The sequence below is a fragment of the Cognatilysobacter tabacisoli genome (assembly GCF_003586305.1).
Lineage (GTDB): Bacteria > Pseudomonadota > Gammaproteobacteria > Xanthomonadales > Xanthomonadaceae > Cognatilysobacter_A > Cognatilysobacter_A tabacisoli.
The window spans coordinates 282,635-395,281 of sequence record NZ_KZ987400.1; the positions used below are offsets into that span (position 1 = coordinate 282,635).

The 112,647-nt window shown below is 73.4% G+C and carries 102 protein-coding genes and 1 pseudogene (1 of these 103 running past the window's edge); 46 read left to right on the forward strand and 57 right to left on the reverse strand.

The window, feature by feature from the left end:
* Positions 1–948 (forward strand): non-homologous end-joining DNA ligase (gene ligD / locus D3A60_RS01210; protein WP_119717482.1); only part of this gene is annotated, 948 nt, incomplete at its 5' end.
* Between the two features lie 48 nt (positions 949–996).
* Here ligD and D3A60_RS01215 read toward each other — a convergent pair.
* From D3A60_RS01215 to D3A60_RS01225, 3 genes are all read right to left on the reverse strand, one after another.
* Positions 997–2,214: a hypothetical protein gene (locus D3A60_RS01215; RefSeq protein WP_231120351.1), complete on the reverse strand. Its 1,218-nt coding sequence runs from the start codon at positions 2,212–2,214 to the stop codon at positions 997–999.
* On the reverse strand, positions 2,189–3,610 hold the full coding sequence (locus D3A60_RS01220; protein WP_119716897.1) for an MBOAT family O-acyltransferase: 1,422 nt from the start codon (positions 3,608–3,610) through the stop codon (positions 2,189–2,191). Before D3A60_RS01220 ends, D3A60_RS01215 begins: the two co-directional genes overlap by 26 nt.
* A gap of 162 nt (positions 3,611–3,772) precedes the next feature.
* A complete protein-coding gene (locus D3A60_RS01225; RefSeq protein ID WP_119717484.1) occupies positions 3,773–7,501 on the reverse strand; it encodes an indolepyruvate ferredoxin oxidoreductase family protein in 3,729 nt (1,242 codons plus the stop codon).
* Positions 7,502–7,739: 238 nt separating this feature from the next.
* Between D3A60_RS01225 and zwf the strand changes: the two genes are divergently transcribed.
* The 5 genes from zwf (at position 7,740) to D3A60_RS01250 (ending at position 14,983) form a co-directional block, all read left to right on the forward strand.
* On the forward strand, positions 7,740–9,212 hold the full coding sequence (gene zwf / locus D3A60_RS01230; protein WP_119716898.1) for a glucose-6-phosphate dehydrogenase: 1,473 nt from the start codon (positions 7,740–7,742) through the stop codon (positions 9,210–9,212).
* Positions 9,196–9,957 (forward strand): 6-phosphogluconolactonase, encoded by a 762-nt coding sequence (pgl, locus tag D3A60_RS01235; RefSeq protein ID WP_119716899.1) that lies wholly within the window; start codon positions 9,196–9,198, stop codon positions 9,955–9,957. The genes zwf and pgl overlap by 17 nt, the downstream gene beginning before the upstream one ends.
* Before the next feature lie 100 nt (positions 9,958–10,057).
* Entirely contained in the window at positions 10,058–10,714 is a 657-nt protein-coding gene (locus D3A60_RS01240) for a tetratricopeptide repeat protein (RefSeq protein WP_231120352.1), read from the forward strand.
* 145 nt (positions 10,715–10,859) lie between these two features.
* On the forward strand, positions 10,860–12,056 hold the full coding sequence (locus D3A60_RS01245) for an EAL domain-containing response regulator (protein WP_119716900.1): 1,197 nt from the start codon (positions 10,860–10,862) through the stop codon (positions 12,054–12,056).
* Positions 12,035–14,983 (forward strand): ATP-binding protein, encoded by a 2,949-nt coding sequence (locus D3A60_RS01250; RefSeq protein ID WP_119716901.1) that lies wholly within the window; start codon positions 12,035–12,037, stop codon positions 14,981–14,983. Before D3A60_RS01245 ends, D3A60_RS01250 begins: the two co-directional genes overlap by 22 nt.
* A gap of 9 nt (positions 14,984–14,992) precedes the next feature.
* Here D3A60_RS01250 and D3A60_RS01255 read toward each other — a convergent pair whose 3' ends face one another.
* The 11 genes from D3A60_RS01255 to D3A60_RS01305 form a co-directional block, all read right to left on the reverse strand.
* On the reverse strand, positions 14,993–15,985 hold the full coding sequence (locus D3A60_RS01255; protein WP_119717486.1) for a YheT family hydrolase: 993 nt from the start codon (positions 15,983–15,985) through the stop codon (positions 14,993–14,995).
* Between the two features lie 63 nt (positions 15,986–16,048).
* Positions 16,049–16,855 carry a lysophospholipid acyltransferase family protein gene (locus D3A60_RS01260; protein WP_119716902.1) on the reverse strand — a complete coding sequence of 269 codons (807 nt, stop codon included), beginning with the start codon at positions 16,853–16,855 and terminating at the stop codon, positions 16,049–16,051.
* 46 nt (positions 16,856–16,901) lie between these two features.
* On the reverse strand, positions 16,902–17,357 hold the full coding sequence (locus D3A60_RS01265) for a hotdog fold thioesterase (RefSeq protein WP_119716903.1): 456 nt from the start codon (positions 17,355–17,357) through the stop codon (positions 16,902–16,904).
* A gap of 179 nt (positions 17,358–17,536) precedes the next feature.
* The gene (locus tag D3A60_RS01270) at positions 17,537–17,749 is read right to left on the reverse strand and encodes a hypothetical protein (protein WP_119716904.1); all 213 of its coding nucleotides are present in this window, start codon (positions 17,747–17,749) and stop codon (positions 17,537–17,539) included.
* A gap of 119 nt (positions 17,750–17,868) precedes the next feature.
* Complete coding sequence (locus D3A60_RS01275) at positions 17,869–18,075, reverse strand: hypothetical protein (protein WP_119716905.1); 207 nt, start codon at positions 18,073–18,075, stop codon at positions 17,869–17,871.
* 267 nt (positions 18,076–18,342) lie between these two features.
* Positions 18,343–20,454 (reverse strand): phospholipase D family protein, encoded by a 2,112-nt coding sequence (locus D3A60_RS01280; RefSeq protein ID WP_231120353.1) that lies wholly within the window; start codon positions 20,452–20,454, stop codon positions 18,343–18,345.
* A complete protein-coding gene (locus D3A60_RS01285; protein ID WP_231120354.1) occupies positions 20,451–21,020 on the reverse strand; it encodes a YceI family protein in 570 nt (189 codons plus the stop codon). Before D3A60_RS01285 ends, D3A60_RS01280 begins: the two co-directional genes overlap by 4 nt.
* Positions 21,011–21,487: a SixA phosphatase family protein gene (locus tag D3A60_RS01290; protein ID WP_119716906.1), complete on the reverse strand. Its 477-nt coding sequence runs from the start codon at positions 21,485–21,487 to the stop codon at positions 21,011–21,013. Before D3A60_RS01290 ends, D3A60_RS01285 begins: the two co-directional genes overlap by 10 nt.
* A gap of 74 nt (positions 21,488–21,561) precedes the next feature.
* Positions 21,562–22,191: a ParA family protein gene (locus D3A60_RS01295; protein WP_119716907.1), complete on the reverse strand. Its 630-nt coding sequence runs from the start codon at positions 22,189–22,191 to the stop codon at positions 21,562–21,564.
* Positions 22,192–22,248: 57 nt separating this feature from the next.
* Positions 22,249–23,211: a hypothetical protein gene (locus D3A60_RS01300; protein WP_157981365.1), complete on the reverse strand. Its 963-nt coding sequence runs from the start codon at positions 23,209–23,211 to the stop codon at positions 22,249–22,251.
* A 250-nt stretch (positions 23,212–23,461) separates the two neighbouring features.
* Positions 23,462–24,382 (reverse strand): AEC family transporter, encoded by a 921-nt coding sequence (locus tag D3A60_RS01305; protein WP_119716909.1) that lies wholly within the window; start codon positions 24,380–24,382, stop codon positions 23,462–23,464.
* A gap of 168 nt (positions 24,383–24,550) precedes the next feature.
* Between D3A60_RS01305 and D3A60_RS01310 the strand changes: the two genes are divergently transcribed.
* Positions 24,551–26,038 (forward strand): AAA family ATPase, encoded by a 1,488-nt coding sequence (locus D3A60_RS01310; protein WP_119716910.1) that lies wholly within the window; start codon positions 24,551–24,553, stop codon positions 26,036–26,038.
* Positions 26,039–26,062: 24 nt separating this feature from the next.
* Here the strand turns inward: D3A60_RS01310 and D3A60_RS01315 are convergent, their stop codons facing one another.
* Genes D3A60_RS01315 through ggt form a run of 3 tightly spaced genes read right to left on the reverse strand, consistent with a single transcriptional unit; the run spans position 26,063 to position 30,139 of the window.
* Positions 26,063–27,700: a putative 2OG-Fe(II) oxygenase gene (locus D3A60_RS01315; RefSeq protein ID WP_119716911.1), complete on the reverse strand. Its 1,638-nt coding sequence runs from the start codon at positions 27,698–27,700 to the stop codon at positions 26,063–26,065.
* Positions 27,697–28,398 carry a 2OG-Fe(II) oxygenase gene (locus tag D3A60_RS01320; protein WP_119716912.1) on the reverse strand — a complete coding sequence of 234 codons (702 nt, stop codon included), beginning with the start codon at positions 28,396–28,398 and terminating at the stop codon, positions 27,697–27,699. The genes D3A60_RS01315 and D3A60_RS01320 overlap by 4 nt, the downstream gene beginning before the upstream one ends.
* A 25-nt stretch (positions 28,399–28,423) precedes the next feature.
* Positions 28,424–30,139 (reverse strand): gamma-glutamyltransferase, encoded by a 1,716-nt coding sequence (ggt, locus tag D3A60_RS01325; protein ID WP_119716913.1) that lies wholly within the window; start codon positions 30,137–30,139, stop codon positions 28,424–28,426.
* A 165-nt stretch (positions 30,140–30,304) separates the two neighbouring features.
* Between ggt and D3A60_RS01330 the strand changes: the two genes are divergently transcribed.
* The 4 genes from D3A60_RS01330 to D3A60_RS01345 are packed head-to-tail and all read left to right on the forward strand — an operon-like array spanning position 30,305 to position 33,974.
* Positions 30,305–32,374, forward strand: a complete 2,070-nt coding sequence (locus D3A60_RS01330) for a tetratricopeptide repeat protein (RefSeq protein ID WP_119716914.1) — start codon at positions 30,305–30,307, stop codon at positions 32,372–32,374.
* A 37-nt stretch (positions 32,375–32,411) separates the two neighbouring features.
* Positions 32,412–32,876: a hypothetical protein gene (locus D3A60_RS01335; protein WP_119716915.1), complete on the forward strand. Its 465-nt coding sequence runs from the start codon at positions 32,412–32,414 to the stop codon at positions 32,874–32,876.
* Positions 32,877–32,914: 38 nt separating this feature from the next.
* The gene (locus tag D3A60_RS01340) at positions 32,915–33,541 is read left to right on the forward strand and encodes a YbhB/YbcL family Raf kinase inhibitor-like protein (protein ID WP_119716916.1); all 627 of its coding nucleotides are present in this window, start codon (positions 32,915–32,917) and stop codon (positions 33,539–33,541) included.
* A 49-nt stretch (positions 33,542–33,590) separates the two neighbouring features.
* Positions 33,591–33,974, forward strand: a complete 384-nt coding sequence (locus D3A60_RS01345; RefSeq protein ID WP_119716917.1) for a DUF1232 domain-containing protein — start codon at positions 33,591–33,593, stop codon at positions 33,972–33,974.
* 21 nt (positions 33,975–33,995) lie between these two features.
* Here the strand turns inward: D3A60_RS01345 and D3A60_RS01350 are convergent, their stop codons facing one another.
* Positions 33,996–34,844 carry an undecaprenyl-diphosphate phosphatase gene (locus tag D3A60_RS01350; RefSeq protein WP_119716918.1) on the reverse strand — a complete coding sequence of 283 codons (849 nt, stop codon included), beginning with the start codon at positions 34,842–34,844 and terminating at the stop codon, positions 33,996–33,998.
* A 229-nt stretch (positions 34,845–35,073) separates the two neighbouring features.
* On the opposite strand from D3A60_RS01350, the gene glnA reads away from it, so the two are divergent.
* The 8 genes from glnA to D3A60_RS01390 all read left to right on the forward strand — a co-directional run bounded on the left by glnA (position 35,074) and on the right by D3A60_RS01390 (position 43,444).
* Positions 35,074–36,483 (forward strand): type I glutamate--ammonia ligase, encoded by a 1,410-nt coding sequence (glnA, locus tag D3A60_RS01355; protein ID WP_119716919.1) that lies wholly within the window; start codon positions 35,074–35,076, stop codon positions 36,481–36,483.
* Positions 36,484–37,007: 524 nt separating this feature from the next.
* Positions 37,008–37,781 (forward strand): TorF family putative porin, encoded by a 774-nt coding sequence (locus D3A60_RS01360; RefSeq protein WP_119716920.1) that lies wholly within the window; start codon positions 37,008–37,010, stop codon positions 37,779–37,781.
* Between the two features lie 28 nt (positions 37,782–37,809).
* Positions 37,810–38,148: a P-II family nitrogen regulator gene (locus D3A60_RS01365; protein WP_119716921.1), complete on the forward strand. Its 339-nt coding sequence runs from the start codon at positions 37,810–37,812 to the stop codon at positions 38,146–38,148.
* Positions 38,149–38,168: 20 nt separating this feature from the next.
* Entirely contained in the window at positions 38,169–39,602 is a 1,434-nt protein-coding gene (locus D3A60_RS01370; RefSeq protein WP_196778607.1) for an ammonium transporter, read from the forward strand.
* A gap of 97 nt (positions 39,603–39,699) precedes the next feature.
* Positions 39,700–40,740: a two-component system sensor histidine kinase NtrB gene (locus D3A60_RS01375; protein ID WP_119716922.1), complete on the forward strand. Its 1,041-nt coding sequence runs from the start codon at positions 39,700–39,702 to the stop codon at positions 40,738–40,740.
* A 130-nt stretch (positions 40,741–40,870) separates the two neighbouring features.
* The gene (gene ntrC / locus D3A60_RS01380; RefSeq protein ID WP_119716923.1) at positions 40,871–42,286 is read left to right on the forward strand and encodes a nitrogen regulation protein NR(I); all 1,416 of its coding nucleotides are present in this window, start codon (positions 40,871–40,873) and stop codon (positions 42,284–42,286) included.
* A gap of 68 nt (positions 42,287–42,354) precedes the next feature.
* Positions 42,355–42,933, forward strand: a complete 579-nt coding sequence (locus D3A60_RS01385; protein WP_119716924.1) for a superoxide dismutase family protein — start codon at positions 42,355–42,357, stop codon at positions 42,931–42,933.
* A gap of 16 nt (positions 42,934–42,949) precedes the next feature.
* Positions 42,950–43,444 carry a GNAT family N-acetyltransferase gene (locus D3A60_RS01390; protein ID WP_119716925.1) on the forward strand — a complete coding sequence of 165 codons (495 nt, stop codon included), beginning with the start codon at positions 42,950–42,952 and terminating at the stop codon, positions 43,442–43,444.
* 35 nt (positions 43,445–43,479) lie between these two features.
* Here the strand turns inward: D3A60_RS01390 and D3A60_RS01395 are convergent, their stop codons facing one another.
* Positions 43,480–44,427, reverse strand: a complete 948-nt coding sequence (locus D3A60_RS01395) for a hypothetical protein (RefSeq protein ID WP_231120355.1) — start codon at positions 44,425–44,427, stop codon at positions 43,480–43,482.
* 187 nt (positions 44,428–44,614) lie between these two features.
* Between D3A60_RS01395 and D3A60_RS01400 the strand changes: the two genes are divergently transcribed.
* The gene (locus tag D3A60_RS01400) at positions 44,615–45,892 is read left to right on the forward strand and encodes an acetyl-CoA C-acetyltransferase (RefSeq protein ID WP_119716926.1); all 1,278 of its coding nucleotides are present in this window, start codon (positions 44,615–44,617) and stop codon (positions 45,890–45,892) included.
* Between the two features lie 191 nt (positions 45,893–46,083).
* Here the strand turns inward: D3A60_RS01400 and D3A60_RS01405 are convergent, their stop codons facing one another.
* From D3A60_RS01405 to D3A60_RS01415, 3 genes are read right to left on the reverse strand one after another with little or no spacing between them, the layout of a single operon-like run.
* On the reverse strand, positions 46,084–47,340 hold the full coding sequence (locus D3A60_RS01405; protein WP_119716927.1) for a heme biosynthesis protein HemY: 1,257 nt from the start codon (positions 47,338–47,340) through the stop codon (positions 46,084–46,086).
* Positions 47,341–47,395: 55 nt separating this feature from the next.
* Entirely contained in the window at positions 47,396–48,394 is a 999-nt protein-coding gene (locus D3A60_RS01410) for a uroporphyrinogen-III C-methyltransferase (protein ID WP_231120356.1), read from the reverse strand.
* A 60-nt stretch (positions 48,395–48,454) separates the two neighbouring features.
* Entirely contained in the window at positions 48,455–49,240 is a 786-nt protein-coding gene (locus D3A60_RS01415) for a uroporphyrinogen-III synthase (RefSeq protein WP_119716929.1), read from the reverse strand.
* A gap of 69 nt (positions 49,241–49,309) precedes the next feature.
* Here D3A60_RS01415 and D3A60_RS01420 point away from each other — a divergent pair, with 69 nt between their 5' ends.
* From D3A60_RS01420 to D3A60_RS01440, 5 genes are all read left to right on the forward strand, one after another.
* Complete coding sequence (locus D3A60_RS01420; RefSeq protein WP_119716930.1) at positions 49,310–49,777, forward strand: YiiD C-terminal domain-containing protein; 468 nt, start codon at positions 49,310–49,312, stop codon at positions 49,775–49,777.
* A 43-nt stretch (positions 49,778–49,820) separates the two neighbouring features.
* Entirely contained in the window at positions 49,821–50,264 is a 444-nt protein-coding gene (locus D3A60_RS01425) for a hypothetical protein (RefSeq protein ID WP_119716931.1), read from the forward strand.
* A gap of 103 nt (positions 50,265–50,367) precedes the next feature.
* On the forward strand, positions 50,368–50,802 hold the full coding sequence (locus D3A60_RS01430) for a rhodanese-like domain-containing protein (RefSeq protein ID WP_119716932.1): 435 nt from the start codon (positions 50,368–50,370) through the stop codon (positions 50,800–50,802).
* 188 nt (positions 50,803–50,990) lie between these two features.
* Complete coding sequence (secB, locus tag D3A60_RS01435; RefSeq protein WP_119716933.1) at positions 50,991–51,512, forward strand: protein-export chaperone SecB; 522 nt, start codon at positions 50,991–50,993, stop codon at positions 51,510–51,512.
* Between the two features lie 18 nt (positions 51,513–51,530).
* Entirely contained in the window at positions 51,531–52,565 is a 1,035-nt protein-coding gene (locus tag D3A60_RS01440) for an NAD(P)H-dependent glycerol-3-phosphate dehydrogenase (RefSeq protein ID WP_119717491.1), read from the forward strand.
* Positions 52,566–52,631: 66 nt separating this feature from the next.
* Here the strand turns inward: D3A60_RS01440 and D3A60_RS01445 are convergent, their stop codons facing one another.
* From D3A60_RS01445 to D3A60_RS01500, 12 genes are all read right to left on the reverse strand, one after another.
* Positions 52,632–53,219 carry an outer membrane beta-barrel protein gene (locus tag D3A60_RS01445; RefSeq protein WP_119716934.1) on the reverse strand — a complete coding sequence of 196 codons (588 nt, stop codon included), beginning with the start codon at positions 53,217–53,219 and terminating at the stop codon, positions 52,632–52,634.
* Positions 53,220–53,409: 190 nt separating this feature from the next.
* Positions 53,410–53,994 (reverse strand): OmpO family porin, encoded by a 585-nt coding sequence (locus D3A60_RS01450; protein WP_119716935.1) that lies wholly within the window; start codon positions 53,992–53,994, stop codon positions 53,410–53,412.
* A 281-nt stretch (positions 53,995–54,275) separates the two neighbouring features.
* On the reverse strand, positions 54,276–55,604 hold the full coding sequence (locus tag D3A60_RS01455; RefSeq protein ID WP_119716936.1) for a sensor histidine kinase: 1,329 nt from the start codon (positions 55,602–55,604) through the stop codon (positions 54,276–54,278).
* A 43-nt stretch (positions 55,605–55,647) separates the two neighbouring features.
* A complete protein-coding gene (locus D3A60_RS01460) occupies positions 55,648–57,006 on the reverse strand; it encodes a sigma-54-dependent transcriptional regulator (RefSeq protein ID WP_119716937.1) in 1,359 nt (452 codons plus the stop codon).
* Positions 57,007–57,137: 131 nt separating this feature from the next.
* Positions 57,138–58,361, reverse strand: a complete 1,224-nt coding sequence (locus D3A60_RS01465) for an ABC transporter permease (protein WP_119716938.1) — start codon at positions 58,359–58,361, stop codon at positions 57,138–57,140.
* Positions 58,362–58,424: 63 nt separating this feature from the next.
* Positions 58,425–59,747 carry an ABC transporter permease gene (locus D3A60_RS01470; protein WP_119716939.1) on the reverse strand — a complete coding sequence of 441 codons (1,323 nt, stop codon included), beginning with the start codon at positions 59,745–59,747 and terminating at the stop codon, positions 58,425–58,427.
* Positions 59,748–59,778: 31 nt separating this feature from the next.
* Positions 59,779–60,519, reverse strand: coding sequence for an ABC transporter ATP-binding protein (locus tag D3A60_RS01475; RefSeq protein ID WP_119716940.1), 741 nt, complete (start codon positions 60,517–60,519; stop codon positions 59,779–59,781).
* Between the two features lie 104 nt (positions 60,520–60,623).
* Entirely contained in the window at positions 60,624–60,875 is a 252-nt protein-coding gene (locus tag D3A60_RS01480) for a hypothetical protein (protein ID WP_119716941.1), read from the reverse strand.
* A gap of 1 nt (position 60,876) precedes the next feature.
* Complete coding sequence (locus D3A60_RS01485) at positions 60,877–62,163, reverse strand: efflux RND transporter periplasmic adaptor subunit (RefSeq protein WP_119716942.1); 1,287 nt, start codon at positions 62,161–62,163, stop codon at positions 60,877–60,879.
* Between the two features lie 416 nt (positions 62,164–62,579).
* On the reverse strand, positions 62,580–63,059 hold the full coding sequence (locus D3A60_RS01490; protein ID WP_119716943.1) for a tRNA (cytidine(34)-2'-O)-methyltransferase: 480 nt from the start codon (positions 63,057–63,059) through the stop codon (positions 62,580–62,582).
* 22 nt (positions 63,060–63,081) lie between these two features.
* A complete protein-coding gene (locus D3A60_RS01495; protein WP_119716944.1) occupies positions 63,082–63,789 on the reverse strand; it encodes an SDR family oxidoreductase in 708 nt (235 codons plus the stop codon).
* 81 nt (positions 63,790–63,870) lie between these two features.
* On the reverse strand, positions 63,871–64,632 hold the full coding sequence (locus D3A60_RS01500; RefSeq protein ID WP_157981366.1) for a hypothetical protein: 762 nt from the start codon (positions 64,630–64,632) through the stop codon (positions 63,871–63,873).
* Between the two features lie 171 nt (positions 64,633–64,803).
* Between D3A60_RS01500 and D3A60_RS01505 the strand changes: the two genes are divergently transcribed.
* From D3A60_RS01505 to D3A60_RS01515, 3 genes and pseudogenes are all read left to right on the forward strand, one after another.
* Positions 64,804–67,728, forward strand: a complete 2,925-nt coding sequence (locus D3A60_RS01505; protein WP_119716946.1) for a M16 family metallopeptidase — start codon at positions 64,804–64,806, stop codon at positions 67,726–67,728.
* 165 nt (positions 67,729–67,893) lie between these two features.
* A pseudogene (locus D3A60_RS01510) lies at positions 67,894–68,205 on the forward strand (DUF4156 domain-containing protein); the annotation flags it as partial.
* Positions 68,206–68,446: 241 nt separating this feature from the next.
* Positions 68,447–69,463, forward strand: a complete 1,017-nt coding sequence (locus D3A60_RS01515; RefSeq protein WP_119716948.1) for a 3-oxoacyl-ACP synthase III — start codon at positions 68,447–68,449, stop codon at positions 69,461–69,463.
* Between the two features lie 93 nt (positions 69,464–69,556).
* Here the strand turns inward: D3A60_RS01515 and hemB are convergent, their stop codons facing one another.
* Positions 69,557–70,552: a porphobilinogen synthase gene (hemB, locus tag D3A60_RS01520; RefSeq protein ID WP_119716949.1), complete on the reverse strand. Its 996-nt coding sequence runs from the start codon at positions 70,550–70,552 to the stop codon at positions 69,557–69,559.
* A 259-nt stretch (positions 70,553–70,811) separates the two neighbouring features.
* Between hemB and D3A60_RS14425 the strand changes: the two genes are divergently transcribed.
* A complete protein-coding gene (locus tag D3A60_RS14425) occupies positions 70,812–71,180 on the forward strand; it encodes a hypothetical protein (protein ID WP_157981367.1) in 369 nt (122 codons plus the stop codon).
* Positions 71,173–72,801, forward strand: coding sequence for a PA domain-containing protein (locus D3A60_RS01530; protein WP_157981368.1), 1,629 nt, complete (start codon positions 71,173–71,175; stop codon positions 72,799–72,801). The genes D3A60_RS14425 and D3A60_RS01530 overlap by 8 nt, the downstream gene beginning before the upstream one ends.
* Positions 72,802–72,893: 92 nt before the next feature.
* On the opposite strand, the gene D3A60_RS01535 is transcribed toward D3A60_RS01530, so the two are convergent.
* Entirely contained in the window at positions 72,894–73,142 is a 249-nt protein-coding gene (locus D3A60_RS01535; RefSeq protein ID WP_119716952.1) for a hypothetical protein, read from the reverse strand.
* A 48-nt stretch (positions 73,143–73,190) separates the two neighbouring features.
* On the reverse strand, positions 73,191–74,204 hold the full coding sequence (locus D3A60_RS01540) for a chorismate transformation FkbO/Hyg5 family protein (protein ID WP_119716953.1): 1,014 nt from the start codon (positions 74,202–74,204) through the stop codon (positions 73,191–73,193).
* 226 nt (positions 74,205–74,430) lie between these two features.
* On the opposite strand from D3A60_RS01540, the gene D3A60_RS01545 reads away from it, so the two are divergent.
* The 9 genes from D3A60_RS01545 (at position 74,431) to D3A60_RS01585 (ending at position 81,534) form a co-directional block, all read left to right on the forward strand.
* A complete protein-coding gene (locus tag D3A60_RS01545) occupies positions 74,431–74,700 on the forward strand; it encodes a phosphopantetheine-binding protein (protein WP_119716954.1) in 270 nt (89 codons plus the stop codon).
* Positions 74,701–74,752: 52 nt separating this feature from the next.
* The gene (locus tag D3A60_RS01550) at positions 74,753–75,445 is read left to right on the forward strand and encodes a COG4648 family protein (RefSeq protein ID WP_119716955.1); all 693 of its coding nucleotides are present in this window, start codon (positions 74,753–74,755) and stop codon (positions 75,443–75,445) included.
* 73 nt (positions 75,446–75,518) lie between these two features.
* Positions 75,519–75,824, forward strand: coding sequence for an ApeI family dehydratase (locus D3A60_RS01555; protein WP_119716956.1), 306 nt, complete (start codon positions 75,519–75,521; stop codon positions 75,822–75,824).
* A complete protein-coding gene (locus tag D3A60_RS01560) occupies positions 75,821–76,792 on the forward strand; it encodes an LpxL/LpxP family acyltransferase (RefSeq protein ID WP_119717492.1) in 972 nt (323 codons plus the stop codon). The genes D3A60_RS01555 and D3A60_RS01560 overlap by 4 nt, the downstream gene beginning before the upstream one ends.
* Positions 76,719–77,390, forward strand: coding sequence for a LolA-related protein (locus tag D3A60_RS01565; RefSeq protein WP_119716957.1), 672 nt, complete (start codon positions 76,719–76,721; stop codon positions 77,388–77,390). The genes D3A60_RS01560 and D3A60_RS01565 overlap by 74 nt, the downstream gene beginning before the upstream one ends.
* Positions 77,383–79,779 carry an MMPL family transporter gene (locus D3A60_RS01570; protein WP_119716958.1) on the forward strand — a complete coding sequence of 799 codons (2,397 nt, stop codon included), beginning with the start codon at positions 77,383–77,385 and terminating at the stop codon, positions 79,777–79,779. Before D3A60_RS01565 ends, D3A60_RS01570 begins: the two co-directional genes overlap by 8 nt.
* On the forward strand, positions 79,766–80,248 hold the full coding sequence (locus tag D3A60_RS01575; RefSeq protein WP_119716959.1) for a hotdog family protein: 483 nt from the start codon (positions 79,766–79,768) through the stop codon (positions 80,246–80,248). The genes D3A60_RS01570 and D3A60_RS01575 overlap by 14 nt, the downstream gene beginning before the upstream one ends.
* Positions 80,245–80,982 carry a 3-oxoacyl-ACP reductase FabG gene (gene fabG, locus D3A60_RS01580; RefSeq protein WP_119716960.1) on the forward strand — a complete coding sequence of 246 codons (738 nt, stop codon included), beginning with the start codon at positions 80,245–80,247 and terminating at the stop codon, positions 80,980–80,982. The genes D3A60_RS01575 and fabG overlap by 4 nt, the downstream gene beginning before the upstream one ends.
* An 84-nt stretch (positions 80,983–81,066) precedes the next feature.
* Entirely contained in the window at positions 81,067–81,534 is a 468-nt protein-coding gene (locus tag D3A60_RS01585; RefSeq protein ID WP_119716961.1) for a DUF4156 domain-containing protein, read from the forward strand.
* 18 nt (positions 81,535–81,552) lie between these two features.
* Here D3A60_RS01585 and D3A60_RS01590 read toward each other — a convergent pair whose 3' ends face one another.
* From D3A60_RS01590 to D3A60_RS01605, 4 genes are read right to left on the reverse strand one after another with little or no spacing between them, the layout of a single operon-like run.
* Entirely contained in the window at positions 81,553–83,217 is a 1,665-nt protein-coding gene (locus tag D3A60_RS01590) for an NAD(P)/FAD-dependent oxidoreductase (RefSeq protein WP_119716962.1), read from the reverse strand.
* Entirely contained in the window at positions 83,214–84,038 is an 825-nt protein-coding gene (locus D3A60_RS01595; RefSeq protein WP_119716963.1) for a glycosyltransferase family 2 protein, read from the reverse strand. The genes D3A60_RS01590 and D3A60_RS01595 overlap by 4 nt, the downstream gene beginning before the upstream one ends.
* The gene (locus D3A60_RS01600; RefSeq protein ID WP_119716964.1) at positions 84,031–84,849 is read right to left on the reverse strand and encodes a beta-ketoacyl synthase chain length factor; all 819 of its coding nucleotides are present in this window, start codon (positions 84,847–84,849) and stop codon (positions 84,031–84,033) included. The genes D3A60_RS01595 and D3A60_RS01600 overlap by 8 nt, the downstream gene beginning before the upstream one ends.
* Positions 84,846–86,054, reverse strand: a complete 1,209-nt coding sequence (locus D3A60_RS01605) for a beta-ketoacyl-[acyl-carrier-protein] synthase family protein (RefSeq protein WP_119717493.1) — start codon at positions 86,052–86,054, stop codon at positions 84,846–84,848. The genes D3A60_RS01600 and D3A60_RS01605 overlap by 4 nt, the downstream gene beginning before the upstream one ends.
* A 156-nt stretch (positions 86,055–86,210) precedes the next feature.
* Between D3A60_RS01605 and D3A60_RS01610 the strand changes: the two genes are divergently transcribed.
* Positions 86,211–86,894, forward strand: coding sequence for a YdcF family protein (locus D3A60_RS01610; protein ID WP_119716965.1), 684 nt, complete (start codon positions 86,211–86,213; stop codon positions 86,892–86,894).
* A gap of 24 nt (positions 86,895–86,918) precedes the next feature.
* Here the strand turns inward: D3A60_RS01610 and D3A60_RS01615 are convergent, their stop codons facing one another.
* Positions 86,919–89,189: a S9 family peptidase gene (locus D3A60_RS01615; protein ID WP_119717494.1), complete on the reverse strand. Its 2,271-nt coding sequence runs from the start codon at positions 89,187–89,189 to the stop codon at positions 86,919–86,921.
* Positions 89,190–89,441: 252 nt separating this feature from the next.
* Here D3A60_RS01615 and D3A60_RS01620 point away from each other — a divergent pair, with 252 nt between their 5' ends.
* Together D3A60_RS01620 and D3A60_RS01625 are read left to right on the forward strand one after the other, a co-directional pair.
* Positions 89,442–90,053, forward strand: a complete 612-nt coding sequence (locus D3A60_RS01620; protein ID WP_119716966.1) for a biliverdin-producing heme oxygenase — start codon at positions 89,442–89,444, stop codon at positions 90,051–90,053.
* Positions 90,050–91,780, forward strand: coding sequence for a GAF domain-containing protein (locus D3A60_RS01625; RefSeq protein ID WP_119716967.1), 1,731 nt, complete (start codon positions 90,050–90,052; stop codon positions 91,778–91,780). The genes D3A60_RS01620 and D3A60_RS01625 overlap by 4 nt, the downstream gene beginning before the upstream one ends.
* Before the next feature lie 12 nt (positions 91,781–91,792).
* Here D3A60_RS01625 and D3A60_RS01630 read toward each other — a convergent pair whose 3' ends face one another.
* Entirely contained in the window at positions 91,793–92,497 is a 705-nt protein-coding gene (locus tag D3A60_RS01630; RefSeq protein ID WP_119716968.1) for a glutathione binding-like protein, read from the reverse strand.
* A 205-nt stretch (positions 92,498–92,702) separates the two neighbouring features.
* Between D3A60_RS01630 and D3A60_RS01635 the strand changes: the two genes are divergently transcribed.
* On the forward strand, positions 92,703–93,299 hold the full coding sequence (locus tag D3A60_RS01635; protein ID WP_119716969.1) for a TIGR00645 family protein: 597 nt from the start codon (positions 92,703–92,705) through the stop codon (positions 93,297–93,299).
* Between the two features lie 18 nt (positions 93,300–93,317).
* Here D3A60_RS01635 and D3A60_RS01640 read toward each other — a convergent pair whose 3' ends face one another.
* Entirely contained in the window at positions 93,318–94,286 is a 969-nt protein-coding gene (locus D3A60_RS01640) for a hypothetical protein (RefSeq protein WP_157981369.1), read from the reverse strand.
* Positions 94,287–94,361: 75 nt separating this feature from the next.
* Between D3A60_RS01640 and uvrD the strand changes: the two genes are divergently transcribed.
* Positions 94,362–96,554: a DNA helicase II gene (gene uvrD, locus D3A60_RS01645; protein ID WP_119717495.1), complete on the forward strand. Its 2,193-nt coding sequence runs from the start codon at positions 94,362–94,364 to the stop codon at positions 96,552–96,554.
* 96 nt (positions 96,555–96,650) lie between these two features.
* Here uvrD and azu read toward each other — a convergent pair whose 3' ends face one another.
* From azu to D3A60_RS01700, 11 genes are all read right to left on the reverse strand, one after another.
* On the reverse strand, positions 96,651–97,109 hold the full coding sequence (azu, locus tag D3A60_RS01650) for an azurin (protein ID WP_119716971.1): 459 nt from the start codon (positions 97,107–97,109) through the stop codon (positions 96,651–96,653).
* 99 nt (positions 97,110–97,208) lie between these two features.
* On the reverse strand, positions 97,209–97,805 hold the full coding sequence (locus tag D3A60_RS01655) for an SCO family protein (protein ID WP_196778608.1): 597 nt from the start codon (positions 97,803–97,805) through the stop codon (positions 97,209–97,211).
* On the reverse strand, positions 97,802–98,578 hold the full coding sequence (locus D3A60_RS01660; protein WP_231120357.1) for a formylglycine-generating enzyme family protein: 777 nt from the start codon (positions 98,576–98,578) through the stop codon (positions 97,802–97,804). The genes D3A60_RS01655 and D3A60_RS01660 overlap by 4 nt, the downstream gene beginning before the upstream one ends.
* Before the next feature lie 3 nt (positions 98,579–98,581).
* Entirely contained in the window at positions 98,582–100,108 is a 1,527-nt protein-coding gene (gene nirK / locus D3A60_RS01665) for a copper-containing nitrite reductase (RefSeq protein WP_119716972.1), read from the reverse strand.
* 157 nt (positions 100,109–100,265) lie between these two features.
* A complete protein-coding gene (locus D3A60_RS01670; protein WP_119716973.1) occupies positions 100,266–100,670 on the reverse strand; it encodes a SirB2 family protein in 405 nt (134 codons plus the stop codon).
* Positions 100,671–100,680: 10 nt separating this feature from the next.
* On the reverse strand, positions 100,681–101,913 hold the full coding sequence (locus D3A60_RS01675) for an NnrS family protein (RefSeq protein ID WP_119716974.1): 1,233 nt from the start codon (positions 101,911–101,913) through the stop codon (positions 100,681–100,683).
* Between the two features lie 108 nt (positions 101,914–102,021).
* The gene (locus D3A60_RS01680) at positions 102,022–104,358 is read right to left on the reverse strand and encodes a nitric-oxide reductase large subunit (protein ID WP_119716975.1); all 2,337 of its coding nucleotides are present in this window, start codon (positions 104,356–104,358) and stop codon (positions 102,022–102,024) included.
* Between the two features lie 94 nt (positions 104,359–104,452).
* The gene (locus tag D3A60_RS01685; protein WP_407062755.1) at positions 104,453–105,211 is read right to left on the reverse strand and encodes a helix-turn-helix domain-containing protein; all 759 of its coding nucleotides are present in this window, start codon (positions 105,209–105,211) and stop codon (positions 104,453–104,455) included.
* 13 nt (positions 105,212–105,224) lie between these two features.
* Positions 105,225–106,625 (reverse strand): oxygen-independent coproporphyrinogen III oxidase, encoded by a 1,401-nt coding sequence (hemN, locus tag D3A60_RS01690; RefSeq protein WP_119716976.1) that lies wholly within the window; start codon positions 106,623–106,625, stop codon positions 105,225–105,227.
* A 90-nt stretch (positions 106,626–106,715) separates the two neighbouring features.
* Positions 106,716–107,159 (reverse strand): GNAT family N-acetyltransferase, encoded by a 444-nt coding sequence (locus D3A60_RS01695; protein ID WP_196778609.1) that lies wholly within the window; start codon positions 107,157–107,159, stop codon positions 106,716–106,718.
* The gene (locus D3A60_RS01700; protein ID WP_407062745.1) at positions 107,156–107,482 is read right to left on the reverse strand and encodes a DUF2782 domain-containing protein; all 327 of its coding nucleotides are present in this window, start codon (positions 107,480–107,482) and stop codon (positions 107,156–107,158) included. Before D3A60_RS01700 ends, D3A60_RS01695 begins: the two co-directional genes overlap by 4 nt.
* Positions 107,483–107,631: 149 nt before the next feature.
* On the opposite strand from D3A60_RS01700, the gene polA reads away from it, so the two are divergent.
* Together polA and D3A60_RS01710 are read left to right on the forward strand one after the other, a co-directional pair.
* Positions 107,632–110,397 carry a DNA polymerase I gene (gene polA / locus D3A60_RS01705; protein ID WP_119716977.1) on the forward strand — a complete coding sequence of 922 codons (2,766 nt, stop codon included), beginning with the start codon at positions 107,632–107,634 and terminating at the stop codon, positions 110,395–110,397.
* Between the two features lie 517 nt (positions 110,398–110,914).
* Positions 110,915–111,370 (forward strand): DUF421 domain-containing protein, encoded by a 456-nt coding sequence (locus tag D3A60_RS01710; protein WP_119717501.1) that lies wholly within the window; start codon positions 110,915–110,917, stop codon positions 111,368–111,370.
* A gap of 15 nt (positions 111,371–111,385) precedes the next feature.
* Here D3A60_RS01710 and hemF read toward each other — a convergent pair whose 3' ends face one another.
* Both hemF and D3A60_RS01720 read right to left on the reverse strand, forming a co-directional pair.
* On the reverse strand, positions 111,386–112,321 hold the full coding sequence (gene hemF, locus D3A60_RS01715) for an oxygen-dependent coproporphyrinogen oxidase (protein ID WP_119716978.1): 936 nt from the start codon (positions 112,319–112,321) through the stop codon (positions 111,386–111,388).
* A gap of 55 nt (positions 112,322–112,376) precedes the next feature.
* A protein-coding gene (locus D3A60_RS01720) for an alpha/beta hydrolase family protein (protein ID WP_119716979.1) crosses the window boundary here: on the reverse strand, positions 112,377–112,647 show its 3' portion. 2,174 nt of this gene lie beyond the right edge of the window; the window shows 271 of its 2,445 coding nt (coding positions 2,175–2,445); the start codon falls outside the window, past its right edge; the stop codon is at positions 112,377–112,379.

Genomic DNA, 112,647 nt, shown 5'->3' on the forward strand with positions numbered 1-112,647 from the left:
GCGACGAAAGCGACGAAAGCGACGAAAGCGACGAAAGCGACGAAAGCGACGAAAGCGACGAAAAGCCGCGTTGCGAAATCCGCGCCGGGGGTCGCATTCGAGATCAGCAGCCCCGAGCGCATCGTCTACCCGGACGCCAAGCTGACCAAGGCCGACGTCGCCGCGTATTACGCCGCCGTCGCGCCGTGGCTGCTGCCCGAGCTGGCCGATCGCCCGCTGTCGCTGCTGCGCTGTCCGGACGGCACCGCCGGCACGTGCTTCTTCCAGAAGCACCACGCGCCGGCGTTCGGCCCGGCCGTGCACGCGATCCCGCTGCGCGAGTCCGACGGCGAGGACGACTACCTGTACGTGCGCGACGTCGACGGCGTGCTCGCGCTGGTGCAGATGAACGCGATCGAGTTCCACCCGTGGGGCGCGCGCGTCGACCGGCCCGAGCAGCCCGACCGGCTGGTGTTCGACCTCGACCCCGACGAAGGCATCGCGTGGCGCGACATCCAGGCCGCCGCGCGCGACGTGCGCGACCGCCTCGCCGAGATCGGCCTGCGCAGCTGGGTGCGGCTGTCCGGCGGCAAGGGGCTGCACGTGGTGGTGCCGATCCGGTGCGGGCCGACGTGGGCGCAGGCCAAGGCGTTCTGCGAGGCGTTCGCCGACGCGATGGTCGCGCAGGCGCCGCTGACCTACGTCGCGACCGCGTCGAAGGCGCGGCGCAAGGGCCGGATCTTCATCGACTGGCTGCGCAACGCGCGCGGCGCGACCAGCGTCGCCAACTGGTCGCTGCGCGCGCGCCCGGGCGCGCCGGTGGTGATGCCGCTGCGCTGGGAGGAGCTGGCGCGCACGCGCAGCGCCGCCGACTACGATCTGAAGAAGGCGCTGCGCCGCGCCGCGACGCTGGCGCAGGACCCGTGGCACGACCTCGCCGCGACCCGGCAGGCGCTGCCGCGCGGGTGAGTTACGTGGGCGCGGGGGGCCTGAGCGTGAAGGGCGTGGCCCGCGCGCTCAGGGCGCGCGCTGGGCGGTGCGCGTGGCCGCCGGCGCGGCCGCGTCCCACAGCCGCTCGCGCTCGATCGTCGTCGCCAGCGCCGCGGTGTAGCGTCGCGCGTCGCGCGCCGACAGGTGCGACCACTCCGGCAGCTCGAGCCCCCGCATCGACGGGTGGTCCTCGAAGTGCACGCCAGGCAGGCCGCTGCGCGCCAGCAGCAGGTCCCAGGTCTCCGCGCGCGGCAGGTGCTGCTGCTCGTAGGCGTAGTAGCGTCCGTCGCTCGGCGGGCGCACGAACACCACGCGCACGCCGCGCGCGCGCAGCGCGTCGACGGCCTTGAGGGTGCGCGCGATCTGCGCGTCGATCGCGGCGCGCTTGAGCGCCGGCGTGTGCATGCCCGGCAGCGGTCCGCCGAAGTCCTCGGCCCAGATGTCCTGCACCAGCGTGCGGTAGGCGGCGTCGAACTCGACCCGCGGCCAGATGTGGGTGTTGCGATCCGGGCCCAGGACCATCAGCTTGCGCACGCGCGTGCGCGGCGGCAGCCCGTCGCGCGCCGGCCACGCCTGCCGGCGCAGCACCGTCGGCAGGGCGAAGTCGGGGTCGTAGAACGCCAGCCGCGTTTCGAGCAGGTGCTTGCTGAGCCAGTGCCCGATGCGCTGCGCCGGCCCGCGGTCGTGGTAGTGCTTCACCGCGTCGCCGCGGTACGCGTAGCCGCTGAAGAACAGGTCCGGGGTCACGTCGACCAGCACCCGCCCGGTGAAATCGGGGTCGGCGGCGAGGTCCTCGAGCACCGGCAGCGGCGAGGTGCCCTCGAGCGCCAGTTGGATCGGCCGCTCGCCGGTGACCTGCTCCCACACCGGCAGCTGCACGTCGAACAGCACGCGCGAGGTGCCGACCAGCACCGTCGCGTCGCCTTCGCCGGCGTTGATCCGCGCGCGCTGCTCGGCCCACGCGCCGGCGCTGTTGCGGTAGCCCGGCGTCGCGTCCCAGGTCCGCCAGTACGCCTCCCAGCCGGCCAGCAGCACGGCGGCGCCGAGCATCGCGAGGACGAAGATGCGCCGCCACGGTTGCGCCGGCACGTCGCGCTCCGGCACCGGCTGGGCCACGCCGGGCCGGTCCGACGCGGTCAGGCGGACGAAGCCGGGGCGCTCGAAGCGGTCGGCGTCGGCCGCGGCGTCGAACGTCGCGGCGCCGTCGGTCGCGGCGGCGTCAGAACTGGAAGTAGATGAACGCATTGCCCGACCCCTGGGTGACGACCACCGCGAACAGCATCAGCGCCCACGCGCCCGACAGCACCGCCGGGCGCCGCCCGGCGATGAACGATTCCAGCGTGCGCGTGCGCATCAGCCAGTGCGCGCCGACGATCCCGGCGACGATCGCCAGCGCCGGCACCAGCTCCGACGTCGGCAGGATCGGCGCGGCGCCCGCGTTCAACCCGGCCATGCCGCGCAGCAGCGACCACGCCTCGCCGAAGCTGTCGGCGCGGAAGAACACCCACGTGACGTTGACCAGCGCGTAGGTCAGCAGCGCCAGTGCGAACAGTGCGAGCGGGCCCGGCCGGTACCCGGCGAAGCGCGCGCGCAGCACCCGCTCGGCCGCCAGGTACAGCCCGTGCAGCCCGCCCCACGCGACGAACGTCCAGCTGGCCCCGTGCCACAGGCCGCCGAGCAGCATCGTCGCCATCAGCGCGAAGTACGTGCGCGCCGGGCCGTGGCGATTGCCGCCGAGCGGGATGTACAGGTAGTCGCGCAGCCACGCCGACAGGGTGATGTGCCAGCGCCGCCAGAAGTCCGAGAAGCCGATTGCCGCGTACGGGAAGCGGAAGTTGTCCGGCATCGCGAAGCCCAGGCACATCGCCGCGCCGATCGCGGTGGTCGAGTAGCCGGCGAAGTCGCAGAAGATCTGCCCGCTGAAGGCCAGCGTGCCGGTCCACGCGTCGAGCGCGCCGGCGACCGTGCCGGGCCGCGCGTCGAACACCGACTCGGCCGCCGGTGCGAGGAAGCCGTCGGCCAGCACGACCTTCTGGAACAGGCCGAGCGTCATCAGCGCCAGCCCGAAGCGCAGCTGGTCGGGCGTCGCGCGGCGCTCGTGCGCGAACTGCGGCACCAGCTCGGTCGGCCGCATGATCGGCCCGGCGACCAGGTGCGGGAAGAACGTCACGAACAGCGCGTAGTCCAGGAAGTTGTCGGCCGGCTTGGCCCGCCGCAGGTAGATGTCGAGCGTGTAGCTGAGCGTGGCGAAGGTGTAGAACGAGATGCCGACCGGCAGCACGATGTCGAGCGCCGGCGGCGCGTAGGCGACGCCGGCCGACGCCATCAGCGCGCTGAAGTTCTCCATCAGGAAGCCGCCGTACTTGAAGTACCCGAGCATCCCGAGGTTGACCACCACCGAGAGCAGCATCCACGCGCGCCGCGCGGCGTGGCCCTGGGCGTGGACCAGCTTCTTCGCCGCCCACCAGTCGACCACCGTCGACACCCACAGCAGGATCACGAACGGCGGGTTCCACGCCGCGTAGAACAGGTAGCTGGCGACCAGCAGGTTGACCTTCTTTGTGGTCCAGCGCAGCGGCATCGCGTGCAGCGCGAGCACCAGCGCGAAGAACACGACGAACGTGAGCGAGTTGAAGACCATCGGCGAGCCCCGGCGCGGCCGCGGTGCCGCTCACCGGGCCAACGCGCCGCGCCCCGGCCTGCGGCCATCGCGCGGTCCCCGCGATGGGGGATGGCGCCGCATGGAAAAGGGCCGGCGCTTGCGCGCCGGCCCTTGGGTCACGCCGCGACGCGGTCGGCGCGGTCAGGCGACCTGCACGATCCGCAGCGGGTTGTTCCACTGCGCCAGCAGCTCGGCCTCGCGGGCCTTGGCCTGGTGCAGGTGCGCTTCCTTGACGTGGCCGTAGCCGCGGATGTGCTCCGGGATCGACGCGATCTCGGCGGCCAGGCCGACGTTGCCGCGGTCGAGCGTGGCCAGCAGGCCGTCGATCGTGGCCACGTAGTCCTCGATCAGCTGGCGCTCGCCGCGGCGCTCCTCGGTGTAGCCGAACACGTCCAGCCGCGTGCCGCGCAGGCGGCGGAACTTCGCCAGCCACTTGAACGCGGTCAGCACCCACGGGCCGTACTCGGCCTTCATCAGCTGGCCGTTGGCGTCCTTCTTCGCCAGCAGTGGCGGGGCCAGGTGGAACTTGAGCTTGTAGTCGCCGTCGAACTGCTGCTGCAGCCGGCGCTGGAACTCGCCGCTGGTGTACAGGCGCGCGACCTCGTACTCGTCCTTGTACGCCATCAGCTTGAACGCGTAGCGCGCGACCGCCTCGGTCAGGTCGGTGCTGCCCGGCGCCTTCGACTGCTCGGCGTCGCGCACGCGGGTGACGAAGCTGGCGTAGCGGTTGGCGTAGGCGGCGTCCTGGTAGTCGGTCAGGAACGCGATGCGGCGGCTGATCAGCTCGTCGAGCGAGCGCGACAGGCGCGCGTCGTCGAGTGGCAGGAACGCGACGGTGTCGGCGTCGGTCTGCGCGCTGCCGAGCGAGTTCGGCAGGTGGCGCAGGTCGTCGGCCTCGCGGGTCGGGCGCGGCGCGGACGTCGCGCCCCACTCGTTGCCCTCCCACGCGCCGGCCTTGAGCATCGGCAGCGCGTGCGGGGTGGCCTCGGCCGCGGTGGGGACGTTGCGCACCAGCCCGGCGGCCTGGGCGACGGCCTGCGGATCGACCACCGCCAGGCGGCCCCACGCGAACGCGGTCTTGTTCATCTCGACGGCGGCGCCGTTGAGCTCGACCGCGCGCAGGATCGACCCCAGCGACAGCGGCACCAGGCCCTTCTGCCACGCGTAGCCGAGGATGAACAGGTTGGTCGCGATCGCGTCGCCCATCAGCGCGGTGGCCAGCTGGGTCGCGTCGACCGGGTGCAGCCCCGAGCCGCCGAGCGCGGTGGTGATCGCCGCGACGATGTCGGTCGCCGGGAACTGCATGTCCGGGCGCGTGGTGAAGGTGCCGGGCATCGCCTCGTAGGTGTTCAGCACCACGTTGGCGCGGCCGGCGCGGATCTTCGACAGCACCCAGTAGTCGTTGACGACGACCATGTCGCAGCCGAGCACGAGGTCGGCCTCGCCGGCGGCGATGCGCACGGCGTGGATGTCGGCCGGGGTCGGCGCGATGCGGATGTGGGTCGTGACCGCGCCGCCCTTCTGCGCCAGGCCGGTCTGGTCGAGCACGGTCGCGCCCTTGCCCTCCAGGTGCCCGGCCATGCCGAGCAGCGCGCCGATGGTGACCACGCCGGTGCCGCCGACGCCGGTCAGCAGGATGTTCCACGGCTGCGACAGGTCGGTGGCGAACGTCGGCAGCGGCAGGTCGGCGAGCTTGTCCTTTGCCGACGAGCCCTTCTGCTTGCGCAGGTGGCCGCCCTCGACCGAGACGAAGCTCGGGCAGAAGCCATTGACGCAGCTGTAGTCCTTGTTGCAGTTGCTCTGGTCGATGTCGCGCTTGCGGCCGAACTCGGTTTCCTTCGGCAGCACCGACACGCAGAACGACTTCTTGCCGCAGTCGCCGCAGCCTTCGCAGACCAGCGAGTTGACCACGATGCGCTTCTGCGGGTCCGGCATCTTGCCGCGCTTGCGGCGGCGGCGCTTCTCGGTCGCGCAGGTCTGGTCGTAGATCAGCACCGAGGTGCCCTTGACCTCGCGCAGGCGCTTCTGCACCGCGTCGAGCTCCTTGCGGTCGTAGAACTCCACGTCGGACGGGAACAGGTCGCGCCGGCTCCACTTGGCGATGTCGTCGGACACCACGACGATCGCGTACACGCCTTCACTGCGCACCTGGTGGGCGATCTGCGGCACCGTCAGCGTGCCGTCGACCGGCTGGCCGCCGGTCATCGCGACCGCGTCGTTGTAGAGGATCTTGTAGGTGATGTTGACGCCGGCGGCGACCGACTGGCGGATCGCCAGCGAGCCGCTGTGGAAGTAGGTGCCGTCGCCGAGGTTCTGGAACACGTGCGGGGTGTCGGTGAACGACGCCTGCCCGGCCCACGTGACGCCTTCGCCGCCCATGTGCGTGAACGTATCGGTGCTGCGGTCCATCCACGTGACCATATAGTGGCAGCCGATGCCGCCGAGCGCGCGGCTGCCCTCGGGCACCACGGTCGAGGTGTTGTGCGGGCAGCCCGAGCAGTAGTGCGGCACGCGCGGGAACTGCGCGCGCGGCAGCGCCAGCTCGGATTCCTTCTCGGCCATCCAGCGCAGCACGTCGTTGATCCTGTCCGACGCGCTGCCCTCGACCAGCTGCAGGCGCTGGATGCGCCGGCCGATCACGCCGGCGATCGTCGCCGGGGTCAGCTCGCCGGTGCTCGGCAGGATCCACTCGCCGGCCTCGTCGTACTTGCCGACGATGCTCGGGCGCTGGCCCGGCCAGTTGTACATGTACTCCTTCATCTGCCGCTCGATGAAGGCGCGCTTCTCCTCGACGACGACGATGTCCTCGAGGCCTTCGGCGAACGCGCGGATGCCGACCGGCTCCAGCGGCCAGGTCATGCCGACCTTGTACACGCGGATTCCGAGGTCGCTGCACGCCTGCGCGTCGAGGCCGAGGTACTCCAGCGCCTGCAGCACGTCGAGGTAGCTCTTGCCGGTGGTGACGATGCCCAGCCGCGCGCGCGGCGAATCGAGGACCAGCCGGTCGATGCGGTTGGCGCGCGCGAACGCCTGCGCGGCCTTGACCGCGTAGCGGTGCAGGCGCATCTCCTGGTCCATCGGCGGGTCCGGCCAGCGGATGTTGAGGCCGCCGGCGGGCATCTCGAACGCGTCGTCGCCGGGCAGCACGATCTGCTGCGCCATCGGGTTGACGTCGACCGACGCCGACGACTCGACCGTCTCGGCGATCGTCTTGAAGCCGACCCAGCGGCCGGTGTAGCGCGACATCGCCCAGCCGACCAGGCCCATGTCGAGGATGTCCTGCACGCCGGCCGGGTTCAGCACCGGCATCATCGCGCTGACGAACTCGTCCTCGCTGCCGTGCGGCAGGGTCGAGCTGCGGCAGGCGTGGTCGTCGGCGGCCAGCGCCAGCACGCCGCCGTAGCGGCCGGTGCCGGCGGCGTTGGCGTGCTTGAACACGTCGCCGCAGCGGTCAACGCCCGGGCCCTTGCCGTACCACATGCCGTACACGCCATCGACCTTGGCGCCCGGGAACAGGTTGGTCTGCTGGGTGCCCCACACCATCGTCGCGCCGAGGTCCTCGTTGAGGCCCGGGGTGAACTTCACGCCGGCCGCCTCGAGGTGCTTGCTCGCGCGCCACAGCTCCAGGTCGAAGCCGCCGAGCGGGCTGCCGCGGTAGCCGGAGATGAAGCCGCCGGTGTTCAGGCCGGCCGCCTGGTCGCGCAGCCGCTGCATCAGCGGCAGCCGCACCAGCGCCTGCACGCCCGACAGGTAGATGCGGCCGTCGGTGCGCGTGTACTTGTGCTCGAGCGTGTAGTCGACGTCGAGCACCGAGTTGGTGAGCGCGGTGTTGGCCGAGGACGGCGAGCTGAGTTCGGCGGTGCTGGTCATGCGGGGCTCCGGCGCGGCGGGGGCCGCGTGGCTGACGACGGGACGCCCGGCGCCGTGCCGCACGACCGCGCCCGGGGCGCGCCGCGGCAAAGTGCCGAGCAAAGACTCGGAATTGTACCAAGCGCCGGCTCCGGGGCCCTTGGGCCGGCTGCCGGGCCGCCGCCGGGGCGGGCCGGCGGCGCCGCGATTGGCCGCCGGCGCTTGCTATCGTCGGCGTCCCCCTGCTCCCGGCCCGCCGATGACCGCGCCGCACCTCGTCCCGCTGGCCCCGTTCGACCTGGTGATCTTCGGCGGCTCCGGCGACCTCGCCCTGCGCAAGCTGCTGCCGGCGCTGCTGCACCGCTACCTCGACGGGCAGATCGTCGACGGCACCCGGATCGTCGCGATCGCGCGCGACGCGCGCAGCGACGACGACTACCGCGCCCGCGTCCGCGACGCGCTCGCGCCGGTGGCCGCGCGCGACCCCGGCGGCGAGGCCAAGCTCGACGGCTTCCTCGCCCTGCTGCACTACCGGCGGCTGGACCTGGCGAGCGACGACGGCTGGCCGGCGTTCGCCGACGAGATTCGCGCCGAGCGCCGCGTCCGCGTGTTCTACCTCGCGGTCGCGCCGGACCTGTTCGCCGCCGCCGCGCAGCAGCTGCACGCGTGGGAGCTGGTCGACGCCGACACCCGCGTGGTCGTCGAGAAGCCGATCGGCCGCGACGGCGCCAGTGCGCAGCGGATCAACGACGCGCTCGGCGCGGTGTTCGCCGAGCGCCAGGTGTTCCGCATCGACCACTACCTCGGCAAGGAGACGGTGCAGAACCTGACCGCGCTGCGCTTCGGCAACGCGCTGTTCGAGCCGCTGTGGCGGGCCGAGCACATCGACCACGTGCAGATCACCGTCGCCGAGACGGTCGGCGTCGAGGGCCGCGCGCCGTACTACGACCGCTCCGGCGCGCTGCGCGACATGATCCAGAACCACCTGCTGCAGCTGCTGTGCCTGGTGGCGATGGAGCCGCCGACCTCGCTCGACGCCGACGCTATCCGCGACGAGAAGCTCAAGGTGCTGCGCGCGCTGCGCACGATCGACGCCGGCAACGTCGGCGCGCTGAGCGTGCGCGGGCAGTACCGCGCCGGCGTCGCCGACGGCCGCGCGGTGCCCGGCTACGCCGACGAACTCGGCCACGCGTCGGCCACGGAGACCTTCGTCGCGCTGAAGGCCGAGGTGCGCAGCTGGCGCTGGGCCGGCGTGCCGTTCTACCTGCGCACCGGCAAGCGCCTGCCGGCGCGCGTGTCGGAGATCGTGGTGACGTTCCGCGACGTGCCGCACTCGAACTTCGAAGGCATCAGCGCGCTGGCGCCGAACCGGCTGGTGCTGCGCCTGCAGCCGGACGAGAGCGTGACGCTGTGGCTGATGAACAAGGTGCCCGGCCCCGGCGGGCTGCGGCTGCGCCAGGTGCCGATGGACCTGAGCTTCGCCGAGGCGTTCGGCGGCCGCCAGGCCGACGCCTACGAGCGCCTGCTGATGGACGTCGTGCGCGGCAACGCGATGCTGTTCATGCGCCGCGACGAGGTCGACGCGGCGTGGGCGTGGATCGACCCGATCCGCGCCGCGTGGGAGGCCGCCGGCGACGCGCCGAAGTCCTACACCGCCGGCACCTGGGGGCCCAGCGCCGCGGTGGCGATGATCGAGCGCGACGGCCGCACCTGGCATGACGATGCCGCCTGAGCGCCTGCGCGCGGTCGCGCCGGCCGCGGTCGCGCTGTCCGAGCGCGCGTTCGCCGACGGCGAGGCGCTCGCCGAAGCCCTCGCCCAGCGCATCGGCGACGACCTTCGCGCGGCGATCGCGGCGCGCGGCGACGCCCGCGTCGCGCTGTCGGGCGGGCGCACGCCGCGGCGCTTCCTGCAGCGGCTGGCGCGGCAGGAGCTCGACTGGTCGCGCGTGCGGGTGGTGCCGGTTGGCGAACGCTGGCGCTCGCCGGTGCACGAGCGCAGCAACGAGCGCCTGCTGCGCGAGCACCTGCTGCAGGGCCCGGCTGCCCCGGCGACGCTGATCCGGCTGCTGCGCCCGCTGCCGACGCCCGAGGCCGCGCTGCAGGCGGTCAGCGCCCAGGTCGCCGCGCAGGCGCTGCCGCTGGACGCGTGCGTGCTCGGCATGGGCGTCGACGGCCACGTGGCGTCGCTGTTTTCCGACATGGCGCGGCGCGACGTCGGCCTGCAGCCGGCCGGTCGCGCGCCGGTGGTCGCGGTGCGCAGCGCGCTGTCGCCGGAGCCGCGCATGAGCCTGACCCTCAGCGCGCTATTCAGCGCCGCCGCGCTGTACCTGCACGTCGAGGGCGACGCCAAGCGCCGCACCCTCGACGCCGCGCTCGCCGACCCGGCCAGCCGGCTGCCGATCCGCGCGCTGCTGGCGCAGGCGCCGGTCGTGCCGACGCTGTACTGGTGCCCCGGGCGCTCGCCAGGCGAGGCCTGAGTCCGGGCTGCCCCGCCGGCCGCGACGTCGTCACGTTGCCGCCGTGACCGCGCGCACGCCGCGCGCTAGGATGACGCGGCGCAACAGGGGGTTCCATGCCATGTCCATCCGCACGCCCGGGCCCGGCCCGCTCGCGCTCGCCGTCCTGCTCGCCGCCGCGCTGCTGGCGCCCGGCCCCGGCATGGCGCAGACGCTGCCGAAGCCGGCCGAGTTCTACTTTGATGCCGACGCCAACGCGCTGCGCCCGATCGTGGCCGTTCGCGACACCGGCGACGTGGCGATCCAGAAGCTGTTGAAGGCGATCGAGCGCAATCCGCGCGCGAAGGCCGAGCACGCGCAGCTGGCGCACCTGGCGATGGCCGGCGGCCGCGAGGACGTCGGCCGCGAGATGTACACCCGCGCGCTGGCGCGCATCGACCGCACCGACGTGATGTGGCGCGCGCTGATGTGGCGCTACGGCTGGGACCTGTACCGCGCCGGCGATGCCGACGGCGCGCTCGCGCAGTGGCGCACGCTGCACGCGTCGCGCAGCGTCAATGCCGCGTGGATGCCGCCGACATTCGCGCTCGCGCTGTGGACCGCCGGCCGCCGCGACGAAGCGGTGCAGTGGTACGCCGCCGCGGTGCGCAGCGAGCCGCAGCAGTGGGCGACCACCGCCGGCTACGCCACGCTGTTGCCCGAGTGGCGCGACAGCGAGCGCGCCACGCTCGCGCAGGTGCACGCCGCCTGGGCCGCCAACCCGCCGCGCTGGCCCTGACCGCGCGCCGACCGCGCGGCGCCGCGCGGTGACCGCTGGTCGAGGCTGATCGCGTTGGCTTGGCATTGCCGCTAGAGTCGGGGCCCGGCCGCACGCGGCCGCGCCACGCCGCCGCACCCGGCGCGTGACCAGGGGGAGGGACCGGATGTCCGTGTCGGGGTTGAGCGTTCTGGTCGTCGAGGACCACGGTTTCCAGCGCCGGATGGCGCTGCGTCTGCTCGCCGAGCTCGACGTCGGCGCGGTCCACGAGGCCGCCGACGGCCTCGCCGCGCTGCAGCTGCTCGAACGCCTGCCCAGCCCGCCGGACGTGGTCATGGTCGACCTCGACATGCCCGGCATGGACGGCATCCAGTTCATCGGCCAGGTCGCCGAGCGCGGCTTCGCCCGCGCGGTGCTGCTGGTCAGCGCGCTCGATCCGGCGCTGATCAACACGGTGCAGACGATGGCGCGCGCCTACGGGCTGCGCGTGCTGGGCAGCGTCGAGAAGCCGCTGACCCGCGACAAGCTGCTGGCCGCGCTGGAGCGCGCCGACGACGGCCACGCGCTCGACGAGGACGTCGTCCACGCCGAGCCGCCGGCCAACGCCGTGCACGCCGCGCTGGTCGGCGGCGAGATCGGCCCGTGGTTCCAGCCGCAGGTCGAGTTCGGCAACGGCCGCGTGGTCGGGGTCGAAGCGCTGGCGCGCTGGCACCAGCCCGACGGCCACGTGATGCGCCCGGCGCAGTTCCTGCCGGTGGTCGAGCGCGAGGGCCTGCTCGACGTGATGACCGACCACATGCTGCTGCACGCGTGCCAGTGGCGCCGGAAGTGGGACCGCCAGGGCCTGCGGCTGAAGGTCTCGGTCAACGTCTCGCCGGCGACGCTGGTCGATCCCGGCGCCGCCGACCGCTTCCAGCACATCGTCCAGTCGCAGGGGCTGGAGCCGCAGGACATCGTGCTCGAGGTCACCGAGAGTTCGGTCGCGACCGACCCGGCGCAGAGCCTCGGCGTGCTCGCACGGCTGCGGCTCAAGGGCTTCGGCCTGTCGATCGACGACTTCGGCACGGGCTACTCGTCGCTGGCGCAGCTGTCGCAGGTGCCGTTCACCGAATTGAAGATCGACCAGGGCTTCGTGTCCGGCGCGCACGCGCAGCCGCGCAAGCGCGCGGTGGTCGAGGCCAGCCTCGAGCTCGCGCGCAAGCTGTCGCTGAACGTCGTGGCCGAAGGCGTGGAGACGGTCGAGGACTGGCAGATGCTCGCCGACCTCGGCTGCGGCGTGGCCCAGGGGTACCTGATTGCGCAGGCGGTGCCGGGCGGTGACCTGGCCGACACGATCGCGCAGTGGCGCAGGCCCGGCCACTAGGCACCGCGATGCGGCTGCGCGACCGCTTCACCCGCCGCGGCATGCGCTACCAGCTGTGGGCGCTGTTCGCGATGTTCCTGCTCGCCGGCGCGGCGGTGCTGGTGATCGACGAGGTCGCCCGCTACCAGGCGCGGCAGTCGCTGCAGGCGCTGCGCGACGAGAGCCTGCAGCGCATGCGGCTGCTGAAGTCGGTGTCCGACGCGTACGGGCTCGACGTGGTCGACACCACCTTCCGCGTGCGCAACGCGCTGGTCAGCTGGGACACCGGCGTGGAGACGCTCGACGGCGCGACCGCGCGGATCGAGGCGGACTGGGCCCGCCTCGCGGCGATGCCGCGCACCGCCGAGCAGCAGGAACTGTTCGCGCAGACCGAGCGCGCGCGGGTGCGCGCCGACCGCGCCGCCGACAGCCTGCGCGTGATCCTGGTCGCGCGCGACATCGACGCGCTGGGCCGCTTCGCCGACGTCGAGCTGTACCCGGCGATCGACCCGGTCACCCACCGGCTGCAGCGTCTGGCCGACCTGGCGCTGGCCGACGCCGAGGTCGCCGTCGCCCGCGATCTGGCGCGCAGCAAGCGCGTCAGCCTGATGCGGGTGGGCCTGTCGCTGCTCGCGCTGGTGCTGATCGCGCTGCTCGGCCGGGTCGTGCTGCGCAATGCCTACCGCGGCGTCGAGAGCCTGACCTGGCTGGTGCGGCGGATGCGCGACCACGACTTCACCGCGGTGCCGGCGCACCACCCGCGCGGCGAACTGGGCACGGTGATGGATGCGTTCCTCGACATGCGCCGCGACGTGCTGGCGTTCGAGACCGAGCTGACCGACCAGCTGATGCGCAACGAGGCCACGCGCGCCGAGCTGACCCGGCGCGAGGCGTTCCAGCGCTCGCTGCTGGACGCCGCCCAGGTGGCGATCCTGGCCATCGACGCGCACGGGCGCTGGAGCGTGGTGAACCCGTTCGCCGAGGCGCTGCTGGGCTGGCGTGCCGACGAGATGCTCGGCCGCGTCGTGCGCTACGGCGGCGCGACGCGCGACGACGACGGGCCGATGCTGGTCACCGCCGAGCAGGTCGAGCACACCGCCGCGCGGCTGTCGCAGCGGCTCGGGCGCGAGGTGCCGACCGATTGGCGCGTGCTGGTCGCGCTGGCCGAGCTGCGGCGCCCGCCGGCCGAGGCGGTGCTGCGCCACCGCGACGGCCACGACGTGCCGGTGCTGCTGGCGCTGTCGGCGCTGCAGGACGACGACGGCGAGCACGCCGGCGTGATCGTGGCGGCCGCCGACCTGAGCCCGCTGAAGCAGCTCGAGGGCGAACTGCGCGCCAGCGAGGCGCGCGCGCAGGCGGCCAACGAGGCCAAGTCGCAGTTCCTCGCGGCGATGAGCCACGAGATCCGCACGCCGATGATCGGCGTGACCGGGATGATCGAGGTGCTCGCGCACACCCGCCTCGATGGCGAGCAGCGCCACGCGCTCAACGTGATCCAGCAGTCGTCGCAGTCGCTGCTGCAGATCCTCGGCGACATCCTCGACTTCTCGAAGATCGAGGCCGGACGGCTGGATCTCGCGCCGGTGGTCGTCAGCCTGCCGGCGCTGCTGCGCAGCACCGTCGCCAACTACGCCGGCGCGGCGTCGAGCCAGGGGCTGGCGCTGAACTGCACGATCGGGCCCGATGTGGCTCCAGCGCACCGCGTCGACCCGCTGCGGGTGCGGCAGATCGTCGCCAACTTCCTGTCGAACGCGATCAAGTTCACCCGCGAAGGCAGCGTCGAGGTCGCGCTGGATTCGCACGGCCCGGTGCCCGACGGCAGCGTGCTCGGCGCGCAGCGGCTGGAGGTACGGGTCACCGACACCGGCATCGGCGTCAGCGCCGAACAGCAGCAGCGCCTGTTCCAGGCGTTCAGCCAGGCCGACGGCGACACCACCCGGCGCTTCGGCGGCACCGGGCTCGGGCTGGTGATCTGCCGGCGACTGGCCGAGCTGATGGGCGGCGAGGTCACGATGGAAAGCGTGCCCGGCGTCGGCACGACGATGCGGCTGGTGCTGACGGTGCCGCGCGCGCGCGCCGAGGAGCTGCCGGTCGAGCCGGTCGACGCCGCGCCGGCGTCGCCGGCGCTGGTGCCGCGCCCGCTGCCGGCGGTCGACCAGGCCGAGCGCGAGCGCAGCCTGGTGCTGCTGGTGGACGACCACCCGATCAACCGGCTCGTGATCGGACGCCAGCTTTCCTTGGCCGGCTACGCCAGCGAATCGGCCGACGACGGCGCCGCCGCGCTCGAGCGCTGGCGCAGCGGCCGCTACGCGTTGGTGCTCAGCGACGTGCACATGCCGGGCCTCGACGGCTACGGGCTGGCGCAGGCGATCCGCGCCGAAGAGGCCGCCGGCGGCCGGCCGCGCACGCCGATCGTGGCGCTGACCGCGGCGGCAATGAAGGGCGAGGCCGAGCGCTGCCTTGCCGCCGGCATGGACGACTACCTGCCCAAGCCGGTGCCGGTGGCGACGCTGGCCGCGTGCCTGCAGCGCTGGCTGCCGCACACCGCGCCGGCGGCCGGCGGCACCGGCGTGGCCGCCGATGCGGGCGCGCCGATGCCGCAGCTCGACGCCGCGACGGCGCTCGACCCGGCCGTGCTCGACGCGATCAGCGGCGGCGACGCGGCCACCGCCGCCGCGGTGCTCGACGAGTACCTCGAGGCGACCGCGGCCGACCTGCGCGAACTCGCCGCCGCGCGCGACGCCGGCGACGCCGCGCGGATGGCGCGCGAGGCGCACAAGATCAAGGGCGCCGCGCGGCTGGTCGGCGCGACCGAAATCGCCGCCACCGCGCTGACGCTGGAGCTGCGCGCGCACGACGGCGAACTGGCGGCGCTGCTGCCGCTGGTGGCCGACGTCGAACTGGCCGCCGAGCGGCTGCGGCTGCTGGTCGCGCGCCGCGCGCGCTGAGCGGGCCGGTTAGCGGCGGTCGCGCTCGCTCGCGAGCCGGTCGGCGATCCAGCGCTCGGCGAAGCCGTCGAGCTGGGCGTTGAGCAGGAACCCGCAGTGGCCGCCCCACGGGGCGATCTCGAGCCGCGCGTGCGCCGGCAGCGCCAGCGCGCGGAACGCGTCGACCGGGATCACCGGGTCGTCCTCGGCCATCAGGATGCTGACCGGCACCTGCAGCGCCGCCAGCCGCTCGCCGGCGACCGAGTAGCCGTCGAAGTAGCGCTCGAGCGTGCCGAAGTCGGTGTAGCGCTCGACCATCCACTGGGTGAGCGGGCGCATGCGCAGGCCGAGCGCGCGGTCGTCGAAGTCGTGCGCCTGCGGGAACAGCGCGCGCTTGCGCGCCAGCGAGCGCCGCCACTTGCGCTCGAAGTAGCGGATGTACAGCGGGAAGCCGCTCTCCATCGCCTCCATCGTGCGCGCCGGGTCGAGCACCGGGCACACCGCGCACGCGTGCGCCAGCTCGAGCCCGGCGCCGGGCGCGCGCAGCGCGAGCCGCAGCGCGAAGTTGCCGCCGAGCGAGTAGCCGGCCACCGCCATCGGCCGCCGCGGGAACCGCCGCGCGACCTCCACCGCCGCGCGCACGACCTCGTCGATGCGGTTGGAGTGGAACATGCCCTCGTTGAGGTGGTGGGTGTCGCCGTGGTCGCGGAAGTTCAGCCGGAACACCTCGAAGCCGCGCGCCAGCAGCTCGGCCGCGGTCAGGCGCATGTAGCTCGAGTCGACGCTGCCTTCCCACCCGTGCAGCAGCAGCACCAGCCCGCGCGGGTCCATGCCGGGCACGACGCTGCGCAGGCCCATCAGGCGCACGCCGTCGCCGGCGTCGACCAGGTGCGGGGTCGTGGTCGCGCCGGCGGCGAGCAGGCGGCGCTCGCCGACGCGGCGGCGCAGCGGGCTCGAGCCCAGCACCGACTGCAGGTGCGGGTTGCGCAGCCAGCGCGCGGGGCGGTAGTCGGCGGCGGTCAGCATCCCGGGCGCGTCCATGCCCACGAACTTAGCCGCGTGGAGTCGAGCCGTCGCACTACCGGCTCAGCGCGCCATCGCGTCGACGATGCGCGCGCGGGCCAGTTCGGCGATGCGCCGGCGGCCGTCGGCGTCGCCGGGCGCGATCGGGGCGAGGAAGTGCACCTCGGCGCGGCGCGGCGGCTCGCCGAGCAGGCGCACGAAGTTCGACAGGAAGTTCTCGCGCGGGCCGAACGCGACGACGGTCTGGGCCACGCCGCGGTCGCCGTAGCGCAGCGCTACCGGCTGCACTGGCACCCCGGCCTCGACCGCGGCCAGGAAGATCCGCGCGTGGAACGGGCCCACTTCGCCGCCGCCGCGCGTGCCGCCTTCGGGAAACACCCCGACCGAGCGGCCGTGGCGCAGCCGCGCCAGCATTTCGTGCAGCACGCCGCCGAGCGATTCGGTGTTGCCGCGGTGGTGGAAGATCGTCTCGCCGCGCGCGGCCAGCCAGCCGACCAGCGGCCACGACTCGATCTCGCGCTTGGCGACGAAGCCCATCATCCGCTGGCTGTGCAGCATGCTGATGTCGACCCAGCTGACGTGGTTGGCGACGAACATCGTCGCCCCCGGCAGCGGGGTGCCGAGGCGCCGCGGGCGGAAGCCGAAGATCCACACCAGCCCGGCCTGCCACGCGCGGATCACCCGGTGCTGCAGCGGCTCGTCGCCGACCCGCATGCCGGCCGTGACCGGCGTCAGCAGCAGCAGCACGAGCGGCAGGCCCACCAGCAGGTGGACCAGCAGCAGCGGGATGCGGACGAGGTAGCGGAGGGCGCGGCGGACGCCCGTGCCGTGCGGCGCGACGGCGCCGGCGGATGCAGGGGGCGGGGTCATCGCGCGCCACGATACCGAAGCGCGCAGGACCCGGCCAGCGCGGGCGTCACGCCCGCGCCACGACGGCCAGCGTCAGTCGCGACGTGCACACCAGCCGCGCGGCCTCGTCCTCGATGCGGATGTCCCAGACCTGGGTGCGGCCGCCGACGTGCAGCGGCCGCGCGGTGCCGGTGACGGTGCCGCTGCGCACGCCGCGCAGGTGGTTGGCGTTGATCTCGATGCCGACGACGCCGTAGCCGTCCGGCGCGCACAGGCCGCCGGCGGTGCTGCCGAGCGTCTCGGCCAGCAGCACCGAGGCGCCGCCGTGCAGCAGGCCGTACGGCTGCTTGGTCCGCGCGTCGACCGGCATCGTCGCGCGGACGAAGTCGTGGCCCAGTTCGGTGAACACGATGCCCAGCGGCTCCATCGCGGTGTCCTTCGACAGTGCGTTGAGCGCGTCGAGCGACAGGCGGTGGCGGAACGGCGACGGCGTGGCGGCGACGGGAGCGGCGGTGTCGGTCATCGCGCCACGATAGCCGTTGGCCGGAAAAAAGCCGACCGGCGCGCCACCGGAGAGAGGGGGAGGGGGCGGCGGCCGGTCGAGGGGAAAGCGGGCGTGCGGTGCGCGTCGGCGGGAAGCGGGACGCGCGCCGGTTGGGCCGTGGGCGCCGGTCCGGCGCGGTGCCGGACCGGGAAGGGGGCTCAGCCGAAGCGGAAGCGCGGGGTGGCCCAGTCCTGGGTATAGCGGCGCGGGCTGGCGTAGCCCGAGCTGCTGCCGTAGCCGACGCCGAAGTCGCGCTCGCGGCGCTCGCGGCGGGCCAGGGCGGCCGGCATGTCGAGGGCGGCGACCGCCACGGCGGTGCGCGCCGGCAGCGACGTCGAAGCGGAGAGGGACAGCGGACGGAAGGCGTTCATGGCAAGGGTCCTGGAGGCGTGCCGGTCGGGGGTGGCCGGCGGTACAGCGGGCGGGGCAGTGGTGCGGCGGGTGAAGCGGGTGGGGCGGTGCAGCGTCGAAACGGGCGAAGCGGGACGGATCAGGCGCAGCGGAAGCGCGGGGTGGCCCAGTCCTGGGTGTAGCGGCGGGCGCTGGCGTAGCCGGAGCTGGAGCCGTAGCCGACGCCGAAGTCGCGCGGGCGGTGGCTGGTGCGATCGCCGAGGGCGACGACGTTGCTGGCGGGGGCGGCCGGCGCGTCCGGGTTCGGGTTCGGGCGGCGGTTCAGCAGGGTGCGGTAGGCGTTCATGTCGGGGTCCTGTCGGGTGTGTGTGTGCGGTGGTGTGTTGGTAAAGTACAACACCAATTCGATTCCGCCATGGGCCAGAAGTCACCCCACCTAAGACCTGGTTCGAAACGGGGCGGCACAGCCGGAAGTCCCTGATATAGATGGGGTTACGGCGCGATTGGTTGCCATGACTGACGACAGGGGTCGCCCGCGCGGCGGCGCCGCCGGGCCCGGCGGGGCCCAACGCACTTTGCGACGCACGTCACATTTGGCCGGGCGAAGCGCCCGCTAGAGGATCGGCGCCAGGCCGGCGCCGAACGCGGTGAAGATCCGCGTGGTCACGCTCTTGAGCCCGAGGTCGACCTCGGGGAAATCGCCGACCGCGCGGTAGCACGTGCGGAATTCGGGGTGGCGCGGCGACAGCGGCGCCGGGCAGCGCGGCCCCGGCACGAATTCGTAGCTGGTCGCATAGCGCACCGGCCACAGGTCGAACAGCGGCAGGTACTCCGACACCTTGGCGATCGAGTACTCCAGCCCGGAGAACGGCGTCGCGCTGTCGCGCCGCGCGATCACCCACGAATTGGCCGGCGCGATGTCGCGGCGGATGCTGTCGGCCAGCGCGCGCGCGAACACCGGGTCGTCGATGACCACGGCGCTCTCGGTGTTGTAGTGGTCGCCGCGCGGATCGAAGTTGTGGGTGCCGATCACGCCAATGCGCTCGTCGATCACCAGCGACTTGGCGTGCAGGCCGATGCGCACGCCGGCGTGCTGCAGCGGCACCGGCTCGTTGGCGCCGCGCGAGCCGAACCGCAGCGCGGCGTTCTCGCGCGACAGCGGCGGCCGGAAGTCGCGGCGGCCGGAGCTGCCGCGCCACACGACGCTGCGTCGGTCGGGGCGCTCGCGCACGCGCGCCGGCGCGGTCGCCGCGACCGCAGGCGCTGGCGCGCCCTGCGCCGCCGGGCCCGGCGCGTCCGCCACGACGGCGGGAGCCGGTGCCAACGGATCTGGCGCCACCGACGGTGTGATCGCTGTCGACGCCGGCGCATCAATTGCCGAGGCGTCCGAGGCGTCCGAGGCGTCCGAGGCGTCCGATGCGTTCGGGGCGTGCGCCAGCGGCGGCAGCGCGCCGGTCTGCGCCAGGTCGATCGGCGCGTCGGCCGGAAACGGCTTGTACTCGTAGATCTCGAAGCCGAACTCGCGCAGGTAGCGGCGCTTGTACTTGTACGACAGCGCGTAGGCGATGAACGCGTCGGTCGACGCCAGGCTGTTGGTCGACACCAGCACGCGCGGCGGCTGCTCGCGCTGCTGCAGCGCGCGGAACGTGTCCTGCGCGGCCTTCGACAGCACCAGGTACGGCGTCTGCAGCAGCACTTCGTCCTGCGACGACTCGATCAGCTCGCGCAGCGAGCGCGACGCGACCGCGCCGTTGGCGCCTTCCTCGCGGTGCTTGTCGGGCAGGTCGGAGATGTAGCGCACCTCGCCGACCGGGATCGCGCGGTCGGCCAGCGCCTGCGCCTGCGCGACGTCGACCGATGCGGTGCGCATCGCCTGCGCGCGCGCCGGGCGCTCGAACTCGGCCGGCGCCAGCGGGGTGGCGCCGTTGGCGAGCAGGTGGCGGCCGACGTCGACGAGGTGGCGCACCGGCTTGCTGCGGCGGTCGTCCCAGAACGCGTCGAAGTCGCTGCCCATCGCGCGCACGATCGGGCCGGCGACCAGCACGTCGCGGTCGCGGAAGTTGTACTCGTCGTCCCAGTCGTAGTAATCGTCCTGGTAGTTGCGCCCGCCGGTGATCGCGACCGCGCCGTCGACGACCAGCAGCTTGGTGTGCATGCGCTGGTTGAGCTTGCGGAAGCAGCAGGCGGTGCCGACCACGTACTGCCAGTAGCTGATGCGCGCGCGCCCGAGCACCGGGTTGTAGATCCGCAGCTCGAAGTTGCGGTGCGCGCCGGCCAGCGCCGCCAGCGTCTCGACCCGGCGCAGCGCGGCCATCTGGTCGATCAGCACGCGCACGCGAACGCCGCGGCGCGCGGCGTCGAGCAGCTCGTCGAGTACCAGCCGCCCGGCGTCGTCCTCGTCGAAGATGTAGGTCTGCACGTCGACTGCGGTGGTCGCGCTGCGGATCAGGTTGATCCGCGACACCAGCGCGTCGGTGCCGCCGTCGAGGATCAGCGCGTAGTGCCGCGGCTGCGTCGGCCTCGACTGCGCGAACGCGCGCGCCGACAGGTCGTGCAGCGGCGACGGCGTGGCGCACGCGTCGTCGCGCTCGCAGCTCAGCGCGGCGGTGCGGGCCGATTCGGTGACCGCGTCGACGCGCGCGCGCTGCACGCCCGACAGCGAGCTGCACGCCGGCAGCAGCGCCGCCAGCGCGAACGCCAGCGCCAGGCGCCAGCGCGCGTTCACTGCGGCGCGCCCTGCAGGCGCACGCGCAGGCCGAACTTGACCCAGTCGCCCAGCGCGAACCGCCAGCTGTCGAGGCGGTAGGTGTCGCGGCGCACGTCGCCGCGGCCGCGGATGTCGCAGTCGATGCCGGGGCGCTCGCACTCGGCGGGCGACAGGTTGAACGTTTCGGTGTGGCTCACGCCGCGAATGGTAAGCCGGCCGCGCAGCGGGCCGCCGGTGCGCGCCAGCGCCGGCTCGTACGGTTCAGACACGAACTCGACGACCGGGTGGCGTTCGGCGTCGAAGAAGCGCGGGCCGCGCGCGAGCTCGGTGTAGCGGGTCGAGCCCTCGACGCTGAGCGCGCGGGCGTCGAGTTCGATCCGCACCCGGCGCCGGCCGTCGGGCAGGTTGACGACCTCGCCGGCGTGGCGCGGGAACGTGCCGACCACGCGCTGGCCCCAGCGGGTGCGCAGTTCGAACTCGAAGCGCGTGCGTTCCGGGTCGAACGACTGTCCGGCCGCCGTGCACGGCAGCAGCAGCGTCAGCAGGGCGAAGGCGACGATCGCGCGGATGCGCGTCACGGCCACCAGAACGCGCTGAGCTTGGCGATGCCCGGCTCCAGCGCGGTGTCCAGCGGGATCTGCAGCACCGCGATGCCCGACGGCGGCATGCCGCGGTAGTCGCCGGACTGGCCGCTGTGCAGCAGGGCGGCCAGGCGCTCGAGCCCCGGGTTGTGGCCGACGACCATCAGCCGGCCGACCTCGATGTGGCTGTCGGCCAGCGCGATCAGCGCGCCGGGCGTGGCCTCGTAGATCGACGGCTCGATGCGCTGGTCGACGTAGCCGATCGCGCCGAGCACCGCCTCGAGCGTCTCGCGCGTGCGCCGCGCCGGCGAGCACAGCACGCAGTCGGGCACCAGCTTGCGCTCGGCCAGCCAGCGGCCGGCGGCCTCGGCCTCGGCCAGCCCCTCCGCCGACAGCGGGCGGTCCAGGTCGGCCTGCCCCGGCGCGGCGGCTTCGGCGTGGGCGTGTCGCAGCAGGATCAGTTCGCGCATGGAGGACGCCCTGGGTCGAGGAAGGGAAAGGTCACAGCATCATGCCGCGCCGGTGCATGGCATGTGGTGGCGGTTCAGCGCTTGAGCCACTTCAGCAGCGGCGCCCAGTCGGCCTGGTGCTCGAGCACCTGCGCGGAGTGGTAGTCGAACAGGCTCTTGCCGAGCCCGGTCATCAGCACGTAGGCCTGGCTGTCGCGCAGCTGCGCGGCCACCGGGTACGGCCACTGCTTCAGCAGCTCGACAGCCTGCTGGGAAGCGTTGGTCCACGGCTTGAGCTTGTTGCCGACCACCGCCACGCGCAGGTCGCCCTTGCGCACGCGCGGGTGGCGGGCGAGCGAATCCAGGAACGGCACGGTGGCCTCGATGTCGAGCGTCGACGGCGCGACCGGGACGACGACTGCGTCGGCCACGTCGAGGAACGGGCCGAGCTCGTCGGCCATCGCGCCGGCCGCGGCGTCGATCACCACGCGCTGGGTGTCGTCGGGCAGCTGCTTGCGCCAGGCCTTGCGGCGGGTGCCGTCGAGCGGCAGCACCGCGCTCTCCATGCCGGCGCGGCGCTGCGCCCACCGGGTCGAGGAGTGCTGGGGATCGGCGTCGACCAGCGCGGTGCGCAGGCCGTCGAGCGCCGACTGCGCGGCGAGGTGGGTGGCGATCGTGGTCTTGCCGACGCCCCCCTTCGAACTGGCCACCAGCACGATCTTCATCGGCACCCCTGGTCACCCCGGACGGGCTTGCAGCCTACACCGCCGGCGTGAGGGCGGTCACCGGCGGCCCGGGGCCTGCCAGCCGGGCGGCGGGGTCGCCCGGCCCTGGGCCGCGAGCCACTCCTGCAGCGCCGGCACTTCGCCGATCGCCCAGCGGCGCTGCAGCGTCGCCGGAAACGGGTGGTGCGGGCCGACGCTGGCCGCGCGCAGCCAGTTGAACTGGCGCAGCTGCTCCTGCCAGTACGCCGCGTCCGGGGTGCCGGCGCTGAGCCGCGCCATCGTGCTGAGGCCGATCGACCGCTCGATCAGCGTGTCCCCAGCCGCCAGCAGCCGATGGACAGCGCGGCAGTCGGCCGCAACGGCGGCGCCCGGCGCGCGGCACAGCGTGTGCGGCCCGATCATTGCCACTTGCCGCGCCAGCGACGGCAGCGACGCCCACGCCGCGCGCAGGTCGTCATCCCCCAGTGGAGCGCCCGCACCGAAGCGCTCGCCGAGTTCGCGCGCCAGCGCCTTGCTGCGCGGCGGCATCGGCATGCGCCGCAGCTCGGCGTACACCAGCGGCGCGTCGGCGAAGTACGCGAGGTCGTGGTACTCGGCCCGCGCCGCCCGCGCCAGCAGCGCCGCGGCGGCCTCGTCCCCGCCCGCCGCCGTCGCGTCACCGATGCCGGCCAGCCACGCGACGGCGTTGTCCGGCTCCAGCCGCTGCCAGCGGGCGAGGGCATCGGTGCGGCTGCACGCCGTGGCGGCGCGAGGGCAGTGGGCGAACTCCAGCCGGGCGACCAGCAGGTCGTCGGGCGCGAGCCGGGCGGCGTCGCCGAGCGCCTCGGCGACGGGCGACGTCGCGTCCTCGTCGCCCGCGGCAGGATCCTGCGCCAGCGGGTACAGCAGCGCGAACAGCACGCGACCTTCGGCGTCGCTGCGCTGGGCGAGCACGGCGAGCCGGGCCTGCAGCCCGACCCGCAGCTCCTCATTCCAGCGCTCGACCGCGGCGTCCATCGCGGCGTCGTGCGCGGTCGCCACGCCGGCAGCCCCGGCTCGCGCAGTGTTCGGCGCGGTCCGCGCAGGCAGCGCGGGCGCGGCGGCAACGGCCGGCTCCGGCGCGGTCGCCGCGGTCGTCGTTCCCGTCCCGCCCGATTCCGGCGCACCTGTGCATGCGGCCAGCATGCCGGCCAGCAGCACGGCGCCGCCCAGTCGCAGGCAGAAGGTGCTTCGTGCAACGCGTCCGATGTGCATGTCCGGCTCCATGCCGTCCCCCGCCCCGCTGCCGAATCTAACCGCCCGCGCCCCACATCGCCCACAGCGGCAGCGTCAGCAGCGACAGCAGCAGGCCGTAGCCGACCATCGCCGCGGCCAGGCGCGGCGCGAGGTTGTGCGCGATCGCCAGCGCGCCGGCGGTGACCATCGACGGCATCGCCGACTCGAGCACCGTGGTCCGCGCCATGTCGCCGGTCAGGCCGAGCAGCGGCACGACCAGCGCCGCCAGCGCCGGCATGACCGCCAGCTTCAGCGCCAGCCCGGCGGCGAGCGGCTTGAGTTCGTCGCGCGGCAGCGCGAAGCGCACCGACAGGCCGATTGCCAGCATCGCCAGCGGCAGCAGCGCGTCGGACAGGCGCTGCAGCGCGCCGGCGATCCAGCCCGGCGGCTCGGCCGGCATCACCGTGAAGCCCAGCGCCAGCGCCCACAGCGGCGGGAAGCGCACGATCCGCAGCGCCATTTGCCGCGCCGTCGGCCGCGCGTCGCCGCCGTAGCGGGCCAGCACCCACAGCCCGAACGTCGACAGGATCAGGAACGCGCCGAACTGGTCGTAGACCACCGCGTACGGCAGCGCCGCCTCGCCGATCAGCGCGCGGGTCAGCGGGTAGCCGAGAAAGCTGGTGTTGCCGAGCGCGACGGTCAGCAGCAGCACCGCGCGCTCGTCGTGGCGCAGCGCGATCACCCGCGCCAGCGCCGCGACCAGCACCACCGTCGCGCCCAGCAGCAGCCACGGCACCGCGACCACGCCGAGCAGCGCAGGCTCCAGCTGCAGCCGCGGTGCGTAGCGCAGCACCGCCGCGGGCAGGCACACGTACAGCACCACCAGGTTCAGCGTCTGCGCAGCCGAGTCCGGCAGCACGCGCAGGCGCTGGAACAGGTAGCCGAGCGCCAGCATGGCCAGCACCAGGGCGAACGCATCGAAGGCGACGAACTGCATGGGGCTGCCGGCGGAAGGGACGCGCCATCGTCGCGGCTGCGCGCGGGCCGCTCAAGCGCGACGGTGCCCGCCTTTGGTCGAAGACCGGCACGACGCCGTCGCCATCGCGCGCGTGGGACACGCGCGGCGGCTCGCTATGATCGGCGCTCACCAAGGACGCCCCGCCGCATGAGCGAACTGCAGGACCTGGTCGCGCTGATCCGCGCCAACACGCCGTTGATCGTCATCGAGACCCGCGACGAGGCGCGCGTGGTCGAGCTGTTCCGGCAGGCGCTGATGCAGGCGTGGCGCGCGCTGTATCGCTGGTCGATCACCGAGGGCCTGCGCCGCGTCGACCTCGACCGCGAGGACCCGCCCGAGGTCGCGCCCGACGCGTCGACCACGCTGCACGCGATCCGCAGCGCCGACCAGCGCGGCATCTACCTGCTGTTCGACGCGCACCCGTACCTGGGCTACGCCAGCACCCAGCGCCAGCTGCGCGACCTGGTCGAGCGCCGCGACTGCCAGCCGCACGTGGTCGTGCTGGTCGGGCACAAGGTCGAGCTGCCGGCCGACCTCGAGGGGCTGGCGGTGCGCTACGTGCCGACCCTGCCCGACGCCAACGCGCGGCTGAAGATCGTCCGCGAGGAGGCCGAGGGCTACGCGCGCGAGCACGGCGGGCGGCGCGTCGAGGTCGACGGCGAGGCGGTGCAGCAGATCGTGCGCAACCTGCGCGGGCTCGATCCGGTCGACGTGCGCCGCATCGCGCGCCAGCTGATCTACGCCGACGGCGCGCTCGGCCCGACCGACCTGCCGCAGCTGGCCAAGCTGAAGTTCGAACTGCTCAACCGCAGCGGCCACCTGCACTACGAGTACGACAGCGCGCGCATGGACGACGTCGCCGGCGCGCGCCGGTTCAAGCGCTGGATCGAGCAGCGCCGCGGCGTGTTTACCGGTGGCGAGCCGCCGCCCGGGCTCGACGTGCCCAAGGGCGTGCTGCTGCTCGGCGTGCAGGGCTGCGGCAAGTCGATGCTGGCCAAGGCGGTCGCCGCCGGCTTCGGCGTGCCGCTGGTGCGGCTGGACTTCGGCACGCTGTACGACAAGTTCCACGGCGAGACCGAGAAGAACCTGCGCGCCGCGCTCGCGTCGGCCGAGCAGATCGAGCCGTGCGTGCTGTGGATCGACGAAATCGAGAAGGGCCTGGCCGCCGACGAGGGCAACGGCGACGGCGGCGTGTCGCGGCGCGTGCTCGGCTACCTGCTGACGTGGATGGCAGAGCGCAAGTCGCGGGTGTTCCTGGTCGCCACCGCGAACCAGATCGACGCGCTGCCGCCGGAGCTGCTGCGCAAGGGTCGCTTCGACGAAATTTTCTTCGTCGACCTGCCCGACGCCGCCGCGCGCGAGCAGCTGTTCGCGCTGCACCTCGCGCGCCGCGCGCTGGACCCGAAGGCCTTCGACCTGCCGGGCCTGGCCATCGCCAGCGACGGGTTCTCGGGCGCCGAGATCGAGCAGGCGATCGTCGCCGCGCTGTACACCGCGCACGCCGCCGGCGCGCCGCTGAACGACTTCACCCTGCGCGCCGAGCTCAAGCACACCCGCCCGCTGTCGGTGCTCATGGCCGAGCAGGTCGGCGCGCTGCGCGAGTGGGCGCGCACGCGCACGGTGCCGGCCGACTGAGGCCGGTGCCGGGCCTGGGGCCCGTCAGCGTGCGGCGAGGTCGAACGAGATGCTGATGCGCTCGCCGGGGCCGGTGTACGGCAGCGTCCGGTGGAACAGGTACGACGGGAACAGCAGCAGCGTGCCGACCCGCGGGCGCACCGTGCGCACGGCGTGCTCCGGCCAGCCGCGCAGGTGCGCGTACGGGCGGCCGAACTCGATCCACCCGGCGTGCGCCGGGTCCTCGTCGGCGATCGCGTCCGGCAGCGTCACGTAGTACGCGCCCGACAGCCACGAGTCCTCGTGGATGTGGGTGTCGATGTAGCCGGCCTGCGCGGCCTGGGTCGCCCACACGTGCAGCCGGTAGGCGCCGGGCACATGCCGCAGGAACGCGTCGCCGGCGCGCTGCGCGTCCGGCAGCGCGCGGCAGCGGGCGAGGAACGCGTCGATCGCCTCGCGCAGTCGCCGCTCGAAACCGGTGATCGCCGCGGTGCGGTCGGTGAGCAGGTCGCCGCTGAGGAAGGCATTGCGCGCGGCGAGCCCGGCCGGCTCCCAGCGCTGCTGGCTGTGCCGGCGGATGTCGTCGGCGAGCGCGGCGTGGAATGCCGCCGCGTCGGCGAACTGCGGCGGCGGCTCGAGCGCGACCGCGTGCACGTGCCGGTGCAGCCCGAGCAGGTCGAGCGCCGCGTCGGCGCGGCCGTCGGCGGCCAGCGCCAGCCCGAGGTGCGCGATCGCCCGCTGGTCGTCCGGCTGCCGAAGCAGCGCATCGTCGAGGGCGACCACCGCCTCGGCCGCGCGGCGATCCTGCAGCAGCGCGATGCCGTGCTGTCGGCGAAGTGCCGGGCGGTCGACGCCGCGCGCGATCGCGGCCGCGTACGTTGCGGCCGCGTCGGCCGGGCGCTGGTTCAGCAGCAGCTGCTCGCCGAGCGTGTCGACGGTGTCGGCGTCGTCCGGCGCCAGTGCGCAGGCCTGGCGGGCGTGCGCCTCGGCCCGGGCCGGCTCGCCGAGCTTGCGCAGCAGCACCGCCGCATTGCGGTGCGCCTCGGCCAACGCCGGGTCGAGCGCGAGCGCGCGCAGCGCGTGCGCCAGCCCCTGCTCCAGCGACGGGCGGTCGAAGAGGTTCGACAGCAGCGCGGCCAGCGCCTGGTGCGCGCCGGCCGCGTCGGGGCGCAGCGCCAGCGCCGCGCGCGCGGCGACGATCGCGGCCGGGTACTGCTGCAGTCGGCCGTGCGCCGCGGCGAGGTTGTTCCACGCTTCGACCCACTGCGGGTCGCGCGCCGTCGCGGCGGCGAAGCCGTCGACGGCCGCGTCGAAGCGCCCCAGCACGAACGCAGCCGTGCCGTAGCGGAACGCGGCGCGCGGCTCGGCCGGCAGGCCGGCCATCGCCGCGCGCAATGGCGCGATCGCGCCGTCCGCGTCGCCGCGCTGCAGGCGCACGCTGCCGAACTCGAATGCGATCGCCGCATCGTCCGGGCGCAGCGCCGCCGCGCGCGCGAGCGCCGCCTCCGCGCCCGCGGCGTCGCCGAGCTGCTGGCGCGCCATCGCGAGCATCCGCCATGCGTCGACGCCGGCCGGTGCGGTCGCGATCGCCTGTTCGCACAGCGCCCGCGCCTCATCGGGGCGACCGCACTGCAGCGCCGTCCACGCCTGCCGCAACGCGGCCGCCGCGCCCGCAGCGCTCACGCGAGCAGCCACCCCGTGATCGCGAGCCGGTCCTGGCCCGCCCACGGCGCGACCAGCGACACCGCGTGCGAGGCCGGCACCGCGAACAGCGACAGCGCGTTCCAGCGCGGCAGCATCGTGTCGACCACGCGGCCGTCGTCGCCGATGAACTGCAGCAGGCCGCCCCAGTCCGCGCGCCAGTGCGGCGTCAGGTTCAGCACGTACGCGTACAGCCGGCCTTCGCTGGCGTCTTCGTCGTTGTGCTCGCGAAGGAACTGGCCGCGCCGGTAGCGCGTCGCCTGCGCGTTGATCCGGCGCACCCGCGCGTCGCCGGTCAGCGCGCGCATGAAGGCCAGGTACTCGGGCGTGTTGAACAGCTCGAGCACGCGGTGCAGCAGCAGGTCCGGATCGCGGCCCTCGCGGTAGGCCGTCACCATCATGTAGCTGTCGTAGGCGAAGCGGAACGCGTCGCCGGCATCGCGGGCGATGTCGTGCAGCAGTGCGTCGCGATCGCCTGCGGGCATCGCCGCGTACGCCGCGTGCGCGATCGTGCGCGCGCCGGCCGCGTCGCGCAGCGCCAGCGTCCACGGCACCTCGTCGGCGAGGCAGCCGCGCAGTCGCTCGGCGGCGTCGGGCTGCAGGAACTCCGGCACCTGCACCCGGCGATCGCGCGCCAGCGCGTCGTGCCAGGCCCGGACGTCGATCGCGGGGTTGATCATGGGTGTCGGCTCGATGCCCGCCCGCTCAGTACCCGGCGGCCTGGCCGTCCTTGCGCGATTCGCTGGCGCCGACGTAGCCGCCGTTCGGGTTGACCATGATCGCCTGGTAGCCGCCGTACGGGCCGTCGGCAAAGCGCACCGAGTGGCCCTTGCGCATCAGCGCGCGCACGGTCTCGTACGGGAAGCCCGATTCGAGGTCGAGCTCGCCGCCGTCGGCCATCGCGGTCGCCTGCCCGGCCGGGTCGGTCGAGCCGTCGTGCTGGATGCGCGGCGCGTCGCCGGCCTCCTGCAGGTTCATGCCGAAGTCGACGAGGTTCATGATGATCTGCGCGTGGCCCTGCGGCTGCATCGCGCCGCCCATCACGCCGAAGCTGAGCCACGGCTTGCCGCCCTTGGTCGCGAACGCCGGGATGATCGTGTGGAACGGGCGCTTGCCCGGCGCGAACGTGTTGGCGTGGCCTTCCTTGAGGACGAACTGCTCGCCGCGGTCCTGGAAGATGAAGCCCAGCCCCGGCGGCGCCATGCCGCTGCCCATGCCGCGGTAGTTCGACTGGATCAGCGAGACCATCATGCCGTCCGCGTCGGCGGTGGTCAGGTAGATCGTGTCGCCCTCGTTGAGCTCGGGGATCACGCCCGGTTCGGCCGCGCGCGCGGCACGGTCCAGCGAGATCAGCTTGCCGCGCTCGCGCGCGTAAGCCTTCGAGATCAGCCGCGCGGTCGGCGCCTTGTAGTAGTCCGGGTCGGCGTACGACGCGGCGCGGTCGGCGAACGCGAGCTTCTTGGCCTCGGTGAACAGGTGCACGTGCTCCGGGCTGCCGAAGCCGTACGACTTCAGGTCGTACGGCTCGAGCAGGTTGAGGATCTGCAGCGCGGCGATGCCCTGGCCGTTCGGCGGCAGCTCCCACACGTCGACGCCGCGGTAGTTGGTGCTGACCGGCTCGACCCACTCGCCGGCGTGCGCGGCAAGGTCCTCATAGGCCAGGAAGCCGTCGTTTGCCTTGAAGTACGCGTCGATCGTGCGCGCGATCGCGCCCTTGTAGAACGCGTCGCGTCCGCCGTCGGCGATCGCCTGCAGCGTGTCGGCCAGGTTCGGGTTCTTCCACGTCTCGCCGGTGCGCGGCGCGCGGCGCCCGTCCTGGCCGCCGTCGACGGTGAACTGCTCGGTGAAGCCGGGCCACTTGCCGAGCACCGGCACCGAGCGGTTCCAGTAGTAGGCGATGGTCTCGTGCACGGGGTGGCCGTTGCGCGCGTACGCGATCGTCGGCGCGAGGTTCTGCGCCATCGTCCGCCTGCCGAAGCGCGCGTGCAGCGCGAACCACGCGTCGACGGTGCCCGGCACCGTCACCGGCAGTGGGCCGTGCGGCGGTATGTCGGTCAGCCCGCGGCGCTGGAACTCGGCCAGCGTCAGCGCCTTCGGCGAGCGGCCGGAGCCGTTGTAGCCGTGCAGCTTCTTCGTCTTCGGGTCCCAGACGATCGCGAACAGGTCGCCGCCGATGCCGTTGCCGGTCGGCTCCATCAGCCCGAGCGCGGCGTTGGCGGCGATCGCCGCGTCCATCGCGCTGCCGCCCGCCTTCATCACGTCGAGCGCGATCTGGGTCGCCAGCGGGTGCGAGGTCGCGGCGATCGCGCTCGGCGCGTAGACCTCGCTGCGCGTCGCGAACGGCTGCCCGGTGATGCGGTCGGCCGCGACGGCCGTCAGCGGCAGGCACAGGGCCACGGTAAGGCTGAGCAGGCGGCGCATGGACGGACCTCGGCACGGCGGAAGACGGGCGCCGATCGTAGCCTGCGCTGACGGCCCCGACCCATCGACCTTCGGCGGGTGCCGCGTTCAGCCGTGCGGCAGCCGGCGTCGGGCCGTGCCGCGCCGCTACAATCGACCGCTTACGTCACGAATCCAGAGCCGTCCATGTACGAACCGACCCTCCAGGCCCTGCGCGGCGGCGATGCCACCGGCGCCCTCGCGGCCGCCCGCGACCTCGTTGCCGCGCAGCCGAACGACCCGACCGCGCACCGGCTGCTCGCCGCGGCGCTGCGGCTCGGCGGCGACCGCGCCGGCGCGATCGCCGCGGTGGACCACGCGCTCGGCCTGGCCCCGGACGACGCCAGCCTGCACCTCGAGCGCGCCGGCCTGCTGCTGGCCGAGCGCCAGGTCGACGAGGCGCAGGCCGCGCTCGCCCGCACGATTGGTTTGGACCCGAACCAGTTCCCGGCGTACATCGTGCAGGCGCAGCTGGCGATCGGCCGCGGCGACCTCGACGAGGCCGAGCGCATCAGCCGCATCGCCGCGCGCATCGCGCCCGAGCACCCGCACGTGGCGGCGATCGAAGGCACGCTCGCGCTGCGCCGCGGCGATGCCGACCGGAGCCTGGCGATCCTCAGCACCGCGTCGTCGCGCTTCCCGGACGAGCCGCAGCTGCGCCACGCGCTCGGCTTCGCTTACCTGGCCAAGGGCCACTTCGCGTTCGCCGAGCAGGCGTTCCGCGGCATGCTCGAACGCGACCCGGCGTCGCGCCCGCTGCGCGCGCTGGTCGCCGACGTCGTGCGCCGCCAGGGCCGCGCCGCCGAGGCCGCCGACGAACTGCTGCCGCTGCTCGACGGCGACGACGCGTCGCCGGCGCTGCACATGCTGGTCGGCGAGATGGAGCTCGAAGCCGGACGCAACGAGCGCGCGCTCGAGCGCCTGCTGACCGCGTTCGCCGCGCAGCCGGGCAACCCGCGCACGCTCGGCGGGCTGGTCGAAGCGTGGCGCCGGCTCGGTGACCAGGACGGCGCCCGCCAGGCGCTGGACCAGGCGCTGGCCGAGCACCCGCGCGAGCCCGGACTGTGGCACGCGCGGCTGGCGGTCGAGCCGTTCGCCGGCGACGAGGCGCGCGCGATCGTGCAGCGCTGGATCGAGGCGATGCCGGACTTCATCCCGTCGCTGGAGGCGCAGGTCACGCTGCACGACGTCGCCGGCGACGCCGGCGCGGCCGAGGCCGTCGCCCGGCGCATCACCGAGCTCGAGCCCGGCCACACCCAGGCCGAGCTGCGCGTGCTCGACGGGCTGATGCGGCGCGAGCCGACCGCCGCGATCGCGCGCGTGCAGGACCTGCTCGGCCGCGCCGAGGACCCGAACGTCAAGCGCTCGCTGCGCCAGCTGCTCGGCCACGCGTTCGACGCCGCGGGCGACCGCGCCGCGGCCGTGGCGACGTGGGCGGGGCTGCACGCGGAGGTCGTCGACCGCCGCCTGCCGCTGCCGACGCCGACCGACGCGCTCGGCGAACTGCCGCCGCTGGCGCCGGTGCCGGACCCGGCCCCGGCGGTGCTGTGGCTGTGGGGCGCGCCGGGTTCGCTGGTCGAGCGCATCGCGCTGAACTTCGAGATGACCGGCGGCCCGCTGCGCGCCGACCGCTACGGCGCGACGCCGCCGACCGACGCGCTGCAGCGCTACGGCACCGCGCAGGCGCTGGTCGACGGCCAGCTCGACGGCGCCGCGCTGGTCGCCGAGTGGCGCGCGGCGCTGCCGGGCCGCGGCATCGACGACGGCCAGGTGTTCGACTGGCTGCTGTGGTGGGACAACGCGCTGCTGCACGCGCTGCGCCCGCACCTGCCGGAGGCGGTGGTGATGTTTGCCGTGCGCGACCCGCGCGACATGCTGCTCGAGTGGCTGGCGCACGGCTCGCCGGCGCCGTTCGCGCTGGCCTCGCCGGAGGTCGGCGCGCAGTGGCTGGCGACGATGCTCGGGCAGATCGCGGACGTGCACGAGGGCGAGCTGTTCCCGCACCGCCTGGTGAAGATGGACGACATCGCCGCCGACCCGGTCGCGCTGGCGCAGGCGGTCGGCGACGCGCTCGAGTTCTCGCTGCCGACGGTGCCGGCCGAGGCGCTCGGTCCGGTGCGCTTCGCCGCCGGCCACTGGCGCGCCTACGCCGAACCGCTCGCCGCGGCCTTCGCCACGCTGGCCCCGGTCGCCCGTCGCCTCGGCTACGCCGACTGACGGATACTGCTGCGGCCACCGACCCGAGACGCACCCGATGACGCCTGCCCTGCCTGCCCGCCGCGCGCTGCACCGGGGACTCGTCGCTGCCGTCGTCGCGTTCGCGCTCGCGCCGTCGGCCGCGTTCGCCGCCGACGGCGTCTACAAGTGCAGCAGCGGCGGCCGCGTCGCGTACCAGGATCACCCGTGCGACGGCGCGCGCGAAGGTGCGCGCGGCGACGCGCAGGACCTGTCGGTGCTGTTCGCCCGGGTGCGCGCCAGCGAGCAGGAGCTCACCGCGCTGGAGCAGGCGCGCAGCGGCCAGATGCAGGCGCTGGAGAAGAAGCGCCGGCGCGCGGCCGACCCCGCGCCGGTCGCCGCCGAGATCGCCACGGTCGAACGCGAGTGGTCGCAGCGGCTGGCTGCGACCCGCGCGCGCCGCGACGCGACCCTCGCGACGATCCGGGCACGCTGCCCGCGCGGCGCCAGCGAGACCGACGGCCGCACCACCTGCGCCCGCTGAGCCGGGTGCGCACCGACTTCCCCTCGCAGGAGCCCCGCATGCGCCTCCACAGCGACAGCTTCGAACACCGCCACCGCCTGCCGGCCGAATTCGCCGCCGGCCAGCGCACCGCCGACGGCGTCGGCTTCGCGCCGAACCGCAACCCGCACCTGGCGTGGGACGACGTGCCGGCCGGCACGCGCTCGTTCGCGCTGCTGTGCATCGACCCCGACGTGCCGACGGTGCCGGAGATGGTCGGCCGCGACGACGTGCAGATCCCGGCCGACCAGCCGCGCTGCGACTTCGTCCACTGGGCGATCGTCGACCTCGCCGCCGACCTGCGCGCGATCGCCGCCGGTGCGTGCAGCGACGGCGTCGTGCCGCACGGCGAGGCCGCGCCCGACGGCCCGGCCGGCAGCCGGCAGGGGCTCAACGACTACACCGGCTGGTTCGCCGGCGACCCGGCGATGGCCGGCGACTGGCGCGGCTACGACGGCCCGTTTCCGCCGCCGAACGACCTGCGCCTGCACCGCTATTTCTTCCGCCTGTACGCGCTCGACGTCGCCACGCTCGACCTGCCGGAGCGCTTCACCGCCGCCGACGTGCAGCGCGCGATGCACGGCCACGTGCTCGACGAGGTCGCAATCCACGCGACCTACTCGCTGAACCCGTCAGTCCAAGGCTGAGCGGCGCGGCCGCCGCGCGCCGCGTGGCGGCCACGATGCCGATCCCGCGATGAGCCGACCGGGCTGGCGTGCGCGCGTCGCGGCGTTGAAGCGCGACGTGCTGACCGTCTATTTCGCCGCCCGCGACCCGCGCCTGCCGTGGCCGGTGCGCGCGCTGGCGCTGGCGATCGCGGCCTACGCGCTGAGCCCGATCGACCTGATCCCCGACGTCATCCCGGTGCTCGGGCTGCTCGACGACCTGGTCCTGCTGCCGCTGGGCATCGCGCTGGTGGTGCGGCTGACGCCGCCGGCGGTGCTCGAGGCGGCCCGCGCGCGCGCCGCGACCGCGGACGTGCGCCCGTCGAGCGCCGCGGCGGTGGCCGTCATCGTCGCGCTGTGGGCGGTCGCGCTGGCGTGGCTGGCGCGCCTCGCCTGGCGCGCGTGGTCGGCCTGAGCGGCCGCGCCGGGGCGCGGATCAGGAGCCCGACGGCACCAGCAGCAGCAGCGCGGCGCCGAGCACGAAGCGGTAGATCGCGAACGCGGTGAAGCGGTGGGTCTGGATGTAGCGCAGCAGCCACTTCACCGCGAGGAAGGCCGTGACCGCCGACGCGACGAACGCCACCGCCAGCGCGGCCCAGTCCTCGTTGGCCGCTGCCGGCGTGCCGGCCACGTCAAGCAGCTCGTACGCGGTCGCGGCGAACATCGTCGGGATCCCGACCAGGAACGCGAACTCGGTGGCCGCGGCGCGGTGGGTGGTGCCGGCCAGCAGCGCGACGAAGATCGTCGCCGCCGAACGCGAGGTGCCGGGAAACACGCCGGCGACGACCTGGGCGATGCCGACCAGCACGGCCACGTTCCACGTGATAGCGCTGCGCTCGCCGAGCGCCTTCGCGCGGCGCGCGGCGAAGTGCTCGGCCGCGATCATCCACACGCCGCCGAGCACCAGCGCCCACGCGACCGGTGCGACCTCGTCGGGCAGCTCGAAGCCGAGCTGCTTGACCAGCACGCCGAGCACTGCGGTCACCCCGAACGCGGTCGCCAGCTTGTACGCGTAGTCGCGAGGCGGCTGGCCGTACACGGTCGCCAGCGCGCCCTCGCGCGGCGCGTGCGGGCGCAGGAAGCTCATCGCCAGCTGCCACAGCCGCTCGCGGTAGATCAGCACCACCGCGAGGATCGCGCCGGCCTGGATCGAGATGTTGAACAGGTCGCTGCGCGGGCCGAGCCAGTGCTGGGCGATCAGCAGGTGGCCGGTGCTGGAGATCGGCAGGAACTCGGTGATGCCTTCGATGATGCCGAGCAGCAGCGCGGCGAGCAGGTCGGTCATGCGGGGGTCCGGGGCAGGCATCGGGACGGGCGAAAACGCGCGCCAGCATAGCCGAACGCGCCGCGCACCAAAGCGGTGCAGATTGCAATGAGGACTGCTTCTGTTTGGGGCAGATGCGGCAGCGCGGCAGCGCGCTTGCGTTACAGATCAGTCACTTAGACCGGGCCAAGACTTGGCACGCCGCTTGCTTTGATACTGGCATCCCAGTCCACGCAAGGTGTCCGCCGCAATGTCGTACGAGCACGTCGAAAAGCTGATCCGTGACCACAAGGTCGAATTCATCGACCTGCGCTTCGCCGACATGCGCGGCGTGCAGCACCACGTGACCTACCCGAAGTCGATCATCGAGCCGGCGCTGTTCGAGGACGGCAAGATGTTCGACGGCAGCTCGATCAGCGGCTGGAAGGGCATCAACGAGTCCGACATGGTCCTGCTGCCGGACCCGTCGACCGCGTTCCTCGATCCGTTCACCGCCGACCCGACGCTGGTGCTGACCTGCGACATCCTCGACCCGGCCACGATGCAGGCCTACTCGCGCGACCCGCGCGGCGTCGCCAAGCGCGCCGAGGCCTACCTGAAGTCCAGCGGCATCGCCGAGCAGGCGTTCTTCGGCCCGGAGCCGGAGTTCTTCATCTTCGATTCGGTCCGCTACGCCAACGAGATGGGCCACACCTTCTTCCACGTCGACTCCGAAGAGGCCGCGTGGAACTCCGGCCGCGAGTACGAGGGCGGCAACACCGGCTACCGGCCGGGCGTTAAGGGCGGCTACTTCCCGGTCGCGCCGCTGGACTCGCTGCACGACATCCGCGCCGAGATGTGCAAGACGCTCGAGCAGGTCGGCATCGAGGTCGAGGTGCACCACCACGAGGTCGCCAACGCCGGCCAGTGCGAGATCGGCACCAAGTTCAGCTCGCTCGTCAAGAAGGCCGACGAGCTGCTGACGATGAAGTACGTCATCAAGAACGTCGCCCACCGCAACGGCAAGACCGCGACGTTCATGCCCAAGCCGATCGTCGGCGACAACGGCAGCGGCATGCACGTGCACCAGTCGCTGGCCAAGGGCGGCGTCAACCTGTTCTCCGGCGACGGCTACGGCGGCCTGTCGCAGACGGCGCTGTGGTACATCGGCGGCATCTTCAAGCACGCCCGCGCGATCAACGCGTTCGCCAACTCGACGACCAACTCGTACAAGCGCCTGGTGCCGGGCTTCGAGGCGCCGGTGATGCTGGCCTACTCGGCGCGCAACCGCTCGGCGTCGTGCCGCATCCCGTACGTGGCCAACCCGAAGGCGCGCCGCATCGAGATCCGCTTCCCGGATCCGATGAACTCCGGCTACCTGATCTTCGCCGCGCTGATGATGGCCGGCCTGGACGGCATCAAGAACCAGATCGACCCCGGCGCGCCGAGCGACAAGGACCTGTACGACCTGCCGCCGGAGGAAGAGAAGAACATCCCGACCGTGTGCCACTCGCTGGACCAGGCGCTGGAAGCGCTGGACAAGGACCGCGACTTCCTCAAGGCCGGCGGCGTGTTCACCGACGACTTCATCGACGGCTACATCGCGCTGAAGATGAAGGAGGTCACCGCGTTCCGCGCGGCGACGCATCCGCTCGAATACCAGATGTACTACGCGATCTGATGCTCGACCGGGCGCGCCAGCAGCGACGCGTTGGGCCGGCGGTTGTCCGGCCCGGCGCAGCGCGCCGGGCGTTCGCTGCGGACGCGCGGCAGTGCCGCGCAGGCGTCCGCACCTCGCCCGCTCGAATACCGGATGTACTACGCGATCTGATGGGCGATCGCGCGCATCGGGCGTCGAGCACGAGGAGCCGGCCGCTGGCCGGCTCCACGCCACGCGGCCTGAGCGCGTGGGCGTCCCGGCGACTGGCGCGCGCGGTGCACGGCACGAATTGATTCAAACGCGGCCCGGGGTGTTCCCCCGGGCCGCGTTGTTGTTGGCCCTTCCATCGGCCGTCGCGGCGCCGTCGAACGCGTCGCGGGCCTGTCCACCATCCCACCGCAACGAGGTGAACCAGATCGACGGGCGATGCCCGCCGCCAGGCGAGTGCGTCCCGAGATAACGCGGAACCGGGCACACGGCGTCCGCGTTGCAAGAGCACGAAGCAATGACCGGGGAGGGGCCACCGCTTATGAGGAGCCTGCGTCATGTCGTCTCGAAACCATCGCACCACGCTTTCACTCGCCACCCTCGCCACGTTCGTGGTCTTCGGCCTGGGCATGGCCAGCGCACACGCCGGCGCCGCCGGCAGCGTGACGCTGACCAGCGACTACGTGTTTCGCGGCATTTCGCAAACCAACCAGGAGCCCGCGCTGCAGGCCGGCCTGGAATTCGCCACCGACGCGGGGTTCTACGTCGGCGGCTGGGGCAGCAACGTCAGCTGGCTGTCGGACCTGTCGTCCGTCGGCGCGCCGGTGTCCAGCAGCGTCGAGCTCGACGCCTACGCCGGCTATCGGGGGCAGCTCCTGCCCAGCGTGTTCACCGACACGGTGAAGTTCGACGTCGGCGCGCTGTACTACTGGTACCCGGGTGACTACCCGGCGGGCTTCAACAGCCCCGACACCGCCGAGCTCTACGTCGGCGTCAGCGCCGGCATCGTCTCGGCGAAGTACTCGTACGCCCTCACCGACCTGTTCGGCTACGCCGACTCGGACGGCAGCGGCTACCTCGACGTCTCGGCGAACTGGGAGTTCGTGCCGACCTGGACGCTCAACGTCCACGGCGGCAAGCAGTGGATCGAGAACAACGAGGCGTTCGAGTACGCCGACTGGAAGCTCGGCGTCACCAAGACGTTCGACGGCGGGTTCTCCGTCGCGGTGGCCTACACCGGCACCGACGCCGACGAGCCGCTCTACACCAACCCCTACGGCAACTTCCTCGGCGACGACGCGTTCGTGCTGACGCTGGGCAAGTCGTTCTGAGCCGCGCCATTCCCACCGGAGCTGAAAGATGAAACTGATCACCGCGATCATCCGGCCGTTCAAGCTCGACGAGGTGCGCGAAGCCCTCAGCGAGGTCGGCGTGTCGGGCATCACCGTTACCGAGGTCAAGGGCTTCGGCCGGCAGAAGGGCCACACCGAGCTGTACCGCGGCGCCGAGTACGTCGTCGATTTCCTGCCCAAGCTCAAGCTCGAGTGCGCCGTCCCGGACGCGCTGCTCGAGGCCGCGCTCGAAGCGATCCAGCTCGCCGCGCGCACCGACAAGGTCGGCGACGGAAAGATCTTCGTGCAGGCGCTCGACCAGGCCATCCGCATCCGCACCGGCGAACTCGACGAGGACGCCCTGTGAACACGACCGCGAGGACTCCCATGAACGTTTGCATTGACGAACCCCGCGGGCAGGCGCCAACCGCGGCTCCAGCCACGGTTGCCGGTCGAGCCGGAGGTGCGACGCGGCACGCGCTGCGCGTCGCGGTCGCGGTCGCGGCGCTCGCCTTCGGCGCCGCGCACGCGCAGGAAGCCGTCGCCGTCCTCGAGACCGCGGCCGAGGCCGCGCCCGCGGTCGAACAGGTGGTCGACAAGGGCGACGTCGCGTGGATGCTGACGTCGACGCTGCTGGTGCTGCTGATGACCGTGCCGGGGCTGGCGCTGTTCTACGGCGGGCTGGTGCGCAGCAAGAACGTGCTGTCGGTGCTGATGCAGGTGCTGGCGGTGTTCTCGATGATCGTGCTGCTGTGGGTGGCCTACGGCTACTCGCTGGCGTTCGCCGGCGGCGGCGCATTCATCGGAACCTTCGACAAGCTGTTCCTGGCCGGCGTCAGCAAGGACTCGCTGGCGGCGACGTTCACCGCCGGCGTGTCGCTGCCGGAGTACGTGTTCGTCGCGTTCCAGTCGACGTTCGCCGGCATCACCGGGGCGCTGATCGTCGGCGCGTTCGCCGAGCGCATCAAGTTCCGCGCGGTGCTGCTGTTCTCGGCGCTGTGGTTCACGTTCGCCTACCTGCCGATCGCGCACATGGTCTGGTACGCGCCGGACGGCTGGCTGTTCGCCAAGGGCGCGATCGACTTCGCCGGCGGCACCGTGGTGCACATCAACGCCGGCGTCGCCGCGCTGGTCGGTGCGTACCTGGTCGGCAAGCGCGTGGGCTACGGGCGCGAAGCGATCAAGCCGCACAACGTGACCTTCACGATGATCGGCGCGTCGCTGCTGTGGGTCGGCTGGTTCGGATTCAACGCCGGCTCCAACCTCGAGGCGACCTCCGGCGCGGCGCTGGCATTCCTCAACACGCTGCTGGCCACGGCCGCCGCGGCGCTGGCGTGGAGCCTGGTCGAGGCGGTGATCAAGGGCAAGCCGTCGATGCTCGGCGGCGCGTCCGGCGTGGTCGCAGGGCTGGTCGCGATCACCCCGGCCTGCGGCACGGTCGGGCCGCTGGGCGCGATCGCGATCGGCGCGATCGCCGGCGTGCTGTGCGTGTGGGGCGTCACCGGGTTGAAGCGCCTGCTGCGCGTCGACGACTCGCTCGACGTGTTCGGCGTGCACGGGCTCGGCGGCATCGTCGGCGCGCTGCTGACCGGCGTGTTCACCGCGCCGGCGCTGGGTGGCTTCGGCGCCGAGGACTTCTCGATCGCGAAACAGGTCGGCGTGCAGGCGCTCGGCGTCGGCGTGACGATCGTCTGGTCGGGCGTCGTGTCGCTGCTCGCGTTCGCGATCGTCAAGGCCGTGGTCGGCCTGCGCGTGCCGGAGGAGGCCGAGCGCGAAGGCCTCGACATCACCTCGCACGGCGAAGCGGCGTACGAGAACTGATCGGTCGCAACCGCGCGGAGGCCGGGCGGTTCGCCGCCCGGCCCCGCGCACCGCGTGCCGTCTTGCACCGTCCCGGTGCGCGCACCAAGATGGTGCAATGACCGCGACCCCCGCGCCCGAGCTCGACGCCCTGGTCACGCCGCTGGCGTGGACCGACCGCGACGGCGCCATCGTCGGCACCAACACCGCGTTCGCCCGCTGGTTCGGGGTCAGCGCGCGGCGCCTGCTCGGCTGGCCGCTGGCCGCGCTGGACGGCGGCGACGGCCGGCTCGCCGATGCGATCGCCCGGCTCGGATTCGATGACGCCCCGGTCTGCGCGCGCCGGATCCGGCTGCGCTACGCCGACGGCGACGAGCGCTTCGCCGACGTCTGGCTGGCGCGCCGCGACGACGGCGGCTGGCAGGCCGAGGTCCACCCGGTCGAGGAGTTCCCCGGCGAGGACCCGGCGCGGCTGCTGCCGTCGGCGCTGTCGGCCGCGCTGAAGGGGCTCGCGCACGAGCTGCGCAACCCGCTGTCGGGCCTGAAGGGCGCCGCGCAGCTGCTGGCGCGCCGTGTCGAAGACGCTGACGGACGCGAACTGGTCGGCCTGATCGCCGAGGAGACCGACCGCCTCGCGTCGCTGGTCGACCGCCTGCTGGCGCCGGTGCCGGCGCGCGCGCACGAGCCGCTGAACATCCACGCCGTGCTCGAGCGGGTGCTGCGGCTGGCCGAGAGCGAGGCCGGCTGGGCCGTGCGGCTGGTCCGCGACTACGACCCGAGCCTGCCCGAGCTCGACGGCGACGCCGACCGCCTGACCCAGGCCGTGTGGAACCTGGTGCGCAACGCGATCGAGGCCGGCGCGACCACGGTGACGCTTCGCACGCGCGCCGAGCACGGCGTGCGCATCGGCGACGAGCTGCACCCGGTCGCGCTGCGGCTGGACATTTCCGACGACGGCCGCGGCGTGCCGGAGGCGCTGGCCGAGCAGCTGTTCCTGCCGCTGGTGTCCGGACGCGCGGAAGGCAGCGGGCTCGGGCTCGCGCTGGCGCAGCAGGCCGCGCGCGAGCACCGCGGCTCGCTGGCGTACCGGTCGCGGCCGGGGCACACGGTGTTCACGGTGCTGCTGCCGATGCACGACGTCGACGGGGAGGGCGCGTGAGGGCCGCGCCGACGACAGCGTGGCGCCGGCATTCGCCCCGACCGCATCGATGGCGGGAGCCGCCATCGACGACCACCCGGCAACACCCGGTAGCCCGGTAATCCACCAGCCCCAGCGAGCCCCGACCTCCATGCCCGTTTCCCACACCCCGTCCCGCATCTGGGTCGTCGACGACGACCGCGGCGTGCGCTTCGTGCTCGCGACCGCGCTGCGCGAGGCCGGCTATGCGGTCGAGGGCTTCGAGGGCGCGGCCGATGCGCTCGAGGCGCTGGCGTCGCGCGGGGCGCCGGACCTGCTCTTCACCGACGTGCGCATGCCCGGCGACGACGGGCTCGTGCTGCTCGACCAGCTCAAGGCGCAGGTGCCGCAGCTGCCGGTCATCGTCATGAGCGCGTACACCGATGTCGCCAGCACCGCCGGTGCGTTCCGCGGCGGCGCGCACGAGTTCCTCAGCAAGCCGTTCGACCTCGACGACGCGGTCGCGCTGGCCGCGCGCGCGCTCGAGCGGGACGCACCGGCCGGCGTGGACGCGCCCGACGACGCAGCGCTCGACTCGCCGGAGCCCGAACTGGTCGGCAGCACGCCGGCGATGCGCACGCTGTTCCGCGCGATCGGCCGGCTGGCGCAGGCGCCGCTGTCGGTGCTGGTCACCGGCGAGACCGGCACCGGCAAGGAGCTGGTCGCGCGCGCGCTGCACCGCGAGTCGCCGCGCGCGCACGGGCCGTTCGTCGCGCTGAACACCGCGGCGATTCCGTCCGAGCTGCTCGAAAGCGAGCTGTTCGGCCACGAGGCCGGCGCGTTCACCGGCGCCAACCGGCGCCACCTCGGCCGCTTCGAGCAGGCCAACGGCGGCACGCTGTTCCTCGACGAGATCGGCGACATGCCGCTGTCGCTGCAGACGCGGCTGCTGCGCGTGCTCGCGCAGGGCGAGTTCTTCCGCGTCGGTGGGCGCGAGCTGATCCGCGTCGACGTGCGGGTGATCGCCGCGACCCACCAGCCGCTCGAGCAGCTCGTCGCCGACGGCCGCTTCCGCGCCGACCTGCTGCACCGGCTCGACGTCGTGCGCCTGCGCCTGCCGCCGCTGCGCGAGCGCCGCGACGACGTGCCGCAGCTGGCCGAGCGCTTCCTCGCCGCCGCGGCTGCGCGCTTCGGCGCCAAGCCCAAGCGGCTCGGCAAGCCGGCGCTGGCGCGACTGCTGGCGCACGACTGGCCGGGCAACGTTCGCGAACTGGAGAACCTGTGCTGGCGGCTGGCCGCGCTGGCGCCGGGCGACACGATCACCGTCGACGACCTCGACGACGCGCTGGCGCAGTCGCCGCAGGCCGGCGACGACGACTGGGACGCGCGCCTGCGCGCGTGGGCGCGCGCCCAGCTCGCCGACGGCGCCGAGCACCTGCACGCCAGCGCGCGCGAGCGCTTCGACCGTGCACTGCTGCAGGCGGCGCTCGAGCACACCGGCGGGCGCCGCAGCGAAGCCGCGGCGCGGCTCGGGCTCGGCCGCAACACCCTGACCCGCAAGCTCGGTCCCGGCCGCACGCGCGGCTGAGCCGTTCACCCGCGCCGAACCCGGCCGTCGCTACCGTCGTCCCCCACCGCCGCACAGGAGATGCCCGCATGAAGCCGCTGACAACCGCCGTTGCCCTGGCCGCCGCGCTCGCCGCAAGCGCCTGCACCACCGCGCCGACCGCCTCGCGCACGGCGCCGCCGTCGCCGTCGGCCGGAAGCGCCGTGTCCACCGCGCGCGGTGCCGACGTCGTGCTGGCCTCGGCCTCGGCCTCGCTGGTCAGCGGCAAACTGCGCGCCGCGCCGATGGGCGACGGTGTGCACTTCACCGGCGAGGTCGGCGGGCTCGGCGCCAATTCGACCCACGCGATCCACGTGCACGAAAAGGGCGACTGCAGCGCGGTCGACGCCAGCAGCGCCGGCGCGCACTTCAACCCGACCGGCGCCGCGCACGGTCGCGCCGGCAGCGGCGCCCACCACGCCGGCGACATGGACAACATCGTCGCCGACGCGCGCGGCGTGGCGCGGGTCAACGCGCACCTGCGCGGGGTGACGCTCGGCGGTGGCGCGGCCAACGACATCGCCGGACGCGCGGTGATCGTGCACGCCGCGCCCGACGACTACGCCAGCCAGCCGGCCGGCAACGCCGGCGCGCGCGTCGCCTGCGGCATCATCGTCGCGACCCCGTAGCCGGACCGACCGATCGATGAGCCACCTGCGCATCCGTGACGCCCGGCCGGCCGATCGCGACCTGCTGTCGCGCTGGGCGCAGGCAATGGCGTGGGAGACCGAGCACAAGCGGCTCGACCCGGACACGGTCGATGCCGGCATCGCCGCGGCGCTGGCCGATCCGGACAAGGCCCGCTATTTCGTCGCGATGCGCGAGGCCGCCGTCGGCGGCCACGAGACCATCGCCGACCCGGCCGGCACGCTGATGCTGACGCGCGAATGGAGCGACTGGCGCAACGGCACCTGGTGGTGGATCCAGAGCGTCTACGTCGCGCCCGACCACCGCCGCGCCGGCGTGTACACCGCGCTGTACCGCCACGTCGAAGCGCTGGCCCGCGCCACCCCGGGCGTGATCGGCCTGCGCCTGTACGTCGAGCACGCAAACGCGCGCGCGCAGCAGACCTACGCGGCGCTGGGCATGGTCGATGCCGGCTACCGGGTGTTCGAGGCGGAGTTCACCCCCGCCGGCTGACGCCGCGCGCGCTGGCCCGGTCCGCGCCGCGCGGCTTACGCGAGCGCGTCGCGCGCCGCGTCGACCTCGTCGCAGTGGACGAAGTTCACCGCGACGCCGTGCGCGGCGAGCACGGCGGCGATCTGCCGCTGGCGCGCCTGGAAGTGCGCGTACCGGCGCTCGAGCTTGGCCCGGCATTCGTCTGTGTCGCACGGCTGCTCCGGCGCGTAGCGGCGGTGCCACGCACGCGGCGTGAACAGCGCGATCCGCGCTTCGCCGCCGGCGTAATGCACCAGCGGCTCCGGCGGCGAATCGAGCCACGCGTCGTCGTCGGGCGCGAGCAGCGCCGTCTCCAGCAGCGGCCACAGCGGCGCGAGGCCGGCGTGCTCGTACTGCAGCGCCATCATTGCGGCCAGGTCGTGCACGGTCAGGTAGCGCGCGTGCTCGACGCGCACGCCGAACGCCGCCTGCGCGGCGAGCGCGGTGTCGGCGCCGGCCATGCCGCGCTCGAGCAGCTCGCGCTCGAATGCCGCGCCGACGTCGGCCACCCGCGCCGGTGTGCCGGTGACGACGAACGGCACCAGCCGCAGCGGACCGCCGACGAAATCCGGTGACGGAGACAGTGCGCCGGGCAGCTGGCCGTCGTGCGCGCCGAACGCGATCACGCGGCCGCCGTCGACGACGCCGGCACGCGGCGCGCGCGCGGCGAGCTGGTCGAGCTCGCGATGCAGCGGCCAGCCCGGGCGCAGCAGTTCGACCGGGTCGTAGTGCGCCCCGACCGCGACCAGGTCGAGCGCGGCGGCGTCCGGCACCAGCCGTGCGAGGTCGCGCGCGACCAGCGCCAGCAGGTCGCCGACCTCGGCCTGCGCCAGCGCGCTGCGCGCGACCGGCGCGTCGCCGGTCAGCTCGAGCGCGAGCGCGCCGAGCACGTGCGTGGCGTCGCCGGCGGACGTGCGGTCGAAGGAAGCGTTGGCGGCGGGGCGATCGGTCGGCTCGGCGGTCATCGGCGCGGGGTGGCCTGTCGGGCGTGGGGGAGGGCCGCGGGCGGGGCGCCGCGCGCCGCGCTGAGCGCGACAATACGCAGGCGTTTGGTCGAGCGCGGGCCCGGCGCTACACTGCGGTCATTATGCCCGCGACGCACGGCGGGCCGCCCTTTCCACCGTCCGCCCGACGTCCGCCCGAGGTGAACCGATGCGCCCATCCCGTCCCGTCGCCGTGCTTGGCGGCGTCCGCATTCCGTTCTGCCGCCAGAACACCGCCTACGCGGACGTCGGCAACCTCGGCATGTCGGTCCGGACCCTGGGCGCGCTGGTCGAGAAGTTCGGCCTGCACGGCCAGCAGCTCGGCGAAGTGGCGATGGGTGCGGTGATCAAGCACTCGTCGGACTGGAACCTGGGCCGCGAGGCCGCGCTGTCGTCCGGTCTGTCGCCGCTGACCCCCGGCATCACCCTGCAGCGCGCGTGCGGCACGTCGCTCGATTCGATCGTGCACATCGGCAACAAGATCGCCGCCGGGCAGATCGAGGTCGGCATCGGCGGCGGCTCGGACACCACGTCCGACGTGCCGATCGTCTACGGCCAGAAGCTGCGCCGCCGCCTGCTGGCCGCGGCCGCGGCGAAGACGCCGCGCGACAAGCTGGCCGCGTTCAAGGGCTTCAAGCCCGCCGAACTGAAGCCCGATTTCCCCGGCGTGGCCGAACCGCGCACCGGCAAGTCGATGGGCGAGCACTGCGAGGACATGGCCAAGCAGTGGAACATCGCGCGCGACTCGCAGGACGAATGGGCGCTGTCGTCGCACCAGAAGCTGGCGGCCGCGTACGAGCGCGGGTTTTTCGACGACCTCGTCGTCAGCTTCCGCGGCGTGTCGCGCGACAACATCCTGCGCGCGGACTCGACGCTCGAGAAGCTCGCGTCGCTGAAGCCGGCGTTCGACAAGACCTCCGGCCGCGGCACGCTGACCGCCGCCAACTCGACGCCGCTGACCGACGGCGCCGCCGCGTGCCTGCTGGCGTCTGACGAGTGGGCCGCCAGGCACGGCCATGAAGTCCTGTGCCACCTGCGCGACGCGCACGTCGCCGCGGTCGACTTCGTCCATGGCGAGGGCCTGCTGATGGCGCCAACCGTGGCGGTGCCGGAGATGCTGGCGCGCAACGGCCTGACCCTGCAGGACTTCGACTTCTACGAGATCCACGAGGCGTTCGCCGCGCAGGTGCTGTGCACGCTGCGCGCGTGGGAGAACGAGGAGTACTGCCGCAACCGCCTCGGCCTCGACGGGCCGATGGGCCGCATCGACCCGGCGAAGATCAACCCGAACGGCTCGTCGCTGGCCGCTGGCCACCCGTTCGCCGCGACCGGCGCGCGCATCGTCGCGACCGCCGCGAAGGAGCTCAAGCAGCGTGGCGGCGGCCGCTGCCTGGTGTCGATCTGCACCGCCGGCGGCATGGGCGTGGTCGCGATCCTCGAGCGCTGAGGGCTCGCGTTCGCTGACGCGGCCGCGGCAGCGGCCGATCCGGCAACGGCGTTGCGTCGCATGGCGAAGGTCGTCGCCGCCATCGCGGGCGGCACGTCCTGTTCGCTTTCAAGCCAACTGGCCCGGCCATCGACGGCCGGGCGTTCGCAACGGCAGCCGACGCCGTCAGGGCATCGGCCCCGTGACTTCGCTCAACCGCGCAGGCGCGGCACGCCGTGGTCGTCGCGCTCCTCGATCGCGGCCTCGTCGCCGATGCGCTGGCGCAGGTCGCGCCCCGGCAGCTCGAACGCCGGCTCGCCACGCGCGACGCGCAGCGCGTTCGCATAGGCCAGCCGGGCGCGCGCGTCGTCGCCGCTGCCCGCATAGCCGTGGCCGAGTTCCTCCCACGCCTCGGCGCCGCCGCCGTGCGCGAGCGCGCGGGTGAGGTGCGTTTCGACCTGCGGCCACGGCTGGTCGGCGCCGCGCAGGCGCGCCAGCGTCAGCTGCAGCGCCGGGCTGCTGGGGTGCTTCTGCAGCCAGCGTTCGGCATTCGCGCGGCGCGCCTCGCGGCGGCCCGCGCCTTCGGTGACCGGCAAGCGGCCGTACAGCGCCGCCAGCGACTCGTCCCAGCGCGCGTCCAGCGCCTGCTCGATGCTCTTGGCCGCCGCGTCGTCCCAGCGCATCGCCGCCGCGCGCGTCGCGTACGCGCCAACGATCGCCGGCTCGGTCTTCAGCGCCGTCGGCAGTGCGTCCCAGCGATCGGCCAGCGCGTTGGCGTCGGCCGCCTCGCGCAGCGTGGCCTCGGCCCATGCGGCCTCGCGCCGCTGCAGCTGGGCCGGCGGCCAGGCCTGCTGCTGGCGCAGCGCGCCGAGCAGGCCGTAGGCCTCGCCGGCGCGGCCCAGCGCCGCGAGCGCATCGCCGCGCAGGGCGAGCGCGCGCGGCGGCAGCGGCTGCGCGGCCGGGTCGTCGAGCACGACGAGCGCGTCGGCGGGCCGGCCATCGGCCATCGCGACCTCGGCGGCGGCAACCGCGTACGCGCCCGGCGTCGAGCGCAGCGCGTCGAGCTGCCGCGCGACCGCGGCGTCGTCGCCGCGTGCGGCGGCGGCGTGCACCGCGGCGACCCGCAGCGCGGCGCTGGATTCGTCGTCGGCGGCCTGCGCGAGCAGCTTCTCGGCACGGCTCCATTCGCCCAGGTGCAGCGCCTCGAGCCCGTCGCGCAGGCGCGCACGCGCGCGCCGGTCGCGCTGGCGGCGCCACGCGGCGAACGGCAGCGTCACCAGCTTCCACAGCAGCCACAGCGCGAGCAGCACGCCGACCAGCAGCAGCACCGCCTTCGGCAGGTTGGTCGTGTAGTCGTACCCGCCGTAGCGGACCAGCACGTAGCCGGGGTCCTGCACGAGCAGCTGGGCGACCAGCGCGCCGGCCAGCGCCAGCGTGATCAGAAAGAGCAGGTTGCGGAACAGGTTCATCGGCAGGGTCCTTGTGCGGATGCGGATGCCGCCGCGCGGACGCGGCGGCGCGGCATCAGCGCGACGCGCGCATCTGCCGGAGCTGCTCGAGTGTGCTGCCCAGCGTGGGCACGGCAGGTGAAAGCGGCAGCGCGGCGAGCGCCTCGAGCTGGGCGCGGCGCTCGGCGGCCAGCGTCGTGTCGTCGGAGAGCCGTTCGATCCAGCCGCCGGCGCGGCGCAGCGCGGCGCGGTAGCCGTCAACGTCGCGACGCTCGGCCGCGGCGCGCGCGATCGACAGCTCCAGCTGCAGCGCCGCCTGCGCGGCGGCGCGGTCGGACGGTTCGATCGCGACCGCGCCGACGCTGGGGCGCGCGTCGAGCAGCGGGCCGAACGCGCGCCGCCACCACGGACGCGCATCGCGCGCGTCGGCGCGGCGCGCGGTCGACGCCGACAGCGCCGTCGTCGCGAACGCATCCAGCCGCGCCATCGCGACCACGCGCGGCTCGGCCTCGAGCGCGTCGAGGCCGGCGCGCTCCTGGATCAGGGTCTGGCGCAGGCTCAGGTACGCGGGGTCATCGATGCCGTCGAGCACGCCGGCGGCCAGCGCGTACGCGCGCCGTGCGCCGTCGAGGTCGGCGGCGATCATCAGCCGCTGCTGGCCCATCACCAGCAGCAACTCGGCTTCGTCCAGCCGCAGCGCCTGCGCGCCATGGCGGTCGGGGTCGGCGAGCTTGGCGACGGTGTCCTCGATCAGCGCCGCACGCTGGCCGATGCCGAGCAGCTCGTCGCGCAGCACGCGGTTGGTCGCATCGGCCTGCTGCAGCCGGCCCGTCTGCGCGCGCTGGTCGCGGCGCAGGCCGTCGACGCGGCCCTCCAGCGCCTGCAGCCGCAGGTCCGCATCGGCGGCGGCGTCGCGCGCGCTGGCCTGGCGCTCGCGCCACTGCGACCACGCGAACGCGGCGGCGGCGAGCAGCGCGACCACCAGCACGATGCCGGCCAGCGCGCCGCCGCCGCGGGTCGGCGGGGCCGGCGCGGGCTCGGGGTTCGGGGCAGGCGGTGCGGGGGTCGACGACACGGAGGCGGGCGCGGGCGGAGTGCCCGCCATGCTACCGGAACGCCCGCGGCGCCAACGGCGCTAGCGCAGCGAACGCGCCGCGGCGGCGACCAGGTCGCGCGGCCGCGGGCCGTCGGCGACGACGATGCGGGTGAACCCGCTCGCGCGCGCGAGTTCGCCCAGGCGCGCGCTCGCGACCGCCACGCGCTGCGCCCGGAGGATCGCGGCGACGTTGGCCGGCACGCCGGCCAGCGTGCGCTGCAGCGCCTCGCCGCTCGACACCGCCAGCACCGCCGGCGCATCGAGCGCGCGCAGCGCGGCGAGCGCGCGCGGCGGCGGCGGCGTCGGCGTGCGCTGGTAGACGTCGGCGCGCCGCACCCGCGCGCCGCGCGCGGTGAGCGCCGGCGCCAGTTCGCCGCGGCCGCCGGGCGCGGTGACGAGGGCCACGTCGACGCCGTCGACCGCCTGCAGCGCCGGCAGCGCGAGCAGCCCCTCGCTGTCCATCCGCGCCGGCGACGTGACGTCGACGACGCCGGCGCGGCGCAGCGCCGCGGCGGTCGTGCGGCCGACCGCCAGCCACGTCGCGCGCACCTCGCCCAGCGCGGCCAGCCGCGCGGCCGCGCGCACCGCCGCCGGGCTGGTGACGACGATCACCGGCGCGGACAGCGCGCGCGCGAGCGCGTCGCGCGTGGCGCCGTCGTCGCGCGCGTCGATGCGCCACGGCGACAGCGCGATCAGCCCCGCGCCGGCGCGCGCGGCGGCGCGGCGCATCGCGTCGTGGTCGCCACGCGGACGCAGCGAGATCACGTACCATCCCGGCGCCGTGCGCGGGCCGTCGTTCGCAGCAGTCGTCGTCGACGCGGTCATCGCCACAGCTTGGCATACGCCACCGCACGCGCGCCGCCGCGCGCATCCTTCCCCCGCCCGAGCCGCGTAATGCCCGACATGAATGCCGACCCCGCGCTGCAGCGCCTGCTGCACCACTACCACTCGATGCCGCCGGTGGCGGTCATGCAGCTGTCGATCGGCGGCTACGACGGCCAGCGCCTGCAGCTGCACGCGCCGCTGTCGGTGCACGTCAACGACAAGGGCTGCGCGTTCGGCGGCAGCCTCGCCTCGATGATGACGCTGGCGTCGTGGGGGCTGGTCACGCTGCAGGTCGAAGCGGCCGGGCTGCACGCCGATGTCTACGTCGCCGACAGCCAGCTGCGCTACCTCGCGCCGCTGTTCGCCGACCTCGACGTCGAGGCCGAGCTGGCGCCCGACGCGCGCTGGGAGGACTTCGTCGCGACGCTGCGCAACCGCGGCCGCGCGCGCACGTCGATCGTCGCGCGCGCGCGCCTGCCCGGCGGCGGCAATGCGACCGAGTTCACCGCCCGCTACGTCGCGATCGCGAAACCCTGACCGCAGCGGCTACGATGAGGCGGAGTTCCCATGGAAGCCGCCGATGCGCCTGATCCGATTCATCGACGCGTCGCGCCGCCTGCGGGCCGTGGCCGTGCTCGCCTTCGTCGCGCTGGCGCTGTCGGCCTGCGCCAGCCAGGGCCGCGAGGCCAACGCGCTCGATCGCGAGCAGTACGCGTGGTCCGGCGCAATCCGCTGGGGCGACGTCGACGTCGCCGTGGCGATGCTCGACCCCAAGACCCGCGCCGAGCAGCCACCGAGCGCGATCGAGCTCGAGCGCTACAAGCAGGTGCAGATCTCCGCGTACCGCGAGCTCGGCGCCAGCCGCGACGTCGCCGCCGGCACCGCGGTGCGCGACATCGAGATCGGCGTGGTCAACCGGCACACGCTGGCCGAGCGGACCGTGCGCTACCGCGAGGTCTGGCGCTGGGATGCCGAGGCCAAGACCTGGTACATCACCAGCGGCCTGCCGAACCTGGGCCCCTGAGCCGCGCGCCGGAAGGCGCGGCGGCCGACGTCGGCGCCGCGCGCTTTTGCGCCGGCATGGGCGGTAGGCGACAATCCCGCCCCCGCTTGTTTCTGGCCCGACCGTGACCCTTCCCGACCTGCTGGCGTTCGCCGAGCGCCACCACCTCCTCTCGCTGGCGCTGGTCGGCATCACCCTGGCCCTGGTCTACACCGAGGTTGCGCGGCTGTTCCGCGGCTACAAGGCGCTGCGCCCGGCCGAGCTGACCGCGCTGATCAACCGCGACAACGCGCTGGTCGTCGACCTGTCGGCCAGCGGCGACTTCGAGAAGGGCCACATCGCCGGCAGCAAGTCGGTGCAGCCGAGCCAGTTCGACCCCGAGAGCAAGCTGCTCGCGTCCGCCAAGGCGCTGCCGGTGGTCGTCGTGTGCCGCAACGGGATGGCCTCCGGCGCGGCCGCCAAGCGCCTGAAGAAGGCCGGCTTCGAGCAGGTGTACTGGCTCGACGGCGGCGTCGCGGCGTGGCAGCAGGCGGACCTGCCGCTGGTCAAGGGCCGCTGAACACTGGGCGGACGCGGCGGCCGCGAGTGAGCACCCGCCCGCATCCCCGCCGCTTGTGCGGGCCCGCCGGCGCCCCAACGCTGTAACCCGGCCGCGCCGGGAGCGCGTGCCATAATCGGTGTCTTCGCTGCACCTTTCCTACGTCACCCTTCTAATGCCACGCCCACGGGGCGCGCTGGAGTCACGAAATGTCCGATGAAACCCTGAACGGCGCGGCCGCGCCCGTCGACGCCGCCGGCCCGGCCTTCACGGTCGAGAAGATCTACGCCAAGGACGTTTCGTTCGAGGCGCCGGGCGCACCGGCCGTGTTCAACGAGGCCGCGCAGCCGCAGCTGCAGATGAACCTCAACCAGAGCGTGCAGCGCCTCAACGACAACGCATTCGAGGTCGTGCTCGGCGTGACCCTGACCTGCACCGCCGGCGAGAAGACGCTGTACGTCGCCGAAGTGAAGCAGGCCGGCGTGTTCGGCCTGCTCGGCTTCGACGCGGCCACCCTCGACGCGATGCTCGGCACCCACTGCCCGGGCGTGCTGTACCCGTATGCGCGCCAGCTGATCAGCGAGCTGATCCAGTCCGGCGGCTTCCCGCCGTTCTTCCTGCAGCCGATCAACTTCGACGCGCTGTACGCCGAGGGCCTGCGCCAGCGGTCGTCGCAGCAGCTCGGCGAGGGTGGCGGCCTGGCCGACGCCGAGGCCGCGGGCAACGCCTGAGCCGTCGCCGGCATGGCGATGTCCCCGCCTGACGCGCCCAAGCCGGCCGTCGCCGTCCTCGGCGCCGGCTCGTGGGGCACGGCGCTTGCCGCACTGATCGCCCGGCACGGTCACCCGACCGTGCTGTGGGGCCGCGACGCCGACACGGTCGCGGCGATCGATGCGCGCCACGAGAACCCGCGCTACCTGCCGGGCCTGGTGCTGCCCGACGCCCTGCGCGCGACCACCGACCTGGCCGCCGCGCTGGCCGGTGCCGACCTGGTGCTGGTCGTGGTGCCGTCGCACGCGTTCGCCGGCACCCTGCGCGCGCTCGCGCCGCACCGCCCCGCGCACGCGGGCGTGGCGTGGGCGACCAAGGGCTTCGAGCCGGGCAGCGGCCGGTTCCTGCATGAAGTGGCCGGTGAAGTCCTCGGCGACGGCGTGCCGCTGGCCGTGGTCACCGGGCCGTCGTTCGCCAAGGAAGTCGCCGCCGGCCTGCCGACCGCGCTGACGGTGCACTCGGACGACGCCGCGTTCGCGCAGTCGGTGGCCGAGGCGCTGCACGGCCCGAGCTTCCGCGCGTACACCGGCGACGACATGCTCGGCGCCGAACTCGGCGGCGCGATGAAGAACGTGCTCGCGGTCGCCACTGGCGTCGCCGACGGCATGCAGCTGGGCCTCAACGCGCGCGCCGGCCTGATCACCCGCGGGCTCAACGAGATGCTGCGGCTGAACCAGGCGATCGGCGGCCAGCCGGAAACGCTGATGGGGCTGGCCGGGCTCGGCGACCTGGTGCTGACCTGCACCGGCGACCTGTCGCGCAACCGCCGGCTCGGCCTCGCGCTCGGTCGCGGGCAGTCGATCGACGACGCGGTCCGCGAGATCGGCCAGGTGGTCGAATCGGTGCAGACCGCCGACGAGGTCATGCGCCAGGCCGAGCGCCACGGCATCGAGCTGCCGATCTCCAGCGCGGTGCGCGACGTCCTGCACGGCACGCTGACCCCGTCGGACGGGCTCAAGCAGTTGCTGGCGCGCGAACAGAAGCCCGAGTACCCGACCGACCTGTTCGGCTGAGCACGGCGCGCGCGGACAAAAAAAGCCCGGCGTGAGCCGGGCTTTTTCGTGGACGGTGCGGCGCGATCAGAAGCTCGCGCGCACGCCGACCAGGTACTTGGTGACGTCGTCGCCGGCTTCGATCTCGCCGACCACGCCCCACACCGGGGTGAACTTGAACTGCGCGCCGATCGTGCCGGAGAAATCGCCGTCGAAGTCGCCGCCGTCGGTGTAGCTGCCCTTGACGTAGCCTTCGAAGTTGTCGGCCAGCAGGCCGCGCACGCCGACGCTGACGCGGCCGCCGGAGGTGTCCTCGGAGCCGCCGGGGAAGTCGACCTCCTGGCGCAGGTAGCTGACCTCGGTCACCAGGTCGGCACGCTCGCTCAGGCCGTGGCGGTAGCCGAGGCCGAACTGCAGCTCGTTGAAGTCGATGTCGGCGCCGAAATCGTCGTTGGTGACGTTGCCGTAGCCGCCGAGGAGATAGAACGACTCGCTGATCGCGGCCGAACCGCGGATCTGGACGCCGTCGAACTCGACGTCGCCGGCGAACGCGTCGCCCGTGTCGATCTCGACGTTGGCGTAGCCGCCTTCGATGTAGGTGTAATCCAGCCCGTCGGCCGAGGCGGCGAACGGAGCGATGGCCAGCGCAACGGCCAGCGCGAGGTGCTTCTTCATGTGTGTCCCCAAGTGATGGTTAAAGCATCGAAGCCGCGAAGCGGCGGGGCACCTTAACAAGTTCTTCACGTCGCCGGGAGGCTTGCGCCGGCACGGGGCAACCGGGCGCAAAAAGAAAAGCCCGGCCGGAGCCGGGCTTTTCCCTCGCGACGATTCGGGGGAGAGAGAGATCGCGAGTGGTGCTTCGTGCTTACCAGCTCAGGCGCGGGCCGACGAACCACTGGGTGTCGCCGTCGACGAACTTGACGTCGCCGTTGACGCCCCAGGTCTGGTTGAACTTCACCTGCGCGCCGAGGCGGCCGTAGAACTCGCCGTCGCGGCTGGCGCCGTCGAGGTCGTCACCGTCCTCGTAGCCGGCGAAGGCGTAGCCCTCGAAGTTCGGGGTCAGCGCGCCGCGCACGCCGGCCTCGACGCTGTAGCCGTCGGCTTCGAGGTCGTTGCCGAAGATGTCGCTGCCGGCGTCGAACTTTTCGTAGGCCACGCGGGTCACCAGGTCGGCGTTCGGCGCGATCTGGTGGTTGTAGCCCAGGCCGACCTTCCACTGGTCGAAGTCGATGTCGGTGTCTTCGATTTCCTGGTTGCTGTAGCCGCCGAACACGTGGAAGTTCGGGGCGATGGCGCCCGAGCCGTTGATCGCGAAGCCGTCGGCGTCGCCGGCGTCGGTGTTGGTCGCGGCGTAACCGCCCTCGACGTAGGTGTAGGAGACGCCCTCGGCGGCCGAAGCGGCGAACGGCAGGGCGGCCATCAGGGTCAGGGCAAGGAGCGAACGCTTCATGGGGCTTCTCTCTGTTGTTTGTTGGGACCGCGGTCGGGTTCGTGAAGAACGCCGCGGTTGGTGGCCAGTATCCGCACGCTGCCGTAACGAAAACTGAATTATGAACTGAACGGTATAGAAACTAACCGCACTCTGAATGAACTTCGGCGCTTGGCCGTTCGGGCCTTGCACGCGGGTGCGCGACGCCGTTCCGGATGCGCGCGGCGCGGTCGACCCGACGGTCGACGTGCAGGGCTGAGGGGGTGTCAGGGACAGCCGAGCGCGGGCGCTGGGCGGCGGGCTCAGCGCACCGGCAGCGCCAGGCTGACGCACAGGCCGCCGCCGTCGCGGTTGAGCAGCGCGATGCGCCCGCCGTGGGCCTCGGCGATCTCGCGGGCCAGGGCGAGGCCGAGCCCGGTGCCGTTGCGCTTGGTCGAATAGAACGGCAGCAGCGCGTTCGACAGCACCGCGCTGTTCATGCCGCTGCCGCGGTCGAGCACGTCGATCCGCCACTCGTCCGGCAGCCGGCGCAGCGCCAGCTGCACCTGGTCGGACGGCGAGCCCGACTCGTGCGCGTTCTTCAGCAGGTTGATCAGCGCCTGCTCCAGCTGCGCCGCGTCGACGCGGGCGTGGCCGTCGGGCACCGCGCCGTCGACGCTGAACATCACCTGCTCGCGCAGGTGGGCGACGAAACGCTGCCATTCCAGCGGCTCGCAGCGCGGCTCGGGCAGCTTGGCGAAGCGCGCGTAGCCGCGGATGAAGCCCTCGAGGTGGCGCGCGCGCTCCTCGATCGTCGCCAGCGCGACCGGCAGCCGCTCGGTCTGGCCGCGGCGCAGCAGCTCGGCGCCGGAGTGGGCCAGCGAGGCGATCGGCGCGAGCGAGTTGTTGAGCTCGTGGCTGATGACGCGGATCACCTTCTTCCACGTGTGCACTTCCTGCCGGCGCAGCTCGGCGGTCAGCGTGCGCAGCAGCACCAGCTCGTGGCGGCGGCCGTTGAGGCGGAACTGGCGGCGCGACAGGTGGAACACGTCCTCGTCGGTGCCGTCTTCGCTGGGCACGCTGACCATCCCGTCGCCGCCGTTGGCGAACGCGTCGCGCAGCTCGGCCGGCGCGGCTTCCAGCAGTTCGGCGAACGCGTGGCCTTCGAGCCGGCGGCCCTCGCCGAGCAGCCTGCGCGCGGCGAGGTTGGCGAGCACCACGTGGCCGCCGGGCTCGACCAGCAGCATCGCCACCGGGGTGTTCTGCACCAGCGTGTCGAGCAGCAGCTCGCGCTGCACCAGCGCGTGGCGCTGGTCGCGCAGCGCGTCGCCGAGCGCGTTGTGGCTGGCGACGAGGTCGCGCAGCTCGCCGCCGCCGGCCCACGACAGACCGAAGCTGTAGTCGCCGTCGCGGTAGCTGCTGACCGTGCCGGCCAGCGCGCGGAACAGCGACAGCATCGGCGCGAACGCGCGGCGCACGTGGTAGACCAGCAGCGGCAGCAGCAGGGCGATCGCCGCCAGGCCCGCCCACCACGGCGAGGCGATCCAGCGCGACAGCAGCTGCGCCAGCGCGAGCGCGGCCAGCAGGTAGCCGAGCGCCAGCGCGGTGAACGTCACCCACAGCGGCAGCCGCTGGCGCAGGCGCAGGCTCATCGCGTCCGCGCCTGCGCGCCGTCGCCGATGGCCGCGCACGCGGTCACGGCCGCGCGATCCCGAGCCGTTCGAGCCGGCGGTACAGCGCCTGCCGCGACAGGCCGAGGTCGCTGGCGGCCTGCGCGAGCACGCCGCCGGCGCGGGCCAGCGCGGCCTCGATCGCGGCGCGGTCGGGCTCGTCGTGCGCGGCCGTCGACGCGTCCGCGCCGTGCGGCGGCGGGGCCGTCTGCACCGGCAGGCCGAGGTCGGCGGCGGCGATCGTCGCGCCGCGCGCGAACAGCGCCGCGCGCTGCACGGTGTTGCGCAGCTCGCGCACGTTGCCGGGCCAGCGGTGCGCGAGCAGCGCGCGCTGGGCGTCGTCGCCGAGCTGCTTGCCGGGCGGAAGGAAGTGCTGCGCGAGCGGGACGATGTCGTCCGGGCGCTCGGCCAGCGGCGGCAGCGCCAGCTCGATCGCGTTGAGGCGGTAGTAGAGGTCCTCGCGGAACTGGCCGGCGCGGATCAGCGCCGGGAGGTCGGCGTTGGTCGCGCTGAGCACGCGCACCTTGACCTGGCGCTCGCGGTTGCCGCCGAGCCGTTCGAAGCGGCCGGTCTCGAGCACGCGCAGCAGCTTGACCTGGCCGGCCGGCGGCAGCGTGCCGACCTCGTCGAGGAACAGCGTGCCGCCGTCGGCGGCCTCGAACTTGCCCTCGCGCGCCTTGTTCGCGCCGGTGTACGCGCCGGCCTCGCTGCCGAACAGCTCGGCCTCGATCAGCTCGCCCGGCAGCGCACCGCAGTTCAGCGCGACGAACGGGCCGTCCTTGACCGACGAGTTGGCGTGGATGATCTCGGCGATGCGCTCCTTGCCGGCGCCGTTCGGCCCGGTCACCAGCACCGGCAGCTCCGAGCGCGCGACCTGGCACGCCAGCGACAGCACCCGCTCGCTGGCCGGGTCGGCGAACACCACGCCGCGCAGGTCGTACTCGCGCTCGAGCGCGTGCCGGCGGCGGCGCTCGCCCTGCACGCGCCGCGCGAGTTCGCGCCGCGCCTGCGACAGCTCGATCAGGTTGTTCACCGTCGCCATCAGCTTGTGGTCGTCCCACGGCTTGGCGAGGTAGTCGGCCGCGCCGGCGCGGACCAGGTCCACCGCGGACTCCAGGTGCGTCCACGCGGTCAGCAGGATCACCGGCAGGTCCGGGTGCGCCGCGCGGATCCGCGCGAACAGCTCGATGCCCTCTTCGCCCGACGTGGTGTCGGCGTGGAAGTTCATGTCCTGCACGACCAGGTCGACGTCGCCGCGTGCGAGCCGCGCGAGGCCGTCGTCCGGCGTGTGCGCGGCGACCGTGTCGAGCTCGTGCAGCGCGAACAGGGTCTCGAGCGCGGTCACGACCGCGGGGTTGTCGTCAATGACGAGGATCGTGGGCATGCGGGTTTATACCGCGCGGGGACGGCGGGGCCGCAAGGGCAGGACGGCACGCCACGCAGGCGACGACGCGCGCGGTCGGCGCGCGTCGTCGTCGTTGCACCGCGGGGCGAATGCGTGCGGCACGGCGGCGCTCACACCGTCCGCGTCGCGACCGCCGGCGGCACCGCCGCGGCGCGCATCGCCGGGCCGAGCACGGCGAGCTGGCCGAGCAGCCACAGCGCGACCGCGCCGATCGGCAGGTACAGCGCCGGCAGCCGCGGCAGCTCGTACTGGCCCATCAGCAGCTGGTTGAGGCCGTACGCGCCGATCATGCCGATCACGATGCCGAGCGTGGCCAGCAGCAGGTTCTCGGTCTGGAAGTAGCGCAGGATCTGCCGGCGCGTCGCGCCGAGCGCGCGGCGGATGCCGATCTGCTTGGTCCGCTGCTGCACCCAGAAGCTGGCCAGGCCGACGATGCCGAGCGCGGTCACGACCAGCAGGCCGACGCAGACCGCGACCAGCAGCCACGCCATCGAGCGGTCCTGCCGGTAGTGGCGGTCGATCAGGTCGGTGAACGGCGCCTGGTCGAGGATCACGCGGCGGGCGCTGACGCGCTCGAGCGCGGCGACGGCGGCCTCGAGCACCTCGTCGCGGCGCGCCGGGTCGGTGCGGATCGCGAAGCGGCCCATGGTCACGCCGCTGACCGGCAGGATCATCGAGTAGTGGCTCTCGGCCGGACCGCCGTTGTCGTTCGGCCGGATCACGTCCTCGACCACGCCGACGATGCGGTGCGGGATGTCGTCGCGGTTCCAGCTGTAGATCAGCTTGCCGACCGCGCTGCCGTCCGGGAACAGCCGCTGGGCGACGGTCTTGGTGACGATCGCGGCGGGGATGGTCAGGGTCGAGTTCGGCTTGCCGAGCGCCTCCCAGTCGACGTACTCGTCGGCGGTGAAGTCGCGGCCTTCCACCAGCCGCAGGCCGAGCGTGGCGATCAGGTTCTCGCCCAGGTACACGGAGCTGTTGAGGTTCGGGATCGGCTGGTCGGGCGAGACGCTGATCGAGCTGTTCCACGACGAGTTGTCGAACGGCACGTGGTTGAGGCTGGTCGCGGCCTGCACGCCCGGCAGCGCGCGCAGCGCGGCGACGTCCTCGCGCACGCGGGCGGTCGGGTTCTCGTCGCGGCCGATGCCCGACAGGTTGATGCGCACCAGCTCGGCGTCGGCCATGCCGGTCGGCCGGTCCATGCGCTCCAGTCGCGTGGCGATCAGGAACACGGCGTTGCAGATGATCGCGCACGACAGCGCGATCTCGAGCACGATCAGCGCGGCGGCTGTCTTGTGCCGGCGCAGGGTGGAAAGGATGGGGCGGATGTCCATGGTCGGCTCCGGTGGTGCGTCGTTCGTCGGGCGTGCGGTGGGGTCGGGTGCGCCGGGCCGGCGCTACTGGGTCTTGAGCTGCATGGCCGGCGACACCAGGCACGCGCGCCACGCCGGCAGCAGGCCCGCGAGCAGGCTGGCGACGATCGCCAGCACGAACGTGGTCAGCAGCATCCGGCCGTCGAGCTGGGCCAGCTCGGCGTAGCCGGCCGGCTGCTGGCGCACCGCCCACAGGCCGAGCCACGCCAGCCCGAGGCCGAGGATGCCGCCGGCCAGGCCGACCGTGCCGGCCTCGACCAGGCACTGGGCGAAGATCGACCGGCGGGTCGCGCCGAGCGCGCGGCGCACGCCGATGTGCGAAGCGCGGCCGAGGAACTTCGCCAGCAGCAGGCCGACGGTGTTGAGCAGGCACACCAGCAGGAAGCCGAACGCCAGCCACACCTGCAGGCGCACGTCGCCGGGCACGGCGTTCATCTCGTCGAGCCACTCCATGACGCTGTGCAGGCGCACGTTGGTCGGGCGCTCGTAGCGGCCGGCGGCGCGCTGCTGGTCGGAGTAGTTCTCCAGGTACGCGCGGTATGCGGCGACCTTGGCCGGCGAGCCGAGCTCGACCCAGTACTGCAGCCACGCGCACGGCGCGTTGATGCCGCGCGTGCCCTCTTCGTCGGCGCCGGTGTCGCCCCAGCAGTTCATGTTGCCGCGGGTGCCGAGGTTGAGCTCGCGCGACGTCCAGAACGGCACGTAGACCTGCTCGATCGCGCTGAAGCGGTCGTTGGTCATGTCGAAGAACTTCGGCGCCGGCCGCCAGTGGTCGAGCACGCCGATGATGCGGAACGTGGTCTGCTCCAGCGTCAGCTCGCGGCCGACGCTGTTGGCGCCGCCGAACAGGCGCTGGTTGAGCTCCTTGGAGATCACCGCCACGCGCGCGCGCGCCGCGTCGTCGCTGGCCTGCCAGCCGCCGCCGTGGGCGAACGGCACGTCGAACATCGGGAAGAAGTCGGCGGTGGTGTAGCGCGACTCGGCCATGAACGGGTCGCCGGCCGCGGCCTTGCCGTTGGCCGGCGGCTGCACGATCAGCCCGCCGCCGGTCATCAGCGCCTGGCGGTCGCCGCGCTTCTCGCGCAGCAGCGCCTCGGCGTCGAAGCGGGTCATCTGCTGCTCCGGGTCGTCGCCCGGCGTGAACCCCTCCATCGAGCGCGGCTCCAGCCGCGGGTAGAACAGCACGTCGCTCTTGCTCGGGATCGGGTCGCCGGACAGCACGTGGAACACCGTCAGCGTCGTCATCGACGCGCCGATGCCCAGCGCGATCGCGAGCACCATCAGCGCGGTGAGCGCGCGGTTGCGCTTGAAGCTGCGCACGGCGAGCTGGAAGTAGTAGCCGAACATCGGGAGCCTCCGGGGGCGGGTGCGGCTCGGCTCAGGCCGAGGCGATGGACGGGGCGGCGGCGGGCTGCGACGCGGCATCGCGGGCGCGCAGCAGGCTCGGCTCGAGCGCCAGGTCGGCGGCCATGCCGTCGACGATGTGCACGTTGCGCTGCGCGCGCGCGGCCAGCTCGGGGTCGTGGGTGACCATCACGATCGTCGTGCCGGCGGCGTTGATCTCCTCGAGCAGCTCCATCACCCCGCGCGCCATCTGCGAGTCGAGGTTGCCGGTCGGTTCGTCCGCCAGCAGCAGCCGCGGGGTGCCGGCCAGCGCGCGGGCGATCGCGGCGCGCTGCTGCTGGCCGCCGGACAGTTCCGCCGGGAAGTGCTTCATGCGCGAGCCCAGCCCGACCTGCGACAGCGCCTTCTCGATGCGCGCGCGGCGGTCGGCCGCGCTCATGCCGCGGTAACGCAGCGGCACGTCGACGTTGTCGAACAGGTTGAGGTCGGGGATCAGGTTGAAGCTCTGGAAGATGAAGCCGATCTTGCGGTTGCGCAGCTTGCTGCGCGCATCGTCGGACAGGCCGCGCACGTCCTCGCCGTCGAGCTTGTAGACGCCACCGGTGAAGTCCTCGAGCAGGCCGGCGATGTTGAGGAACGTGGTCTTGCCCGAGCCCGACGGGCCGGTGACGGCGACGAACTCGCCCTCGCGCACGTGCAGGTCCAGCGAGCGCAGCGCGTGCGTCTCGACCAGTTCGGTGCGGTAGACCTTGGAAACGGCTTGCATGTGCAGCATGGCGGGGCTCCGGAAAGGGGTCGGCGGGGCAGGACGAAAGCGGGAAGAAGCGAAAGCGGGAGTAGCGCCGCCGTGGGGGGTGGCGGCGCCGGGAAGGCGGTGGCTCAGCCGCGCACGCGCAGCTGCGCCGGCAGCGCGGCGTTGGCGCGGTAGCCGCCGAGCCAGCCGCGCCGGCGCGGGGCCGGGTGGTTGGCGCAGGCGGCGTCGACCTCGCGCAGGGCGTCGAAGTCGATCAGCTCGAACAGCCGCAGCGGCACGGCGTCGGCCAGGTCGCGGGCGTTCCAGCCCGGTGCGAACGGGAAGCCGGCGGTCGCGTCGGCGGGGAAGGCAGTGACGGTGGGGATCGACGTGCTCATTTCATTCTCCCGAGATGCGGACCTGCGCGGCGTCGCCGAACTGGTCGCTGCCGGCGACCACGATGCGGTCGCCGGGTTGGACGCCGTCGAGCAGTTCGACGGCGTTGAGGCTGGTCGCGCCGGTGCGGATCGGGCGCTTGATCGCGGTGCTGCCGTCCATGACGTACGCGCTATTGCCGCCGCCGAGCTCGACGAACGGGCCGCGCTCGACCATCAGCACGTTGCGGCGCGTGTCCAGCAGGATCCGCGCGCTCATGCGCTGGTTCTGGCGCAGGCCGCGCGGCTGCGCGCCGGTGAAGCGCAGGCGGCCGCGCACTTCGCCGTTGACGACCTCGGGCGAGATCGACGACAGCGCGGCCTCGAACGTGCCGGCGTTGCCGGTCAGCTGCGCCGGCATGCCGATCGCCAGCTCGCGGGCGAAGCTCTCCGGCACCTGGATCTCGACCTCGAACACGCCCAGGTCGACGACGCTGAGCACCGGCGCGTTGGCCGCGAGGTTGGCGCGCTGCGCGGCGAACACCTGGCCGACCTGGCCGTCGAACGGCGCGCGCAGGGTCAGCGCGTCGACCTGGCGCTGCAGCTCGGCGACGACCGCGCGCTGGCGGTCGGCGACCAAGCGCTTGTTGCGCAGGTCGAGGCCGGCGCCGCGGCCCTCGAGGCCGAACTCGGTGCGCGCGTGGCCGAGCGCGTACTCGGCCTTCTTCAGCGCGTCCTGCGCGCGGGCGACATCGATCTGCGCGACCGCGCCGCCCTCGAACGCACGGCGGTTGCGCTCGAGGTCGCGCTCGGCGGCCTCGCGGTCGATCACCGCCTGGTCGAGCGACTTGCGCGCGTTGGAGCGGGTCATCTGCGCGTCGAGCACCGCGCGGCCGGCCTCGGCCTCGAGGCTGGCCAGCGTCGCCTGCTCCTGCGCGAGCGCGCTGCGCAGCTCGGGGCTGTCGATCTCGGCCAGCGCGTCGCCGCGCTTGACCGCGTCGCCGGCGACGACCTTCAGGGTCACGGTGCCGGCGGCGATCGCGTACAGGGTCGGGTTGTTGGCGGCGATCACCCGGCCCTCGGCCGAGATGTCGCGGACCAGGTCGCCGCGGGTGACCTCGGCGATGCGCACGCGGCCGGCGTCGAACGAGCGGGCGCCGGCGCTCCAGCCGCTGAACAGCCACGCTCCGACCAGCAGCACCGCGCCGACGCCGGCGCCGGCGAGCACGCGCTGGCGGCGGGTGCGGCGGCGCGCGTCGGCGGGGGCCGAGGCCATCGGGCGGTCCTGTCCGGAGGTGTCGCGAATGCTCATCGGGGTCCTGTGTCGTGTGTGCGGGCCGCAGCCCGGTGTTACACAGGTCAAAGCACGAGTCGTGCCAACCGGTAACGCATTGATCCTGCTGGATTTACAGGGGCGGACGCGGTGTCCGGCCCGGCCGCGGACGCGTCCGCCGGACGCGGCGTCCGGGCGGCGTCGACGGGGACGCGAACGGCCTCGACGGGGTCATCGACCCCATGCGATGGGGTCGCGGACTGCCTCGATGGGGTCATCGACCCCATGCGATGGGGTGCCGGACTGCCTCGATGGGGTCGTGGACCCGATGCGATGGGGTGGCGGACCGCCTCGATGGGGTCGTCGACCCCATGCGATGGGGTGGCGGACTGCCTCGACGGGGTCGTCGACCGCATGCGATGGGGTCGCGCACCCCATCGACGCGGTCGCCGGGCTCAGCCGCCGCCGGCGTAGCCGTGCTGGCGCCAGGCCTCGAACACGACCACCGCGACCGCGTTCGACAGGTTCAGGCTGCGGTTGTCCGGGCGCATCGGCAGGCGCAGGCGCTGGGCCTCGGGCAGCGCGTCGAGCACCTCGCCGGGCAGGCCGCGCGTCTCCGGGCCGAACAGGAACACGTCGCCGGCGCGGTAGGCCGGCGTGTCGAAGCGCACCCGCCCGCGCGTGCTCAGCGCGAACACGCGCGGGGCGACGCCGTTGGCCGCCGCGATCGCCGCCAGCGCCGCGTCGAGCGAGTCGTGCACCCGGAGCGTCGCGTACTCGTGGTAGTCGAGGCCGGCGCGCTTGAGCTGGCGGTCCTCGAGCGTGAACCCGAGCGGCGCGACCAGGTGCAGCCGCGCGCCGGTGTTGGCGCACAGCCGGATCACGTTGCCGGTGTTGGGCGGGATCTCGGGCTGGAACAGGACGACGTCGAACATCCGCGCATCGTAGCCGGCCCGCTCACCACGGCACCGGCCGGCCCTGCCAGTCGACGAAGCGGCCGCTGTCGGCCGGCGTCGCCGCGTCGATCACCGCCAGCAGCCCGGCCGCGGCCTCGTCGGCCGGCACCTCGGCGCCGGCCCCGCCCATGTCGGTGCGCACCCAGCCCGGGTGCAGCGCCAGCACGACGATGCCGCGCTCGGCCAGCGCGCGGGCCAGCAGCGCGGTCGTCATGTTCTGCGCGGCCTTGGCGATCGCGTAGCTCGGCGTGCGGAACGCCTCGACCGCGGCGATCGAGCCCAGCCGCGACGACACGTTGGCCACGGTCGCGCCGTCGGCCAGCTGCGCGGCGAGCGCCTGCGTCACCAGGAACGGACCGCTGGCGTTGGTGCGCAGGCTGTCGTCGAGGTGCTCGGCGGCGACGTGGCCGAAGCGTTCGCCCGCATGCAGCACGCCGGCGTTGTTGACCAGCAGGTCGATGCCGTCGAGCACCAGCGGCAGCTCGCGCGCGAGCTCGGCGATCGACTTCGGCGCGGCGACGTCGAGCGGCAGCACGTGCAGGCGGCCGGGGTGCTCGCCGGCGAGGCGGTTGAGCTCCCCGGCCCGGCCCGGGTGGCGGCACGTCGCCAGCACGTGGCCGCCGCGCGCCAGCAGCGCCCGGGTGAAGGCCAGGCCGAGGCCGCGGTTGGCGCCGGTGACGACGCAGCGCGCGTGGGGACGGACGGTCATGGCGGGCTCCCGCGGGGCGGAGGCGGCCACTGTAGGCCGGGCGCCGCGACGCCGCGGTGTGGGCGGCGTTTCCGCTGCGCGCTACGACCCCAGCGTGCAGCGCGCCAGCGGCTCGGCGCCGGCGGCCTGCAGCGCGGCCGGCGCGACCGCGCGCGCCGGGTCGGCGAAGTCGATCCGCGCCTTGACCTGGCGGCCGCGGTCGTCGCGCACGTTGGTGACGCCGCTGAAGCGGCGCAGGCTGCGGTCGCGCGCGTCGTAGGCGACGTCGAGGCTCGGCGCCACCGCGCCGAGCAGGCCGTCGAGCTTGAGCCGGAACGTTTCGACCGGCGTGTCGCCGAGCCGCGCGCGGCCGGCGCTGCGCACCTGGAAGCCGAGCGCGCGGCCGAACGCCGGCACCACGAACGACAGCGGCTGCGGCCGCCCGGCGGCCAGCGCGTCCCAGCGCGCGCGCAGGAATTCGTCGAAGCCGGCATCGGCGACCAGCGTGCCGGTCGGCGCCGGCAGCGCGGCGGTCTTGGCGCCGCTGTACACCGACGCGGACGCGCCGCTGCGGCGCAGGCCCTCGCGGTAGTCGCTGCGCACGTCCTCGAAGCTGAACTCAGGCGCGGTACGCGAGCGCCGGTAGTCGACGCGCTTGCGCGCGAACGCGATGCCGGACGGACAGCGGTACAGCACCAGCCGCTCGAGCGGCGCGGCGCCGTCGCTGCGGATCCAGTGCTGTTCGCGGTAGAGGAGTTGCCCGCTGGCGAGGTCGCGTGCTTCGCCCTCGACGAAGCGCAGATCGGCTAGGACGGGACCGCTCGCGCCCGCGAGGGCGACCAACAGCAGAACCGAGGGGCGCACGCGAACCTCGCCAACGGGAACCATGCCCAGCTACGGGGCCTCGCGCGCAGCGGATGCACACCGCGCGGGGGGACTGATGGCCTAGTGCCCGGCCCGCGGGCCGCCGCTACGATGCGGGCTTCGCCCGCGGCACCGCCCGGGCTCGTTCGTCCTCGTTCGTCTGGAGTCGCCATGCCTGCACCGATCCGTCCCCGCGCGCTGATGCGCGGCAGCCTCGCCCTGGCGCTCGCCGCCGCGCTCGGCACCGTCGCGCTGGCCCCGTCGCCGGCGTTTGCCGCCGCGCCGGCCGCTGCCATCGAGATCCCGTACGAGCAGTTCACCCTGCCCAACGGCCTGCGCGTGATCGTGCACACCGACCGCAAGGCGCCGATCGTCGCGGTCAACGTCTGGTACCACGTCGGCAGCAAGAACGAGCAGCGGGGCCGCACCGGCTTCGCGCACCTGTTCGAGCACCTGATGTTCCAGGGCAGCGAGAACCACGACGGCGAGTTCTTCGCGCCGTTCGAACTGGTCGGCGCGACTGACCAGAACGGCACGACCAACCAGGACCGCACCAACTACTTCCAGAACGTGCCGACCACCGCGCTGGACATGGCGCTGTTCATGGAATCCGACCGCATGGGCCACCTGCTCGGCGCGATCGACCAGGCCGCGCTCGACGAGCAGCGCGGCGTCGTGCAGAACGAGAAGCGCCAGGGCGAGAACCAGCCGTACGGGCGCCGCATCACCGCGCGCATGTTCGAGGCGCTGTACCCCGAGGGCCACCCGTACCGCTGGCAGACGATCGGCTCGATGGCCGACCTCGACGCGGCCTCGCTCGACGACGTCAAGACCTGGTTCAAGAGCTGGTACGGGCCGAACAACGCGGTGCTGGTGCTGGCCGGCGACATCGACGTGGCGACCGCGAAGCAGAAGGTCATGCGCTACTTCGGTGACATCCCGGCCAGCGCGACGCTGGCCGACATGCCGACCAATATCCCCAAGCGCGCGGCCGACACGCGCGAGACGATCCCCGATCGCGTGCCGCAGGTGCGCATCTACCGCGCCTGGCCGGTGGCCGAGAACGGCAGCCGCGACGGCAACCTGCTGACGCTGCTGAGCCAGGTGCTCGGCGGCAGCGCGGCGTCGCGGCTGGACACCCGACTGGTGCACGGCGACAAGCTCGCCGACAACGTCGGCACCTCGTACTGGAACAGCGAGATCAGCGGCACGTTCTTCATCACCACGACGATCAAGAACCCGGCCGACACCGCCAAGGTCGAGGCGATCGTCGGCGAGGAGCTGGCGCGGCTGCTGAAGGACGGCCCGACCGCGGCCGAGCTCGAGCAGGCCAAGACCGCGATCCGCGCCGAGTTCGTGCGCGGCATCGAGCGCATCGGCGGCTTCGGCGGCAAGTCCGACGTGCTGGCCGAGTGCGCGGTCTACGCCGGCAAGCCCGACTGCTACCGCGACGACCTCGCGGTGCTGATGGCCGCGACCCCCGCGCAGGTGCGCGACGCCGGCCGCAAGTGGCTCGGCGCCGGCTCGCACACGATCGTCGTCGAGCCGAGCCAGACCCCGGCCTCGTCGCTGCCGGAGGCGGCCAGCGCCGCGCCGGCCAAGGCCCCGGCCGCGCTGCCGGCGCCGGACCCGAAGTTCACCACGGTCGCGTCCGACGTCGACCGCAGCGCCGGCCCGCCGACGACCGAACGCTTCCCCGACCTGACGTTCCCGGCGCTGCAGCGCGCGACGCTGTCCAACGGCATGCAGGTCGTGCTGGCCGAGCGCCCGGAGGTGCCGGTGGTGCAGATGTCGATGGAGTTCCCCGGCGGCTACAGCGCCGACGTCGGCCGCAAGCTCGGCACCGCCAGCTTCGCGATGTCGATGCTCGACGAGGGGGCCGGCGAGTACGGCGCGCTGCAGCTGGCGTCGCGGCAGGAGGCGCTCGGCGCCAACATCGGTGCGAGCGCGGGGCTGGACAGCGCGTCGGTCGGGCTGTCGGCGCTGAAGGACAAGCTGGCCGAATCGCTGGACCTGTACGCCGACGTGCTGCGCCGCCCGCGCTTCGACGCCGCCGAGCTCGAGCGCGTGCGCGCGACGTGGCTGGCCGGCATCAAGCAGGAGAAGGCGCGTCCGCAGACGGCGGCGCTGCGCGTGCTGCCGCCGCTGCTGTACGGCGAGGGCCACCCGTACGCGATCCCGTTCACCGGCAGCGGCACCGAGGCGTCGATCGCGTCGCTGACCCGCGACGACCTGGTCGCGTTCCACCGCGACTGGCTGCAGCCCGAGCGCGCGCGGCTGGTGGTGACCGGCGCGACCACGCTGGCCGAGATCGTGCCGATGCTCGAGCAGCGCTTCGGCGACTGGAAGAGCGCGCCCGGCGCGCCGGCGGTGCGCGCGGTGCCGGCCGTCGCCCGCCCGAACGCGTCGCGCGTGTTCCTGGTCGACCAGCCCGGCGCGATCCAGTCGAACATCTACGTCAGCCAGGTGGTGGCGCCGACCGGCGACGCGTCGACGATCGACTTCGACTTCGCCAACGGCGTGCTCGGCGGCGAGTTCTCGTCGCGGCTCAACATGAACCTGCGCGAGGACAAGAGCTGGGCCTACGGCTCGTACAGCAGCGCGACCAACACGCTGGGCCAGCGCCCGTGGATCGCGTCGGCGGCGGTGCAGAGCGACAAGACCGCCGAATCGGCAGCCGAGCTGCGCCGCGAGATCACCGCGTTCACCGACGGCACCCGCGCAATCTCCGCCGACGAGGTCGCCAAGATCCGCGCCAGCAACACCCGCAGCCTGCCGGGCGCGTTCGAGACCGCCAGCGCAGTGCTCGGGCAGATCAGCAGCAACCTGCGCTACGGCCGGCCGGACGACTACATCGTCCGCTACCAGGCGCGTAACGAGGCGATGACCCCGGCGCTGGCGCAGGCCGCGGCGAAGGCGATCGACCCGAAGGCGCTGACCTGGGTGATCGTCGGCGACCTGGCCAAGATCGAGCAGCCGGTGCGCGCGCTGGACCTCGGCACGGTGCAGGTGATCGACAACGACGGCCGCCCGGTCACGGGGCGCACGGCGGCAGCCGCAGCGGCAGCCGAGGCGAAGCCCGCCGCCGGCAAGTAACGGCGGCCCCGCGGCGGGCGCCGGCCCGGGTCATCGCCGGTTCAAGCGGCGGCGGCCCGCGGCGGTGACAATCCAGCGCTGCCGACGGCGGCGGGCCCCTGCGGCCCGCCGTCGTTCCATCCGCCGCCCGGACCTTCCCAGGCGCGCCACCAACCGAGGTGCCCGATGCGCATTGCCGTCCCGACCGTCCTCGCCCTGTCGCTGCTGTCCGGCGGCTGCACGTGGGTGCACATGGCCCCCGGCGCGTCGTCGGTGCGGGTGCTCGCACCGGGCGCGGCGCCGGCCGGCTGCGTGCGCCGCGGCGAGATCGCGGTGTCGGTCAAGGACCGGTTGGGCTTCTACGAGCGCAACGACCTGCGCGTGCGCGAGGAGCTGGAAACGCTGGCGCGCAACGAGGGCCCGGGCCTGCAGGCCGACACCGTCCAGCCGCTGGCCGAGCCGCGCGACGGCGAGCAGCGCTTCGCCGCGTACCGCTGCGACGGCACGGCCGCGACCGCGCCGCGCGCGCCGTCCGCGCCGCCGTCGTCGGCGCGGACCCACCCGCTCGGCGGCTGAGCGGCGGCGGCGACGCCGCCGAACGGCCTCGCGTCGAAACTGAACGGCACTCTCCGCCGGCCTGAACCCCGGCCCGCGCGGCGCGGCGCGGACCATACCCCGGCGTGCGCCCTGCCCGACGACACGTTAACCTTGCGTGTTCTTTCGATTCCGGGTCATGCCCATGCTGTTCCAACACGTCGCCATCGCCGGCCTGGCCCACATCGACGCCCCGCGTCGGCTGGGCTCCGACGAGATCAACGCCCGGCTCAAGCCGACCCTGGATCGCCTCGGCATCCGGACGGACGTGCTCGGCGACATCGCGGGCATCCACGCCCGGCGCCTGTGGGACGGCCCGATGCAGGCATCGGACGCGGCCACGCTGGCCGCGGTCAAGGCGCTGGCCGACGCCGGCATCGAGCCCGAGCGCGTCGGCCTGCTGGTCAACACCTCGGTCAGCCGCGACTACCTCGAGCCGTCGACCGCGTCGATCGTCAGCGGCAACCTCGGCCTGCCCGACACCTGCCAGAACTTCGACGTCGCCAACGCGTGCCTGGCCTTCATCAACGGCATGGACATCGCCAGCCGGATGATCGAGCGCGGCGAGATCGACTACGCGCTGGTCGTCGACGGCGAGACCGCCGACCTGGCCTACGAGAAGACCATCGAGCGCATCACCCGCGCCGACGTCAGCGAAGTCGACTTCCGCAACGAGCTGGCGACGCTGACGCTGGGCTCCGGCGCGGCGGCGATGGTGCTGGCGCGCAGCGAGCTGGCCCCGGGCGCGCCGCGCTACAAGGGCGGCGTGACGCGCGCGGCGACCGAGTGGAACAAGCTGTGCCGCGGCAACCTCGACGGCATGGTCACCGACACCCGGCTGCTGCTGATCGAGGGCATCAAGCTGGCGACCAAGACCTTCCAGGTCGCCAAGCAGAAGCTCGGCTGGGTCGCCGAGGAGCTCGACGAGTTCGTCATCCACCAGGTCAGCAAGGTCCACACCGCCGCGTTCACCAAGGCGATGGGCATCGACCCGAAGAAAGTCCTGACGATCTTTGCCGAGCACGGCAACATCGGCCCGGCGTCGGTGCCGATCGTGCTGAGCAAGCTGCGCGAGATGGGCCGGCTGAAGAAGGGCGACCGGGTCGCGCTGCTCGGCATCGGCTCGGGGCTGAACTGCTCGATGGCCGAGGTCGTCTGGTAACGCGCCCGCGTCCCCCGCGGACACGAAAAAGCCCGGTCTCGCGACCGGGCTTTTTCATGCGCGACGCGTCCGTGCGGGTCGCCGCATCGGCCGTCAGCGCGACTCGCGCAGCCAGCGCGCCGCGTCGAGCGCGAAGTACGTCAGCACGCCGTCGGCGCCGGCGCGCTTGATGCTGGTCAGCGCCTCAAGCGCGCAGCCGCGCTCGTCGAGCCAGCCGTTCATCGCCGCGGCTTTCAACATCGCGTACTCGCCGCTGACCTGGTAGACGAACGTCGGCACGCCGAATTCGTCCTTCACCCGGCGCACGATGTCCAGGTACGGCAGGCCCGGCTTGACCATCACCATGTCGGCGCCCTCGGCCAGGTCCTGCGCGACTTCGTGCAGGGCCTCGTCGGAGTTCGCCGGGTCCATCTGGTAGGTGCATTTGTTGCCCTTGCCGAGCGCGGCCGCCGAGCCGACCGCGTCGCGGAACGGTCCGTAGAACGCGCTGGCGTACTTGGCGCTGTAGGCGAGGATGCGGGTGTGCACGTGGCCGTCGGCCTCGAGCGCGGCGCGGATCGCGCCGACGCGGCCGTCCATCATGTCGCTCGGCGCGACCACGTCGGCGCCGGCGCGCGCGTGGCTCAGCGCCTGCTTGACCAGCGCTTCGACGGTTTCGTCGTTGACCACGTAGCCGCGCTCGTCGACGAGGCCGTCCTGGCCGTGGCTGGTGTAGGGGTCGAGCGCGACGTCGGTGATGACGCCCAGCTCCGGGAAGCGCGCCTTCAGCGCGCGCACCGCGCGCTGGCACAGGCCGTCGTCGTCCCAGGCGGCGACCGCATCGAGCGACTTGGCTTCCGGCGCGGTGACCGGGAACAGCGCCAGCGCCGGCACGCGCAGTTCGCACGCGGCCTCGGCCACGCGCAGCAGCTCGTCGACCGACACCCGCTCGATGCCGGGCATCGACGCGATCGGCGCGCGGCCGTCCGGCTCGTGCACGAACACCGGGTAGATCAGGTCGTCGGCGGTCAGGACCGTCTCGCGCATCAGCCGGCGCGAGAACTCGTCGCGGCGCATGCGCCGCGGGCGGACGTGGGGGAAGCTGCTCATGCCGCGCATTCTACGACGCGGCCCGCGCGGCGCCGGCCCGGTGCGCCGCGATGCTGCGTCGCAGCGATGCGCGGACCCGCGTCGCACAAGGCCTGCAGCGCTGCACTTGCGCCCGCGCGCCGGGCGGGCGCATATGGACGCGTCCCGGACGGGGGGACACCCAAATCGACGACGCCGCGGTGGCCGCCAGGCCCCGTGGATGTCGTTGTCTTCCCGACGCGCCGGCGTTTCGCCTGCGCGCCTTCCACCTGGAGGCTCCATGTCACCCATCAGTCATCTGCGCACCGCGGCCCTCGCGGCCGCCGTATCGGTCGCGCTCGCGTCCACCGCCTTCGCCGCGCCGCCCGAGGTCCATCCGGGCAAGGGCAAGCTCGCCTCGTCGTTCGTCCGCGGCGACGCCGCGTCGCGCGCCAAGCCCGTCGTGCTGCCGCAGACCGAGCGCGAAGCGCTCGCCGAGCGCCGCGTGATCAGCGCCGACATCGTCGAGATGCAGCTGCCGGAAGACCGCATCGTCAACCTCGCCGCGGTCCGCCGCGCCGACGGCAGCGTCGCCGTGGGCCACGTCGACCTCGATGCCGCCGATGCGCACGTGCACGTCGCCCCGAAGCAGGAGGTGGCCGGTGAATAAGTCGACCCTGCGCCGTTCGGCGCTCGCCTGCGCCGCCGCCCTCGCCCTGTCGGGCGCCGCGTCGGCCGCCACGATCATCCCGGTCAACGCCGATCCGGCGGGCCAGGGCCTCAACGACATGACCCCGGCCGCGCCGGCCGGTGGCAACCCGGGCACGACGGTCGGCGAACAGCGCCGCATCGCGTACCAGTTCGCCGCCGACCTGTGGGGCTCGGTGCTCGACAGCCCGGCGGAGATCCGCGTCCAGGCCAGCTTCGCGCCGCTGCGCTGCGACGCCACCGGCACCGTGCTCGGTTCGGCCGGTGCGGGCGTGATCTACATCCTCAGCGGCGGTTCGGCGCCGCCGACGCTGTACCACGGCGCCCTGGCCGACGCGCTGGTCGGCAGCGACCTGCAGAACGGCACCGGCGTCGACGTGGTCAGCCGCTTCAACGCGTCGTACGGCAACACCAACCCGGACGGGACGCCGTGCGCGCCGGGCGCGGGCTGGTACTACGGCCTCGACGGCAACACCCCGGCCGGGCTGACCAACTTCCTGAACGTGGTCATGCACGAGATCGCCCACGGCCTGGGCTTCTCCGGCTTCGGCAACGTCAGCACCGGCGCGCCGCTGGCGGGCTTCCCGGACGTGTATTCGCAGTTCGCGTTCGACAACAACACCGGCAAGGGCTGGTACGAGCTCGACAACACCGGCCGGCGCCTGGCCACGATCGGCGGCAACGTCGTGTTCCGCGGCCCGACCGTGACCGCGCAGGTGCCGCTGGTGCTCGGCGAGAAGATCGCCGTGCGTGCCAGCGGCAACGCCACCGGCAACTTCGACTACGGCACCGCGCAGTTCGGTCCGGAAGCCACCGGCGCGAACTTCAGCGGGTCGGTGGTGCAGGTCAATGACGGCAGCGCGTCGCCGTCGCTGGGCTGCGCGGCGTCGCCGGCCGGCGCCTATGCCGGCCAGATCGCGATCGTCGACCGCGGCACCTGCGCGTTCGAGATCAAGGTCAAGAACGCCGAGAACGCCGGGGCCATCGGAGTGATCGTGGCCAACAACGCCGCCGGCACGATCAGCATGGGCGACGACGCCACCGTCGCGGCCACGATCCCGGCGCTGATGGTGTCGCTGGCGGACGGCAACACGATCAAGGCCGGCCTGCCGGGCGTGAACGTCGCGCTCGCGCCGATCCCGGGCGTGCGCGCCGGCGCCGACGCGGCCGGTTTCGCCCGCCTGTATGCGCCGAACCCGGTGCAGCCGGGCTCGTCGTTCTCGCACTACGACACCTCGGCGAACCCGAACCTGCTGATGGAGCCGGCGATCACCCGCTCGCTCGCCGCCAACCTCGACATCGACCTGACCCCGGCGCTGTTCCAGGACGAGGGTTGGACGCTGATCGGCGGCAACGCGAAGATCGGCCAGTGCGACACCGGCGTGCCACTGGTGGAGGCCGGTGGCGCAATCGTCGGCGCCAGCGTGCAGGCCTACGACCGCCTGTGCCAGGCGACGACGGCCGACAAGAGCGCCTACCAGGCGTGCATCACCGGCTACAAGGACCGGCTGGACGCCGCGGGCCTGCTCGAGGGCAACCAGGGCGGCCGCATCGCCAGCTGCGCGGCGAAGCGCTTCAAGTAATCGCCGCCGGCGGTGCGACAAACGAAACGGGCGCCGGCATTGCCGGCGCCCGTTTTCTTTTGCGGCTCAGCGGTGGCGGGCGCGCGCGCCGATCAGACGATGCCGCCGCCGAGGCTGAGCCGGGCGATGCCGACCAGGATCACGATGCCGTTGAGGACCAGCCCGGCCTTCGCGCGGCCGCGGCTCTCCGGGCGGGTGAAGGCGATCGCGATCGCGGCCAGGATCGCGCCGATCGACGCGAACGGAATCACCAGCCAGTTCATCGCGCCGAGCAGCGGGATCAGCGCCAGCACCATCCACAGCATCGCGACGATGCCCCACAGCAGGCTCAGCAGTCCCATGGCGCACGACCTCCGGATTCGACAGCGGCCACGATAGCGCGCCGGCGTTCAGCCGTGGGCGCCGTCGACCTCCAGGCGCAGCTCGCGCCGGCACACCGCCGCGTGCAGCACCAGCCGCGGCACGTCGGCCGGCAGGCGCCGCTCGAGCAGCCCGGCCACGGTCGCCAGTTCGTCGCGCTCGCGCACGTACGCCTTGATCGGCGAGCCGGCACCGAACGCCGCCGGCAGGCCGGGCCGGCGCGCGCGCGCGGCGGCGACCAGCGTGTCGAGGTTGGCGAACGTCTCGTCGAACTGTGCGGAGACCGAGCCGGCGTGGCGCGATTCGTGGCCGGTGATCGCGGCGGTGCCGGACAGCAGCAGCGGCATCGCCGGCGAAGCCGGCAGCATCGCGCGGGCGAAGCTCGGCGGCTGCGGGCCGTACTGGCGCGGGTAGCGGTAGGCGCTGACCTGGCGCGGGTTCTCCAGCGGCGTGCCCGGCTCGCGCGCGGCCAGCCAGTACACCTGCAGCCGGCGCACGCCGTCCACGCGGCCGATCGCGGTCGCCGCCGGCAGCCGGTGCACGTCGACCTCGCCGAGCCCGCGCGCGCGGCCGACGCAGAAGCGCCGGTAGCGCTCCTCGTCGCCGTCGCCGACGGTGATCCCGTCGAGGTAGTTCCACACCCGCAGCAGGTGCGGGTAGCCGTGCGCATCGAGCGCGGCGACCAGTCGCTGGTAGCTCGCCACCGCGGTGGCCTCGATGTCGCTGTCGCGGTCGCCGGTGGTGCCGCCGGTCGGCTCGTCGAGTTCGATCACGCCGAACATCAGCGCGCCGTCGCAGGCCCAGGCGACGTCGGCGTCGCGGCCGCGCGCGACCGGCCCGGCGCTGCGCCAGACCTCCAGCGGCGCCGGGCCGTACGGCTCGAGCGCGACGCGCACGTAGCGCGGGTCGTCGCTGGCCGGCGCACTGGCGCCGAAGCCGATCGCCGCGAGCACGCGGTCGTCGGCGAGCACGCGCGCCGGGTCAGCGTCGACGTAGCCCATCGCCAGCCGCGCCGGCGCCGGGTGGACGCTGACGGCGCTCATGCGGCGGGCACCACGGCGGCCACCACGGCGTCGGCCGCGGGCGGCACGGGGGCGGCGACGGCGCGCGGACGCTGCGTCGCGGAAAAGGTCGGGGTCATCGCGAAATGATAGCCCGGCGGCGTGAGCGCTCCGGCGCGAGGCGGCCGCGCCGGGCGCGGCGCGGTTGCGCGGCGGCGCGCGATGCCGGATCGTGGCGCCCTTGCCCGTGCCGTGGAACTCCGCCCCGATGTCTGAACAGAGCAATGCCGAACGCGAACTGGCGACCCTGCTGGTCGAAAGCCTGAACCTCGAGGGCGTCGAGCCGGCCGGGATCGATCCGGAGGCGCCGCTGTTCGGTGACGGGCTCGGCCTGGACTCGATCGACGCGCTCGAGCTGGCGCTGGCGATTTCCAAGCAGTACGGCTTCCAGCTGCGCTCGGACAGCGACGACAACCGCCGCATCTTCGGCTCGCTGCGCGCGCTGTCGGCGCACGTCGAGCAGCACCGGGCCAGCTGACCGTCCGCGCCGCGCCGGGCGACCCGGCGCGACGCCTCCCGCCCGCGCTTCCGTGATCCTCCTGCTGCGCATCGCGTTGGCCGCGGCGTACCCGCTGCTGGCGCACTGGGCGAGCCACCGCGGCGACGGCGCGTCGGCCAGCGTCGCGCTGCTCGACCTCGTGCTGGTGGTGCTGCTGCTCGCGCTCGCGCGCGGCCGGCCGGCCGCGTGGCTGGCGCTGGCCGGCGGTGCCGCCGCGCTGTGGGCGCTGGCGCCGACCGGGGTCCCGCAGCTGCTGCTGCTCGCCCCGCCGGTGCTGTTCACCGCGCTGGTCGCGTGGTGGTTCTGGCGCAGCCTGCGCTCGCCGCGCGGCGCTCTGATCACCCGCATCGTCTGCGCGCTCGAGGCGATGCCGGCCGATCGGCTCGCGCCGGACCTGCTGCGCTACACGCGTCGGCTCACCGCCGCGTGGGCCGGGCTGCTGGCGCTGGTGTCGCTGGCGAACGCGACGCTCGCGCTGCTCGCAGTGCCCGGCGGCGTGCTCGCGCGCCTCGGCCACCCGCCCGGCGTGCTGGCGATCGCGCAGACCCAGTGGTCGCTGTGGGCGAACCTGGTGAACTACGGCGTGGTCGCGCTGTTCTTCGTCGGCGAGTTCGCGTTCCGCCACCGCCGCTTCCCGCAGCGCTCGTACCGCGGCTTCCCCGACTTCGTGCGCCAGCTGGCGCGGCTCGGGCCGGCGTTCTGGCGCGACTTCCTGCGCGGTTGAGCGCGACGCGCGCGGCCCGTCGCGGCCGCTGCCGTATCCTGTGCGTCCCATCGCCGCCGCGCCGCACGCCCGCATGCCGTTCACGATCCCGCCCGACCACGCGTGCCTGCCCGGCCACTTCCCGGGCCGGCCGCTGGTGCCCGGCGTGGTCGTGCTGGAGCGGGTGGTCGACGCGATCGAGGCGGTGCACGGCCCGCTGCCGGCGCCGCTGCGGCTGCCGCAGGTGAAGTTCCTGCAGCCGCTGCTGCCGGGCGAGGTGGCCGACGTCGCGATCGAGGTGCTCGACGGAGCTGCACCGCGCTGGCGGTTCCGGGTGCTGCGCGGCGACACCGTGCTGGCCAGTGGCGAACTGGCGTGCGCGTCGACGGCCGCACCGTGAACTCGCACTGGAAGCAGCGCCCCGAGGGCGGCGGGCGCTTCGCCATCGGCCTGATCCGCGCGATCGCCTGCCGCGGCGGCCGCGCGATCGCGCGCGCGCTGCTGCTGCCAATCACCGCGTACTTCCTGCTGGTGCGCGGGCCGGAGCGCCGCGCATCGCGCGCGTACCTGGCGCGCGTGCTCGGCCGCCGCGCCGGCGTGCTCGACGTCGCCCGCCACATCCACGCGTTCGCCTCGACGATCCTCGACCGCGTGTTCCTGCTCAGCGGCCAGCTCGAGCGCTTCGCGATCAAAACCGAGGGGCTCGACGTGCTGCACGAGCAGCTCGACCGCGGCCGCGGCGTGCTGGTGTTCGGCTCGCACCTGGGCAGCTTCGACGCGCTGCGCGTGCTCGCGCGCGAGCGCCCCGACGTGCAGGTGCGCATCGTCCTCGACAAGTCGCACAACCCGGCGATCACCGAGCTGCTCGACGCGCTCGACCCGAAGCTGGCCGCGACGGTGATCGACGCCGGCCAGGACGGCCCGTCGATCGTGCTGGCGATCAAGCAGGCGGCCGACGACGGCGCGCTGGTAGCGCTGCTGGTCGACCGCGCACGCCCCGGCGAGCCCGCGTTGCCGGCGCCGTTCCTCGGCAGCCCGGCGCCGTTTCCGGTGGCGCCGTGGCTGATCGCCGCGACGCTGAAGCTGCCGGTGGTGCTCGCGTTTGGGCTGTACCGCGGCGCCAACCGCTACGACCTGCGCTTCGAGCTGTTCAGCCCCGGGATCGAGATCGCCCGGCATAACCGTGCGCAGGCGCTGGACGAACTGGTCCAGGCCTACGCCCAGCGGCTGCAGCACCACGCGCGCAGCGCGCCGTTCAACTGGTTCAACTTCTTCGATTTCTGGCAGGCCGACGATGCGAACGATCCGACACGCGACGCTGCTCGCGGCGCTGTGCCTCTCGCCCGCCGCGATCGCCGCGCCGCCTGAGCCCGCGGCGCCGGCCGAGCCCGGCTGGGTGCTGGCTCAGCTGGCGCGCCCGGCGCCGACCCGCACCGGCTTCGTCGAGGTGCGCGGCTCGGCGCTGCTGCGCACGCCGCTGCGGATCGAGGGTGAGTACCGCCGCCCCGACGGCGACACGCTGGTGCGCGTGGTCAACGCGCCGTACGCCGAGACCACGACGATCCGCGCCGGCGAGGCCGAGATCGCGCGCGTCGGCAAGTCGCCGCGGCGCTTCCCGCTGTCGCGCGCGCCCGAGCTGGCCGGCCTGCAGGCGAGCTTCGGCGCGCTGCTGGCCGGCGACCGCGCCGCACTCGAGCGCCACTACCGCGTCGCCGCCGACGGCACGCGTGCGCAGTGGACGCTGACGCTGACCCCCACCGACGCGGCGCTCGCGGCCAAGGTCGCGTCGATCGTGCTGCGCGGGCGCGCCGACGAGCTGCGCTGCATCGAGACCACCGCAGTCGCGCGCGGGCGCAAGCCGGCCGAGGTCCAGCGCACGCTGCTCGCCGGCGCGGCGCGCGACGCCCGCGGCGTGACCGACGCGCCGGCGCTGGCCGCGCTGTGCCGCGGCGTCGCGCGTGGCTGACGGCGGGACCGGTCCCGCGGCCGGCGAGCATGCGTCGCGCGGCTGGAGCGCGCGCACGCGCCTGCTGCTCGCCTTCGCGTGGCTGGCGGCGCTGCTGGTCGCCGGCGTGCTGCTCGGCCAGCGGCTCGCGCTCAGCGGCGACCTGCGCAGCTTCATGCCGGCCGCGCGTACGCCGGCGCAGAAGCTGCTGATCGACGAACTCGGCGAAGGCCCGGGCTCGCGCCTGCTGCTGGCGGCGATCGACGGCGACGACGCCGAGCGCGTCGCCGCCGTGTCGGCCGAGCTGCGCGCTCGGCTCGCGGCGCGGCCGGTCCTCAGCTTCGTCGCCAACGGCGGCGACGACGGGCTCGACGCGTTTCCCGAGCGCCTGCGCCCGTACCGCTACCTGCTGACGCCGTCGTTCGACGCCGCGCCGCTCGACCGCGCCGCGCTCGACGACGCGCTCGCCGCGCGCGTGCAGGACCTCGGTTCGCCCGCGGCCGCGATGGTCGAGCCGTTGCTGCCGTCGGACCCGACCCTGGAAACGCTGGTGCTGGCCGAGCGCTGGCAGCCGGCCAACGCGCCGCAGCGCCAGCACGGCGTGTGGTTCGACCGCGCCGGCCGCCGCGCGCTGCTGATGATCGAGACGCGCGCGGCCGGCTTCGACCCGACCGGCCAGCAGGCGGCGATCGATGCGATCCACGCCGACTTCGCCGCCGCGCGCGGCGACGCCGCGGCGACGCTCGTGCTCAGCGGGCCCGGCGCGTTCTCGGTCGAGATCGGCGGCCGCACCGCGCGCGAGGCGCGCTGGATCGGCACGATAGACGGCTTCATCTTCGCGCTGCTGCTGTGGATCGCGTACCGCAGCTGGAAGGCGCCGCTGCTCGGCGCGCTGCCGCTGGCGACCGCCGGCATCGCCGGGCTCGGCGCGGTCGCGCTGGCGTTCGACGGCGTGCACGGCATCACCGTCGCGTTCGGCTTCACCCTGATCGGCGTCGCGCAGGACTACCCGATCCACCTGTTCTCGCACCAGCGCGCCGGGCTGTCGCCGTGGGCCAGCGCGCGCGGGCTGTGGCCTACGCTCGGCACCGGCGTGGCGTCGACGTGCATCGCGTACCTGACGTTCCTGGTGTCCGGCGTCGACGGGCTGCAGCAGCTGGCGGTGTTCACCATCGTCGGGCTGGCGACCGCCGCGCTGGGGACGCGCTTCGTGCTGCCGGCGCTGATCGACCCGGCGCCGCGCGACGCGGCCGACTCGCCGCGCATCGCACGCGCGTGGGCGCTGCTGGCGCGGCTGCCGCGACTGCGCGCGCCGGCGCTGCTGGCGGTCGCCGCAGTCGCCATCGCGATCACCGCGCTCGCGCCCGGCGCGTTCTGGCAGAACGACCTCGGCAAGCTGACGCCGGTGCCGGCCGACGCGCTCGCGCGCGACGCCGAGCTGCGCGCGGCGCTCGGCGCGCCGGACGTGCGCTACCTCGTCGCGCTCGACGCACCCGACGCGGAGCGCGCGCTGCAGGCGCTGGAGCGGTTCGAACCGGCACTGCAGCGCCTGCAGCGCAACGGCGATCTCGCCGGCTACGAGTCGGCGGCGCGCGTGCTGCCGAGCGTCGCCACCCAGCGCGCGCGCCAGGCCGCGCTGCCCGACGCGGCGGCGCTGCAGGCGATGCTCGACGCTGCGGTCGCGGAGAGCCCATTCGTTGCCGATGCGTTCGCGCCCTTCCTTACCGACGTCGACGCCGCGCGCCGCGCGCCGCCGCTGCGCCCGGCCGACCTCGCCGGCACGCCGCTGGCGACCGCGCTCGCCGGGCAGCTGGTGCAGCGCGACGACGGCAGCGCGGTCGCGCTGGTGTCGCTGACCGGCATCGCCGACGTCGCCGCGGTCGATGCCGCCGCGCGCGCGGCCGGCGCGCAGCTGCTCGACCTCAAGCAGGCCTCCGAATCTCTGGTCGCTGACTACCGGCAGCGCGTGCTGTGGGCGCTGGCGCTGGCCGCGGTGCTGCTCGCGGCGACGGTGTGGATCGCGCTGCGCGCGCCGCGCCGGGTGCTGCGCGTGCTCGCGCCGATGGCGTTGACGACCGTGCTGATCCTGGCCGTGCTGCGCGGCGCCGGGGTCGAGCTGACCCTGTTCCACCTGGTCGCGCTGATCCTCGCCGCCGGGCTCGGGCTCGACTACGCGCTGTTCTTCGACCACGCCGGCGACAGCCGCGACGAGCAGCGCCGCACGCTGCACGCGGTGATCGTCTGCAGCCTGACGACGCTGGCGGTGTTCTCGCTGCTGGCGGCGTCGAGCATCCCGGTGCTGCGCGCGATCGGGCTGACCGTCGCGCTCGGCGTGCTGTTCAACTTCATGCTGGCGCTGCTGGTGACGCGCGTGCCGGCCGCGCCCGAGGCGTCCGATGCCGTCCGCTGATCCGTTGACCCGCGATGAGATCGCCGCGCTGGTGCCGCACGCCGGCGGCATGTGCCTGTGGGACGAAGTCGTCGACTGGGACGCGCAGCGCATCGCCCTGCGCGCGTGGCGCCACCGCGACGCCGACCAACCACTGCGCGAACGCGGGCGCCTGCACGCGGTGCACCTGTGCGAGTACGGCGCGCAGGCGATGGCCGTGCACGGCGGCGTGATCGCGCGTGCGCACGGCGGCCGCGCGCGGCCCGGCCTACTGGTCGCGCTGCGCGGCGTCGAACTGCACGTCGCCCGCATCGACGACCTGCCCGGCGCGCTCGAGTGCGAGGCCGAGGTGCTGGTCGCCGGCGGCGACGGCTGGCAGTACCGTTTCACCATCCGCCACGACGGCACGCTGCTGGCCGAGGGCCGCGCCGCGGTCGTGCTGCAGCCGGCGTCGTCCATCGACACCGCCCCTCCGGAATCGAACGCATGACTTCACCCTCCACCGCGCGTCGCGCCCTCGTCACCGGCGGCAGCGGCGATCTCGGAGGCGCGATCTGCGCGCGCCTGGCCGCGGCCGGCTTCGACGTGATCGTGCACGCCAACGGCAACCTCGCCCGCGCGCAGGCGGTCGTCGATGCGATCGGCGCCGCCGGCGGCCGCGCCGAGGCGGTCGCGTTCGACGTCGCCGATGGCGACGCGACGCGCGCCGCGATCGATGTGCTGCTGCAGCGCGGCCCGGTCCAGGTCGTCGTCAACAACGCCGGGGTCCACGACGACGCGCCGATGGCCGGCATGAGCGACGCGCAGTGGAAGCGCGTCGTCGACGTGTCGCTGCACGGGTTCTTCCACGTGACCCAGCCGCTGCTGCTGCCGATGGCGCGCACGCGCTGGGGGCGCGTGGTGAGCGTGTCGAGCGTCGCCGCGGTCACCGGCAACCGCGGCCAGACCAACTACGCCGCGGCCAAGGCCGGCCTGCACGGCGCGACGATGTCGCTGGCGCGCGAGATGGCCACGCGCGGCATCACCGCGAACGTCGTCGCGCCCGGCGTCATCGCCGGGCGCATGGCCGCCGATGCGTTCCCGCCGGAGATGATCCGGCAGGTCGTGCCCGCCGGGCGCGCCGGCACGCCGGAGGAGGTCGCGGCGGTGGTCGCGTTCCTGTGCAGCGACGACGCCGCCTACGTGAACGGCCAGGTGATCGGCGTCAACGGCGGCATGGCCTGAACGGTTGAGGCGCCGCCGCGGCGGTCACGCGGCGTTGGGTCGATGGGCGCGTATGCTCGCGCCGTCCGCCCGGAGATCCGACCGATGAACGCACCTGCCTCCCTGCTGAAGCTCACGACGGTCGCCGCTGCGGCGCTGCTGCTCGCCGCGTGCGCGACGTCGCACCTCGTCACCGGCCGGGTGCGCCCGCCGATCGATCCGGCGCAGGTCCGCGTGTACTACACGCCGCCGGTGGGCTTCGAGGAGATCGCGCGGCTCGACACCGCCAGCGGTCCGTTCACCTACGGCGAGCAGAACAAGATGAACTCGGTGCTGGCGAAGATGCGCAAGGAGGCGGCCAAGCTCGGCGCCAACGGCGTGCTGCTGGTCGGCACCGACGACGGCTACGGCGGCGGCGGGGTCAACGTCGGCGGCGGCTACGGCCGCGGCGGCGGACGCAGCTTCAGCAGCGTCGGGGTCGGCGTCGACATCAGCCCGCGGCAGAAGTACGCGCACGGGCTGGCGATCCACGTGCCCAATCCGCCGCCGCCGGCACCCGCACCGGGCAACTGAGAGCGGTCGACGCGGCGCTCAGGCCGCCGCGCGCGCCGCGGCGTTGTCGCCCTCGAGCGCGTACCAGGCCGGCGGCAGCAGCGCCGGCGTGATCGACACGCCGGCGGTCAGCGCCGCCAGGCCTTCGTCGTCGAGGCCCGGGTGCACCCGCCGCGCGCGGTCCAGCGCTTCGGCGGCGAGCCGGCGCATCGTCTCGACGTTGGCGCGGATCCGCGCTTCGAACGCGGCGTCGTCCAGCGTGTCGTTGAGCGCGCGGTTCATCTCGAGGAACCAGTCGAGCTTGAACTGGTCGAGCAGGCGGCCGTCGGGCTGGGTCGCGGCGCCGTTGCGCTCGCCCCACGCGCGCAGCAGCCGCTGCATCGCCAGGTTCAGTTCGCGGCCGGCAGTGAACGCGTCGCGCAGCCGGCCGAGCATGGGCAGGTCGGTCAGCCGTCCGGCGAAGAACAGCGGCGACAGCAGCGACCAGTAGAAGGTGTAGTCCCAGATCACCTTGACCGGCAGCACCTGCGCGTCGCCGAACAGCGGGTACTGGGCCTCGTACAGCGTCAGGGTGTTCTCGTAGAACGACTGGTACAGCTGCTCGTACATCGGCGCGTACGGCGCGAACGCGCGCCCCGCGCGGTCGCGGCCGATCAGGTCGACGATGTAGGTGTTGGCGATCGCGATGAAGTCGGTGCCCGGCGAGTAGAACGGGTCGAGGAACACGCCGGCCTCGCCGGTCATCGCCCAGCGGCCGTCGCCTGAGAACACCTGCCGGCAGCCGTGCGAGTAGTGGCGCAGGAACGCGAAGTCCTGCAGCGCCGCGCCGCGCGCATCGAGCGCGCGGGCCACGGCCGGCTGGTGCGTGCGCAGCCACTCCATCGCGCGCTCGTGGGTGTTGATCGTCTGCAGCGGGTGCATCGCCGCGTCGCAGACGATGCCGAGCGAGTGCGCGCCCGACGCCAGCGGGATCAGCCAGAACCAGTAGCCCGGCCCGCACAGGTGGTTGGTCGAACGCCAGCGGTCGGGCGGGTCGCAGCGGCCGAGCCAGGCGGCGTCGTTCGACCACGCGTTCGGGTCGATGATGCCCTCGACCCGCCACCACGCCGCGTTGGCGTCGTGGGTGTTGGCCTGCGCGAGCCCGAGCTTGCGCTTGATCAGGCCGGCGCGGCCGGACGCGTCGACGACCCAGCGCGCGTGCAGCGTCTGCGCGCCGTCGGCCGACTCGATCCCGACCGCGTGCGGTGCGTCGCCGTCGGCCAGGTCCAGCGTGCGCACCACGGCGCCGTCGCGGAAGTCGACGCCGAGCTCTCGCGCGCGCTGGCCGAGGAAGTTCTCGAAGCGGCCGCGGTCGATCTGCCACGACGGCGTCGGCAGGATCCGGCTGACGCCCAGTTCAGTGCACGGCTCCAGCGCCGGCTGGCCGTCGCTGAAGAAGAAACGGAAGCCGAACTTGCGGATCTGCTCGGCGTCGAGGTGGTCGCGCAGGCCGAGTCCGTCGGCGAGGTAGCGCGCGCCGATCTCGACCGTCGACTCGCCGACCTTGAACGCGGCCTCGCGCACCGGGTGCGCGTTGCGCTCGACGACGACCACGTCGACGTCGCCGAGCTGCTGCTTGAGCTGGATCGCCAGGGTCAGGCCGGCGAGGCCGCCGCCGAGGACCACGACGTCGCGGGTGTCGGGCGTTGCGGCGGAGTGGCTCATGTCGGGTCGGTCTGCTGGGCCGGGACGCCGCGGGCGAACTCACCGCTCGGGTCGTCGATCAGCGGCGGGGTGCCGCGGGTGCGCAGGTACTCGCGCATGACGTCGCCGCGGGCCAGCACCTGGGCGACCACGTGCGAGGTGATGCGGTACAGGTCGTGCAGCGGGCGGAAGTGGCTCTTGCGGAACTCGCGCGGGCCGTCCGGGGCCTGGTAGCGCGACTCGATCGGCACCGACACCGCGCCATAGCCGAGCTCGCGCGCGGACGAGATCAGGATCTGCGCCTCGAACACGAAGTCCTCGCCCGGGACGTCGCCGAGCGCGCACACGGCGGCCGGGTAGTAGCGCTGGCCGCTCTGGGTGTCGGCGATGCGGTAGCCGCAGCCCCACGCGATGCCCCAGTCGCCGAACTCGTTGGCGATGCGGCGGTAGGTCGGCTGCGAGGCGCGCTTGCGCAGGCGCGCGCCGATCACGATGCAGCGCGGGTGGCGGCGCGCGGCGTCGAGCAGGCGTGGGAGGTCGCTGGCCGCGTGCTGGCCGTCGCCGTCCATCGTCAGCACGCCGGCGAACCCGCGCGCCAGCGCCTCGCGGAATCCGTCGCGCAGGCTCGCGCCCTTGCCCATGCGGCGCTCGTGGCGGATCACCGTGACCGGCAGGTCGGCGATGCAGTCGGCGGTGCCGTCGTCGGAGCCGTCGTCGATGACGATGACGTTCGGGCACTCGGCCAGCGCCTCGGTGACGACGCCGCGGATGCGCAGCGCCTCGTTGAGCGCCGGGATGACGACGGCGACGTTGGTGCGATCGGGAAGGCGACGGTCAGGCATGCGCGGCCACCTTGGCAGCGGCGCCGTGCACGATCTGCAAACGCAGCGCGCGCCCCGGGCCGGCGCGCAGCCGCGCCTCGCCGGCGCCGGTCGCGAGCGCGTCGAACAGCGGCAGCATCGACGCCATCGCATTGCCGCGGCCGTGGCGCAGCAGCGCGCCGTCGGCATCGCCGTCGCCGTCCTCGAACGCGAGGGTGATCGTCGGCGCGCCCGGCCGCGCGGCGCGCGACAGCACCAGCGCGCCGCCGAGCAGGCCGGTGCTGTCGGCGACGCTGGCCAGCCCGCCGACCGCCGCGGCGTCGTAGCCGACCAGCAGCACCGCATCGGCGCCCTCGTGCAGCTGCGCCATCGCCTCGACCAGGCCCTGGGCGAAGCTGCCGTCGAACGCGGCGATCGCGGTCGCGGCCTGCATGCAGCCGGTGCCGATCGTCCAGTAGCCGGCGGCGGCGTTGTGCACCGAATTGTGGAACTTGGTCGGCGACATCGCGCGCGCGTCGTCGGCGAGCGTGGTGCAGACGTAGTCGGTGATCGCGAAGTCGCCGTGCCCCGACGCGAACACCGACGGCAGCGTGGCCGGGTCGCGGCCGGCGGCGGCGCACGCGGCCTGCGCGACCTGCAGCGCGACGGCGACCGTCTCCGGCGCGCGCCGGCGCTCGTTGGCCGGCAGCAGTTCGGGCGACGGCCGCTGCGGCGCGCCGTCGACCAGCGCGCCGCCGTTGGCGAACGCGCACGCGTCGTCCCACGACGGCAGCCCGCGCGTCCAGAAGCCGATGCCCTCGACCGTCGCGGTCAGTGCGCTCGGCGCCGTCATGCGGACACCGTCGCCGCTGCGGCGTCGGCGCGGCCGAACAGCAGCGAGCAGTTGTTGCCGCCGAAGCCAAACGAGTTGTTCATCGCGTAGCGCGGCGCGCCGTGCGCATGCGCGAAGCGCACCTGCGGGCCGCACGCGACGTCGGGGTCGGCGCTGTTGAGGGTGCCGGGCATCAGTCCGTTCTCCAATGCCAGCAGCGCGACGACGGACTCGACGATGCCGGCCGCGCCGAGCGTGTGCCCGGTCCAGCCCTTGGTCGAGCTGGCGTGCAGCGTCGGCGGGAACAGCGCCGCGACGGCGCCGGCCTCGACGGTGTCGTTGGCCGGCGTCGCGGTGCCGTGCAGGTTGAGGTAGCCGACGTCCGCCGGCGCGACGCCGCCGCGCGCGAGCGCGGCGCGCATCGCCGCCTGCGCGCCGAGCCCCTGCGGGTGCGGCGCGGACATGTGGTGGGCGTCGCTGGATTCGCCATAGCCGCGCAGCTGCAGGCCGTCGCGCTCGTCGGGCGCGGCCCGCTCGAGCAGCGCGAAGCCGCCGGCCTCGCCGAGCGACAGGCCGTCGCGCGCGGCGTCGAACGGCCGGCACGGCGCGGTCGAGACCAATTGCAGCGAGTTGAAGCCGAACAGCACGCTGCCGCACAGCGTGTCGACGCCGCCGACCAGCGCGGCATCGGCCAGGCCGGCGTGGATCAGGCGCGCGGCCTGCGCGAACACCTTGGCGCTGGACGAGCACGCCGTCGCGACAGTCACGCACGGACCGCGCAGCCCGGTCGCCTCCTGCAGGAAGCCGCCGAGCGAATGCGGGTGGTGCACGCCGAGCCGCATCAGGTCCGGCGGGAAGCGGCCGTCGTCGAGCCTTGTGTACGCCTCTTCGGTGGCGCCGATGCTGGCGGTCGAGGTGCCGACGACCAGCGCGACGCGGTCGGCGCCGTGGCGCGCGACGGCGTCGGCGAGCGCCGCCGGCACGCCGTCCTGGTGCAGCGCGATCCACGCCAGCCGGTTGTTGCGGCACTCCCAGTGCGCGAGCGCGTCGGGGAGCGGTGTGTCCTCGACGCCGTCGACGCGGCCGATCCAGGTGTCGAGCGGGTCGCTGCCGAAATCGTTGCGGCGCAGCCCGCTGCGCGAGTCGGCCAGCGCGTGCGCCTGCGCGGCGGTGCCGCGGCCGAGCGCGGTGGTCGCGGTGTACGCGCGGATCGCCAGCGGCGGCATCGGGGCGGGAAGCGGGGCGGCGTGGGTCACGCAGAACTCCGGCAGGACAGGCAGCGAGTATAGCCAGCGCGTTTTCGATCACTCCTGTGTCGGTCCGCAACGCGTTCAGGTCGTCCCGCCCGGCCGTAGACTGGACGGGCTCCCCGGGGATGTTCGATGACCACCCGCACCGCCCACCGCCTGACGCTGTTCGGCGACCGCGACGTGCTGCATGCCAGCGGCGTCGCGCTGCTCGCGTGCGCGCTCAGCGGCGGGCTGCTGTACCTGGCCTACCTGGTGCACGTGTGGGCGATCGCGCGGCGCGCGCCGTGCGTGCCGGCGCGCGACGGCTGCGTGCTGGTGTTCGGCAAGCACGCGCCCGGCGGCCGCCTCGATGCCGACTTCGCGGTGCGGCTCGACCGCGCCGCGGCGCTGTGGCGCGAACGCTCGCCGTCGGCGCTGGTGCTGCTCGGCGGCGGCCCGCCCGGGGCGCCGAGCGAGGCCGAACTGGCGCGCCGCGGGCTGATCGAGCGAGGGCTTGCCGCCGACGCGCCGCTGCGGCTCGAGGCGGCCTCGCGCGACACCCTGCAGAACCTGCGCAACGCGCGCGCCCTGCTCGGCGACGACGCGCGCCGTCCGGTCGTGCTGCTCAGCAGCCGCTACCACCTGGCGCGCTGCGCGCTGTTCGCGCGCCAGCTCGGGTTCGACCCGGCGCTGTGCGCGGCCGAGCCGGCGCTGCGGCTGGACCCGCGCACGCTCGCGCGGCTCGCCGGCGAGGCCGGCTACGTGTGCCTGGTCGACCTCGGCACGCGCTGGGCGCGGCTGATCGGCCACCGGCGGATGCTGGCGCGCGTCAGCTGACGCGCGCCGCCGGCGTGCGTGCCGTCATCGGCCCGGCGTCAGGCAGCGCGCCAGGAACTGCTCGGTCACGCGGTAGCGGTGCAGCGCGTCGGCGCCGGACAGGCCGTGCTTGGCGCCGGGGTAGGTCATCAGCTCGAACGCGGTGCCGCGCTTCTGCAGCTCGCTCATCAGCTTGGTCGAATTGCTGAAGAGCACGTTGTCGTCGGCCATGCCGTGCACCAGCAGCAGCGCGCCGGGGCGGATGCCGTCGAGGTGGGTGAACACCGACGCCTCCCTGTAGCCGGCGACGTTGTCCTTCGGCAGGCCCATGTAGCGCTCGGTGTAGTGGGTGTCGTACAGCGCCCAGTCGGTGACCGGCGCGCCCGCGACCCCGCACCGGTAGGCGTCGGCCCCCTTGGCCAGCAGCATCAGGGTCATGTAGCCGCCGTTCGACCAGCCGTGCACGCCGATCCGCGCCGGGTCGACCCACGGCTGCTTGCGCAGCCACTCCACCCCCTTGAGCTGGTCCTCGACCTCGACCGTGCCCTGGCGGCCGTACAGCGCGCCGCCGAACGCCGCGCCGCGCCGCGGCGTGCCGCGGTTGTCGACGCTGAACACCACGTAGCCCTGCTGGGCCAGGTACTGGTTGAAGAAGTGGTCGCTGCGGCCGGGCCAGCTTTCGGTGACGGTCTGCGCGGCCGGTCCGCCGTAGACGTACACCACCACCGGGTAGCGCTTGGATGCGTCGAAGCCGGGCGGGGTGATCAGGCTGTAGTGCAGCGGCGTCCGGCCGTCGGCCGCGGTCAGCGTGCCGAACGTCGGCGTGCGGTGCGCGGCCCGGTACGGCGCATACGGATGCTTCGGATCGTCGAGCACGTTGTCGACCAGCGCCGCGACGCGGCTGCCGTCGTTGCGGTGCAGGGTGATCTGCGGCGGCGTGCCCGGCGTCGACCAGCTGTCGACGTAGACGCTGGCGTTGCGCGCGAACACGGCCTGGTGCTGGCCGGGCTCGGTGCTGAGCTTCTCGACCGCGCCCCCGGCCAGCGGCACGCGGTAGACGTGCTTCTGGGTCGGGCCGTCCTTGCTCGCGCTGAAGTAGGCGTAGCCGCCGGCCTCGTCGACCGCATGCAGCTCGTCGACGTCCCACGCGCCCGACGTCAGCGCCCGCGCCTTGCCGCTGGCGTCCACGAGGTACAGGTGCTCGTGGCCGCTGCGCTCGCTGCTCCACAGCAGGCGGTCGCCGGACAGGAAGCGCAGGCTGTCGTGCAGCGGCACCCAGGTCTTCGCGGTCTCGCGCAGCAGCCGGCGCTGGCGGCCGCTGGCCAGGTCGGTCTCGACCAGGTCGAGCACGTGCTGCAGCCGGTCCTGGCGCTGGAACGTCAGCCGGTTCGGATCGCGCCAGTCGACGCGCGCCAGGTAGATGTCGGTCTCGTCGCCGAGGTCGATCCAGCGCGGCGTCGCGTTGGCGGCCGGGGCGATCACGCCCAGCTGCACGCGCACGTTCGGGTCGCCGGCTGCGGGGTAGCGCTGCTCGATCACGTCGGTGCGGTCCGGGTAGACCTCGTAGCGCTTCTGCACCGGCACCGGCGATTCGTCGATGCGGGCGAACGCGATCGCCGAGTCGTCCGGCGCCCACCAGTAGCCGGTGTGCCGCGCCATCTCCTCGTCGGCGACGAACTCGGCGACGCCGTTGCCGATCGTCGCGCTGCCGTCGGACGTCAGCTGCAGCGGCGTGCCGCTGGCCAGGTCGATCACCCACAGGTTGCGGTCGCGCACGAAGCTGACGAAGCCGCCGCGCGGCGACAGCTTCGGGTCGGTGGCGAAGCCTTCGCCGTTGGTGAGCTTGCGCACCGCGTCCTGGCCGGACTTGCCCAGGTCGTACAGGTACAGCTCGCCGCCGAGCGGGAACAGCAGGCGCTGGCCGTCCGGCGCCCACTGGTAGTCGACGATGCCGCTGAGCGCGGCGATGCGCTGGCGCTCGCGCCGCGCCTTCTCGGCGTCGCTGAGGGTCTCTTCGCCCGGCAGCACCACCGCCGAATCGACCAGCAGCGCGGCGCGGCCGCTGGCGACGTCGTACGCCCACAGGTCGAGCCGGTTGCGGTTGCCGTCCTTGCCGCGCAGGAAGCCCACGCGCGTGCCGTCCGGGGAGATCTTCGGCTTGGTCAGCGTCGGGCCCGACAGCGCAGCGGCGCCGGTGATGGCCTCGAGGGTCAGCGTGCGCGCGCGGGTCTGCGCGGATTCGGCGGCGTCTGCGTTCACGAATGTCGAGAGGGCGAAAAGGGCGGCGAGGGCGGTGGCGGTGCGGGTCGAATGCATCGGCGTCGCGCGAAGCGGGAAGAGCCCGGAGTGTACCGGAGCGCGCCGCGCCGACCGGCCGCGATGCCCGCCGCGCGGGGCTTTCACGTGCGCGCGCCGGTGGGCGACGAGCGCGGCAGCCCGCGTCACGCCGCTGATGACGCGCGCGGCGCGGATCGCCAAATCGACGCGGGCGCAACGCCGATCTGACTCGTTCATTCAAATGAATGGCGGTCAGGAACGTGACGATCACGCTCGGGTAAGGTCCTCGCCGTGAACGATTCAACCTTCCATTCGACGCGCATCGCGACGCCCGACCCGACGCCCGATGCGGGCCGCGGTGCGCGCCGCCGGTATCTGCGCGAGGCCACCGCCGCCGCGCACGCGCAGGTCGACGCGCTCGCCGCGCCGGCGCTGCACAGCACCGACGGCTACGCCGCCTACCTGCGCGGCATGCACCGCTTCCTGCGACACGGCGAGCACGCGCTGCGCGACGACCAGAGCGGTCCCGACGTACGCGCGCGCCGGCAGTGGATCGAGTTCGACCTGGCGACGCTCGGCGTGGCCCCGCTGGCGGCCGACGAGCCGCCGGCGCCGCTGCACGGCGATGCCGATCGCCTCGGCTGGGCGTACGTGATCGCCGGCGCGTCGCTCGGCGCCAAGGTGATCGCGCGCGCCGTCGCGGAGCTCGGCTTCGACCGGCACCGCGGCGCGCGCTTCCTGGCCGGGCACGCCGACGGCGACGCCTGGCCGAGCGTTCTGCACCGGCTGGAGGACACCCCGCTGACCGACGACGAGCTGCTGCGCATGGGCGAGGCCGCGCGCGCGGCGTTCGCCGCCGCGGCCGACGCGCTGCGCCACGGGCGCGAGGAGGCATTCGCATGACGACCACCGCACGCCCCAGCGCGAACGACTGCGCGCGCGATCCGATCCACCTGTGCGGCGCGATCCAGCCGCACGGTTACCTCGTCAGCTGCGAGCTGCCGTCGTGGACCGTACGCCACGTGTCGACCAACATCGCCGAGCTGTTCGAAGTCGAGCCCGAGGCGCTGGTCGGGCAGAGCCTGCGCGACCACGTCGGCGACGAGGTGCTCGATGCGCTCGGCGAGGCGGCCGCGCTCAGCGAGCCGGGCCAGCCCGCGCACCGCGCCGGCGGCGGCAACTTCGGCGCGCTCGGCCGCCTGTGCGACCTGACCGTGCACGTCGCCGACGGGCTGGTGCACATCGAGATCGAGCCGCAGCCGTACGGCCAGCCGGAGCGCATGCCGAGCGCCGTCGCGCAGGCGATGATCGCGCGCCTGTCGAGCGCCAGCGACGACGCCGAGTTCCACCACCGCGTCGCCGAACAGGTGCGCCAGCTGACCGGCTACGACCGGGTCATGGTGTACCGCTTCCGCGCCGACGATTCGGGCGAGGTCATCGCCGAGTCGTGCCCGGCCGACATGGAGCCGTTCCTCGGCCTGCGCTACCCGGCGTCGGACATCCCGCCGCAGGCGCGCTGGCTGTACCTGCGCAACCGCCTGCGGGTGATCCCGGACGCGAACTACCACCCGGTGTCGGTGCTGCCCGCCCTGCGCCGCGAAGGCCTGCCGCTGGACCTGAGCCAGCACGTGCTGCGCAGCGTCGCGCCGGTGCACCTGGAGTACCTGCACAACATGGGCGTGGCCGCGTCGATGTCGATCTCGATCGTCAGCGGCGACCGGCTGTGGGGACTGATCGCGTGCCACCACCGCGCGCCGCGGCGCGTGCCGCCGGGCATCCGCGCGGCGGCCGAGCTGTTCGGCCTGTTCGTGTCGATGCGCGTGGCCGCGCGCGAGCAGGACGCGATGGTCTCGCGCTACCTGCACGCGCAGCACGTGCGCGAGGCGATCAGCGACCAGCTCGCCCGCGCCGGCGACGCGCACTCGGCGCTGGTCGCGACGCTGCCGCAGCTGCGCAGCACGCTGGAAAGCGACGGCGCCGCGCTGCTCGTGGGCGGCGAGCGCCACGAGGACGGGCGCGTGCCGTCGGCCACGGACTGGCTGTCGCTGCGCCGCTGGCTGCAGCAGCACGCCGCCGAGCCGGTCGCGATGACCGACGTCGCCGAGGACTGGCGGACCCCGAACGACGACCCTGACGGGCTGGCCGGCGTGATGGCGATCCACCTCGGCGGCGGCGACCGGCTGCTGCTGTTCCGCCGCGAGCAGATCGAAGACGTGCGCTGGGCCGGCGACCCGGACAAGGCGATGGTGCCGACCGACGACGGCCAGCGGATCGCGCCGCGCAAGAGCTTCGCGACGTGGGTGCAGACCGTGCGCGGCCGCGCCGAGCCGTGGAGCGAGGCCGACCGCAGGGGCGCCGCGCGGCTGCACGCGCTGCTGCGCGAGCAGCGCTGGCGGGCGGCGGCGCATGCGCGCCAGCGCGATCACGAACTCGACGCGATCGACCAGCACAGCCGCCGCCACGCGGTGCGCGACCACCAGCACCGGCTCGACGGCATCGCCAGCCTGCTCGACGGGCTGGTGCACCTGGACGGCGACGCCACGCGCGAGCTCGGCAGCCGGATTGCGCGGCTCGAGCAGGACATCCGCGACCTGATGCAGGGCCGCGACCGCTCCGTCGGCGCCGGCTGAGCGCCGACGGACTCAGCGCGGCGCGACGGCGGCCGCGCCGAACAGCAGCCTCTTCTCTTCGTCGCTGAGGGCCTTGCCGGCGTCGGGATTGACCTGCTTCGTGAGTGCGTATGCGCGCTGCGTCGCCGGCCGCGCGGCGATCGCCGCGTGCCATCGCTGCACGTTCGGGTGCGCGCTCAGGTCCAGCGGCGCCTTCGCGTACGGGTTGATCCACGGGTAGCACGCCATGTCGGCGATCGTGTAGTCGTCGCCGGCGATGAACGCGCGGCCGTCGAGCCGGCGCTCGAGCACGCCGAGCAGGCGCTGCGCTTCCCGGGTGTAGCGCTCGATCGCGTACGGCACCGGCTCCGGCGCGTAGACGCTGAAGTGGCCGTACTGCCCGGTCATCGGGCCGAGCCCGGCCATCTGCCAGAACAGCCACTCCATCACCGTCGTGCGCCCGCGCACGTCGGCCGGCAGGAAGCGGCCGGTCTTCTCGGCGAGGTACTGCAGGATCGCGCCGGATTCGAACACGCTGATCGGCGCGCCGCCGTCGGCCGGCGCGGTGTCGACGATCGCCGGCATGCGGTTGTTCGGGCCGATCGCCAGGTACTCGGGGCGGAACTGCTCGCCGGCCCCGATGTTGACCGGCTTGATCGTGTACGCGATGCCGGCCTCCTCGAGGAACAGCGTGACCTTGTGGCCGTTCGGCGTGGGCCAGTAGTGCAGCTCGATCATCGCGGCGTCGTCCAGGCGGGGGAGCCCGGAGTGTAGGCACGCCGGCGTGACCGGCACGACCGCGCGGGGGGCACGCAGCGTTGCATCCGCCCGCGTTGCAGCAGGCCGCGGTGCGGGCCGCGCGGCGCGGTCGGGTCGTCGCGCTTGGCAGCACCGGCGGCCGCCGCTACGCTCCGCGCGGCTTTCCACCCCACTGGACCTGCGCATGTCACCGAACCCGCCCCGCCTCGGCCCGATGCCGTACCTGATCTTCTCGTCGCGCTGGCTGCAGCTGCCGCTGTACCTGGGCCTGATCGCCGCGCAGGGCGTGTACGTGTTCCTGTTCCTGAAGGAGCTGCTGCACCTGATCCAGGACGCCGGCACGCTCAGCGAGCAGGGGATCATGCTGATCGTGCTCGGCCTGATCGACGTGGTGATGATCTCCAACCTGCTGGTGATGGTGATCGTCGGCGGCTACGAGACGTTCGTGTCGCGGCTGGGGCTGCAGGGCCACCCGGACCAGCCCGAGTGGCTCAGCCACGTCAACGCCAGCGTGCTGAAGGTCAAGCTGGCGATGGCGATCATCGGCATCTCGTCGATCCACCTGCTGAAGACGTTCATCGAGGCCGGCCAGCTCGGCCTGCCGCTGTGCACCGCGGCGCTGGAGACCGCCGGCGCGCTGTGCACCAAGGCCACCGCGACCGGCGTGATGTGGCAGACGATCATCCACTGCGTGTTCATCCTGTCGGCGATCGGCATCGCCTACACCGACCGGCTGATGGGCCAGACCGCACGCCCGCACCGCGCCGACGGCGCGCACTGACGGCCGCGGCGCGCGCGGCTAGCGCGGGCCCATGATCGCGCGGCGCAGCGCCGCCGCGTCGGCGTCGCCCGACAGCCGCAGCCGGCCCGCCTCGCTGCGCAGCCCGAGCGCCGCGTAGGCCGCGTCCAGCGACGGGAACGCGCGCGCCTCGGCATGGCGCCGGTACAGCGGCTCGAACACGGCTTCGGCGGACGGATCGCGTTGCCGCCGCACGCCGTCCAGCGCCCGCACGAACGCCAGTGGATCGCCCCACGCCGCGCCGGCCAGGCAGCACGCGGCGTGGTCGGCGAGCACCGCATCGAGCGTCGCGCCGTGCGCGCGCAGCGCGAGGTCCGCCTCGAGCCAGTACGCCGCGCCGGCCCAGTACACGCGCATCGTCGCGCCCGGCGCATCGCCGGCCTCGCGCAGTGCGGTGCCGGCGGTAGTCGCGCGGCGGCCGCGCGCGAAGCCGGCGTCGAGCGCGCGCCACGCCTCGCCTTCGTCGATGCGCCCGGCGCGGGCGCGGGCGACGGTCTGGTAGTAGCTCGCCAGCCCCTCGGCCAGCCAGCGGCCGTCCTCGCCGAGGTACGGGTGGACGAGGTGGGCCAGCTCGTGGGTCGCGGTCCAGTGCGCGTGCAGCGCGGCCGGCGTGGCGTCGCGGCGCACGTACAGCAGCACCGCGACGGCCGGGTCCTGCCGCGACGTCTGGCCCCACGGCACCGGGCTGCGGTCGCCGCTGTCGACCTGCTCGATGCGGATCCGCGAGCGCGCGAGCGGCCAGCGGCCGAAGGTCGCCTCGACGTCGCCGGCGACCGCAGCGATCCACGCGTGCAGCGCCGCGGCGCGCGCCGCGCCGGCGCCGACGACCTCGACCTCGACCCGCGCCGCGTCGAACGCCAGCGTCCGCACCGAGCGCGGCGCGCCGGCCGCGTCGTCGGCCCGCGCGCCGCCGCCGAGCGCCAGCAGCACGGCGACGACCGCGGCCACGCGTACGCCGCGCGCGTTCATGTGCGCGGCCGCGCGATCGCGCCGACCCCGCGCGGGACGATCGGCCCCGCGCACCCCGCCCCGTACAATGCCCGCATGGATGTCTCCCACCTGCTCGACGCGCTGAACCCGGCGCAGCGCGAGGCCGTCAGCGCGCCGGCCGGCCACTACCTCGTGCTCGCCGGCGCCGGTTCCGGCAAGACCCGCGTGCTGACCCACCGCATCGCGTGGCTCAACGAAGTCTACGGCGTGCCGACCCACGGCATCCTCGCGGTCACGTTCACCAACAAGGCCGCCGGCGAGATGCGCCACCGCGTCGACGCGCAGCTGCGCCACGGCGCGCGCGGCATGTGGATCGGCACGTTCCACGGCCTCGCCCACCGCCTGCTGCGGCTGCACTGGCAGGACGCGAAGCTGCCGGAAGGCTTCCAGGTGCTCGACAGCGACGACCAGCTGCGGCTGGTCAAGCGGGTCGTGCAGGCGCTCGAGCTCGACGAGGCGCGCTTCCCGCCGCGGCAGATCGCGTGGTGGATCAACGCGCAGAAGGACGAGGGACGTCGGCCGGAACACATCCAGGGCGGCCAGGACGAGTGGGCCGACGTGATGCGCAAGGCGTACGCGGCCTACCAGGAGCGCTGCGAGCGCGCCGGGCTGGTCGACTTCGCCGAGCTGCTGCTGCGCGCGCACGAGCTGCTGCGCGACAGCCCGGCGCTGCTGGCGCACTACCGCCACCGCTTCCGCGAGATCCTCGTCGACGAGTTCCAGGACACCAACGCGATCCAGTACGCGTTCGTGCGCGTGCTCGCCGGCGACACCGGCCACGTGTTCGTGGTCGGCGACGACGACCAGGCGATCTACGGCTGGCGCGGCGCCAAGGTCGAGAACGTGCAGAAGTTCCTCAAGGACTTCGGCGGCGCCGACGGCGACGGTGCGCGCACGATCCGGCTCGAGCAGAACTACCGCTCCAGCGCCAACATCCTCAACGCCGCCAACGCGGTCATCGCGCACAACCCGGCGCGGCTGGGCAAGAAGCTGTGGACCGACACCGGCGACGGCGAGACGATCGACCTGTACGCCGCGTACAACGAGATGGACGAGGCGCGCTTCGTCGTCGAGCGGATCCGCCAGTGGGTGCGCGACGGCGGCAGCCACGGCGACGTCGCGATCCTGTACCGCAGCAACGCGCAGTCGCGCGCGTTCGAAGAGGCGCTGCTGGCCGAGCAGCTGCCGTACCGCGTGTACGGCGGCCTGCGCTTCTTCGAGCGCGCCGAGGTCAAGGACACGCTCGCGTACCTGCGGCTGATCGCCAACCGCAGCGACGACGCGGCGTTCGAGCGCGCGGTCAACACGCCGCCCCGCGGCATCGGCGAGCGCACGCTCGACGAGGTGCGCCGCCGCGCCCGCGCCGACGGCGCGCCGCTGTGGGTCGCCGCGCGCTGGCTGGCCGCCGAGCCGGTGCTGGCCGCACGCGCGCGCAACGCGCTGGCCGGCTTCGGCAAGCTGATCGACGACCTCGAGGCCGAGGCCGCGTCGATGACCCTGCCGGAGAAGATCGACCACGTGCTGGTGCGCTCGGGCCTGCGCGAGCACTACTTCAACGAGTCGCGCGGCCAGCTCGACTCGCGCGTCGACAACCTCGACGAACTGGTCTCGGTGGCGTCGCGCTTCAGCCGCGGCGACGACGAGGACGACGCGGCGATGCCGGAGCTGATCGCGTTCCTGAGCTATGCCTCGCTCGAGGCCGGCGAAGGCCAGGCCCAGGCCGGCGAGGACGGCGTGCAGCTGATGACGCTGCACAGCGCCAAGGGGCTCGAGTTCCCGCTGGTGTTCCTCGGCGGGCTCGAGGAAGGGCTGTTCCCGAGCGCGCGTTCGACCGAGGAGTCCGGCCGGCTCGAGGAAGAGCGGCGGCTGGCGTACGTCGGCATCACCCGCGCGCGCGAGAAGCTGGTGCTCAGCTACGCCGAGTCGCGGCGGCTGCACGGGCAGGACATGTACGGGGTGCCGTCGCGGTTCCTGCGCGAGATCCCGCCGAACCTGCTGCACGAGGTGCGGCCGAAGGTGCAGGTGACGCGGCCGCTGTACGCGCCGTCGCCGCGCAGGGACTTCGGGCACGCCGCGATCGAGGCCTCGCCGGTCAAGCTCGGCGCGCAGGTCCGGCACGCCACGTTCGGCACCGGCACGGTGATGGACGTCGAGGGCGCGGGCGCGCACGCGCGGGTGCAGGTGAACTTCGACGACGTCGGCGCCAAGTGGCTGGTGCTCGCCTACGCGAACCTGCAGCCCGCATAGCGCGCGCGGCGCAGCGCTCGGCGCAGTCGAGGCGCATCCAGACGAAAACGGCGCGCGCCGTGCGGGCGCGCGCCGTGCCGGTGCAGCGGGCGGCGCCTACTTCGTGACGACCAGCGTGCCCTTCATGATCCCGGAGTGGCCCGGGAACGAGCAGAAGAACGTGTACGCGCCGCCGGCCTTGAGCTTGCTGCCGGCGAACGTGGCCTTGGTCGAGGCGCCGCCGCCGATCATCGGCGTGGCGGCGATGATGCGCGCGTCGCCCTTGGGCACGTAGCCGGCCGCGGCGCCGGCCTTGATCGCGGCGGCGCTGATCGCGGCGACGTCCGGGGTCGCGCTGACGACGACGTTGTGGCCCATCACGTTCGCGGCGAGCTTGCCGGCGTGGGCCAGCTGGATCGTGATCGTCTTGCACGATGCCGACACGGTCGCGGTCTTGAGGTCGTACTGCATGCGGTCGTCGCCCTTGAGCTTGATCGTGCAGTTCGGCGCGGCCTGCGCGGCGCCGGCCGCGGCGAACAGCGCGAGGGACAGCAGGGCGGTGCGGGGGAGCTTCATTGCGTCGTTCTCGTTGCGTTTGGGGAACCGGTGGCGGGCCGTGCCCGCGGACCACCTACATACGTCCGCCGGCGCGGGCCGGAGGCGAGGCGCGCGCGCTCAGGGCGAGGTGGCCTTGCGCACGGCGGCGACGAACTCCGGGTCGGGCTGGCTGCCCATGCGCTCGGTGCGCGCCAGCACGCGGCCGTCGGCGTCCAGCAGCACCAGCGCGCTGGTGTGGTTGAACTCGCCGTCGGCGAGCTGGCGGTAGCGGATGCCGAGCACGCCGGCGACCGCGCGCACGTCGCCGGCCGGCGGCGCGGCCAGCGTCCAGCGGCGGGTGTCGACCTTGCGCTCGAGCGCGACCTTCTTCAGCGCCGCGGCGTCGTCGCGCTTCGGGTCCATGCTGATCAGCACGACGCCGAGGCGCTGCCGCTGCGCCGGCGTCAGCTGGCGGTCGACCGCCTTGCCGGACTCGACGATCAGCGGGCAGATGTACTGGCACGAGGTGTAGAACATCGACACCAGCTGCGGCCGGCCGCGGCGCGCGCGCCAGTCGGCGCGGCGGCCGTCCTGGTCGGTCAGCGGCAGCGGCAGCTGGTAGACCGAATCGCCGGGCAGCGCGGTCGCGGGCGGCGCGGCCGGCGCGGTCGACGGCGCGAGCAGCGCGAGCGCAAGCAGCGCGAGGCAGGCGGGCAGGCGCAACGCGGGCGTCATGGGGCACTCCGGGCACATCGGAAACCGAGGTTGGCGGTGGCGTCGGCGCCGCCGAGCGACGACAGCATCGCCACGCGCATCAGCACCGCGTAGTTGTCGCGGTCGTCCATCGACAGCGCGCCGGCGCCGCAGAAGCGCTGGTTGTCGGCGTCGCCCTGGTTGCGGTTGTCGCCGTCGACCAGCAGCGCCGAGTAGTCCTCGGTCCACTCCCACACCAGCCCGTGCAGGTCCTGCACGCCGTAGGCGTTGGGCGTCTGCAGGCCGGCACGCGGCAGCGCGGTGTTCGACGGGCGCGAGTACCAGGACAGGATGCGCTCGCGCCACGCCGGATCGGCGCGCGCGTCGCGGCGGGTCTCGTCGGCGGCGGCCGCGTACTCCCACTCCGACCACGTCGGCAGGCGCGCGTCGATCGACTGGCAGTACGCATCGGCGGCGAACCAGCTGACCCAGGTCACCGGCTGGTCCGGCCGCGCGTTGGCGCCCAGCTGCGTCGCCGACGCCCAGTGCGACAGGTAGCGCGACTCGGCGAACACCGGGGCGACGCGGTCGCGGCGCCACTGCGGGTTGCGCTGCACGAACGCGAGGAACTGCGCGTTGGTGACCGGCGTGCGCATCAGCGCGAACGGCGCGATGCGCACGCCGTCCTTGGCGTCTTCGTAGTTCAGGGCCGAGCGGAACGTGCCGCCGGGCAGCCCGGCGTAGCGCGGCGGCGCGTCACCGGCGAGGCCGGCGAACGGCAGCAGCACCACGAGCAGGGCGGCCAGGCGGCGCACCGATCAGTGGCCCTGCGAGGCGTTGGCCGGCGCGGCCTTGCGCGCGGCGGCGGCGTCGGCCTCGGTCACGCGGCCACCCGGGTTGCCCCAGCTGTTGAGCACGTAGGTCGAGATGTTGGCGACCTCGTCGTCGGTCAGCTGCGTCATCGGCGGCATGATCGAGTTGTACTCCTTGCCGTTGACCGTCACCGGGCCCTGCAGGCCGTGCAGGATCACGCTGGCCAGCGCCTTCGGGTTGGCCTTGATGTAGTCGGAGTTCGCCAGCGGCGGGAACACGCCTTCCAGGCCCTTGCCGTCGGGCTGGTGGCAGGTCGAGCACGTGCCGGCGAACAGCGCCTCGCCCGCCTTGACCTGCTCCTGCAGCGTCAGCTCGCCGCTCTTGGCCGACGCGGCGGCGGTGGCGACGGCGGCCATGTTCGGCTGCGCGCGGTCGCCGAGGTAGACGTAGTCGACCTCCTTGCCCGAATAGATCGCCTTGTTCTCCTTGCCCGACGCCTGCAGGATCGCCAGCGCGCCCTTGTTGAACGCGCGGAAGATGCTGTGGTCGACCAGCACGTAGCTGCCCGGCACCTCGAGGTGGAAGTCCATCATCGCCGCGCCGCCGGCCGGGATCAGCGTGGTCTGCACGTTCTCCTGGAACTTGGTGCCGCCCTCGAACCAGACCTTGTCGAAGATCTCGCCGATCACGTGGAAGCTCGACACCAGGTTCGGCCCGCCGTTGCCGACGTAGAGGCGGACGTTCTCGCCGACCTTCGCGGTCAGCGCCTTGTCGCCGGTCAGCGCGCCCTCGGCGCCGTTGAACAGCACGTAGGTCGGCTGCTCGATGATCGCCTTCTCCATGTCGAACGGCTGGTGGCCCTTCTCGCGGTACTTGCCGGTCGTGTAGAAGTCGCCCTGCATCACGTAGTACTCCTTGTCGACCGGCGGCAGGCCCTGCGGCGGTTCGACCAGGATCAGCCCGTACATGCCGTTGGCCACGTGCATGCCGACCGGCGCGGTCGCGCAGTGGTAGACGTACAGGCCGGCGTTGAGCGCCTTGAACGTGAAGCGCGAGGAGTGGCCCGGCGCGGTGAAGCTCGACGCGGCGCCGCCACCGGGGCCGGTCACGCCATGCAGGTCGATGTTATGCGGCATCTTCGACTCGGGCATGTTGCGCAGGTGGAACTCCACCGTGTCGCCCTGGCGCACGCGGATGAAGCTGCCCGGCACCGTGCCGCCGAACGTCCAGAACGTGTACGTCACGCCCTCGGAAATCGGCAGGTCCTTCTCGATGACGTCGAGCTTGACGATGACCTTCGCCGGCGCGGTGCGGCCGGTCGCCGGCGGCACCATCGGCGGCTGGGTCAGCACCGCGTCGATCGGCGCGCCCTGCGGCGGGCCGAAGTCGCCCTTGGCCGAGCCGCCGGAGTCGGCATCGGCCGCGGCCGTGGCCGTCGTGTCCTTGCCCGCGGCATCGTCGTTGCCGCCGCAGGCGGCCAGCGCCAGCGCGGCCATCAGGCCGAGGGCGAGCGTTCGGATGGCACCTGTCATCGTGGAATCCCCTTGTCGCGTGGTGGTTCCGGCATGGGAGCCGGTCGGGGCCCAGCGTGCGCGCCCGGGGTCGCGGGCGAATTGATCGAGGTCAATCCACGGCCACTGCGTGCCGGACCCCGCGCTGCGCTTGACCTGGATCAGCCGCGCGCGGCGCTCAGCCCAGCCACGTCCACAGCCAGCCGAGCGGGTGGTGCGTGCGGGCGATCGTGAACATCGACGCGTAGGTCGCCAGCGCGAGCAGGTAGCACGCGGTCCGAACGCGCGGCGTGCGGCCGCGCTTGAGCGCGAACGTGCCGAGGCCGACGTAGCCCACCAGCAGGACGAGTTTCGCCGTGAGCCAGCCGTTGGCGAACAGCGCGCCGGGCAGGATTGTCAGCAGCATCATCGCTGCCGTCAGCAGCACCGTGTCGATCGCGTAGCTGGTGAAGCGCAGCGGCGCGGCCATGCCGAGCGCGGGGCGGCCGAACTGCACCAGCAGCCCGCGCAGCGCGAACAGCGCGCCGCTGAGCACCACCGCGGCGATGTGCACGGTCTTGATCTGGCCGTAGAACTCGATCATCGCGCGCCCCTCAGCCCGACTTGCCGTCGACGCGCGCGGCCAGGTACGTGCGGCCCAGCCCGGCGACCCACGGCGCCAGCGCGACCAGCCAGCCGAGCGCGGCGGCGACGTGCCACGGCAGCGGGTCGGCGGTGAACTCGGCGACCACGCGCATCGTCGCCACGACCTGGATCGCTGCGAACGCGAACCACGCCGTCGGCGTCATCCGCAGCGTGCGGCCCGAGTGGCCCTGGGTCACGCGGGTCACCATCGACACCAGCACGCTGCCGAAGAAGCCGATGAACAGCGCGTGCGCCGGCGCGCGGCCGAGGAAGAACACGCCGGTCATCACGTAGGCGACGCTCTGCGCCGCGTACAGCGCGAACGCCACCGGCAGCCACGCCAGCCCGATGAACAGCACCGCCAGCAGCGCCGGCTTCGGGCCGCGCGGCCACCAGCGCCAGCAGCACCACGCCGACAGCGCCAGCAGCGGCAGGTCGGCCGCCCACAGCCACGCGTACGCATGGACCAGCTCCAGCGCCAGGTGCGCCGCGCACAGCGCCAGCAGCGCGCCGAGCACCCACAGCGGCCGCCACGCCACGTAACCGCGCACGACGTTGCCGGCGAAGAACGGGAACATCCGGTGGGCGACGGTCAGGTAGACCGGCAGCAGCACGCCGAACGTGCCGAGCTTGATGCTGGTGAACGCCCACAGCGGCGATGCGCCCAGCACGAACGCCAGCCACGCCAGCACGCCGACCAGCCCGACGCACAGCGCGGCGAAGCACGCGCGCGCATGCCACGTCGTGCCGTGCTCGCGGCGCAGCAGCGGGCCGAGGTTGGCGAGCGCGGCGATCCAGCCGGCCAGCGTCATCAGCGGGCCGACCACCAGCCCCGCGTCCCAGCCGACCGCGCCGAGCAGCGTCGCGAGCTGGCCGCCGAACACGCCCAGCCCGACCGGCACGTAGCGCCAGCGTTCGAGCTCGGCCAGGCCCATCCAGCGCGGGAACACCGTCAGCAGGAAGCCGAACACGAAGCTCGGCAGGACCTGGTACTGCATCACGAACGCGTGCAGCCAGCCGGCCGCCTGCGACGGCTGCGGCGGCGCGAGTTCGGGCCAGCGCGCGCCGGCCAGCCACGCCGCCCACCACGCCATGGCCAGCAGCAGATTGGCGGCGCCGACGAAGAACAGCAGCCGATGCGGGGCGTCGGCGAGGCGGCGCGGCGAGAGCGCGGGGCGGGCGGAGGCGACGGTCGTGTCCATGCGTGCAGTGTCGGCCGGCGCGCGGCGCCCGACCTTGATCCAAATCAGCCGGCCCGGAAAAGAAAAAGGCCCCCGGCGCGCGCCGAGGGCCCAACCAAGCGGCGCGACTCACGCGTCGCTCGCGTCCACCTCCGCGGTCACCGTCGCCGGCCGCGGCGCGACCCACAGCCGCAGCACGAACCAGGCCAGCGCCAGCGCGCCGACGCTGAAGATCGTGTCGCCCGGCACGCGCATCCACACCAGCAGGTCGACGATCGGCTGCTGCATGAACTCGGCCGAGCGCGCGTACGCGTAGCCGTGCTCGATCGCGGCGAGCAGCTGCATCGTGCCCAGCGGCAGCAGCGTCAGCACCGCCATCAGCGCCAGCCCGAGGTTCAGCGACCAGAACGAGACCTTCAGCGCGCGCGTGTCCCAGTGCATCTGCCCGCGCAGGCCGCGCATGCAGAAAAGCACCAGCGCGATGCCGAGCATCCCGTACACGCCGAACAGCGCGGTGTGGCCGTGCAGCGGCGTCAGGTTCAGGCCCTGCATGTAGTACAGCGACAGCGGCGGGTTGATCAGGAAGCCGAACAGGCCCGCGCCGACCAGGTTCCAGAACGACACCGCGAGGAAGAACATGATCGGCCAGCGGTAGCGGACCATCCACGGCGTCGCCTTGCCGAGCTTGTACGTGTGGTAGGCCTCGAAGCCGATGTACGCCAGCGGCACCACTTCCAGCGCGCTGAAGCTCGCGCCCAGCGCCACCACCGCCGTCGGCGTGCCGACGAAGTACAGGTGGTGCAGGGTGCCGAGCACGCCGCCGGCCATGAAGATGATCGTCGCGAACAGCACCGCCACGGTCGCCGTCGAGGTCTTCAGCAGGCCCAGCCGGGTGAAGATCAGCGCCATCACCGCGGTGGCGAACACCTCGAAGAAGCCCTCGACCCACAGGTGCACCAGCCACCAGCGCCAGTACTCGACCTCGGAGATGTGCGTGTGCTCGCCCCACATCAGCGCCGACGCGAAGAACAGGCCGATGCACACGGTCGACAGGAACAGCAGGCCGACGATGTGGCGCGACTCGCTGGCCTTGCCGTCCGCGCCGCGGCCCATCAGCACCGGCCACAGCGAGCGGCCGACCAGGGTCAGCCACAGCAGCAGGCCGATGAACAGGTACCACTGCCAGAAGCGGCCCATGTCGGCGTACTCCCAGCCCTGGTGGCCGAACCAGAAGTTGTGGTCGAGGCCGAGCTTCTGCATCACCGCCAGCCACTGGCCGACGAACGAGCCGACCACGATCACGATCAGGCTGACGAACAGGAAGTTGACCCCGAAGCGCTGGAACTTCGGCTCATGCCCCGACAGCGCCGGCGCGATGTACAGCCCGGTGCCGAGCCACGCCACCGCGATCCACAGCACCGCCAGCTGGGTGTGCCAGGTGCGGGTGATCGAGTACGGCAGCACGTCCGACAGCGCGTAGCCGTAGGCCTGCTGGCCCTCGACCTGGTAGTGCGCGGTGATCGCGCCGAGCAGGATCTGGGCCAGGAACAGCGCCAGCACCAGCCAGAAGTACTTCGCCGTCGCGCGCATCGACGGGGTGATCCGCAGCGCGGCAAACGGGTCGCGCGCCGGCAGCGTGTCCGGGCTCTCCTCCCGCGTGCGCGCGTGGTGCCAGCCGAGCAGGGCGATGCCGGCCAGCAGGAACAGCACGCTGAAGGCCGACCAGACCCACAGCGGCGCCGGCGGCGTGTTGCCGACCAGCGGCTCGCTCGGCCAGTTGTTGGTGTACGTCACCTGCTTGGCGACCGCGCCGGCCTTGTCCGGCACCATCGCGTCGCCGGGCTCGAGCGGGCGCTCGGTCGTCGCCGCCCACGCCGTCCACCAGAAGAACGCCGTCAGCGCGCGCCGGTGTTCGACGTCCGGCACGGTCGCTTCCTTCATCGCGTAGGCCTCGCGCAGCTCGCGCGTGGCCGGGTCGTTGCCGAACAGGCTCTGGTAGTGCGCGGCGACGTTCGAGATCGCGACCACGCGGTCGCGGTCCAGGGTGATCGTCCTGGTCGCCTCGTCCCAGGTGTTGCGGCGCATGACCGCCTGCAGCCGGCCGCGCAGCGCCGCCTGCTGCTCGGGCCGGAGGTCGGCGTAGGTCGCCATGCCGCCGTCGGCGCGGGCCCACAGGTCGAGCAGGCCGACCGCTTCACGGTGCAGCCAGTCGGCGCTCCAGTCCGGCGCGACGTAGCCGCCGTGGCCCCAGATCGAGCCCAGCTGCATGCCGCCCATCGACTGCCACACCTGGCGGCCGCGTTCGATGTCGGCGCGGGTGTAGACGGTGCCGCCGTCGGTGCTGACGACGCGCTCGGGCATCGGCGGGGCGGCGCGGAAGATCTCGGTGCCCGCCCACAACAGCACCGAGAACGACACGATCAGCAGGGCCGCCAGGCCCAGCCACAGTTTGCGGGTAGTGCTCATGCTCTTCTCCTTGCAGACCCGGGCATGGTCCCCGCGCGGCGCGTCGCCGGCGTTGATTCAGGTCAAGTCGGCGCCACTGCGCGCGACCGCGGACTCAGCCGCGCAGCACCGGCGCGGCCAGCGCTTCGATCGCGTCGCGGTCGAGCAGCTCCAGCTCGCGCCGGTCGACCCGCAGCCAGCCCTCGGTCTGGAAGCGCTTGAGCACGCGGCTGACCGTCTCCGGCGCCAGCCGCAGGTAATTGGCGACGTCGGTGCGCGCCATCGTCAGCGCGAAGCGGTTCGGCGAGAAGCCGCGCGCGGCCAGCCGCCGCGACAGGCCGAGCAGGAACGCGGCCAGCCGCTGGTCGGCCGCCCAGTCGCCGGCCAGCAGCGCGGCGCGGCCAATGTCGCGGCTGAGCAGCCGGAACAGCTGGCGCTGCAGGCCCGGCACGCGCGTGGCGAGCACGGCGATCTTCGGGAACGAGAACCGGCACAGCATCACCGTGTCGAGCGCGACCGCGTTGCACGGGTAGCTCTCGCCGTCGATCGCGTTGAGGCCGATCACCTCGCCGGGCAGGTGGAAGCCGAGCACGTGCTCGCGCCCGTCGCGGTCGATCACATAGGTTTTCACGGTGCCGGCGCGCACCGCCGCGATCGCCTCGAACGGATCGCCCTCGCGGAACACGTGCTCGCCGGCGCGCAGCGGGCCGACGTGCTCGACCAGCACGTGCAGGTCCATCAGCGCGGCCTTGTCCATGCCCTCGTCGAGGCACGCCTGCGAGAACGCGCAGGTCGAGCAGAAGTGCAGGCGGTCGCCGTCGTCGGCGAGCGTGCGCGCGCTGCTGCGCGGGAACGCGGTGTCGTTCACGGCCAACCCCACGACGCGGTCAGATCGCGCGCGAGAAGCGGGGCGTGGCCACCGGGGCCGACTGGTCGAGGTAGCGGTCGAAGCACATCGCGATGTTACGCAACAACAGGCGTCCGGCGGGTGTGACGGTGATCCGGTCGCGGGCAATCCGTACCAGGCCGTCGTCCGCCAGCGGCTGCAGCCGCGCCAGGTCGTCGGCGAAGTAGCGCGCGAACTCGATGTCGTAGCGCCGCTCGAGCGCCGCGATCGGCACCTCGCCCTGGCACATCAGCGACTGGATCAGGTCCGCGCGCAGCTGGTCGTCCTCGCTCAGGCGCATGCCGCGGAACACCGGCAGGCGGCCGTCGTCGAGCGCGGCCTGCCAGCTGAGCAGGTCGCGCGGGTTCTGGCTGAAGCTGTCGCCGATGTGGCTGATCGCGCTGACGCCGAGCCCCACCAGGTCGCTGTCGGCGTGCGTCGTGTAGCCCATGAAGTTGCGGTGCAGGCCGCCGCGGGCCTGCGCCTGCGCCAGCTCGTCGTCGGGCAGCGCGAAGTGGTCCATGCCGATGTACACGTAGCCGGCCGCCGACAGCGACTCGATCGCCAGCTGCAGCAGCGCGAGCTTGGCCTCGGGGTCGGGCAGGTCGGCCGCCTCGATCTGTCGCTGCGGCTTGAACAGCTGCGGCAGGTGCGCGTAGCTGTACACCGCGATGCGGTCCGGGCGCATGCCGACCACGGTCTCGAGCGTACGCGCGAAGCCCTCGCGGCTCTGCTTCGGCAGCCCGTAGATCAGATCGACGTTGACCGAGCGGAAGCCGTTCGCGCGGCAGGCGTCGATCACCGCGCGGGTCTCCTCGACGCTCTGGATGCGGTTGACCGCGGCCTGCACGGCCGGGTCGAAGTCCTGCACGCCGAAGCTGGCGCGGTTGAAGCCGATCGCGGCGAGCTCGGCGACGTCGGCCGGCGACACGAAGCGCGGGTCGAGCTCGATCGAGATGTCGCGGTCGGGCGATTCGGAGAAATGGAACTGCCGGCGCAGGGTGTCGACGACCTCGCGCAGCTGCGTCGGGCTCAGGAAGTTCGGGGTGCCGCCGCCGAAGTGCAGCTGGATCACCTCGCGGTCGCGGTCGAACAGCTGCGCGGTCAGGTCGATCTCGCGGTACAGCCGCGCCAGGTAGGCCTCGCCGCGGGCCTTGTCGCGGGTAATCACGCGGTTGCAGCCGCAGTAGAAGCACGGGCTTTCGCAGAACGGCACGTGCACGTACAGCGACAGCCGGCGCGGGATCGGGTCGCCGTTGCTGGCCGCCGCCGCGTCGCGCAGCTGCGCCTCGCCGAAGCCGGCGTGGAACTGCGGCGCGGTCGGGTACGAGGTGTAGCGCGGACCGGGCCGGTCGTAGCGGCGGAGGAGGTCGGCGCCGAAGGCGGGTGCAGGAGTGGCCATGCGCCGCAGGGTAGGGCCCGGCCGCGCGCGCCATCTTGATTTGGGTCAACTTGGCGGCGGGCGCGGGTCGGCGCCGGGACTGCCGCGCATTCAGTCGAGCGCGATGCCGAAGTGGAAGCCCTCGATCCGCAGCCCCTCGCGCAGGTAGAACGCGTGCGCGTCCTTGCGCTGTGTGCCCGAGTCGAGCTGCAGCCGGGTGCAGCCCAGCCGCCGCGCCTCGGCCTTGAGCCAGTCGAGCAGCGCGGCCCCGAGCCCCTGGCTGCGCGCGGCCGCATCGGTCACCAGGTCGTCGACGTAGACGTGGCGACCCGACGCGAGGAACTCGAGCACACGCCAGCCCGCGTACGCGCGCGGCACGCCGTCGGCGTCGACCAGCACCGTCGCCCGGTAGCCGGCCTCGATCTGCCGCAGCGCCTGCACGACGAAGCGGTCCTCGTCGAACGCCGGCCGCAGCTGTGCGACCACCGGCCACGCCGCGCGCAGCTCGGCTGCGCTGGTCGCGTTTGCGATGCGCACGGTGCCGGTCCCGCTCACCAGCCGAACAGCTTCCAGTACACCGGCGACACCGGGCCCTCGCCCTTGCTGCTGTCGAGCCGTCCGTCGCCGTTGCTGTCGATCAGGTAGTACACCGGCCCGCGCAGCGGCCTGACCTTGACCACCTTGAGCTGGCCGGCGACGCGGTACTCCTCGATCACGTCGCCGTCGCGGCCCTCGCGCGCCGTCACCTCCGCGCCCTGCAGCGCAGCGGTGGGGTCGTCGCCGCCGCCCATCGTGGCGCAGCCGCTGGCGGCCATCGCCAGGCCCAGCGCGAACGCGGCGACGGAGCGGGTGGGAAATGCGAGGGACGGGGTGCGCATGTCGGATCTCCTGGTGCGCGCCGGCCGCGGCGATGGGTGGTGCGGGCGGCCGGAGGCGTCCCGCGAGGATACCCGCTGCCCCGGCGCGCCGGCGGTGACGCGCCGCCGCCGCGGGAAGCGGCGCCGGACCCCCGGCGTAGAATCGCGGCATGACCCGACTCGTACTGATCGACGGCTCCAGCTACCTCTACCGCGCGTTCCACGCGCTGCCGCCGCTGACCAACGACCACGGCGAGCCCACCGGCGCGCTGTTCGGCGTGGTCAACATGCTGCGGGCGACGTTGAACGAGAAGCCCGACTACGCCGCGTTCGTCGTCGACGCGCCGGGCAGGACGTTCCGCGACGACCTCGACCCGCAGTACAAGGCCAACCGCCCGCCGATGCCGGACGACCTGCGCTCGCAGGTCGAGCCGATGATGCGGATCGTCGAGGCACTCGGCCTGCCGATCCTGCGCGTCGCCGGGGTCGAGGCCGACGACGTCATCGGCACGCTCGCGCTGCGCGCGGCCGAGGGCGGCATCGAGGTGACGATCTCGACCGGCGACAAGGATTTCGCCCAGCTCGTGCGTCGCCTCGACAACGGCGCGCACGTGGCGCTGGTGAATACGATGACCGGCAGCCGGCTCGACAGCGACGAGGCGGTGGTCGGCAAGTTCGGCGTGCGCGCCGACCAGATCGTCGACCTGCTGTCGCTGATGGGCGACAGCGTCGACAACATCCCCGGCGTCGACAAGTGCGGGCCGAAGACCGCGGCCAAGTGGCTCGGCGAGTACGGCACGCTCGACGGCGTGATCGCCCATGCCGACGCGATCAAGGGCAAGATCGGCGAGAACCTGCGCGCCGTGCTCGGGCGCCTGCCGCTGAACCGCACGCTGGCGACGATCAAGACCGACGTGGCGCTCGACCGCGGCCCGACCGACCTGTCCCTGCGCGAGCGCGACGTCGCGGTGCTGCGCGAGATGTACGCGCGCTACGGCTTCAAGCAGGCGCTGCGCGAGCTCGACGGCAGCGGCGACGACGACGGCAAGGCCGGCACGCGCAACACCGCAGCCGGCTATGCGCGCAGCGCGGCGCCGGTCGACGGCGTCGATCCCGCGCTCGGGGCGCCTGGCGAGTACGAGCTCGTGCTAACGCGCGAACAGCTCGACGCGTGGGTCGCGCGGCTGCACGCGGCCGATGCGTTCGCGTTCGACACCGAGACCGACTCGCTCGATGCGATGCGCGCGAACCTGGTCGGCCTGAGCCTCAGCGTCGAGCCCGGCCGCGCGTGCTACGTCCCGCTCGCGCACGACTACCCCGGCGCGCCGGCGCAGCTGCCGCGCGGCGAGGTGCTCGACGCGCTGCGGCCGCTGCTCGCCGACCCCGGCAAGCGCAAGATCGGCCAGCACGGCAAGTACGACCTGCACGTGCTGCGCCGCCACGGCGTCGACGTCGCCGGCTACGCCGACGACACCATGCTTGAGAGCTTCGTGCTCAACGCGACGGCGACGCGCCACGACATGGACTCGCTGGCGCGCCGCTACCTCGGCTACGAGACCGTCAAGTACGAGGACGTGGCCGGCAAGGGCGCGAAGTCGATCCCGTTCTCGCAGGTCGCGCTCGACGACGCCACGCGCTACGCCGCCGAGGACGCCGACGTGACCCTGCGGCTGCACCGCGCGCTGGCGCCGAAGCTCGCCGCCGAGCCGGCGCTGGAACGCGTCTACCGCGACATCGAGATGCCGCTGGTGCCGGTGCTGACGCGGGTCGAGGCCAACGGCGTGCGCGTCGACGCCGACGAGCTGCGCCGGCAGTCGGCCGACCTGTCCAAGCGCATGCTCGCCGCGCAGCAGCAGGCGACCGAGCTGGCCGGGCGCACGTTCAACCTCGACTCGCCCAAGCAGCTCGGCGCGCTGCTGTTCGACGAGCTCAAGCTGCCGGCGCTGGTCAAGACGCCATCGGGCGCGCCGTCGACCAACGAGGAGGCGCTCGAGGCGATCGCCGACCAGCACGAGCTGCCGCGCGTGATCCTCGAGTACCGCGGGCTGGCCAAGCTGCGCAGCACGTACACCGACAAGCTGCCGGAGATGATCAACCCCGCCACCGGCCGCGTGCACACCAGCTACCACCAGGCCGGCGCGGCGACCGGGCGGCTGGCGTCGAGCGACCCGAACCTTCAGAACATCCCGATCCGCACCGACGACGGCCGCCGCATCCGCACCGCGTTCGTCGCGCCGCCGGGCCGGGTGATCGTCGCGTGCGACTACTCGCAGATCGAGCTTCGGATCATGGCGCACCTGTCCGAGGACGCCGGCCTGCTCGGCGCGTTCGCGTCCGGCGCGGACGTGCACAAGGCCACCGCGGCCGAGGTGTTCGGCAAGACCATCGACACGGTGTCGGGCAACGAGCGGCGCGCGGCAAAGGCGATCAACTTCGGCCTGATGTACGGCATGGGCGCGTTCGGACTGGCGCGGCAGCTCGGCATCGGCCGCGGCGAGGCGCAGGACTACATCGCGCTGTACTTCAGCCGCTACCCGGGCGTGCGCGACTTCATGGAGCGCACCCGCCAGCAGGCGCGCGAGCAGGGCTACGTCGAGACCGTGTTCGGCCGGCGCCTGTACCTGGACAACATCACCGCGCGCAACCAGGGGCTGCGCGCCGGCGCCGAGCGCGCGGCGATCAATGCGCCGATGCAGGGCACGGCGGCCGACATCATCAAGCGGGCGATGGTCAGCGTCGACGACTGGCTGAAGGATTCACGCGAGCGGGCCCTGATGGTGCTGCAGGTGCACGACGAACTGGTGTTCGAATGCGATGCCGATTTCGTCGCCGGCCTGCTGGAAGGTGTCACCCGCCGCATGGCCGCGGCCGCGGAGCTGCGGGTGCCGTTGGTCGTCGACAGCGGGGTCGGGCAGAATTGGGAAGAAGCCCACTGAACGCGCACGTTGCCGGAAGTTAGCCGGATTTGGCGGTCTGAATCGACCCTGAATCCAACAAAAGCTTAACTTTCGCCTTCACGAACTATCCATGTGCCCGGTGGTCTTATTACTCGCGACAGGTGCAACGCCTGTCGTAGATCTCTCCCTCCCCTGGAGTGATCCCCGGAACGTAAGGCCCCTCCCCAGGCCCCGTTCCACCAGCCCCGCCGGCCCCCCCTGCCTGCGGGGCTTTTTATTGCCTGCGCTTTCTGCCCAGGCAATAAAACCCAAGATTTGCCGGGGCAAATCTTGGGCCCCGCTATGCGCTTCCGAACCCCGCGGCTTCGCCGCGCCCACTTACCAAGGGGGCTCTCCACCAGACGGTAGACCGGCGCCGTCGGATCGGGCTGGTCAGAGCGACCTTCCCAGACTTGCGACTGATTAGCCGCAAACACGCGGCCTTCGGTCCCCGTGGCCGACACTCGCCGCCCCGGGCTAGTCGGGATGGAAGGAGCGCACCGTGTTCGAGCTGTCGATGCCGTGGTGGGAGTTCGTCTTGCGCGCGGTCGTCGTCTACGTCGTGCTGCTGGCGCTGGTGCGGGTGTCGGGCAAGCGCACGATCGGGCAGTTCACGCCGTTCGACATGATCGTCGTCGTGCTGCTCGGCACCGCGGTGCAGAACTCGCTGATCGGCGAGGACGTGTCGCTGCTCGGCGGGCTGATCCTCGCCGCGACGCTGATCGGGTTGAACTGGCTGGTCGGACGGCTCAGCGCGCGCAGCCGGCGCGTCGAGGAGCTGGTCGAAGGCGTGCCGGTGCTGCTCGCGCGCAACGGCAAGGTGTACGAGCACGTGCTGCGCAAGCAGTCGCTGACCGACACCGACCTCGACGAGGCGATGCGCGAAGCCGGCTGCACCGACCGCAGCCGCATCGCGGTGGCGTACTTGGAAACCGACGGCGCGATCACCGTTGTGCCGCGCGCGGAGGACTGACTGGGAGCTCGCCGACTACGTCCGTTCGGCAAGCCAGTCGCGCGGGCGCAGGTAGTCGGCCAGCCGGGCCTCCGCGCTGCCGGGCTCCGGCGCGTAGCCATACTCCCAGCGCACCAGCGGCGGCAGGCTCATCAGGATCGACTCGGTGCGCCCGCCGGACTGCAGGCCGAACAGCGTGCCGCGGTCGAACACCAGGTTGAACTCGACATAGCGCCCGCGGCGGTACAGCTGGAACGCGCGCTCGCGCTCGCCGTACGGCGTGTCGCGGCGGCGCTCGACCAGCGGCAGGTAGGCGTCGAGGAAGCCGTCGCCGACTGCGCGCTGGTAGGCGAAGTCGCGCTCGAAGTCGTCGTGCAGGTCGTCGAAGAACAGGCCGCCGACGCCGCGGGTTTCGTCGCGGTGCTTCAGGAAGAAGTACTCGTCGCACCAACGCTTGTGCGCGGCGTAGCGCGCCTCGCCCCCGAACGGCGCGCACAGGTCGCGCGCGGTGGCATGCCAGTGCCGCACGTCCTCGTCGAACGGGTAGAACGGGGTCAGGTCGAACCCACCGCCGAACCACCACGCCACCGTCTGGCCGTCGCGCAGCGCGCGGAAGTGGCGCACGTTCGCGTGCGTCGTCGGCAGGTACGGATTGCGCGGATGGAACACCAGCGACACCCCGACCGCCCGCCACGAGGCGCCGGCGAGCTCGGGCCGCGCCGCGGTCGCCGACGGCGGCAGCTTCGTCCCCGACACGTCGGAGAAGCCGATGCCCGCCTGCTCGAACACCGCGCCGTCGCGCAGGATCCGGGTGCGTCCGCCGCCGCCTTCGGGCCGCTGCCAGACGTCTTCGACGAAGCGGGCGCGCCCGTCGGCGCCTTCGATCGCGGCGCAGATGCGGTCCTGCAGGCCGGTCAGGTAGTCGCGGACGCGCAGGAAGTCGGCGTCGGTCTCGAGGTCGGGTGCGCTCATGCGCGCCATTGTAGGGCGGCGGCGCGGCCGGTTCGCCGCGCCACCGCGCCGCGCGCTACTTCAGCGTGCGCTCGAACAGCTCGTAGATGCGCCGGTACTCGTCGTACCACGCCTCCGGGTGGGTGAAGCCGTGCCGCTCCATCGGGTACGACGCCAGCTCCCAGTCGTGCTTCTTCAGCTCGATCAGCCGCTGCGCGAGCATCACCGAATCCTTGTAGAACACGTTGTCGTCGATCATGCCGTGGGCGATCAGCAGGTGGTCCTGCAGGCGGTCGGCGTATTCGATCGGCGACGACTTGCGGTAGGCCTCGGGGTCGAGCACCGGC

What these genes read in the sequence shown, in the direction of transcription:
- D3A60_RS01265 (WP_119716903.1), bottom strand. Translation starts at nt 17,357, where the DNA reads ATGACCGACACCGCCGCTCCCGTCGCCGCCACGCCGTCGCCGTTCCGC.
- D3A60_RS01555 (WP_119716956.1), top strand. Translation starts at nt 75,519, where the DNA reads ATGCCGTTCACGATCCCGCCCGACCACGCGTGCCTGCCCGGCCACTTC.
- nirK (WP_119716972.1), bottom strand. Translation starts at nt 100,108, where the DNA reads ATGACAGGTGCCATCCGAACGCTCGCCCTCGGCCTGATGGCCGCGCTG.
- D3A60_RS01375 (WP_119716922.1), top strand. Translation starts at nt 39,700, where the DNA reads ATGACCGCGACCCCCGCGCCCGAGCTCGACGCCCTGGTCACGCCGCTG.
- D3A60_RS01345 (WP_119716917.1), top strand. Translation starts at nt 33,591, where the DNA reads ATGAGCCGACCGGGCTGGCGTGCGCGCGTCGCGGCGTTGAAGCGCGAC.
- D3A60_RS01440 (WP_119717491.1), top strand. Translation starts at nt 51,531, where the DNA reads ATGTCCCCGCCTGACGCGCCCAAGCCGGCCGTCGCCGTCCTCGGCGCC.
- D3A60_RS01220 (WP_119716897.1), bottom strand. Translation starts at nt 3,610, where the DNA reads ATGGTCTTCAACTCGCTCACGTTCGTCGTGTTCTTCGCGCTGGTGCTC.
- D3A60_RS01360 (WP_119716920.1), top strand. Translation starts at nt 37,008, where the DNA reads ATGTCGTCTCGAAACCATCGCACCACGCTTTCACTCGCCACCCTCGCC.
- D3A60_RS01415 (WP_119716929.1), bottom strand. Translation starts at nt 49,240, where the DNA reads ATGACCGCGTCGACGACGACTGCTGCGAACGACGGCCCGCGCACGGCG.
- D3A60_RS01450 (WP_119716935.1), bottom strand. Translation starts at nt 53,994, where the DNA reads ATGAAGCGTTCGCTCCTTGCCCTGACCCTGATGGCCGCCCTGCCGTTC.
- D3A60_RS01365 (WP_119716921.1), top strand. Translation starts at nt 37,810, where the DNA reads ATGAAACTGATCACCGCGATCATCCGGCCGTTCAAGCTCGACGAGGTG.
- pgl (WP_119716899.1), top strand. Translation starts at nt 9,196, where the DNA reads ATGACGATGCCGCCTGAGCGCCTGCGCGCGGTCGCGCCGGCCGCGGTC.
- D3A60_RS01590 (WP_119716962.1), bottom strand. Translation starts at nt 83,217, where the DNA reads ATGAGCCACTCCGCCGCAACGCCCGACACCCGCGACGTCGTGGTCCTC.
- D3A60_RS01670 (WP_119716973.1), bottom strand. Translation starts at nt 100,670, where the DNA reads ATGATCGAGTTCTACGGCCAGATCAAGACCGTGCACATCGCCGCGGTG.
- D3A60_RS01495 (WP_119716944.1), bottom strand. Translation starts at nt 63,789, where the DNA reads ATGACCGTCCGTCCCCACGCGCGCTGCGTCGTCACCGGCGCCAACCGC.
- D3A60_RS01585 (WP_119716961.1), top strand. Translation starts at nt 81,067, where the DNA reads ATGAACGCACCTGCCTCCCTGCTGAAGCTCACGACGGTCGCCGCTGCG.
- D3A60_RS01305 (WP_119716909.1), bottom strand. Translation starts at nt 24,382, where the DNA reads ATGCAGTTCGTCGCCTTCGATGCGTTCGCCCTGGTGCTGGCCATGCTG.
- D3A60_RS01565 (WP_119716957.1), top strand. Translation starts at nt 76,719, where the DNA reads ATGCGAACGATCCGACACGCGACGCTGCTCGCGGCGCTGTGCCTCTCG.
- D3A60_RS01535 (WP_119716952.1), bottom strand. Translation starts at nt 73,142, where the DNA reads ATGGGACTGCTGAGCCTGCTGTGGGGCATCGTCGCGATGCTGTGGATG.
- D3A60_RS01505 (WP_119716946.1), top strand. Translation starts at nt 64,804, where the DNA reads ATGCCTGCACCGATCCGTCCCCGCGCGCTGATGCGCGGCAGCCTCGCC.
- glnA (WP_119716919.1), top strand. Translation starts at nt 35,074, where the DNA reads ATGTCGTACGAGCACGTCGAAAAGCTGATCCGTGACCACAAGGTCGAA.
- D3A60_RS01260 (WP_119716902.1), bottom strand. Translation starts at nt 16,855, where the DNA reads ATGACCCCGCCCCCTGCATCCGCCGGCGCCGTCGCGCCGCACGGCACG.
- D3A60_RS01485 (WP_119716942.1), bottom strand. Translation starts at nt 62,163, where the DNA reads ATGAGCATTCGCGACACCTCCGGACAGGACCGCCCGATGGCCTCGGCC.
- D3A60_RS01420 (WP_119716930.1), top strand. Translation starts at nt 49,310, where the DNA reads ATGCCCGACATGAATGCCGACCCCGCGCTGCAGCGCCTGCTGCACCAC.
- D3A60_RS01490 (WP_119716943.1), bottom strand. Translation starts at nt 63,059, where the DNA reads ATGTTCGACGTCGTCCTGTTCCAGCCCGAGATCCCGCCCAACACCGGC.
- hemN (WP_119716976.1), bottom strand. Translation starts at nt 106,625, where the DNA reads ATGGCCACTCCTGCACCCGCCTTCGGCGCCGACCTCCTCCGCCGCTAC.
- D3A60_RS01320 (WP_119716912.1), bottom strand. Translation starts at nt 28,398, where the DNA reads ATGATCAACCCCGCGATCGACGTCCGGGCCTGGCACGACGCGCTGGCG.
- D3A60_RS01310 (WP_119716910.1), top strand. Translation starts at nt 24,551, where the DNA reads ATGAGCGAACTGCAGGACCTGGTCGCGCTGATCCGCGCCAACACGCCG.
- D3A60_RS01680 (WP_119716975.1), bottom strand. Translation starts at nt 104,358, where the DNA reads ATGAGCACTACCCGCAAACTGTGGCTGGGCCTGGCGGCCCTGCTGATC.
- D3A60_RS01330 (WP_119716914.1), top strand. Translation starts at nt 30,305, where the DNA reads ATGTACGAACCGACCCTCCAGGCCCTGCGCGGCGGCGATGCCACCGGC.
- D3A60_RS01675 (WP_119716974.1), bottom strand. Translation starts at nt 101,913, where the DNA reads ATGGACACGACCGTCGCCTCCGCCCGCCCCGCGCTCTCGCCGCGCCGC.
- D3A60_RS01600 (WP_119716964.1), bottom strand. Translation starts at nt 84,849, where the DNA reads ATGACGGCGCCGAGCGCACTGACCGCGACGGTCGAGGGCATCGGCTTC.
- zwf (WP_119716898.1), top strand. Translation starts at nt 7,740, where the DNA reads ATGACCGCGCCGCACCTCGTCCCGCTGGCCCCGTTCGACCTGGTGATC.
- D3A60_RS01610 (WP_119716965.1), top strand. Translation starts at nt 86,211, where the DNA reads ATGACCACCCGCACCGCCCACCGCCTGACGCTGTTCGGCGACCGCGAC.
- D3A60_RS01400 (WP_119716926.1), top strand. Translation starts at nt 44,615, where the DNA reads ATGCGCCCATCCCGTCCCGTCGCCGTGCTTGGCGGCGTCCGCATTCCG.
- hemF (WP_119716978.1), bottom strand. Translation starts at nt 112,321, where the DNA reads ATGAGCGCACCCGACCTCGAGACCGACGCCGACTTCCTGCGCGTCCGC.
- D3A60_RS01465 (WP_119716938.1), bottom strand. Translation starts at nt 58,361, where the DNA reads ATGGACATCCGCCCCATCCTTTCCACCCTGCGCCGGCACAAGACAGCC.
- ntrC (WP_119716923.1), top strand. Translation starts at nt 40,871, where the DNA reads ATGCCCGTTTCCCACACCCCGTCCCGCATCTGGGTCGTCGACGACGAC.
- D3A60_RS01710 (WP_119717501.1), top strand. Translation starts at nt 110,915, where the DNA reads ATGCCGTGGTGGGAGTTCGTCTTGCGCGCGGTCGTCGTCTACGTCGTG.
- D3A60_RS01445 (WP_119716934.1), bottom strand. Translation starts at nt 53,219, where the DNA reads ATGAAGAAGCACCTCGCGCTGGCCGTTGCGCTGGCCATCGCTCCGTTC.
- D3A60_RS01515 (WP_119716948.1), top strand. Translation starts at nt 68,447, where the DNA reads ATGCTGTTCCAACACGTCGCCATCGCCGGCCTGGCCCACATCGACGCC.
- D3A60_RS01470 (WP_119716939.1), bottom strand. Translation starts at nt 59,747, where the DNA reads ATGTTCGGCTACTACTTCCAGCTCGCCGTGCGCAGCTTCAAGCGCAAC.
- D3A60_RS01270 (WP_119716904.1), bottom strand. Translation starts at nt 17,749, where the DNA reads ATGAACGCCTTCCGTCCGCTGTCCCTCTCCGCTTCGACGTCGCTGCCG.
- D3A60_RS01390 (WP_119716925.1), top strand. Translation starts at nt 42,950, where the DNA reads ATGAGCCACCTGCGCATCCGTGACGCCCGGCCGGCCGATCGCGACCTG.
- D3A60_RS01370 (WP_196778607.1), top strand. Translation starts at nt 38,169, where the DNA reads ATGAACGTTTGCATTGACGAACCCCGCGGGCAGGCGCCAACCGCGGCT.
- D3A60_RS01340 (WP_119716916.1), top strand. Translation starts at nt 32,915, where the DNA reads ATGCGCCTCCACAGCGACAGCTTCGAACACCGCCACCGCCTGCCGGCC.
- ggt (WP_119716913.1), bottom strand. Translation starts at nt 30,139, where the DNA reads ATGCGCCGCCTGCTCAGCCTTACCGTGGCCCTGTGCCTGCCGCTGACG.
- D3A60_RS01290 (WP_119716906.1), bottom strand. Translation starts at nt 21,487, where the DNA reads ATGCGCGAACTGATCCTGCTGCGACACGCCCACGCCGAAGCCGCCGCG.
- D3A60_RS01640 (WP_157981369.1), bottom strand. Translation starts at nt 94,286, where the DNA reads ATGAACGCGCGCGGCGTACGCGTGGCCGCGGTCGTCGCCGTGCTGCTG.
- D3A60_RS01460 (WP_119716937.1), bottom strand. Translation starts at nt 57,006, where the DNA reads ATGCCCACGATCCTCGTCATTGACGACAACCCCGCGGTCGTGACCGCG.
- D3A60_RS01630 (WP_119716968.1), bottom strand. Translation starts at nt 92,497, where the DNA reads ATGATCGAGCTGCACTACTGGCCCACGCCGAACGGCCACAAGGTCACG.
- D3A60_RS01405 (WP_119716927.1), bottom strand. Translation starts at nt 47,340, where the DNA reads ATGAACCTGTTCCGCAACCTGCTCTTTCTGATCACGCTGGCGCTGGCC.
- D3A60_RS01540 (WP_119716953.1), bottom strand. Translation starts at nt 74,204, where the DNA reads ATGAGCGCCGTCAGCGTCCACCCGGCGCCGGCGCGGCTGGCGATGGGC.
- D3A60_RS01700 (WP_407062745.1), bottom strand. Translation starts at nt 107,482, where the DNA reads ATGCGCACCCCGTCCCTCGCATTTCCCACCCGCTCCGTCGCCGCGTTC.
- D3A60_RS01615 (WP_119717494.1), bottom strand. Translation starts at nt 89,189, where the DNA reads ATGCATTCGACCCGCACCGCCACCGCCCTCGCCGCCCTTTTCGCCCTC.
- D3A60_RS01655 (WP_196778608.1), bottom strand. Translation starts at nt 97,805, where the DNA reads ATGACGCCCGCGTTGCGCCTGCCCGCCTGCCTCGCGCTGCTTGCGCTC.
- polA (WP_119716977.1), top strand. Translation starts at nt 107,632, where the DNA reads ATGACCCGACTCGTACTGATCGACGGCTCCAGCTACCTCTACCGCGCG.
- D3A60_RS01545 (WP_119716954.1), top strand. Translation starts at nt 74,431, where the DNA reads ATGTCTGAACAGAGCAATGCCGAACGCGAACTGGCGACCCTGCTGGTC.
- D3A60_RS01275 (WP_119716905.1), bottom strand. Translation starts at nt 18,075, where the DNA reads ATGAACGCCTACCGCACCCTGCTGAACCGCCGCCCGAACCCGAACCCG.
- uvrD (WP_119717495.1), top strand. Translation starts at nt 94,362, where the DNA reads ATGGATGTCTCCCACCTGCTCGACGCGCTGAACCCGGCGCAGCGCGAG.
- D3A60_RS14425 (WP_157981367.1), top strand. Translation starts at nt 70,812, where the DNA reads ATGTCACCCATCAGTCATCTGCGCACCGCGGCCCTCGCGGCCGCCGTA.
- D3A60_RS01245 (WP_119716900.1), top strand. Translation starts at nt 10,860, where the DNA reads ATGTCCGTGTCGGGGTTGAGCGTTCTGGTCGTCGAGGACCACGGTTTC.
- D3A60_RS01455 (WP_119716936.1), bottom strand. Translation starts at nt 55,604, where the DNA reads ATGAGCCTGCGCCTGCGCCAGCGGCTGCCGCTGTGGGTGACGTTCACC.
- D3A60_RS01350 (WP_119716918.1), bottom strand. Translation starts at nt 34,844, where the DNA reads ATGACCGACCTGCTCGCCGCGCTGCTGCTCGGCATCATCGAAGGCATC.
- D3A60_RS01215 (WP_231120351.1), bottom strand. Translation starts at nt 2,214, where the DNA reads ATGCGTTCATCTACTTCCAGTTCTGACGCCGCCGCGACCGACGGCGCC.
- D3A60_RS01475 (WP_119716940.1), bottom strand. Translation starts at nt 60,519, where the DNA reads ATGCTGCACATGCAAGCCGTTTCCAAGGTCTACCGCACCGAACTGGTC.
- D3A60_RS01335 (WP_119716915.1), top strand. Translation starts at nt 32,412, where the DNA reads ATGACGCCTGCCCTGCCTGCCCGCCGCGCGCTGCACCGGGGACTCGTC.
- D3A60_RS01295 (WP_119716907.1), bottom strand. Translation starts at nt 22,191, where the DNA reads ATGAAGATCGTGCTGGTGGCCAGTTCGAAGGGGGGCGTCGGCAAGACC.
- azu (WP_119716971.1), bottom strand. Translation starts at nt 97,109, where the DNA reads ATGAAGCTCCCCCGCACCGCCCTGCTGTCCCTCGCGCTGTTCGCCGCG.
- D3A60_RS01240 (WP_231120352.1), top strand. Translation starts at nt 10,058, where the DNA reads ATGTCCATCCGCACGCCCGGGCCCGGCCCGCTCGCGCTCGCCGTCCTG.
- D3A60_RS01395 (WP_231120355.1), bottom strand. Translation starts at nt 44,427, where the DNA reads ATGACCGCCGAGCCGACCGATCGCCCCGCCGCCAACGCTTCCTTCGAC.
- fabG (WP_119716960.1), top strand. Translation starts at nt 80,245, where the DNA reads ATGACTTCACCCTCCACCGCGCGTCGCGCCCTCGTCACCGGCGGCAGC.
- D3A60_RS01385 (WP_119716924.1), top strand. Translation starts at nt 42,355, where the DNA reads ATGAAGCCGCTGACAACCGCCGTTGCCCTGGCCGCCGCGCTCGCCGCA.
- D3A60_RS01225 (WP_119717484.1), bottom strand. Translation starts at nt 7,501, where the DNA reads ATGACCAGCACCGCCGAACTCAGCTCGCCGTCCTCGGCCAACACCGCG.
- D3A60_RS01605 (WP_119717493.1), bottom strand. Translation starts at nt 86,054, where the DNA reads ATGCCGCCGCTGGCGATCCGCGCGTACACCGCGACCACCGCGCTCGGC.
- D3A60_RS01425 (WP_119716931.1), top strand. Translation starts at nt 49,821, where the DNA reads ATGCGCCTGATCCGATTCATCGACGCGTCGCGCCGCCTGCGGGCCGTG.
- hemB (WP_119716949.1), bottom strand. Translation starts at nt 70,552, where the DNA reads ATGAGCAGCTTCCCCCACGTCCGCCCGCGGCGCATGCGCCGCGACGAG.
- D3A60_RS01635 (WP_119716969.1), top strand. Translation starts at nt 92,703, where the DNA reads ATGTCACCGAACCCGCCCCGCCTCGGCCCGATGCCGTACCTGATCTTC.
- D3A60_RS01595 (WP_119716963.1), bottom strand. Translation starts at nt 84,038, where the DNA reads ATGCCTGACCGTCGCCTTCCCGATCGCACCAACGTCGCCGTCGTCATC.
- secB (WP_119716933.1), top strand. Translation starts at nt 50,991, where the DNA reads ATGTCCGATGAAACCCTGAACGGCGCGGCCGCGCCCGTCGACGCCGCC.
- D3A60_RS01625 (WP_119716967.1), top strand. Translation starts at nt 90,050, where the DNA reads ATGACGACCACCGCACGCCCCAGCGCGAACGACTGCGCGCGCGATCCG.
- D3A60_RS01480 (WP_119716941.1), bottom strand. Translation starts at nt 60,875, where the DNA reads ATGAGCACGTCGATCCCCACCGTCACTGCCTTCCCCGCCGACGCGACC.
- D3A60_RS01575 (WP_119716959.1), top strand. Translation starts at nt 79,766, where the DNA reads ATGCCGTCCGCTGATCCGTTGACCCGCGATGAGATCGCCGCGCTGGTG.